Annotated in this window: 103 protein-coding genes, 4 pseudogenes, 1 riboswitch and 1 other annotated feature (1 of these 109 running past the window's edge); of the genes and pseudogenes, 21 read left to right on the top strand and 86 right to left on the bottom strand. The window is 47.3% G+C overall.

The window, feature by feature from the left end; translation table 11 throughout:
• Positions 1 to 253 precede the first annotated feature (253 nt).
• From NNL21_RS00005 to NNL21_RS00095, 19 genes are all read right to left on the bottom strand, one after another.
• The gene (locus NNL21_RS00005; RefSeq protein ID WP_204815367.1) at positions 254 to 532 is read right to left on the bottom strand and encodes a hypothetical protein; all 279 of its coding nucleotides are present in this window, start codon (positions 530 to 532) and stop codon (positions 254 to 256) included.
• Positions 533 to 647: 115 nt separating this feature from the next.
• On the bottom strand, positions 648 to 2,006 hold the full coding sequence (locus NNL21_RS00010) for an ABC transporter substrate-binding protein (protein WP_204815368.1): 1,359 nt from the start codon (positions 2,004 to 2,006) through the stop codon (positions 648 to 650).
• 27 nt (positions 2,007 to 2,033) lie between these two features.
• On the bottom strand, positions 2,034 to 3,203 hold the full coding sequence (locus NNL21_RS00015) for an efflux RND transporter periplasmic adaptor subunit (RefSeq protein ID WP_204815369.1): 1,170 nt from the start codon (positions 3,201 to 3,203) through the stop codon (positions 2,034 to 2,036).
• A 17-nt stretch (positions 3,204 to 3,220) separates the two neighbouring features.
• Positions 3,221 to 4,060 carry a carbohydrate ABC transporter permease gene (locus NNL21_RS00020; RefSeq protein WP_204816701.1) on the bottom strand — a complete coding sequence of 280 codons (840 nt, stop codon included), beginning with the start codon at positions 4,058 to 4,060 and terminating at the stop codon, positions 3,221 to 3,223.
• 36 nt (positions 4,061 to 4,096) lie between these two features.
• Entirely contained in the window at positions 4,097 to 4,963 is an 867-nt protein-coding gene (locus NNL21_RS00025) for a carbohydrate ABC transporter permease (protein ID WP_204815370.1), read from the bottom strand.
• Between the two features lie 124 nt (positions 4,964 to 5,087).
• Positions 5,088 to 6,530, bottom strand: a complete 1,443-nt coding sequence (locus tag NNL21_RS00030; protein ID WP_256554975.1) for a sensor histidine kinase — start codon at positions 6,528 to 6,530, stop codon at positions 5,088 to 5,090.
• Positions 6,520 to 7,197 carry a response regulator transcription factor gene (locus NNL21_RS00035; RefSeq protein WP_204815371.1) on the bottom strand — a complete coding sequence of 226 codons (678 nt, stop codon included), beginning with the start codon at positions 7,195 to 7,197 and terminating at the stop codon, positions 6,520 to 6,522. Before NNL21_RS00035 ends, NNL21_RS00030 begins: the two co-directional genes overlap by 11 nt.
• A 350-nt stretch (positions 7,198 to 7,547) precedes the next feature.
• Positions 7,548 to 9,959: a glycoside hydrolase family 71/99 protein gene (locus NNL21_RS00040; protein ID WP_204815372.1), complete on the bottom strand. Its 2,412-nt coding sequence runs from the start codon at positions 9,957 to 9,959 to the stop codon at positions 7,548 to 7,550.
• Positions 9,960 to 10,310: 351 nt separating this feature from the next.
• The gene (locus tag NNL21_RS00045; protein WP_204815373.1) at positions 10,311 to 11,939 is read right to left on the bottom strand and encodes an ankyrin repeat domain-containing protein; all 1,629 of its coding nucleotides are present in this window, start codon (positions 11,937 to 11,939) and stop codon (positions 10,311 to 10,313) included.
• Positions 11,940 to 12,513: 574 nt separating this feature from the next.
• Positions 12,514 to 12,735, bottom strand: a complete 222-nt coding sequence (locus NNL21_RS00050; RefSeq protein WP_204815374.1) for a hypothetical protein — start codon at positions 12,733 to 12,735, stop codon at positions 12,514 to 12,516.
• 26 nt (positions 12,736 to 12,761) lie between these two features.
• Entirely contained in the window at positions 12,762 to 15,182 is a 2,421-nt protein-coding gene (locus tag NNL21_RS00055; RefSeq protein ID WP_204815375.1) for a DUF4132 domain-containing protein, read from the bottom strand.
• Between the two features lie 459 nt (positions 15,183 to 15,641).
• Positions 15,642 to 16,034, bottom strand: a complete 393-nt coding sequence (locus NNL21_RS00060) for a sugar phosphate isomerase/epimerase family protein (RefSeq protein WP_256554976.1) — start codon at positions 16,032 to 16,034, stop codon at positions 15,642 to 15,644.
• Between the two features lie 17 nt (positions 16,035 to 16,051).
• Positions 16,052 to 16,402, bottom strand: a complete 351-nt coding sequence (locus NNL21_RS00065; protein ID WP_204815377.1) for an IolE/MocC family protein — start codon at positions 16,400 to 16,402, stop codon at positions 16,052 to 16,054.
• A gap of 142 nt (positions 16,403 to 16,544) precedes the next feature.
• A complete protein-coding gene (locus NNL21_RS00070; protein WP_204815378.1) occupies positions 16,545 to 16,775 on the bottom strand; it encodes a hypothetical protein in 231 nt (76 codons plus the stop codon).
• A 1,000-nt stretch (positions 16,776 to 17,775) separates the two neighbouring features.
• Positions 17,776 to 19,263, bottom strand: a complete 1,488-nt coding sequence (locus NNL21_RS00075; protein ID WP_204815379.1) for a serine hydrolase domain-containing protein — start codon at positions 19,261 to 19,263, stop codon at positions 17,776 to 17,778.
• Between the two features lie 307 nt (positions 19,264 to 19,570).
• Entirely contained in the window at positions 19,571 to 20,008 is a 438-nt protein-coding gene (locus tag NNL21_RS00080) for a YciI family protein (RefSeq protein ID WP_204815380.1), read from the bottom strand.
• Between the two features lie 140 nt (positions 20,009 to 20,148).
• Positions 20,149 to 20,760 carry a DUF998 domain-containing protein gene (locus NNL21_RS00085; RefSeq protein WP_204815381.1) on the bottom strand — a complete coding sequence of 204 codons (612 nt, stop codon included), beginning with the start codon at positions 20,758 to 20,760 and terminating at the stop codon, positions 20,149 to 20,151.
• A gap of 274 nt (positions 20,761 to 21,034) precedes the next feature.
• A complete protein-coding gene (locus NNL21_RS00090) occupies positions 21,035 to 22,660 on the bottom strand; it encodes a sodium:solute symporter family protein (protein WP_204815382.1) in 1,626 nt (541 codons plus the stop codon).
• Complete coding sequence (locus tag NNL21_RS00095) at positions 22,657 to 23,142, bottom strand: OsmC family protein (protein WP_204815383.1); 486 nt, start codon at positions 23,140 to 23,142, stop codon at positions 22,657 to 22,659. The genes NNL21_RS00090 and NNL21_RS00095 overlap by 4 nt, the downstream gene beginning before the upstream one ends.
• 363 nt (positions 23,143 to 23,505) lie before the next feature.
• Here NNL21_RS00095 and NNL21_RS00100 point away from each other — a divergent pair, with 363 nt between their 5' ends.
• Positions 23,506 to 24,120 carry a uridine kinase family protein gene (locus NNL21_RS00100; RefSeq protein ID WP_204815384.1) on the top strand — a complete coding sequence of 205 codons (615 nt, stop codon included), beginning with the start codon at positions 23,506 to 23,508 and terminating at the stop codon, positions 24,118 to 24,120.
• A 100-nt stretch (positions 24,121 to 24,220) separates the two neighbouring features.
• On the opposite strand, the gene NNL21_RS00105 is transcribed toward NNL21_RS00100, so the two are convergent.
• The 4 genes from NNL21_RS00105 to NNL21_RS00120 form a co-directional block, all read right to left on the bottom strand.
• Positions 24,221 to 25,189, bottom strand: a complete 969-nt coding sequence (locus NNL21_RS00105) for a DMT family transporter (protein WP_204815385.1) — start codon at positions 25,187 to 25,189, stop codon at positions 24,221 to 24,223.
• Positions 25,190 to 25,310: 121 nt separating this feature from the next.
• Positions 25,311 to 25,458, bottom strand: a riboswitch (FMN riboswitch).
• A 237-nt stretch (positions 25,459 to 25,695) separates the two neighbouring features.
• Positions 25,696 to 26,835: a toxic anion resistance protein gene (locus tag NNL21_RS00110; protein WP_204815386.1), complete on the bottom strand. Its 1,140-nt coding sequence runs from the start codon at positions 26,833 to 26,835 to the stop codon at positions 25,696 to 25,698.
• 22 nt (positions 26,836 to 26,857) lie between these two features.
• A complete protein-coding gene (locus NNL21_RS00115) occupies positions 26,858 to 28,546 on the bottom strand; it encodes a vWA domain-containing protein (RefSeq protein WP_204815387.1) in 1,689 nt (562 codons plus the stop codon).
• A gap of 12 nt (positions 28,547 to 28,558) precedes the next feature.
• Positions 28,559 to 29,296, bottom strand: a complete 738-nt coding sequence (locus tag NNL21_RS00120) for a hypothetical protein (RefSeq protein WP_204815388.1) — start codon at positions 29,294 to 29,296, stop codon at positions 28,559 to 28,561.
• A gap of 488 nt (positions 29,297 to 29,784) precedes the next feature.
• Here NNL21_RS00120 and NNL21_RS00125 point away from each other — a divergent pair, with 488 nt between their 5' ends.
• Entirely contained in the window at positions 29,785 to 31,392 is a 1,608-nt protein-coding gene (locus NNL21_RS00125; protein ID WP_256554977.1) for an S-layer homology domain-containing protein, read from the top strand.
• A 56-nt stretch (positions 31,393 to 31,448) separates the two neighbouring features.
• Here the strand turns inward: NNL21_RS00125 and NNL21_RS00130 are convergent, their stop codons facing one another.
• Complete coding sequence (locus tag NNL21_RS00130) at positions 31,449 to 34,259, bottom strand: glucosidase family protein (protein ID WP_204815389.1); 2,811 nt, start codon at positions 34,257 to 34,259, stop codon at positions 31,449 to 31,451.
• A gap of 514 nt (positions 34,260 to 34,773) precedes the next feature.
• Here NNL21_RS00130 and NNL21_RS00135 point away from each other — a divergent pair.
• The 3 genes from NNL21_RS00135 to NNL21_RS00145 all read left to right on the top strand — a co-directional run bounded on the left by NNL21_RS00135 (position 34,774) and on the right by NNL21_RS00145 (position 37,381).
• Complete coding sequence (locus tag NNL21_RS00135; RefSeq protein WP_204815390.1) at positions 34,774 to 35,547, top strand: ABC transporter permease; 774 nt, start codon at positions 34,774 to 34,776, stop codon at positions 35,545 to 35,547.
• Positions 35,544 to 36,338 (top strand): ABC transporter permease, encoded by a 795-nt coding sequence (locus tag NNL21_RS00140; RefSeq protein ID WP_204815391.1) that lies wholly within the window; start codon positions 35,544 to 35,546, stop codon positions 36,336 to 36,338. The genes NNL21_RS00135 and NNL21_RS00140 overlap by 4 nt, the downstream gene beginning before the upstream one ends.
• A 68-nt stretch (positions 36,339 to 36,406) precedes the next feature.
• The gene (locus tag NNL21_RS00145) at positions 36,407 to 37,381 is read left to right on the top strand and encodes an ABC transporter ATP-binding protein (RefSeq protein WP_204815392.1); all 975 of its coding nucleotides are present in this window, start codon (positions 36,407 to 36,409) and stop codon (positions 37,379 to 37,381) included.
• A gap of 143 nt (positions 37,382 to 37,524) precedes the next feature.
• Here NNL21_RS00145 and NNL21_RS00150 read toward each other — a convergent pair whose 3' ends face one another.
• Genes NNL21_RS00150 through NNL21_RS00160 form a run of 3 tightly spaced genes read right to left on the bottom strand, consistent with a single transcriptional unit; the run spans position 37,525 to position 41,304 of the window.
• Entirely contained in the window at positions 37,525 to 38,571 is a 1,047-nt protein-coding gene (locus NNL21_RS00150; protein ID WP_204815393.1) for an HD domain-containing phosphohydrolase, read from the bottom strand.
• Entirely contained in the window at positions 38,568 to 38,933 is a 366-nt protein-coding gene (locus NNL21_RS00155) for a response regulator (RefSeq protein ID WP_204815394.1), read from the bottom strand. The genes NNL21_RS00150 and NNL21_RS00155 overlap by 4 nt, the downstream gene beginning before the upstream one ends.
• A 52-nt stretch (positions 38,934 to 38,985) precedes the next feature.
• Positions 38,986 to 41,304 (bottom strand): hybrid sensor histidine kinase/response regulator, encoded by a 2,319-nt coding sequence (locus NNL21_RS00160; protein ID WP_204815395.1) that lies wholly within the window; start codon positions 41,302 to 41,304, stop codon positions 38,986 to 38,988.
• A gap of 408 nt (positions 41,305 to 41,712) precedes the next feature.
• On the opposite strand from NNL21_RS00160, the gene NNL21_RS00165 reads away from it, so the two are divergent.
• The gene (locus NNL21_RS00165) at positions 41,713 to 45,408 is read left to right on the top strand and encodes a DOMON domain-containing protein (protein ID WP_204815396.1); all 3,696 of its coding nucleotides are present in this window, start codon (positions 41,713 to 41,715) and stop codon (positions 45,406 to 45,408) included.
• 78 nt (positions 45,409 to 45,486) lie between these two features.
• On the opposite strand, the gene NNL21_RS00170 is transcribed toward NNL21_RS00165, so the two are convergent.
• From NNL21_RS00170 to NNL21_RS00190, 5 genes are all read right to left on the bottom strand, one after another.
• On the bottom strand, positions 45,487 to 45,948 hold the full coding sequence (locus tag NNL21_RS00170; protein ID WP_204815397.1) for an SRPBCC family protein: 462 nt from the start codon (positions 45,946 to 45,948) through the stop codon (positions 45,487 to 45,489).
• Between the two features lie 232 nt (positions 45,949 to 46,180).
• Positions 46,181 to 47,182, bottom strand: coding sequence for a sensor domain-containing diguanylate cyclase (locus NNL21_RS00175; RefSeq protein WP_204815398.1), 1,002 nt, complete (start codon positions 47,180 to 47,182; stop codon positions 46,181 to 46,183).
• Positions 47,183 to 47,224: 42 nt separating this feature from the next.
• The gene (locus tag NNL21_RS00180) at positions 47,225 to 48,016 is read right to left on the bottom strand and encodes an alpha/beta fold hydrolase (protein ID WP_204815399.1); all 792 of its coding nucleotides are present in this window, start codon (positions 48,014 to 48,016) and stop codon (positions 47,225 to 47,227) included.
• 172 nt (positions 48,017 to 48,188) lie between these two features.
• Positions 48,189 to 49,574, bottom strand: a complete 1,386-nt coding sequence (locus NNL21_RS00185; RefSeq protein ID WP_204815400.1) for a protoporphyrinogen oxidase — start codon at positions 49,572 to 49,574, stop codon at positions 48,189 to 48,191.
• A gap of 55 nt (positions 49,575 to 49,629) precedes the next feature.
• Positions 49,630 to 50,511 carry a TetR/AcrR family transcriptional regulator gene (locus tag NNL21_RS00190; RefSeq protein ID WP_204815401.1) on the bottom strand — a complete coding sequence of 294 codons (882 nt, stop codon included), beginning with the start codon at positions 50,509 to 50,511 and terminating at the stop codon, positions 49,630 to 49,632.
• A 149-nt stretch (positions 50,512 to 50,660) separates the two neighbouring features.
• Between NNL21_RS00190 and NNL21_RS00195 the strand changes: the two genes are divergently transcribed.
• Positions 50,661 to 52,157, top strand: coding sequence for a DHA2 family efflux MFS transporter permease subunit (locus NNL21_RS00195; RefSeq protein WP_204815402.1), 1,497 nt, complete (start codon positions 50,661 to 50,663; stop codon positions 52,155 to 52,157).
• A 156-nt stretch (positions 52,158 to 52,313) separates the two neighbouring features.
• Here the strand turns inward: NNL21_RS00195 and NNL21_RS00200 are convergent, their stop codons facing one another.
• The 4 genes from NNL21_RS00200 to NNL21_RS00215 all read right to left on the bottom strand — a co-directional run bounded on the left by NNL21_RS00200 (position 52,314) and on the right by NNL21_RS00215 (position 56,728).
• Entirely contained in the window at positions 52,314 to 54,437 is a 2,124-nt protein-coding gene (locus NNL21_RS00200; RefSeq protein WP_204815403.1) for a catalase, read from the bottom strand.
• Positions 54,438 to 54,576: 139 nt separating this feature from the next.
• Positions 54,577 to 55,251 carry a DUF421 domain-containing protein gene (locus tag NNL21_RS00205; RefSeq protein WP_204815404.1) on the bottom strand — a complete coding sequence of 225 codons (675 nt, stop codon included), beginning with the start codon at positions 55,249 to 55,251 and terminating at the stop codon, positions 54,577 to 54,579.
• A gap of 170 nt (positions 55,252 to 55,421) precedes the next feature.
• Positions 55,422 to 55,760 carry a VOC family protein gene (locus NNL21_RS00210; protein WP_204815405.1) on the bottom strand — a complete coding sequence of 113 codons (339 nt, stop codon included), beginning with the start codon at positions 55,758 to 55,760 and terminating at the stop codon, positions 55,422 to 55,424.
• A gap of 182 nt (positions 55,761 to 55,942) precedes the next feature.
• Positions 55,943 to 56,728: a helix-turn-helix domain-containing protein gene (locus NNL21_RS00215; protein WP_204815406.1), complete on the bottom strand. Its 786-nt coding sequence runs from the start codon at positions 56,726 to 56,728 to the stop codon at positions 55,943 to 55,945.
• A gap of 153 nt (positions 56,729 to 56,881) precedes the next feature.
• Here NNL21_RS00215 and NNL21_RS00220 point away from each other — a divergent pair, with 153 nt between their 5' ends.
• The 3 genes from NNL21_RS00220 (at position 56,882) to NNL21_RS00230 (ending at position 59,182) form a co-directional block, all read left to right on the top strand.
• Complete coding sequence (locus tag NNL21_RS00220) at positions 56,882 to 57,253, top strand: Rieske (2Fe-2S) protein (RefSeq protein ID WP_256554980.1); 372 nt, start codon at positions 56,882 to 56,884, stop codon at positions 57,251 to 57,253.
• A gap of 12 nt (positions 57,254 to 57,265) precedes the next feature.
• Positions 57,266 to 58,327 carry an amidohydrolase family protein gene (locus NNL21_RS00225; protein WP_204815408.1) on the top strand — a complete coding sequence of 354 codons (1,062 nt, stop codon included), beginning with the start codon at positions 57,266 to 57,268 and terminating at the stop codon, positions 58,325 to 58,327.
• Between the two features lie 234 nt (positions 58,328 to 58,561).
• The gene (locus NNL21_RS00230; protein ID WP_204815409.1) at positions 58,562 to 59,182 is read left to right on the top strand and encodes a histidine phosphatase family protein; all 621 of its coding nucleotides are present in this window, start codon (positions 58,562 to 58,564) and stop codon (positions 59,180 to 59,182) included.
• A 121-nt stretch (positions 59,183 to 59,303) separates the two neighbouring features.
• Here the strand turns inward: NNL21_RS00230 and NNL21_RS00235 are convergent, their stop codons facing one another.
• Complete coding sequence (locus NNL21_RS00235) at positions 59,304 to 59,897, bottom strand: hypothetical protein (protein ID WP_204815410.1); 594 nt, start codon at positions 59,895 to 59,897, stop codon at positions 59,304 to 59,306.
• A 224-nt stretch (positions 59,898 to 60,121) separates the two neighbouring features.
• Here NNL21_RS00235 and NNL21_RS00240 point away from each other — a divergent pair, with 224 nt between their 5' ends.
• Entirely contained in the window at positions 60,122 to 60,487 is a 366-nt protein-coding gene (locus NNL21_RS00240; RefSeq protein WP_204815411.1) for a hypothetical protein, read from the top strand.
• 79 nt (positions 60,488 to 60,566) lie between these two features.
• Here NNL21_RS00240 and NNL21_RS00245 read toward each other — a convergent pair whose 3' ends face one another.
• The 3 genes from NNL21_RS00245 to NNL21_RS00255 all read right to left on the bottom strand — a co-directional run bounded on the left by NNL21_RS00245 (position 60,567) and on the right by NNL21_RS00255 (position 65,352).
• A complete protein-coding gene (locus NNL21_RS00245) occupies positions 60,567 to 62,708 on the bottom strand; it encodes a penicillin-binding transpeptidase domain-containing protein (RefSeq protein ID WP_204815412.1) in 2,142 nt (713 codons plus the stop codon).
• Positions 62,709 to 62,845: 137 nt separating this feature from the next.
• Positions 62,846 to 63,400 carry a P-loop nucleotide/nucleoside kinase family protein gene (locus tag NNL21_RS00250; RefSeq protein ID WP_204815413.1) on the bottom strand — a complete coding sequence of 185 codons (555 nt, stop codon included), beginning with the start codon at positions 63,398 to 63,400 and terminating at the stop codon, positions 62,846 to 62,848.
• A 272-nt stretch (positions 63,401 to 63,672) separates the two neighbouring features.
• The gene (locus NNL21_RS00255) at positions 63,673 to 65,352 is read right to left on the bottom strand and encodes a glutamine--tRNA ligase/YqeY domain fusion protein (protein WP_204815414.1); all 1,680 of its coding nucleotides are present in this window, start codon (positions 65,350 to 65,352) and stop codon (positions 63,673 to 63,675) included.
• Positions 65,353 to 65,425: 73 nt separating this feature from the next.
• Positions 65,426 to 65,679 (bottom strand) — a binding site (T-box leader).
• A gap of 474 nt (positions 65,680 to 66,153) precedes the next feature.
• Between NNL21_RS00255 and NNL21_RS00260 the strand changes: the two genes are divergently transcribed.
• Positions 66,154 to 67,383, top strand: coding sequence for an IS701 family transposase (locus NNL21_RS00260; RefSeq protein WP_204815415.1), 1,230 nt, complete (start codon positions 66,154 to 66,156; stop codon positions 67,381 to 67,383).
• A 67-nt stretch (positions 67,384 to 67,450) separates the two neighbouring features.
• On the opposite strand, the gene NNL21_RS00265 is transcribed toward NNL21_RS00260, so the two are convergent.
• On the bottom strand, positions 67,451 to 67,747 hold the full coding sequence (locus tag NNL21_RS00265) for a hypothetical protein (protein ID WP_204815416.1): 297 nt from the start codon (positions 67,745 to 67,747) through the stop codon (positions 67,451 to 67,453).
• Positions 67,748 to 67,896: 149 nt separating this feature from the next.
• Here NNL21_RS00265 and NNL21_RS00270 point away from each other — a divergent pair.
• Positions 67,897 to 68,124, top strand: a pseudogene (locus tag NNL21_RS00270) (transposase domain-containing protein); the annotation flags it as partial.
• 241 nt (positions 68,125 to 68,365) lie between these two features.
• On the opposite strand, the gene NNL21_RS00275 reads toward NNL21_RS00270, so the two are convergent.
• The 9 genes and pseudogenes from NNL21_RS00275 to NNL21_RS00315 all read right to left on the bottom strand — a co-directional run.
• The gene (locus tag NNL21_RS00275) at positions 68,366 to 68,908 is read right to left on the bottom strand and encodes a hypothetical protein (RefSeq protein WP_204815417.1); all 543 of its coding nucleotides are present in this window, start codon (positions 68,906 to 68,908) and stop codon (positions 68,366 to 68,368) included.
• Positions 68,909 to 69,029: 121 nt separating this feature from the next.
• On the bottom strand, positions 69,030 to 69,677 hold the full coding sequence (locus tag NNL21_RS00280) for an ABC transporter ATP-binding protein (protein WP_256554981.1): 648 nt from the start codon (positions 69,675 to 69,677) through the stop codon (positions 69,030 to 69,032).
• Positions 69,678 to 69,704: 27 nt separating this feature from the next.
• A complete protein-coding gene (locus NNL21_RS00285; protein ID WP_256555077.1) occupies positions 69,705 to 70,535 on the bottom strand; it encodes an ABC transporter permease in 831 nt (276 codons plus the stop codon).
• The gene (locus NNL21_RS00290; RefSeq protein ID WP_204815420.1) at positions 70,492 to 70,983 is read right to left on the bottom strand and encodes a hypothetical protein; all 492 of its coding nucleotides are present in this window, start codon (positions 70,981 to 70,983) and stop codon (positions 70,492 to 70,494) included. Before NNL21_RS00290 ends, NNL21_RS00285 begins: the two co-directional genes overlap by 44 nt.
• A gap of 101 nt (positions 70,984 to 71,084) precedes the next feature.
• The gene (locus tag NNL21_RS00295; protein ID WP_204815421.1) at positions 71,085 to 72,212 is read right to left on the bottom strand and encodes a sensor histidine kinase; all 1,128 of its coding nucleotides are present in this window, start codon (positions 72,210 to 72,212) and stop codon (positions 71,085 to 71,087) included.
• The gene (locus NNL21_RS00300) at positions 72,199 to 72,480 is read right to left on the bottom strand and encodes a winged helix-turn-helix domain-containing protein (protein WP_256554982.1); all 282 of its coding nucleotides are present in this window, start codon (positions 72,478 to 72,480) and stop codon (positions 72,199 to 72,201) included. Before NNL21_RS00300 ends, NNL21_RS00295 begins: the two co-directional genes overlap by 14 nt.
• A gap of 21 nt (positions 72,481 to 72,501) precedes the next feature.
• Entirely contained in the window at positions 72,502 to 72,897 is a 396-nt protein-coding gene (locus NNL21_RS00305; RefSeq protein WP_256555078.1) for a response regulator transcription factor, read from the bottom strand.
• Between the two features lie 177 nt (positions 72,898 to 73,074).
• A pseudogene (locus NNL21_RS00310) lies at positions 73,075 to 73,511 on the bottom strand (DUF3427 domain-containing protein).
• 261 nt (positions 73,512 to 73,772) lie between these two features.
• Positions 73,773 to 74,030: pseudogene (locus NNL21_RS00315) on the bottom strand (transposase domain-containing protein); the annotation flags it as partial.
• A gap of 569 nt (positions 74,031 to 74,599) precedes the next feature.
• Here NNL21_RS00315 and NNL21_RS00320 point away from each other — a divergent pair.
• Positions 74,600 to 75,640 (top strand): annotated as a pseudogene (locus NNL21_RS00320) (IS701 family transposase); the annotation flags it as partial.
• 67 nt (positions 75,641 to 75,707) lie between these two features.
• Here the strand turns inward: NNL21_RS00320 and NNL21_RS00325 are convergent.
• The 10 genes from NNL21_RS00325 to NNL21_RS00370 all read right to left on the bottom strand — a co-directional run bounded on the left by NNL21_RS00325 (position 75,708) and on the right by NNL21_RS00370 (position 83,244).
• Complete coding sequence (locus tag NNL21_RS00325) at positions 75,708 to 76,097, bottom strand: Type 1 glutamine amidotransferase-like domain-containing protein (protein ID WP_204815423.1); 390 nt, start codon at positions 76,095 to 76,097, stop codon at positions 75,708 to 75,710.
• A gap of 67 nt (positions 76,098 to 76,164) precedes the next feature.
• Complete coding sequence (locus NNL21_RS00330) at positions 76,165 to 77,169, bottom strand: GNAT family N-acetyltransferase (RefSeq protein ID WP_204815424.1); 1,005 nt, start codon at positions 77,167 to 77,169, stop codon at positions 76,165 to 76,167.
• A 103-nt stretch (positions 77,170 to 77,272) separates the two neighbouring features.
• Entirely contained in the window at positions 77,273 to 77,848 is a 576-nt protein-coding gene (locus tag NNL21_RS00335; protein ID WP_204815425.1) for a GNAT family N-acetyltransferase, read from the bottom strand.
• A 91-nt stretch (positions 77,849 to 77,939) separates the two neighbouring features.
• Positions 77,940 to 78,470 (bottom strand): cysteine hydrolase family protein, encoded by a 531-nt coding sequence (locus tag NNL21_RS00340; RefSeq protein ID WP_204815426.1) that lies wholly within the window; start codon positions 78,468 to 78,470, stop codon positions 77,940 to 77,942.
• A 70-nt stretch (positions 78,471 to 78,540) separates the two neighbouring features.
• The gene (locus NNL21_RS00345) at positions 78,541 to 78,894 is read right to left on the bottom strand and encodes a RidA family protein (RefSeq protein ID WP_204815427.1); all 354 of its coding nucleotides are present in this window, start codon (positions 78,892 to 78,894) and stop codon (positions 78,541 to 78,543) included.
• Between the two features lie 212 nt (positions 78,895 to 79,106).
• Entirely contained in the window at positions 79,107 to 79,691 is a 585-nt protein-coding gene (locus tag NNL21_RS00350) for a PepSY domain-containing protein (RefSeq protein WP_204815428.1), read from the bottom strand.
• Positions 79,692 to 79,819: 128 nt separating this feature from the next.
• Positions 79,820 to 80,380 (bottom strand): PepSY domain-containing protein, encoded by a 561-nt coding sequence (locus NNL21_RS00355; protein WP_204815429.1) that lies wholly within the window; start codon positions 80,378 to 80,380, stop codon positions 79,820 to 79,822.
• Between the two features lie 132 nt (positions 80,381 to 80,512).
• Positions 80,513 to 81,913 carry a sensor histidine kinase gene (locus tag NNL21_RS00360; RefSeq protein ID WP_204815430.1) on the bottom strand — a complete coding sequence of 467 codons (1,401 nt, stop codon included), beginning with the start codon at positions 81,911 to 81,913 and terminating at the stop codon, positions 80,513 to 80,515.
• On the bottom strand, positions 81,910 to 82,605 hold the full coding sequence (locus NNL21_RS00365; protein ID WP_204815431.1) for a response regulator transcription factor: 696 nt from the start codon (positions 82,603 to 82,605) through the stop codon (positions 81,910 to 81,912). Before NNL21_RS00365 ends, NNL21_RS00360 begins: the two co-directional genes overlap by 4 nt.
• A gap of 210 nt (positions 82,606 to 82,815) precedes the next feature.
• Entirely contained in the window at positions 82,816 to 83,244 is a 429-nt protein-coding gene (locus NNL21_RS00370) for a PH domain-containing protein (RefSeq protein WP_204815432.1), read from the bottom strand.
• A 236-nt stretch (positions 83,245 to 83,480) separates the two neighbouring features.
• Between NNL21_RS00370 and NNL21_RS00375 the strand changes: the two genes are divergently transcribed.
• A complete protein-coding gene (locus NNL21_RS00375) occupies positions 83,481 to 84,356 on the top strand; it encodes a cation diffusion facilitator family transporter (protein WP_204815433.1) in 876 nt (291 codons plus the stop codon).
• 79 nt (positions 84,357 to 84,435) lie between these two features.
• Here NNL21_RS00375 and NNL21_RS00380 read toward each other — a convergent pair whose 3' ends face one another.
• The 3 genes from NNL21_RS00380 to NNL21_RS00390 form a co-directional block, all read right to left on the bottom strand.
• Positions 84,436 to 85,257 carry a DUF2935 domain-containing protein gene (locus NNL21_RS00380; protein ID WP_204815434.1) on the bottom strand — a complete coding sequence of 274 codons (822 nt, stop codon included), beginning with the start codon at positions 85,255 to 85,257 and terminating at the stop codon, positions 84,436 to 84,438.
• Positions 85,258 to 85,441: 184 nt separating this feature from the next.
• Positions 85,442 to 86,248 carry a class I SAM-dependent methyltransferase gene (locus NNL21_RS00385; RefSeq protein ID WP_204815435.1) on the bottom strand — a complete coding sequence of 269 codons (807 nt, stop codon included), beginning with the start codon at positions 86,246 to 86,248 and terminating at the stop codon, positions 85,442 to 85,444.
• A gap of 39 nt (positions 86,249 to 86,287) precedes the next feature.
• Positions 86,288 to 87,250, bottom strand: coding sequence for a DUF4838 domain-containing protein (locus tag NNL21_RS00390; protein WP_204815436.1), 963 nt, complete (start codon positions 87,248 to 87,250; stop codon positions 86,288 to 86,290).
• Between the two features lie 138 nt (positions 87,251 to 87,388).
• Between NNL21_RS00390 and NNL21_RS00395 the strand changes: the two genes are divergently transcribed.
• Positions 87,389 to 87,814, top strand: coding sequence for an AraC family ligand binding domain-containing protein (locus tag NNL21_RS00395; RefSeq protein ID WP_204815437.1), 426 nt, complete (start codon positions 87,389 to 87,391; stop codon positions 87,812 to 87,814).
• Positions 87,777 to 88,265, top strand: coding sequence for a helix-turn-helix domain-containing protein (locus tag NNL21_RS00400; protein WP_204815438.1), 489 nt, complete (start codon positions 87,777 to 87,779; stop codon positions 88,263 to 88,265). The genes NNL21_RS00395 and NNL21_RS00400 overlap by 38 nt, the downstream gene beginning before the upstream one ends.
• 358 nt (positions 88,266 to 88,623) lie before the next feature.
• On the opposite strand, the gene NNL21_RS00405 is transcribed toward NNL21_RS00400, so the two are convergent.
• From NNL21_RS00405 to NNL21_RS00440, 8 genes are all read right to left on the bottom strand, one after another.
• Positions 88,624 to 89,523 carry a DNA-3-methyladenine glycosylase 2 gene (locus NNL21_RS00405; protein WP_204815439.1) on the bottom strand — a complete coding sequence of 300 codons (900 nt, stop codon included), beginning with the start codon at positions 89,521 to 89,523 and terminating at the stop codon, positions 88,624 to 88,626.
• A complete protein-coding gene (locus NNL21_RS00410; protein ID WP_256554983.1) occupies positions 89,504 to 90,064 on the bottom strand; it encodes a methylated-DNA--[protein]-cysteine S-methyltransferase in 561 nt (186 codons plus the stop codon). The genes NNL21_RS00405 and NNL21_RS00410 overlap by 20 nt, the downstream gene beginning before the upstream one ends.
• Positions 90,054 to 90,632, bottom strand: a complete 579-nt coding sequence (locus NNL21_RS00415; RefSeq protein WP_204815440.1) for a bifunctional transcriptional activator/DNA repair enzyme AdaA — start codon at positions 90,630 to 90,632, stop codon at positions 90,054 to 90,056. The genes NNL21_RS00410 and NNL21_RS00415 overlap by 11 nt, the downstream gene beginning before the upstream one ends.
• Positions 90,633 to 90,832: 200 nt before the next feature.
• Positions 90,833 to 96,922, bottom strand: a complete 6,090-nt coding sequence (locus NNL21_RS00420) for an Ig-like domain-containing protein (RefSeq protein ID WP_204815441.1) — start codon at positions 96,920 to 96,922, stop codon at positions 90,833 to 90,835.
• 467 nt (positions 96,923 to 97,389) lie between these two features.
• Positions 97,390 to 97,923, bottom strand: coding sequence for an RDD family protein (locus NNL21_RS00425; protein WP_204815442.1), 534 nt, complete (start codon positions 97,921 to 97,923; stop codon positions 97,390 to 97,392).
• A gap of 92 nt (positions 97,924 to 98,015) precedes the next feature.
• Positions 98,016 to 98,624, bottom strand: a complete 609-nt coding sequence (locus NNL21_RS00430) for a class I SAM-dependent methyltransferase (protein WP_204815443.1) — start codon at positions 98,622 to 98,624, stop codon at positions 98,016 to 98,018.
• Positions 98,625 to 98,741: 117 nt separating this feature from the next.
• A complete protein-coding gene (locus tag NNL21_RS00435; RefSeq protein WP_204815444.1) occupies positions 98,742 to 99,110 on the bottom strand; it encodes a hypothetical protein in 369 nt (122 codons plus the stop codon).
• A gap of 118 nt (positions 99,111 to 99,228) precedes the next feature.
• Entirely contained in the window at positions 99,229 to 99,882 is a 654-nt protein-coding gene (locus tag NNL21_RS00440) for a glycoside hydrolase family 172 protein (RefSeq protein ID WP_204815445.1), read from the bottom strand.
• A gap of 92 nt (positions 99,883 to 99,974) precedes the next feature.
• On the opposite strand from NNL21_RS00440, the gene NNL21_RS00445 reads away from it, so the two are divergent.
• A complete protein-coding gene (locus tag NNL21_RS00445) occupies positions 99,975 to 100,247 on the top strand; it encodes a hypothetical protein (protein ID WP_204816832.1) in 273 nt (90 codons plus the stop codon).
• Positions 100,234 to 100,431 (top strand): helix-turn-helix domain-containing protein, encoded by a 198-nt coding sequence (locus NNL21_RS00450; protein ID WP_256554984.1) that lies wholly within the window; start codon positions 100,234 to 100,236, stop codon positions 100,429 to 100,431. The genes NNL21_RS00445 and NNL21_RS00450 overlap by 14 nt, the downstream gene beginning before the upstream one ends.
• Before the next feature lie 85 nt (positions 100,432 to 100,516).
• On the opposite strand, the gene NNL21_RS00455 is transcribed toward NNL21_RS00450, so the two are convergent.
• The 4 genes from NNL21_RS00455 to NNL21_RS00470 all read right to left on the bottom strand — a co-directional run bounded on the left by NNL21_RS00455 (position 100,517) and on the right by NNL21_RS00470 (position 105,334).
• Entirely contained in the window at positions 100,517 to 101,593 is a 1,077-nt protein-coding gene (locus NNL21_RS00455; protein ID WP_204815447.1) for an alpha/beta hydrolase family protein, read from the bottom strand.
• A 45-nt stretch (positions 101,594 to 101,638) separates the two neighbouring features.
• Positions 101,639 to 101,989, bottom strand: coding sequence for a YrdB family protein (locus NNL21_RS00460; RefSeq protein ID WP_204815448.1), 351 nt, complete (start codon positions 101,987 to 101,989; stop codon positions 101,639 to 101,641).
• Positions 101,990 to 102,023: 34 nt separating this feature from the next.
• Positions 102,024 to 102,578, bottom strand: coding sequence for a permease (locus tag NNL21_RS00465; RefSeq protein ID WP_204815449.1), 555 nt, complete (start codon positions 102,576 to 102,578; stop codon positions 102,024 to 102,026).
• 281 nt (positions 102,579 to 102,859) lie between these two features.
• Positions 102,860 to 105,334, bottom strand: a complete 2,475-nt coding sequence (locus NNL21_RS00470) for a sigma-70 family RNA polymerase sigma factor (RefSeq protein ID WP_204815450.1) — start codon at positions 105,332 to 105,334, stop codon at positions 102,860 to 102,862.
• Positions 105,335 to 105,518: 184 nt separating this feature from the next.
• Here NNL21_RS00470 and NNL21_RS00475 point away from each other — a divergent pair, with 184 nt between their 5' ends.
• Positions 105,519 to 106,442, top strand: coding sequence for a VOC family protein (locus tag NNL21_RS00475; RefSeq protein ID WP_204815451.1), 924 nt, complete (start codon positions 105,519 to 105,521; stop codon positions 106,440 to 106,442).
• 225 nt (positions 106,443 to 106,667) lie between these two features.
• Here the strand turns inward: NNL21_RS00475 and NNL21_RS00480 are convergent, their stop codons facing one another.
• From NNL21_RS00480 to dat, 11 genes are all read right to left on the bottom strand, one after another.
• Positions 106,668 to 107,603 (bottom strand): VOC family protein, encoded by a 936-nt coding sequence (locus NNL21_RS00480; RefSeq protein ID WP_204815452.1) that lies wholly within the window; start codon positions 107,601 to 107,603, stop codon positions 106,668 to 106,670.
• A gap of 192 nt (positions 107,604 to 107,795) precedes the next feature.
• Complete coding sequence (locus NNL21_RS00485; RefSeq protein ID WP_204815453.1) at positions 107,796 to 108,530, bottom strand: class I SAM-dependent methyltransferase; 735 nt, start codon at positions 108,528 to 108,530, stop codon at positions 107,796 to 107,798.
• Between the two features lie 42 nt (positions 108,531 to 108,572).
• Complete coding sequence (locus NNL21_RS00490; protein ID WP_204815454.1) at positions 108,573 to 109,040, bottom strand: DMT family transporter; 468 nt, start codon at positions 109,038 to 109,040, stop codon at positions 108,573 to 108,575.
• Between the two features lie 34 nt (positions 109,041 to 109,074).
• Entirely contained in the window at positions 109,075 to 109,773 is a 699-nt protein-coding gene (locus tag NNL21_RS00495; protein ID WP_204815455.1) for a Crp/Fnr family transcriptional regulator, read from the bottom strand.
• Positions 109,774 to 109,828: 55 nt separating this feature from the next.
• Positions 109,829 to 110,254, bottom strand: a complete 426-nt coding sequence (locus tag NNL21_RS00500; protein WP_204815456.1) for a DMT family transporter — start codon at positions 110,252 to 110,254, stop codon at positions 109,829 to 109,831.
• Between the two features lie 226 nt (positions 110,255 to 110,480).
• Positions 110,481 to 111,650 carry a purple acid phosphatase family protein gene (locus tag NNL21_RS00505; protein ID WP_204815457.1) on the bottom strand — a complete coding sequence of 390 codons (1,170 nt, stop codon included), beginning with the start codon at positions 111,648 to 111,650 and terminating at the stop codon, positions 110,481 to 110,483.
• Between the two features lie 12 nt (positions 111,651 to 111,662).
• Complete coding sequence (locus tag NNL21_RS00510; RefSeq protein ID WP_204815458.1) at positions 111,663 to 112,190, bottom strand: YfiT family bacillithiol transferase; 528 nt, start codon at positions 112,188 to 112,190, stop codon at positions 111,663 to 111,665.
• A 20-nt stretch (positions 112,191 to 112,210) separates the two neighbouring features.
• Positions 112,211 to 112,678 (bottom strand): NUDIX hydrolase, encoded by a 468-nt coding sequence (locus tag NNL21_RS00515; protein ID WP_204815459.1) that lies wholly within the window; start codon positions 112,676 to 112,678, stop codon positions 112,211 to 112,213.
• Between the two features lie 67 nt (positions 112,679 to 112,745).
• Positions 112,746 to 113,384 carry a hypothetical protein gene (locus NNL21_RS00520; RefSeq protein ID WP_204815460.1) on the bottom strand — a complete coding sequence of 213 codons (639 nt, stop codon included), beginning with the start codon at positions 113,382 to 113,384 and terminating at the stop codon, positions 112,746 to 112,748.
• A 141-nt stretch (positions 113,385 to 113,525) separates the two neighbouring features.
• Positions 113,526 to 113,858 (bottom strand): MmcQ/YjbR family DNA-binding protein, encoded by a 333-nt coding sequence (locus NNL21_RS00525; RefSeq protein ID WP_204815461.1) that lies wholly within the window; start codon positions 113,856 to 113,858, stop codon positions 113,526 to 113,528.
• Positions 113,859 to 113,882: 24 nt separating this feature from the next.
• A complete protein-coding gene (gene dat, locus NNL21_RS00530; RefSeq protein WP_204815462.1) occupies positions 113,883 to 114,716 on the bottom strand; it encodes a D-amino-acid transaminase in 834 nt (277 codons plus the stop codon).
• 250 nt (positions 114,717 to 114,966) lie between these two features.
• Here dat and NNL21_RS00535 point away from each other — a divergent pair, with 250 nt between their 5' ends.
• A protein-coding gene (locus NNL21_RS00535) for a TetR/AcrR family transcriptional regulator (RefSeq protein ID WP_204815463.1) crosses the window boundary here: on the top strand, positions 114,967 to 115,343 show its 5' portion. It continues 211 nt past the right edge of the window; the window shows 377 of its 588 coding nt (coding positions 1-377); it begins with the start codon at positions 114,967 to 114,969; its stop codon lies off the right edge, out of view.

Consider the following 115,343-nt stretch of genomic DNA (forward strand, 5'->3'; position numbering starts at 1 on the left):
TGAAATCCACTTTTTTTCGAATATCTCGCAACAGGTGGTCTTGAGGTACGAGATCATCTAAGCATATATACATCAATTGATTTTGTTTTACTCCATCTATACCCATCATAGCTTTGCCCTCCATAGAAAAGACCGTATAGAAACTAATTCTACACGGCCCTTCAAAAACCTATTAAATTGGATCGTTTGTCAACAGTCCCGTAACCGCCCCTTTGTTACATTCAAAGGCGATTACTGAGGTTATTCATGAGGCTTAACTCCACTCGACACGCTCGATGAGATGATGCTTCATAAGCGCTAATATAAAATCTACATAATAATCTTGACGTACAATTATTCGATAATGATGTTGATCATAGGGATAAAACAAGACATCGGTGTACACCTTATTGTCTTCAAAGCTTCTCTGAAGCTTCTTTATTCCAGCCCTGTGCTCCTCTTCACTAAGCTTGATGTCAAATTCAAAATCCGATTCATTCGTCGATTCGATAATCTTTACAACATCTTCATTATAACTGTATTTCAATGACATGGTAGTCTCGCTCCTCACTTTCAGAATATAACATCTCATGTTAATGAAGAGATTACCATGTTCCAAGCCTTTCTTCAATTAACCCCACCCAAGAGGTAACTTCATGTTCATCCGCTTATTCATTCAAATAGGTCATTACACGATTTTGGATGAGCTTGCTGACCTCTTCCGCCTGCTTCTGGCCGCTCATGTAGGTGTCAAACTCCGCCATGGCGATTGTCATGACTTTGAAATCCATATCCAGCTTAACGCCTGCTTTCTCCATCATTTCTTTAATCTCGGCAGCTTTTGCTTGAATTGTGGTAGAATCGGGAACAAACGGAGCATACTCGGAATCTCCCTTCGCAAGCTTAGCCGCGGCTTCCTCGATTCTTTTCACTGTAACGTTCTTATTCACCGGGAATCCAAGCAGTTCCGGTGACCTCTGCATCTCCTCGGATAGTAAAAACTTCATAAATTCCCATGCTTCCTGCTGGACCTTTGATTTACTGTTCATGCCTAGGTTCATCGAGGACCGGTAGGGAATTCCCTTGGATTCACCTTTCGCCGTAGGGCTCTTGAAAATTTTGTTCCTCGGCATTGTCATCAATCGCAGAGCTTCTTCTGGACTAGTGAAGGATCCTAGCGAGAACAATGCTTTATCGTAATCATACGTAAATTCAGCTTGAAGCACATGTTCGTCATACATGGACTTGATTTGACGCATCATCTCCCGGAACGCATCCGAATCAAAATTCGCCTTTCCGTGCGGCTGAACCAACTCTGTATAATTGTCTTCTATATAGCTCGACAACAAATTCACCGGGAACAGATTGATGAAGGCGTAATAATCCGGTCCCTCCTGCTCTTTCAATTTCTTCGCGATCGCTTTGAACTGCTCCCACGTCCATGTATCGTCGTCGATCTCGATCTTCCCTTTCTCCAGCAGATCGATCCGGCCTTGGATAACTTCAAGAATGACCGAGAACGGCATCGCATACAAACCTTCCCCGTCCTGCGCGGTTCTGAGAATGTTAGCATAGTAATCGCTTTTGTTGAACGCGGAATCTTTATCCATCAGATCATATAAATTGACCAGTATGTTCTTCTCCACGAATTTGCTTTGCGGCAAATTTTGCATCACGATCAAATCCGAGCCTTTGCCAGCCATGATCTGAGTCGTGACCGTCTGTACATATTTCTCAATATCTGTTAGTGAAATTGCGGCGGTCATCCCGTTGCCGTCCGCTTCCGGAAGTGCCATATAAGACTTGATTTCAATATCGATATCCGAATGTGCCTCTTCGAATCTCTTCGCGGCGTCTTCCAGAAATTTGTTGCTTCCCTGGACCGCGACGACGACGGTTTTCTTGCCATCCGATGGAGTGTCCGGTATTCCGGAACCATCGGCAGCCGGAAGCGCTGCATTATTGCCTGAGCACGCAGTCAGGAGTAATACGAATGCCATAATCGTGACAATTCCTTTAAGCTTCATGAGTTATCATCCTTTTCATGGAATGGTTTAATATAATCGAACATGATTGCCCTCTTGGAGCGGCTCGCTTGATTCGGTAAGAATGTTGTCGCTAATCGTAAGCCCCTGTAGAATGATAACCTCGCCGTTGATTTCATCTCCCGTCGTTACGTACACTTTTTCCGCCGTGTAGGTGTTACCCAGTGAACGCTTCTTCTCCCGGATCAGAAACACATAACTGCCTTGGCCGTCCTTCTTCAGCAGTTCTTTGCGTACAACCAGCCCTTGTTCTTTCGCCGCGATTTCCATGGAGACAGTTGCTTCTTCGTTTTCTTGTATTCTATCTCCCGGCACATGTACGACAACCGTCTTCCCTGGTTTCGGCGCTTCTGCTCCACCTCCGGACGCCATACCGCTGCCAGCACCTTGTCCGTCCAGCGCAGATCCGCCGCCTGAGGTGCCCGCTTCTCTGATCTCGAATACGGTGCCCTCCATCTGTACAAGCTTGTCCTTTGTCTTCTTGACAAGGACTGGAATCTGGCTTCCGGTCTGCAGCAAATTCGCCGCTGCCTCGTCGATCACAAGAGATAGTTCGAAGCCGGCGCCGGACTTGACGAGCGTAAGCAGACTTTGCCCCGGTGAGACAGCATCGCCATCCTCCACCTGAAGCTCCGACACCCTCCCATCGTAAGGTGCGGTTACCGTACTGTTATGCTCCAAATCTTTGCGCATTCCTTCAATCTTTCGCTGTGCGAGGTCCATGTCGAGCTGATCGAGCTGCAAATCGCGCTTCGCCTTGCGAATCTCAGAATCGTCACCGGCTTGCCGGGCTGCAATATATCGATCTCGCAGCGTCTCCTGGTTCAAACTCTGCTTCTTCAGCTGCACCTCTGCCTCCAGCAGCTGCTGCCGAAGCTGCTCCTCGTTGTCGCGCCCTAACGTTATCAGAACCTGGCCTTTCCTTACGATCATGTTCTTCTTGACATGGACCGTCGCGATCTTCCCGCCGCTAACGCTGTTTATTTCTTTCTTCTCGATGGCCGTGAGCGGGCCGGTTCCCTTGATGACATGGCTCAATGTCTTCTTATGCGGATTCTCCGTGGTTGCTTTTGGCAGCATGGCCGTCTGGAACGTATGGCTAAACAGCGTCAATCCGGCCATCAGAACGAAGAAAGATATCAATAGGATGCTTGCCGCGCGTTGTCGTGTCTGCTTCATATGTAACTCCTTTTCCCCTATCCCTTAATGCCTGACAATTGAATGCCTTCAATAAAATACTTCTCCGCTGTCATAAACAAGAGCAGCATCGGAATCATATAAATGACCGAGGCGGCGAAAGAGACGCCGAATGCTTCTTTCTGAAGTCTGGACAGAAAGACCGACAAAGGCTGGAGCTCTGCATTCTGCAGAAAAATAAGCGGCTGCTCGACCATGTTCCAGTAATCGGCAAACAGCAGCACGACCAAAGCCGCGATTCCCGGCTTTACCATTGGTAATGCGATCGAAATAAAGATGCGCAAGTACCCCGCCCCATCCATCTTGGCGGCTTCCATATAACTGCCCGGGATTTGCAGCATGAACTGCCTAAGCAGAAAAACCCCGAAAGCGGCGAATACCCCCGGCAAAATGATAGCGCTCGGGCTGTTCAGCAAGCCAAGCCGATCGGCCATGATATAGTTAGGCACAAGCGTCACTTGAAATGGCATCATCATCGTAATCAGATACAGAAAGAACAGCGGCTCGCGGCCCGGAAAGCGCAGCTTCCCGAAGGCGAAGGCAGCCATCGCCGCTACCGCTGTCTGACCGGCTACGATCGGCAAGACCATCATGACCGAATTCCAGAACATGTAGAGAAACTGGGGCGAAGCAATCAGGACATTGAAATATTGAACGAAAGAAACCCAATCCGGGATCCATTTCAAATTGACGAAGTCGCTTGTATCCGTCCTTCCGAGCATTCCGTAATTCGACAAAATCTCGCGTTCCGTCATAAGCGAATTGACGACCGTCAGGATGACTGGCATCAAGAGTGCTGCGGCTACCGCTGCCAGAAGCAGCGTTCTCAGCAAAGGCATGACGCGCTCTTGTTTATCACGCAATGGGTTCACCTCCTACTCCATATAAGATCGAAACAGCCGCTCCGCCTGGAACAGGATCGTGACAAGCACGAGAATGCATGCCGCCATCAGAGCGGCAGCTGCCGACAATTTCTGAATGTCGAGCGAGAGAAACATGTTGTTCATATAATGCTGCATCATATAAATGCTGTCGTGCGGATAATCGCCGGCTACCAGATAGGTCTCCCTGAAAACCTTGAATGAGTTCAATACGGACATCAGCACGACGAGGAAGGTTGTCGGCATCAAATACGTCCATGTAATGCCGAACTTCCGCAGCCGACTCGCCCCCTCCAGATCAGCGATTTCATAATACTGATCCGGAATGTTTTGCAGCCCGGCCAGAAACAGAACGACGTTATAACCGATATTTTTCCAAATGTAGATGAGGACGATGACCATGCTTGCCCAATCCGACTTCATCCAGTCGATCCGGATCATGCCCAGACGTGCCATCCAGCCGTTCAAGGCGCCGTTCCAATCGAACAAGATTTGCCAGACCAGAACGATTGATGCGACAGGCACAACAAGAGGCAATACATATGCGGTTCGCAGCCAGTTCCGGAAGAAGACTCTCGTGTTCAGGAGCAATGCCAGTCCAAGCGAAAGCGCGACAATCGCGGGCACACTAATCGCCATGAACCGGAAGGTGTTCGCGGACGCCTTCTTGAACGACGAACTTGCGAGCAGCTCCTTGTAATTAGCTAATGTCCAGCTTCCGCCGTCAAGCCCGTCCTGGAATGAAGTGATGACGCTCTGGCCGAAAGGGATCAAATAAAAAACGGCAAACCCGGCTAAGCTCGGAATGAGAAAACAGAATGCGATCATGATTTCTCTGTTCGCCGCATGATTGAGCTTCATAAGCAGTCCTCCAATAATGCGAATGTTCGTTTGCCCGACTTGTAGTATCATATACAGCCTGTGTGACGGGCGAATGACAAGCGCGAATAAAAAAAAGCGCCGGTGGCCGGCGCTTGTCTTAACTTTATGAGTTTTTGGCGTTCAACGTGATTCGAAAGACCGATCCTGCATGGGAGGTCTGCAGCAGTTCCACCTGTCCGCCATTCGCCTTGGCCAGCAGTCGACAGATCGGCAGTCCTAGACCCAATCCTCGCTTCTTCTTGCGTCTGCTGTCGCCGCGGTAGTAACGCTCGAATATGAACGGCGCTTCTTCGGGGTCTATGCCATTACCGTCGTCGGCCACGTCAATCTGGATCCCTTCGCCAGTCTGGCATATTGTTATGGAGATACATCCGGCTCCTGAGGCAGCGCTGTTGTTCAGCAGATTGATCAGGATTTGCTTCAGATGCATTCGATCTCCTGTCCAGATCAAACCGGGAGAGGCCCCATCAACTCGCAGCTTCACAGATGCAAATATCGGCAGTATTCGAAGCTGGGCGACAATCTCACTAACCAAGGGGATCAGAACGACTTTCTCTGCCTTAATCTGAATCCGATCCGTCTCCATTGCAGTAAAATCGAGTAGTTCATTGACCATCATTTGAAGCCGTTTCGCTTCATTCATACTAAGCTGCATAAACTCATCGGCTTCTGTGCCGGTTACCACACCGTCCTTGACCGCCTGAATCATACCCCGAATGGAAGTAACCGGTGTACGCAGCTCATGCGAGACGTTCGCGAGCAGGTCGGTTCGCATACGTTCTAATTGATCCAGCCGTGTCGTCATCTCATCGAATGAACGGACAAGGGTATGGATTTCCTCCTCCTTGATCTGTGCCATATCCGGCAAATCAGGCTTGTAATTACCGTTTGAGATTTGTCCAGCGGCCAGAGCCAGCTCGCGCAGCGGTTTCGTCAACGTGCGGGACAGGATGTAGACGACCATCCAGCCGCTTATCGCGATGAGGCCGATCGCTGTCAAGATCAGCAGATACGTATTCTCGAAGCTGTTATTAGCGCTCATGCCCACATAGTATTTACCCGCGAATTGATTGATTCGATAGTATGGCACGCCAACCCGAAGCCATTTCCCATGATTTCCAGTTATGATTTCCTTCGTTCGCTCCGGCTTGTTCGCTTTCGGGGGAAGCTTGTTCTGTGGCGGCTCATCATTGGGAGGCTTCTGCCCTTCCGAACGCAGCACACCGCTATCCAGCTCGTAGATTTGAACGAAAAGATCTCTTGATATAGCGGGAACCATCGGAATCGCAACAACGGGAGCAGAAGGATCGGTTGGTTTCTCAGTCAATATTTCGTCTAAGGATTTGGAGTAATATGCGGCTAACAGCTCGGTTCTCGCTTCGAGCACCTCGAACTGCTGCTTGATCGCGTTCTCTCGAATCCAGCCTACGCCTAATATTCCAATAATGGCGAGCAGCACCAACAAGAGCAGCGTATATCGCCATGTCCAATACCGCAGGAGAGGAACAGTAGAGACGGCTCTTCTATGTATGCGTTCAGCGGACACAGAGGCAGTACCCCATACCCTTGGCAGTTGCAATTTCGCCTTCCTTGGCAGGCCAATCCTGCAAGCTCTTGCGCAGACGTTTCACGGCTGCATCCACTGAGCGGTCCCCTCCCTCGAAATCGCGCCCCCATACACAATCCAGCAGCTGTTCGCGGCTGAAGCGCTGATTGGGATGACGGGCAAGAAAGGCAAGCAGCTGCCAATCGCGCGGAATTAGCGGAAGCTGCTCGTAACCCATGATCGCCGTCTGCGACGAATAGTCGACGGTCAGACTTCCCAGCCGGATGACCTCCGATTCCGCAAAATAAGCCGAGCGCCGAAGCACCGCCTGGACGCGGGCCACCACTTCCTCCGGGTCAAAGGGCTTGGCGATATAATCGTCCGCTCCCAGCTGGAACCCTTCCAACCGATCCGGGACCGCACCCCGGGCTGTGACGATGATGACCGGGCAGCTTCCATCCTGCCGGATTTGCTGAAGAATTTCCATGCCATGCGTTTCCTCAAGCATTAGATCCAGAAGTACCAGATCTGGTTTCCAAGACCGAAAAACATCCAGCACATCTTTTACCCCTGTATGGCACAGGACTTCGAATCCATCTCTCTCCAAATACACTTGAAGCAGACGGGCAATAGGCCGCTCATCTTCCACGACGAATACTTTCTTCAATTTATGATCCACTCCGTTTCTATCTCAATTATAGGTTGCCAACAATGGTTGGCGCTCATTCCAAGCCCCCCGCTTCGTTAGGCTGCACAAGCTTCTATTATAAAGCGTCAATGTGTCAACAGAATGGCGAAATACGAAAAAAGAAATCTACTGTGCAAAAAAGCCTCCCTCTTCATGTAGAATTATCTTGCGGCTCACGATCCCATTGTGAGTCTCCCCTTAAGAACAGTACTACTTCCAGAGAACACTAAGAGGTAAGGGTTTCCCCTTACCTCTGCTCAGGTATACGGCTTATTTGATCAAATTCTCTATTACAGATATCTCATAGTGACATGAACGATGCATGAATCTTATTTTTTCGTAACAAAACGATAGTTGAACCGCCCGCTTGGCGCAGCATCGCCGAATTGATAGAAGTCCATGATATCCCCTTCATTCTGCATATTGTCTGCCCATTTGAATTGAATATCGATCTTGGCTTTCAAGAGGCCAAGCGCTTCGCGGGGGATTGCAATTTCCACCCTTTTTCCTTTGATCGCGTAATCGGCTTGCGCAACCTCCTTCCACTTCCAGCCGCCGGTAGAAGCCTCCACGATCGCTTTGCCATTCGGGTTCACCCTGTTTACCACGAATTCATAGCCTTCCCAATTGCTGCTGCCTGTTGACTTCGTATCGATAAACAGACGCATCCAAGCCTTGTCGGTCTTTGCGGTTAAGTCTTCTGCGGTTTCCACCATAAAATAAACATTCTTGGCATCGTAGGTGACTTTTGAGAGTACAATATCATTTCTTCCGGTCGTATTCGTGTAGTGTGTACCCTTATACCCATCAGCATCGCGATGCTTGGTATTTCCTTTGTAGCTGCGGAATTCTGGACGTACATCTTCCCATTCATCCGATGTGCTGCTCAAGTTGATCGTCTTGCTTCCCGAAGCGGCTGGAGCAGGACGGACACCCTTGAATTTACGAATATAAGACACCATCTGATAATAATAATGATCCTTCAATTCTCCCTTGCTAGGCTCGACATCACGGCTGTACTCATCGTTGAATTGATCGGGGAATGCATTCGTTACCCCTCCCCAAGTTTCGTGTCTCCCTGCAACCCACTCGTTCCAGCCCGTGATGAAAATAAAATCGGGGTCCGTATCCAAGGCATAATCCCACTGTTCAGCAAAGTTAGCGCCGTACAGCTTGGAGTCCTTGCGCTTATCAACGCCGAATTGTACCGTGTGACTTCTGCCGAAGACATCCGTACCATTCATCGCTGTTAACCCCTTCGCTGCGGAATGATTCTGCGCGACGCCGACCGTCATTTGTTCAACGCTGCCGTCCTCTTGCGTGCCGAATTTTCTTTGCGGATATACCGATAGCCATCCCCACTGATCTCCGGTCGTATCACCTGATGTATAAGAAGGCTGACCTGGACGGAAGGTGAAGAAATCTTTGATTTCCCCGCGGAGCTTATTCTCCTTCTCATCGGCAGTCTGCTGCGTCAATTTCTGCGGGTATGCCATGATAACAGGTTTGTCTTCCCAATAGAACCATAGGTCTTGATATTTATTGTTTCTGTAAATATCCAGATAGATTTGCTTCAGCGCAACCAGCGCTTCGTCTGAAGGGCCGAAGCCTAGCATGAATGCAATTTGCGGGGTTTTGACTCCTTCGCTTCTTGCCTCGGCAAATACTTCGAGCAGAGCTGTATAAGCAGGTTTCCAGGTGTAAGATCCGTTCGTACAGTCGAAGAAAATGACGTCAACCCCCGCATCCGCCAGCATTTCAGCATGCTTTCTCAGAACCCAGCGGTCGGTGCTGTCATAATACCCGAACAAAGGCTCATTCCAGAAATGCGGACTGCTAACTGGTCCCCATTCCGAGAAGTTCAGGTCATGAATGGCTTCCGGATTCTTCTTGATGATTTCATTCACATTCTTAGGTTCTGTAGATGGTGCAAAGTTGTAATGCCAGGTCCAATAGAATAAACCGACAAATTTATCTTTGCGCTTCTCACCAGCTTCTTCTATGCCGGGAAGTGTTCTACCAAGCCCATCTGTAGCCGTCCAAGTATCTGCGTACACATCCTTGGTCAGAAGCGCGTGGTCTGATGGATATTGGTATTGCGGTGGAGTTGTTACTTTCACGGATAAATCCAGACCGCCTGACGGTTCTCCGAATGTGACGGCAGGTGTATCCAGGTAGCTTACTCTCGCGTAGTAACTGCCCTCCGCAAGCTGACCGTCTTCATAGGATACAATATTGGCATAATTACTCGTTGCCTTCCACACGCCGACCGATTCGACCCCATTGCTAAGTGTCCATAAATACTCCCCTGCGTCCCACGAGTCATGTTCGAGCTTTATCCAAGCATTATCCTTGAAGTCAACGAATTCCTCACGCATGACTGGTTGGCCTTGCACGGTTTTCTCATAGCTTGAGTCAAAGCGGTATAACGAGAATGTGAGGCTGCCGATATCATTACTCCAGCTTGGTGTACTGACTTCTATGGCATTGAATTTTGTTGTTGCGACAAACTGACCGCCGACGCTCCCGCTTGCGCCAATCGCAACTGCCACTTTGCTGCCTTCTGTGAACATATCCGCCACAAGCGGACTCTCGGCTATACTATCGGCAGGCGGCTCCTCCTTAGTCTGTTCCAGCACAGGTGTCGGTTCCATGTTCCCCTTCGAATTCTCATTGGATTCACAAGCAGGAATGACGAGAATGATGAGACAGAATAAGATCGGCAAGAATTTACGATACATGTTGACACTGCAGTACGGTACCTCATATCAGCAGCTGTACGGCAGCTTCCTCCCCTCTATGGTTTGTATGTACACCTTTACAATTCTAGCGTGCTGTTACATATATACTCATATGTACATAATTTACCATATATAGCTGTGTAAGCGATACCATTATTGCATTGGCCCTATCATACTTGATTGCCTTGATAATGGGGGCTTAAGGTTCATTACTTCATGATGAAGGGACTCCACACCATGATCTACTCCTCCGAAGTCAAACAAAGAGCCTAGGCTGTTATAACCTCTGCTCCTTGTTTAGAAGTCGTTCATGAATAATCTTAGATTACGTGAAGACTTATATGCAGCTCTTCAAGACAGCATGTCCACTATTGCATGATGTCCTCTTCGCTCGGCCCATTTAAGCGGCGAAGCCCACTTCTGTATACCCTCGGGGGATTTATCGGCACCATGTTTAAGCAGAAACGCAACCATGTCTCGCTGGCCGTATTTTGCGGCCCAGCCGAGCGGGGTTGTGCCGTTCTCCTCCTCAACGGCGTTGATATCCGCACCGTAGTCGAGCAGCAGACGAGCAAGCTCTGTATCTCCCGTCATCGCCCGCAAGTGAAGGTAGCTTACACCGAGCCAATTCGTATGATTCGGTTCCGCTCCGTGATCGAGCAGCAGCTTCACCATCTCGCTTCCGGATTGAAAGGCGTAGCTCATATAATTGCTTACATACCACCGGCCTGTCAAATCGACTTTATAGTTCAACAGCAGTTGGACGATTGAAGTATAGCCACAGCTGGCCGCTTGCGCTAACGGGCCGTAGTCACCAGCGTTCGCGGCTGCCGGATTAACCGCTAATATTTCGCCGGCTAAATCGATCCGGCCAAGCGCGCATGCCGATGTTAGCGATACCGACCCGCCATGAGCGTACAGCATCTGCTGCATGTCATTGAAGCCGCTGTTCATCGCGATATACACCGCGTTGCCGGATGCTTCAACCTCAGCGTTCGGATCCGCTCCAGCTGCAAGCAGCAGCTTGGCACACGACATATGATTGCCGCTCGCAGCTGCATGGAGTGCTGCGCCCCCCGACGCACCGAACTCTGGCTGACTCGGATCAGCACCGTACTCGAGCAGTGCCTCTATAACATGTACATGCCCGTGTTTGGCAGCATAATAGAGCGGCGACCGGCCTGATGTATCCCTGATGTTCGCTTGCTCGGGATCACGCGTAAGAATCCGAAGCACATGTTCCGCATCGCCGACAGCCGCAGCTGTACCGATCTCATATTCGGCGCCCTTGGAAATCAGGTAACCGACCATAAACCAGGGGTTGCGTATCGTGTCCGTAGGCAGATCTCGATGCGGTCGATAGAAGTAATCACCCGATATCGCCAGATGAACCGGTTTACAGCCGTCCCCGCGAATCGACTCGATATCGGCGCCTCTCTCAATCAGTAAATCGATAAGTCTCAGCTGCCTCGTCATAACAGCCCAGTGAAGGGGCGTGTTTCCGCGCTCATCACTGGAATGAAGTGCAGCTGGATCGCGGTCAAGAAACTGCATGACTTCGCCCTCATTGCGTTCGCGGATTATTGCCGCGATGGTCTCGCCAAGCGTATTGCTATGAAGTGTCCGCTCCAGATGTTCCTTTAGTAATTCTCCAATCTCAGCATATCCGCGGTCGATCGCTTTTTGCAATGGCGTATCCTGCCAGCTGATCGGCGATTTATCCGCTGCTACCGCCCCATAACGTAGTAGCAGTTTTACGATATTTATGTGCCCTTCCCTAATTGCAAATTGAAGCGGCGAAAAATATCCCCAACTGCAGTTAGCAAGCGACGCGTCACGCCCCAACAGACTCTTCGCCAATTCGACGTCTCCGTTCTCACTAGCTACCAACATTCGCCATACATTACTGCCATACTCGCCGGTCTCAGGTAAATAGTCATCTTTAGCCAGCTCAGCTGGCGGGTTCAATCGGTCCAGCATCGATTCCGCCTCCTAACATATATCACATATATTTACTATAGATTTCCCTTGCATGCCTGTCCAGAAGCTGCCAACACATTATCAGCATAATGTCGAAGCCGATAAGCAAACGACCGGACGCATTCAACGGCTCACTTTGTACAGGCGGAGCCGGGTAACTCAAGTGCTGAGGGAGATGCTGAAGAAGGCTGTGAAGTTGGTAGACCAACATTAGGAGGAACAAACATGAAACCCAGCCCATCGACTGCGGATTGCTTTTATTCATCGGTCTTAGGTGATCGGTAAAGAAGACCCAATGGTAAGGATTATGGAATTGACCAGAATAACCATTCCTCAACATTATCATCTATGGTCTCGTAATTTGAATTCTAGGAGTTGTCCTCCGACAATATTCCCATAAATTCACAAAAGCCCAACAATCATGATTTGCTGATGATCGTTGGGTCTTGTTCATTTTCCTGTTTATAACTAAAGCCTCCTTGCATGCAAGTTTTCTTTGACAGTGAATGAATAGTCGGTACAGAACTTTTGGCACTCGCGTACAACTCTATCACATAATAATTTCGTAACTTGCTTAATTGACGAATACTTCTTGCCGCATCGATGAAGGACTGGAGCCGAATAAACGATTCATAGCTCCCAACCAATGCCGGAAATAAACATGCGGTCGGTCACATCCTCGAGCTGGACTGAGCAGCCAATTCATGGGCTTGAGCCCTTGATCCAATGCTCGAAGCGCCTCAAGCTCCCTCTCATAGATCACCTCTGGCGGAGGTTTCATCATATGTACCGTCACAGCCATCTCCTCCAGGTTTCGCTATACTAGCTTTCGTCAACGATTTCAGTGAATGAAGCGGTGATCAATTCCAGCTCATAAATCGCTTCACTAAACAATTGGGGAGGTATTGCGTTTCCTTCTATTAAACCTTCGTCCCTGCTCTTGTCGTTAACGTAGCCCCTTGCTGCTGAACCATTATGGAAGAAAAATGCCTCACGAACAACAACCTCTTCCTCAAATTCACCCTCTTGGCCAACGTACGCTCCACTGAAGTTTAACTGGATGCCGATGCCTGATCTTGGATCTTCTTTATAGAAGCAATAATACATCCCGCCGTCGATGACATCCCCTCTTGCCCATGCGAACTTCGTCATCTTGCCCTTCAGAGTCAAAGGATGCATAACTCGACCTTGAAATCGAGTGATTACAGGCTTCTGTTTCTCAGCTTCTGTCATCTGATGAATAGTACGATTAAGCTGGACGATTGGCTGGATGATTTCGTAATCCTCCAATTGAGTCTTCCACTGCTCTATCTCATCCGCTTCCAACTCCAAGGGATGGATAAGACCAATCCTACTGTTATCCTGTACTATGTACTCCTGTTCATTGATGGTATTGAGCGTTCCGTCTTCCATATAACGGAAAGCAGCCGCCAATTGATCGTCTCTGTAACTCCCCCAGATCATTCCGATTGCAAAACCTTGCAGAATCGGATTCTGAACGAACAGTTTTATCCAAGTTTCAAGGTCCCATCTTCTTCCTGAGGCCAGTGCGTATTCAAGCCTTGATAGTTGGGTGGTAATGACGGTTTTGAGTGACTTCTTGATCAGCTTCACATGCTCAGCTGCTGCTTTAGCCATATCTGCATCGTCTTTATCATTCGGTTTCGGCAGCACCTTCAGCTTCTTGTCCGCAGCATCATAAATCTCCAACTCCAACCGTGTGGATAGCTTTAATGTGAAGACTCTGCTGCCGAAATTTACGGTTTGTTCCCCGCGTTCCGAGAATCCGAGTGTTGGCACGATTCGGTCAGCCAGCGTCTCTCGATCCACGCCAAGCTCTTCAGCAGCGGAATCGAAGGCTTCTGCTGCCGCCTCTTTTACCTGACGGTACTTGAAATTGCGAGCCATGTTGTCCACCAGCATAAGTCCGCTGTCTTGACTGGAGATCGCAAGTGCGCGAACGGCCTCGCAAGCAATCGCTCCTCTTCCACAAGGCGGCCACTCCGCCAGCTGTCGCTTCAGTAGATGCACGACATGTTCTCCGCCATGCGTGGCTGCAAGCGCCAGTACCCACTTCTTCTTGGCTTCAGCCCCCAGCTCGATCCACAGCTGCAGCAGCTCCATACTAAAGACTTGAAGGTCACTCGTATTCAGATATTGGGTGATCATTCTACCTTCATGCGAGACTGTGATCCTGGACAGCTGCGCATAGCACATCGTCCAATATTGTAGTGCTTCGACCGGAGCAATTGCATCCGTGCCTGACGCACGAACCTTGCTCGTACGATCCCATGGGATCCAGTCGAGCGCAGCTCTGTTTGTAATCGCCATTTTCTCACATGCATAGGTGAAAAAGCTGGAATAATCGCGGAAAGACGCCGTTTGATCGGCGGGCAAATACTCCGCAATAACGGCTTTCAGACCTTCCACCGGCTCTAACTCATAAGCAGCCCGCAATGCTTCACGCGCCTCAGCTTCCTTCCATTGACCCATGATGCGAATGGCCGACTCTCTCTCAACTTTCTTCTTAGCTTGCAAACCTTTCCTGACCTCAGGAAACAGCTCGGAATGGCCGCTTAGCAATGTGATCATACTGTCACGGACGGTCTTACTGCTATCACCTAGATGCTCGATGAACAAGGTCGTATGTTTCGCAAAATCTTCAACCGCGAGCTGCTCGAGCATATATGTTCTGCCCTTAGGCGTCATATTCTTTAACTGAATAAGCACCTCTGTCCGCTTGGTTAACAATCGTGCTTTCAACCATGCCTCTGAGGATTTATAAAACACACCTTCCCGGTATTCATTGCCATAAGTGAGCAAGGTGAGCATCTCTTTGACAACAAACGAAACTAGTATTGGAAATGGGATCGTTGCGATCAGCAGATCGTATAGTTTACTATAATCCTCGTGATTGCGATCACACATTTGATAAGATAAAAAGATAGAATTGTAATAATTTTGCTCTCCTTGTATCAAGAACTGATAGACCCGGTGAACAACCGGCCATTCATAGGGAAACACAATCTTATTGCCGCGGCTGTCTTCAATTTGAAAATCATACGCAATTTGTGAAAACGGGTAATCATCGAACTGCTCTTTCATATTGAAACTTATTGCCTCAAAGGGAAGCTCTCCGCGAAAGAACGCGATAAGCTCCTCTAGTCGTGAAGGTGGAAATGAATGTGCTTGTAACACTTGCTCAATATGCGTGAGATACGCTTGCTCGGTCGAAAAGGTCATTAGTTAACTCCTCGCTTGTGAATGATGGAACTGCTTTGAAAAATGCTATACATGATGCCTTATCTTGCCTTCTAGATAAGCTGCAATCCACTCTGTGAGCGGACGGATTGTTTTCATTGATCCCTATCTCTTACTATTTTTAATACCGTGCGTTAGTCATGGGAATAGTGTACTATATTTCCAATTCTAACTCTACCAATACGAGTACTAGCACTACTAATGCTGTTTTCCATACATATATTGATGCATATAACTGCCCCTAATAACTTACTGGATTAGTTGAGAATTTAGGCGCGTTCACATTTTGGAAACAGATTAATTCATTCTGCACGTTAACGAAAAGGCTGCCGAAAAAATCGGCAACCTGTTTCGTATTATGCGTGTTCTGACCCAACCTTGCGAAAGATGCGGGCTTGAATAAGCAGGAATCACGACTCGCTTACTTCATTCTCAGATCGGTTATACCAGTCCTGCTTCTTTCAGATTCAAGTAGCTAACCGTTGCCGTTTCGAAAGGCGTCAGGTGGCGCATCCGATCCTGCTCGACGACCATCCACTCGATACCGGTTTCCATGGCTGCCGCGATCGAGCCTCGCACATTGACAATACCGGTTCCTACTGCTGTAAACGGATTGGAATCTGTGTAGCTGTGCATATCCTTCACATGTATGGCAGGTACACGTCCCGCCATCTTGCGCAGAACGTAGACCGGGTCGGCGCCACCGTGTGAAATCCAGGCGATGTCCATCTCGAAGAACAGAGAGGCCGGGTCCGTATATTCTGCGAGCAAATCCATCGCATTGACGCCATTGAATACGTTCCGGAATTCATGACCGTGGTTATGATAGCACAACTTGATGCCTTCTGTGGCTAATCTTGAACCGCTTCGTTGTATAGCTTGGTGTCCGATAGAATGCTTTCGTGCGTATCGCATGGTGCCCACCAGACGGTGACGCGCTTCGATTGAAGCGCCTTGGCATTGGCTAGAACCCGGTCAAGCTCATCCCGTAGCTGTTCCCGGCTAGCGCTGTAAGTCAATACTTCCAGACCGAGTCCATGGAATCGGGCCACATTATCTTCCGTCTCGCCCTCAAGCAGTTGCTCCGCCCCTTCAATGCCACGATATCCGATCGCCGCCACTTTTTCCATCGTTCCCCAAAAATCCTGTTGGGCCTCCTCGTTGACGATTCCAATCAATCCGATATTCAGCTTATTATTCAATCGGTACGACCTCCCTACAGTTTATCGCAACCGTCAATCATGTTGTTTATGCCTAATACGCTGCGTGATCATTATTTCCATTCGCCGCTCCCGACGGAAAACCTGTTAGTAAAATCACTTCTTTTCCATTATAACTGAAAGATCAATAAGTATAATCGCGGTCATCACTTGCTAGACCAAAAGCAATTCGAATGACGTAAAAACCCTTAGTCGTCTCAATCTTGAGATTGACGTTATATGCCCCTCCAAGGTCTCCATGATTATGTACAAACTTACCTAAGCAATATTCCTTACATATGCACTCCATTTCTAGACGATCTGGCGTATGTCTGAACAAGGGATCGTTATCTGGGTAGCCGGTTTTTACTGTCATGTCTATCGCCACCTAATCAGTAATGTTTGATCGTTCAATTATTTTATTAAACGTTAACATAAGAATAAGCGTGTAAGGTGGTAATTATTTATTTTAGTTGAACTGACCGTTTGTTCAAAAAAAAGGAGCTGCCGTATAGCAAGCTCCTACAAAGTCATCTTAAACTAGCGTAGATTCAACGCTTTCAATACTTCTTGTGGCCATCGTTCGTTATGATGCCATCTTGCCGACAATTAGATTAACTTGAGTCCCTAGGTATCATTAGCAATATTAATATTTAATCATACTAATAATATCTAATTCATTATCTACAGTTCTTTTCATTCATACTTTTCTAAGTAGTCCGACAATCCGGTCAACTCTTCTGCAATGCGCCGCTGAGGCGAGCACATCACTATCTCATAAAGTGTGCGACTACATCTTCAAAGGAATTTCTTAAATACAAAAAGATAAATAAGGATACGAATCCCAGAATGTAGAAGGACCATATCGATACCGTACGTTTATTTCCTTCATCCGCATCAACTTTCATTTTGTTGATAACCCAACTTACAATCACCATAACCAGAAGCCAACACAGTAATGATATCCAATCTCCCAGAAATAGTGTCATAGGCCTTGGATCCTGTTCCATCGGTATTACGAAGGCGATTACAACTAAGACAACGGATATCATTATGAAGGTCTTATTTGTCGTTTGAAACTTCAGTGTCCTCTTCCATCGTCCGTGTTCGTATTCTCTCAATTCTCTTAACCAGGGAATAGTTTTATACAAGGACCATTTATACGATGGAAACGTTTCTCTAATTGCTGACAACAGACCAATGAGTACAAATATTCTCAAAACAACTACAGAAGAATGGTAATACCATAAGGTAATTGTCAAAAGGACAGCTAAAATTAAAGAAACGATAATAATACAGAACAATTCAAAAATCCTTAACTTCATTAAATGTCTGCGATCCATATGAGCCCCCTCACCCACTCTACCCTGATCCATTCAAATCGAATGAATTCTTCGTACATAGATTTGGTTCCCGTTCACATCACGATGAATGAAACCCATCTCCTCACCGGAACTATGATTGAAGACAACCTGTTCATCAATGTGTAATGCTACCCAAGTCGTTGAGTCCGCTGCCCTAGATACCGGAATGAATTCATATTGGAACCAGGCACCGTGATACTGCTTAGGCATAAACAAATACAATTTGCCCTTCTCGCAGATTACGATGATTGTATGGTCCGTATGAATGCCGTACTGTTGAAAGATCGCATGGAATCGTCCAACCGCAATATCCGGAATCTTCATGCTTGTAAGTAGGTTCAATGCCTCTTCCATATCTGCTGAGGTATGTTTGGAAGAAGCCACAATGCTGTCGTCTCGACCGTATTCATAAATTCCTGCGTACTGTTCCATCTCATTTGGATCAAGCTTTATGGGATGGACCTCCTGGAGTACTTCGACACTTTCACCATATGCAATTTGGGCCAAACGTCGGCTCATGGTTTCCACAGGCGTAAGATTGACATTGCTCAATACGATAATGACCAGATCATCATCGACGTATCGGTTAAAGTCTGCCCAAAACCCATTCATACTTCCCACATGACCGATTCGTTTCCTTACCTTTTTATTCAAAATATGTTCATCGACAATCCATCCGTAGCTTCCGCACGGTGGCGTCTTTTGATCGAACAGCATTTTCAATGATCGTTCACTAATCAGCCTTTCTGTGTAAAGAGCACGATCCCATACGTATAGATCTTCTACCGTCGAGTACATGGCACCTGCACCGAGGTGTATGGACATATCCACAAATTCGCTACGAAAGATCTCTTTACATACCGAATAACCAGAGGCACAATCTTTGAGAACGCTTCTACCGTCTTCTATGCCTGTGTTATTCATATTCAATGGCCGACAAATTCTCTCGAAAATGTATTCATTATAAGAAAGTCCTGAGACCTTTTCTATAATTGCACTTAAAATAATATAGTTAGAGCTGCTATAACTATACTGTTCACCCGGTGTGTATTCTAAAGGCTGATCCTTGAACGTTTGAAACGTATCCTCAATAGTTGCAAATAATCGCATCGTTTTTACCCAATAACCCTCCATACGGGGATAGTCAGGTATACCGGAAGAATTACTTAGCAAATGATGGATGGTTATGCTCTCACCGTTTGGGTAGCCCGGTAGGTGTCGGCAGATGAAGTCGTCCACGCTAAGCTTCCCCTGCTCTTGCAGCTGTAGGATGGCAATGGCCGTGAACCCTTTCGTGATCGCACCAAGGCGAAATTTTGTTATCGAGGTATTCACAGCTTCATGCTCAAAACTGGCCATCCCATATCCTTGACTCAACAGGATTTGACCATTCCGGGCAACTAATACCGACCCGTTATAATAACCGCGTCTTTCCAACGCATTCATGTATTCTACTAATTTATAGCTAACTTCCCTATTCGATAATTCAAGTGATTTCATGAATAAATTCCTCCTATTAATGTTGCAAATGTAGAAGGAACGCAAGAGAGTATTCCCATATCGGAGACAAATTTTATAAATAAAAAAAGCGGAATAACCCGAAGGGTTCCGCTTTGGTTTAAGAAAGATAACCTTGCGTTCCCGTAATGGCTCAATAGGCAGACGAATCCCTTGGTTGAGATAGGATTTTTCCGCACTACTCGAATCAATGACCATTACAGGTTAACTGGCATCCACAATTGCTCCTTCCAAATATCTCCTATTTATAAAAATACGTTTATTGAGTTTGGAAGTCAATACCGTTTTATTAATTACACTTCTTCTGCTCCTCTAATGTTTTGCGGAGTGCTGTTCCCTTCGCCAGCGTTTCGGGATTGTCCATTAGATCCTCCACTTCGAACACCTGTCTGAGTTCAATCTCACCCTGACCAAAGCCATGAGGATCCGGCATCCGCAACGCCCATTCAATGGCTTCTTCCTTGGATTTAACTTCAATTAGCGTATATCCTGCGATCATTTCTTTAGCTTCTGTAAAAGGACCATCAATAACCTTCGGTTTGCCTCCAGGTTCTGGATATGAAATCCGGATACCGCTTGAGCTCGGTTGTAATCCATCGGCAGCGAGCAGCACGCCTGCCTTTACAAGCTCCTCGTTATATTTCTGCATAGCTTCAATAAGCTCCTGACTGGGTTTATTCCCGGCCTCTGAATCGGTTGTAGCCTTGACAATCATCATGAATCTCATAGGTGTTTCCCTCCTAATTTTAGTTGAAGCATCGCGGACCTAAGTAAAAAAATATCCAAGTAAATCCGCTCCTATCTATACGACGAATGATTCTTGATCAAATCGACAGCTAGTGTTAAATAAAATTTTGGAACGGCCGACTACTTTTGTGAACGTACCTTAGATGCTTCATTGCGCAATCGCGCGGCAAGAGCCGAAACCCAACCGAAGGCAACAACTCCGGCGATTCCCATGATAACGCCAATCCAACTATTAATGCCCATGCCAACAATAATAAGTAATGGCGAAATGATACCAGTCGCAATACAATAGACGCTCCATCCAAGCTCACCTTGCGCAGTAAATCGGCGTGCAAAGACAAAGCTTGCTGCGATCAGACAGATAAAGGCTGTAAAGAATGCTGCAGAATGCACGGCTGCTTGACCGCTCATCGATGTCGGCATATCCGCAGGGGCGCCAGCCGGGAAGCTTAGACCGGGATCTGGGTGAAATAGACCAGCCACTATCATTCCCAGCCCATATATTCCGATAAGCCAAGGACCCCACGTGCCGCCCTTATCGCCTCTTAATAAGCATCGTATTCCAAAGGCCGCCATTACAGAGAACAATCCGGTGAGGATAAAAACTACAGTCTGAATCCACCCTAGTTCACCTAATGTCAGGGAACTGATAGCGTGACGCTTGATATCGAACCCCGTACGTGTAAATGCTTGAATAATGGCGGCAGCGTAGAACAGTGGCGCGGCAGCCATCCCTCCGACCAGAAGCAGTCTATTTATACTTGCATTACTTTTAATCGCATGTCTGATTTTTCATAGGGACTTGTCCTCCCATTAATTTGAACCTTCTAATAACTGTCTGTTGTAACGACTGCCCAACCCAATCTTCGTCATTACATGAAATAATAGACAAACCCTCCCGACTCCAGCTTTGCCAGAATAGGGAGGGTTTCAATGTTTGCTTAAATACGTTACCGATGTTTACTGCACAAATTTCTTATATTGTATGTATCCACCACCGTATCGGTTATGACACCGCGGTGGCTTCCTTCTGTCTGGATGCCGGTACGCGCTTATTCGTATCCAGAACGCCGATGACTGCAATAAAGTAGCCGATCAGCGCTGCGAACATGACAAGACCGGTAAGACCCTTATTGTGCAGCGCGTCAAAGTTGAACAGTAATACCGCAGTTAGAGCGATCCCGGCCGCCAATGACAAGTAGTGCATTGGGGATTCGGAGATTCGCCGGAATCTCCATGAGCGAAGAGAGGCGAGCAGCGTGATTACCACAATCGTGACGACGTTGACTGACATGCCGATCCAGACGGGATGGATGTTCATATAGAATTTGCTGACATCCCAGCCACCAAGTGAATACCAGGAAAGTCCCGATAGGAAACCCGTCGCCAGTGAGGTGAGAACGGCCGATCTCGTCACCTGTGGCCAGAATAATGCGGCGACTACCGGCGCGAATGTTGCGGAATTGCGAATCGTCCAGGCCATAATATTCCACCATGCCGACTGCTCAGTTCGCAGCATACCGAACAATATCATAAGTACGGTCAGAATCAACAGCGACCACTTCGTGTAAGTGACGAGCCGATTCTCGTCCGCGGACGGGAATAATGCGCCCCCTGTATCACGGCCTAGACTAGTGGCCCCGGAGAATTGGCACGGAGCGCCCCAACCAAGCGCGCAGGCCCAGATGCCAAGGAAGAACAAACCAACCAGCGGTGCGGGCAGCACCTGCATCAAATATTGCGGCAGGGCGAGAAGTCCCATCTTGCCATCCGGAATTACTGCGGCGGCCGATAAGCCGAACAGGACAGCCAGAAGCGTGAAGGGAATTCCGAAGATGGCGGCCAGCTTCAGCCCCTTCTGTCCTTCCTCCGGCGTTTTGCATGACAGGGCCATCTGGAATGCAGCTTGCGCCAGAATAACGTTCACGAAAAATGTACCGAACCAAGCAACAATGACTTGTAACCCTGCCCCGTCCCATTCGAACATCTGAGGCCGATCCACAGCCAGCTGCCGCAATCCGTCCACACCCGGATTAATAAAGAATGCAACGATGCCTATGGCAAACATGATGACAAAAACAATGGCGTTCATCGTCTGGGTGAAGGCAATCGACCACATTCCGCCCGCTTGCAGGTAGGCGAACAAGAGAATCGCCGTGAACGCAACGGACAACGACAAGGAAATGCCGGTAAATACGTGCAGCGCTGAAGCGAAAGCGATCGCCGTTGCTACTGACCACATCGGGAAAGCAAAGGCAGTTATTGCGCCGGCCAATGCTTTGGCGCTTCGGCCATACTTATCTCCGATGAGACCGGAGACGGTAACCAGCATCTTCTTGCGGAAAGGCCCGATAATAATGAGGGCGATAATTAAGATCTGAATCGTCTCAGCCACTCCGTACCAGATGGCGGAAATCCCTTTCAGGTAGGCCATTTCCAGAACGGCGATAAACGTCGATCCGGAGAACAATCCCGTAATACAGAAGCAGACGATCCACTTGTTAAAGGTTCTGCCTCCGACAAAATATCCTCCAGACTTAGATGTTCTCTTTCTCGCGATCTGACCCGCCAATACCAGCAGTGCCGTATACGCGAGTGCAAATCCAATGATCCAAGCTCCATAATCGGTCATTTCCGCTCCGCTCCTCCTGCAATCGTCCAACTCAGCTCAATCGCGATTCCTGCATCCTTGAACAGGTTGTAAGCAGGACATCTCCTCTTGACCTGCTCCTTCAGCTGCTCGATTCGCTCCAATGATTCATCCGTATCGAATAGGACCGTGTTATGGACTTCCTGAAAGTGCGGGCTGACATCGGCTGTGCCGAACAACCCTCTGCGGTCGACCGTACCGGCTGATTCAGCTTGAAGATCCCGTATGATGATCCCCATCTCCTTGGCAATCATCTCTATTACGATGAGAAGGCATCCATTAAAGGAGCCGAGCATGTATTCCATTGGGGTCGGTGCCGTATCCGTTCCGCCCAGCTTGACAGGCTCATCGATCGAAAACGAGAAGCCGCGGACCTCATTGTCATTTTTAAAACGGCTTATTCGTCTAGAGGAAGCGCGAATGGTACGAATCTCTGTTTTTGCCTCCTGATTGACTGCAGTCATATAAATACCCTCCACTCTAATAAATACTACCCGTTTAGTCGGGATTGCCTTTTTGAAAATATCATACTTTTCAGATGCGGTCAATCACTCTTTTGGCGAAAGTTGGTTTGAGATTGCGAATTCTTACCAATGGAGGGTCATTTCTTGTTAGGAGAAATGCCTTTAAATCGCACATACATGCGGTTTCCCGCAATAACGACTAATCTTAGTCTGATTATCGCTAATCATATTCTCGACTAACGGACCTCTGACAGTTTATGATATGGATTAACTTCTCTGGAGCACTTTCAGCTATCGAATTGTCGATGGCGTATGTTTCCAGTAGTAGACTCGTTCAATTCTTTCGAGCGGAAGTGATTTGTTATGGAACCCGGACAATTAACACCTGCATCACAGAAAGCCGTACAGATGATTGTGCATGCAATTAACCAAAAATTGATGTCTTGCGATGGCCCATTGGTTGTGGCGATTGATGGCGGCAGCGGTGCAGGTAAATCTACGTTAACCGCTGCATTGAGTTCTCACATAGAAGCGACGGTTATTCACTGTGATGATTTTTTCTCAGCGACAATTTCTTCTTCCGAGTGGGATGCATACTCCCCCGAACAAAAGTGTCGAAGATGCATTGACTGGCAGCGTGTACGTTTCGAAGTGTTGGAGCCTTTGCTTGCAAGCAAAGTAGCCCTATACCATCCATATTCCCTTGAGACAAGAAACGGCTTGGCAGCTCACTGGGTCAGTAAAACACCTGCCAAGGTACTCATTCTCGACGGGATCTATAGCGCCCATCCTGAAATATCCGACATCGTCCATCTAACGGTGCTCATAAATGTGACTCCGCAGGCACGCTATGAGCGACATAATCTCAGAGAGGGTCATGACGATGCTGACTGGCACGCGAGATGGGATTCCGCTGAGGACTACTATTTTACAGCAGTTCGCCCTCCCCTATCGTTCGATCTGGTGATCGATATGTAACGAGCTCATGCCTGATACGGGAACAACCTAATAGCAAAACAACAGGCTGCCGCGGCAGCCTGTTGTTTCATTCAAGTTTCTTATTCAAATAGCCGGCGTCTCAACCTGAGGTATTTTCCTTGCTGCGGCTCATTAACCACAGGATTAACCAAATAAGGATGAAGCCTATGAGTTGACCAGCAGTCAATTCTTGACCAAACACGAACCAGTTCATGCATACGCCCACTGCCGGGAAAGCTAGTTCCGCAAGCGTTGCAAAGAAAGCCTTCGTCGATGACAGTCCCTTATAATAGAGGAGCATGCTTACCAAACCTGGGAGAAAAGCCTGAAACAGCAGATTTACTGCGATCAACGTCAGTTCGCCGCCAGATCCGTTTACTTGCCAGACGTCACCGCTAACCAAGAGAATAAGTGATACCAATGGAATAGCCAACAAGAACCGAAGTGAAGTGATGACAGGAAAATCCAATTTTTTTTGAAGCAGGAACTTCCCCATGACAGTCGATCCCCCCCACAGGAATGCCGCCAAAATGGAGAACAAGCAGCTCAACGTACCTAGCTCCTTCAAACCCATCTCAGGGGAAGCAAAGCCAAACGTCAATAGATACGTCCCTAGAAGCGCAACCAGTATATACGCGGGAAATTTGGATGGCAGCGTCTCCTTGAGCATTACTCTTGCCAGAATGATGGCGAACAAGGGCTGCAATTTCTGCAGAAGCAAGACTGCATTTGCACTCCCGTGAGCGAAGGCTTCCGTGAATAGTATGGTAGCTATGGCCGATCCGCCCCAAGATATGAAGAGAAAGGCGCCAATGACTGCTAGTGTTAACTTACCGGCTAAGGTCTTGTGGTACCTGATTAGCACCGGTGCCGCATAACAAGCTAACAGCAGATGCTCGATGAACACGATCTGTGATGAGGTAAAGCTTTTTAGCAATAGAATTCGAAAGAGAGGGTCCAGCCCCCACAAGGTAGCTCCAAGCGCTACATACCAAATCCCATTAATACTGCCCAAGCGTGACGAATGCCAATTCGTGCGCTTGTTTTCAAGCTTTAAAGCATTTGCCAATTCAAAAACCTCCTGCGGAATGTTTTGAATTGAACCTTCTGAAAGAAACGATGCCCCCGTTGAATGACAACGGGGGCATCGATAAACAGACCTGTATAAAATTGAATTTTAACAAGTTGTCTTTCACCTTCTCCCATCCGGACTATACCGTCGGCCTTGGAATTTCACCAAGTCAGTCCCAGCCTATTCAGACTGGGAGTCGCGGGCTTAAGATACACGAACGTATCCTCACCGCCGGTAGGGAATTTCACCCTGCCCCGAAGGTTCATATTCTAATAGATTGAATAATAGCACGGCTGCAGTCGGCCTGGCAAATGGTTTTCATTGATTTTCATTGCATCCCAATCACTAGGTTGGTTAACTCTCAAGCGATTACGTTCCTGTATGTCATACTTTCCATGGGTTGATGTATTTATCTTATAAGACGTATCCATAAACAAAGTGTTGGTTTACCGATAAAATAATTAAAAAAGCCGCGGTTTCCGCGACTTTTGAATAGACTCCTCTTAAATTCCCAACTTATGGCCTTTCTCCAGACGTACAATCTGCTTCTCGCCATTATCAGCCAATTCCCTGAACTGCGTGATCGTTTCGCGCATTTTGGGCAGGGCTTCCTGCTTGTAGGTGCTGATCGAATCCAGAGCCGACAACACATCCGTAAAGGCTTGCTTCAGCGTGTCTACGGAGATGCTGGCTTCAAGCGATTGCTTATGAATCTCAGCTCCTTGACTCTTCAACATTCTGGAAGTGCCGGCGATCAATTCGTTCGTGGTTTGGTTTAAGAGCTCGATCTTCTTCAGGACAATCTTCTGATTATAGAGCGCACTGGCGACAGTTACTGAAATCTTCAATGCCGAAATCGTCACATTCTTGGCTCTGTCTACGCCGCGAATTAGCTCTTTGTTGTTCCGGATGACAACTTCAATGGCCATAATCCCCTGTTGGTTGACGACCAGCATCTGCTGCAGATCCATCACCCGCTGACGCAGCGGGAACAGCACTTCCTCCGTGATGAAACGGATCTTGTTAGGGTCTTCATTGCGAAGCTTAGCTGCTTCAATTTGTGCTTCGATTGACTCATCCATCAAGACCCCGAGTTGAATCTCCTTTTGAAGCCGTTTGGTCAAGTCCCGGAGCGTCTGCTGTTCGATCTCCAATGTAGTGTTGTCGTTCTTGAGGGTGGACTTCCCCTTATCTAGTGAGACCACAATATCCGCGATCACGGCATCGGCTTTCTGATACTTGAGGAAGTAAGCGCGAAGCGGATTGAACAGCTTGCCGAGAAATCCAGTCTTAGCAAAGTCTACGACGCTCGGATCCAAATCCTTCAGTTGAATATGCAGCTCGGTTAGTCCCTTGGCTACTTGACCGCCATCGTCTCCGGTTTTGGAGAGATTCCCTACCGAAACCTGAAGCAGCGTATTTTTATCTGAGGACATCCTCATTGTATTCAGACCGAACATATCGATGGATTGCAGAATTTCTTTCCGTTTATCGAGCGACTCGACATCCAGCGCCATAATCGCCGCGACGTTATTATCCGCCGCTTCTTTGAGCTTGGCTAGTTCCTCGGGAACAGGCTTCACCTGCTCTTCGATCGCGACCTTGATCTCCTCTTGGCTTGGAATCTCCATTGTGAATGACATTGTAATCCCCCCTTGGTTTGAGTTACATCTGAACGTTAAACAAGTTCCCAATTTTGTAGACAACGTCATCGGTATCTGCATTAATGCTAGCCGCCTCATTGATACTTGAAATCCTTTGCAGCGCATCAATATTCGCGTTATACCCGATCGTATATATAGGAACCTTATAGGTCTCAATTAACCCCTGGATATCATTCAAGGAGTAACCCTCATTCGTCTCACCGTCGCTTAAGACGAAGATGATCGGCTTGCTTGCGGGATTAATGGCCAATTCGTCTTGAAGCATTTTTAGAGCTACGACAATTCCATCGAAGGTAGCCGTCCCCCCGTTTGCCTGGAGACTGTTCACAGCGCCAACGAACATGGACTGCTGATTCGTATCGTACTTGGCGATAGGCAAATTGATGGAGACATCGCTTGAATAGGAAACAAGACCGATACTATTGTCTTTCCCCAGATACTTCTGCCCCTTCAACAACGACTCTTTCAAGCGGTTCAATGGCTCTCCTGCCATGCTTCCGGAAACATCGGTAACAAAAACAGCCGTAATCGGTTTGCTGCCGTTCTTCTTTTCTTTCCACAATTTCTGCGCCGAAGATAAGAGGTTTCCATCTACAGCCGCAAGCTCGGATTTATAGTCCTCCAAACTATTAAAGCCGTTCTCCTTCGCTGATTTCTGATACTTATCTTGCGAAACAAAGTCCGCAAACTCCTGCATGATGTCTAATTTTGACTGAGGCAGGTCTCCCAAAGCATACAATGGACTGTCATGCCGTACACCGAATGGAGTGAACACATAGCTGCTCTTCAAGTCTGCTGCGTTGACAAAGGTTTGATATTCCAAAACAAATCCGTCAAGCATACCTGACTTCGCTGCATCGCGCATTTGTATCGTCGTTGACGCAATAAAGGGCACATTCGCTTGAAACTTCTCAAATCCTTGCACAGCTTGATCGCCCAATATATTGGAGCTGTCGAACGTATTGAGCGCTGTTACGAGAAAGTTTAAGCCCGTGGAGCTGGCAAAGGGATCCGTATACCCCATCGCAAATTCATTATTCGCGATCGCTTCGGTAACGGTTTTGACATTCACCGCCCCATACTTATCCACTAACGCATCGTATTTTGCCTTGACGATGACAATACCCGGTACATTCCCGACGAGACGCTTCGTAACAAGCTCAGTCTTAACACCGCTTGCCTTAACCATTTCGCCCCATAACTCGTTCGAAGGTGTGAATGCATCGGGTACATATTTTCCGGATTTGATGTAGTCGGCGGCTGTACCGGATGCGATATTACGAATCTTAACCGATGCAGGTTTCCCGTTGACTTGAATACCAGCCTTGTTAAACTCAGTCGCAACTTCAGTTAACCAGCCGTCTACACCTGTGCCCGACTTCTCTGTCGAAGAGAAGATCTCAACAAAATTGTCAGACGTGTTCTCTACGGTTATTGGGAATTTGGAGATATCCGGCAGTGACTCCGCAACATCAGCAGGGTTAAGGTCGATCTGTCCCTTCACGGGCGCTTCTGTTGTAATCGAGAGGTTGGAGTATAGCTTGCTCAGCTTCTTGCCTGCATCCTCCGAAGCAACCTCTGTTTTGGATTTCCCCATATTTGAAGTCAGATTTACCCCGAAATAAACAAGGGCGAACACGAGAACTAAGATAAGGCCGGATAATAAGAAAAATTTACTTTTACTTGCCATGCTTTGCACCTCTCACTGTTTGTAATATTTGGTTTGCTTGATCAATGTGTCTATTTCCTGCATACAAGGCATATTCTCAATATCCCCCGGCTCAAAGCTATCCAAGCGGGATATCTCCAGCAGTAACTTATCCAGCTTCAATAAGATTTCCTCATTAGAATCAAGTGAACTTTTCATGAAAGACAGATACTCGTGATATACATTCGTCTTTTCTTGAAGAAGCTCCCGAGAGAACCGTGTGGACTTCTGACTCATAACACGCTTGAACTCCGATTCATCAAACACATGGAGTCTGTTCAGCATACTTCTGAGATTAAGGTAGAATAGTTTCTCTACCTCTTGTGTGACGGATGCAAATTTCTTGTAACTCAGCTCAGTTGCAACAAATCTCTGATTGAGCACCTTTAACAAGGTGTCCTTTCTTCTCCTTATCCCATCCATCTGCTCCAAGGCCAGCGTAATGTCATCCTCCAGCGCCTTTACGCGTCGAAACGGAATCAAAGCCTCCACATAGTCCTCGTGCGTGTTGATGTGTTTCACAGGTAAAGTAACGGGCGGCTTAAACAGTAAGGTATAACTCCCGTATATCAAAGTAAGCGTACTAGCAAGCAGCAGCGTTACCCCGATTGCTGTTGAAAGTGCAGTTCCGCCGATCTCGACCCCTAAAAGCCCGGGAGAGAGCACGAAGATATTCAGAACCACCACACCAAGAATAAGTCCTAATAGTTTTATGTACTTTGTAACACTCAACACCTGTACCTCCAATCTCCAATAGGAATGCTGCTCCATCCCGGATGCCTAGCACTGCCACCGACAGGTCAACGACGAATGTCCCCTTATGAACAAAGTAAGAACGGCTGCTTTGGCGATTGTAATAAAATACTGATACGGATCTATTCCCCTCGCGTTCCAGTATTTTCTTCAGCCGCTTGCAGTTCTTTCAACGCCCCTATGTCCTATCACGTCTTCGGGAAGAGAGATGCTAGGCCAACAGCTAACGCCGTCCGAGATCAAGATTGTGACTCCGGACAAATGCCGGCCTCGTATATCCTCATCTTATGTTCTTCTGCATACAAATGACTCCGTGACTTGAAAATTGTACCATATGTAGCAATTTAGCGACAATATTCGATAAAGAAACTCTCGTAAACTGCCAATATTTTGACCATGTGTGCGAAAAGGAACTTTGATAAGATAGGAAGGATTCGGGCTCTTCCGATTAGAAGGGGATTATTTTCGTGAGATGGAATAGAATGATCGTGGCGGCAGTCGTATTTCTGAGCTTGTTCAGTAATAACCTGCGTCCTGCTTCGGCCAGCGGCGGCGCAACGCCGTTTAACGATATTTCTGGAAGCTTTGCTAGACAAGAAATCATCGATTTATATAAGAAAAATATTATAACAGGCACATCGGCATACACCTTCTCTCCGACCAAGCCGATTTCCCGTGCTGAATTTATAACCATACTTAATCGGCTGCTCGGACTAAAGTCAGTAAACAGTCTCATCACGCCGTTCACGGATGTAGCTAAGAGCGCTTGGTATTACGGGGGAGTTCAAGCAGCGGTACAGCTTGGTTTAGCTGAAGGCGTCAGCTCATATTCATTTGCTCCAGGGAAGAAGGTAACGAGGCAAGAGGCAGCTGTTCTGATCATACGTGCCTTAAAGCAATCCGCTGCGGATCATAATGACACAGCGGTATTTAATGATGCTAGCTTGATTGCAGCTTGGGCAGAAGCTTCCGTCGCATCCGCACAAAGACTGGGTTTGGTGAAAGGCGACGATAACGGAAGATTTCGTCCGAATGCTCCGATTAGCCGGCAAGAGACCGCAGTAATAATACATCGGGTACTGCAAAATAAGAGCTGGGCTGCCGAGCTTAACCGTAAGGCTCGCTCCACCATTCAACTGGGATGGCAGTATAACCAAACAACTGCGCAATATGAACAAACCGTACTCCAATCCAATGTGAACACCTTATCTCCAAGGTGGTATTTCTTAGCGGAATCGGGCGCGATAACAGATACGACGGATTACTCGCTCGTAACGTGGGCGAAGAAACATAATAAAGCGGTGTGGGCAATGGTTGGTAATCGGAGTGATGCCAGTCTAACGCACCGCATATTATCGAATTCTTCTATGCGGACTACAGCCATAAATAATTTATTGGCGATTGTCAAAAAATACAGCTTGGATGGACTAAATATAGATTTTGAAAATGTTGTCCCGGAGGATCGGGCATCACTGACAGCTTTTATCAAAGAACTAAGCTCCAAGCTTCATGCTAATGGCTCTACGCTGGCGGTTAACGTTTCCCCCGATCTGGGAACGGATTGGACGGATGCGTTCAATTATTACGCACTCGGCCAGTCTGCGGATTATATCATTCTGATGGGCTATGATGAGCATTATAACGGAAGCCCGGAAGCCGGTTCTAATTCTTCTCTGCCTTATGTAGCAAACGGTCTGAATATACTGCTGCAAGAAGTCCCTAATGAAAAAGTGATCCTGGGATTGCCGCTCTACAATAAGGATTGGTCCGTGGGTACTCAAGGGAATATCATTTCCACGGATTTCATCTCTCTCCTGGAGCAGAATAACCGGATCCTTGCCCACTCAGCGCGGCCTATATGGGATTCCAAGCTTGGTCAGTATACGGTGAAGTATACGAAGAACGGAATTGCGCATTATATCTGGGTAGAAGATGGACGTTCATTAAGTGGCAAATATGAATTGGCAATCCATGAATCACTTGCAGGGTTTGCTTATTGGTATGTAGGCAGTGAAGGCTCGGATATTTGGGCTAGCCTAAGCAATGCAGAGAAATTCTATGGGTACAGCTTCTGAAACGAAGAGAGTCGGTTCACTTGTAAGCCGACTCTCTTCTCTTCTTCCCTTAAACGTTATTCGACGAATTTCACTTTCATCTCGCGATCTAGATCAAGAATAGGAAAACCATTGAAGAACGCATTCCCGCCGGGGGATACATCATCTACGGTCCACCAACCGATCGACTTGTAGGGGTTGCTAATTTCAGCGTAGTAAACCCCAGGCTCCTGCAGCCCTACGTTGATCGTGTCTTCCCCATCGATGGCATTCACGATTTCAGTTGTGTATAAGACTTCACCGTTCGGCCCACCGTTCTTTAATGTTACGGTATACCCGGAATCTTGATTCGTCCAGGTTGGCGTATTGAGAATGATTGTATTGAACCTGCTCTCCGAAGTAAAGCTCTGTCCCAGAGTGGATCCTTGCGACAGCGGTTCAGGGATGCGAGTAATGGGAGCTGGTTCGATAATCGGAACCACATCCGTGATGGAATATGTTTCCCCCGCATCAATCATTGTATCCACCTGAAGTTCAGGTATGACGATTTGATAGTGTCCGCGGTAAACCTTATACCACCTTTGATCCGGTACAGTTTGATTATCCGACAAGGCTTCAAAGCCGTTCACTCCCGCTGCTTGCGTATCACGCAGCCAACCGACAGCTCCTTCTTGATTGCTTAGCTCCACCTTATACTCACCTGGCTGCTGAGTTGAGAAGCTAAGAACGACTTCGGTCGGCCCCGGATTGACCTTCTGGTTCGTGTTCTGATTCCCTGGTAAGTTTCGAACGTTCTTCACTGCTTTGGGATACCACTTGCCATTCTCCTTCTTATACAACGATACTGTGTAGGCGTATCTCCCTTCCGAAGGTGTATCGACTTTAATCCCGACGCGGCTCATTGGAACATCGGTAATGAAGGATTGCCCTAATTTATGATTAGCTTTGTCCGTCTTGTTGGATTGATCCTGCTGATGTACCGCTGTCTGCTCACCGTTAATAACACGGTACATGAATTTCCCCGCTAATGATTGATTCCTCGACGTCGCGCTGCCATCCGAGCTCTCCGTTTGTTGGAAATACCATGCTGTAGACCCCGTTACGCTATTCACACGGATGCGATATACAGAATCATTCTCCTGCTTGGGTACGGCCATATAAACCCAATCCGCACGCGTCAGGTCCCCCATGTACTCAGAAGCAACTCGCCTCCACCCGTTATGGACTTGTTTCTCCAGTTCGATGATGATCTCAGCCCGATCGGTTTGGTAGGGTTCCACATATAGCCCGATTTCATCAAAGCTCTCTGAAGGATGGAAGGCTTGGGAAGCTGCATGGTTCTGGCTCACAATAACAGCCGCGTCATGCGCCTCGCTGCCACTTACAACGTCGCCCCGGTTCACTTGAACGGTTATGGGATGGCCGGCATAGTTCATTTGTTTGACGCCAGCGTGCAAGAGTGCAATAGGGAAATTGGGCGATAGGTGCAAACCGTCGATATCTGCATTCGCGCCAATGAACCCATTAATATAAGGCAGAAGTGCAATTCCCGACTCGGGGAATGGAGAATTCGTTCCTACCTCAACCAGGCTCTCGCCAAAATCATTATAGAATCTTCCCTGGTTCGGATTGAAGGTAAGCCGTTTGGAATCAGACGCGACTCTGCTTAACATCGCATTATAGCGGTCAAAGGCGTTATCCGCGTCCAAATATTTCAACCGGGCCATAATATCATAATAGGATGTCCACATCGCTGCTCCCCCATCGGGAAGTCCTTCTCCATAGGGTCTGGGCCCAGTAGGAGGATCAGACCAGCCATCATTGTCATGATCAGGGATGTCCTCCGTATTGGTGCGGGGAGCGACGATGAGCTGATATACGTCAGTGCTGCCAACATGTGCGCCTCCTGTGGTCGGCTGTGCCGCCCCGCTAGAGATCCAATCGTAGATCTGATACGCCTTGTTTGCATCTCCCAGACCACGGGTCAATGCTTCGGTATTGATGTACGTAAAGCCATAATCATGCGCGGCTCCGCTAACATCTCTCCAGCCGATGTACCGGTTCTTCTCTTCATTCCAGAAAGCGCTGTCATATCGGTCTGGGAACGCATCCGCCAACGCTTGATATTCCCCCTGCTTCACCACGTTTCCGTGCGCGCGTTCCAGATCGGCCAGGTTGTTCAATGCGGTGTAGAATGCCGCGTTGGTCCATGCATCTTGATAGCCGTATCTCGCTTGATCCCAGTAATTGCTCGGATGGGAGCTTGTCGTGCCGTCATTGCTCGCATCCTGGATCGTCAGCACGCCGCTGTCGCCTTCCATATGACCAAGAAGATAGTTATCCATGACAAACTCTGCCTTGGGCAGCATTTTGCTTAAGAAACTGTCGTCCTTCGTCCATGTATAAACATTATAAATAGCGTTGATGAGTCTAGGGATTTGATCATAGTGGTAGGAACCGTCCGGCCAGCGCTCTTGTGTCGCCCATGACCAGATGTAACCATTGGGCTGCTCCCCCATTTGGTTATATCCATTGATTTTAATCGATCGATCTAAGTATTGTTTGACATGGCTGCGCAGATCCTGATAACCCGTCCAACTAAATTTCATGGAATCCCATTCTGTCCAGGCCGAATTGTCGCCGTAACGGGATCCTGGAATATCCTCATCCGGATATTCATCAATTCCATAGATCGACCAGAACATATTGGAATGATCTGTGATAACCGGTGATGAGGTGGTAAAGAAGCCGCTGCTTGGATCATCATTTGCTGGTTTTGGAATGATAATCGCTTCTGTGGCATTAGCACTAGCCAGTGATCCGTTTGGATAAAGAAGCATTACAGATACTAATGTAATCTTCGACAGGATACCACGCGTTTTTTTCATACGGCTGATATTCTCCTTCCGAAATTAGAATCGATAGATGTCCATTCATCTTACAACGATGACGAAGCAGAACTCTTACGCGAACACCAAATCCCTCCCTATTAAAGGATTAATTGACAATACAAACTAAAGATTATCGTACATTCGTGAGAAGGTAAACCATTATCTTGAGATCTCTCTTTGGCATGACTCTCATTCGTCAATCAGCGACAATTGATCGATGGTATTGGATGCGGATCGGATTACGTTACGGCATAGAAAAAGGAGCTGCAGTAACAGCAGCTCCCAGAAAAAGTACATCAGAACGAAAAAAAGACTACGCATTAGCGAAGTCGAGAGGTCGATTTTAGACAAATTTTAAGCTAGAGACGAGTGTCCTCGCCTTCTATGATATTAGTATAAACCACGGAAAAGAAACAGTCTAGTCTTTTTCTAAAATATTCCTTATTCTAGATGTTGTTGCTTCATACAGCTCTATCCTGCCCGTCACTACAACATTTTATTGGAGGTGCACATGCTTTCCCTTACAGTCGCCCGTAAAGCTTATGCGCAAAATTTACTTTACCGGAGTGCACACATCATGAGAACCATTGCCAGCATCGCGATCGGTTACGTATACGCCTGCATATGGATCGGAGTCGGGGACAATCAATCGCTCGGTCAATACGGTATGTACGGCATGCTCAGCTACATCGCCTTCAATCAAGCTTGCTTATGGACGATATTTACGACGAACAGTCTTGGAATCGACGGATTGGTGCGGACGGGCCAAATTTCGGTGGAGCTGATGAGGCCCCTTCCCTTCTTTACGTACATGGCAAGCAAGGAATTCGGTAAAATCTACTATCAGTTTCTATACGCTACCATTCCGATCTACCTCGTATACATGCTTCTTCTCGGCATTCGAATACCGGAGCGCCCCGAAACGTGGCTGTGGACACTGCTGGCCATCTTCTTCGGAGCTTACATCTCGATGTGTATCAGCTATGTGATCGGAGTTGTTGCACTGTGGACGACCGAGTCGCGGTGGCTCGGGTCGTTGAACTGGTCGGTTAGCTCACTGCTGTCCGGCTTCTTCATCCCCATAGAATGGCTGCCCGGTTGGCTCAGGCCAATCAGCATGTTCTCCCCTTATCCATGCTTGCAGTACATTCCGACACGTCTCTACATGGAAATGAACGGCCCCTCCACCCTGATCATCTCAGCTTCATGGTCGATTGCTCTAACATTGCTCTCCATTGCTCTAACGCGTATCCTTCGGCGTCGTCTGGAGGTGCAGGGCGGATGAGTTGGATTCACCTATATGTCAAGCTTGCAGCCGCCAGCTTACGCGGTCAGATGCAGTATAAGTTCAATTTCGCTTTTTCGACCCTGATGGTTTTTGGTATATTCGGGCTCGAATTTCTGATGGTAGCCACTGTAATCCAAAAATTCGGCGGAATTGGCGGTTGGAACGTCTATGAGGTCGGCTATCTCTTTGCACTGATGATGTTCAACCGGGCTTTATACCGCATGTTTGCATCCGAGGTAAACGGCTTTGAGAAATACCTGATCGATGGCATGCTCGACCAGCTGCTGCTTCGACCGGTTCCAGTACTGCTCGTGCTCATGACGCGCCAATTCCGCCCCATGCTCGGAGAACTTATACTCGGCAGCTTGATCCTCACCATATGCTTAAAGCAGCTGGATGCTGCAGGACAAATCGATTGGCGTCTAGCGCTTCTCAAGACCGTTCCAGCCATCCTAAGCGGTTCAGTCCTTACGTTCGCCTTTGGTCTAAGCACTGCAGCTGTGGGCTTCTGGACCCATCGCATCGACGATCTACGGCGCATCACGGACGATGCCACGACGAACGCTTGCAATTATCCGCTTACGATTTACCCTGGATGGATGCGGCTCATTCTGCTCACCGTGCTGCCAATGGGATTTACGAGCTTTGTACCGGCTATGCACATTATTCGCGGCGAAATCGGCTTATGGACAATGCCGGCCACGATGCTCCTCGCACTTCTGCTGCTCATCGGCGCACTGCGGCTCTGGCGTCACGGGATCATGCATTACCAGAGCACGGGCACATAAATGAGCGTTGGCCTCAACCGGAAATAGCGTCCCTAATCTCAATTCATTTCAGAAACGGAGACATCTCAATGATCATCGCCCGGAATCTATGCAAAACCTTCAAGCTGACCGTCCCCAAGGAGGGACGCTTCAAAGGCATTCGCAATTTATTCGCTTCGGAGTATCGCGAGGTGAACGCGGTAAAGGATGTGACCCTCTCGATTGGCTCCGGTGAATTCGTGGGGTACATCGGTCCGAACGGAGCCGGCAAATCAACCACGATCAAAATGCTGAGCGGCATCCTGCACCCTACCTCGGGCGATGTACTCATCTGTGGAGCAAGCCCGCAGCAGAATCGCCGGCAGGTTGTCAGGCAGCTTGGCGTAGTCTTCGGACAGCGGTCGCAGCTATGGTGGGATTTGCCCGTGCGCGATTCCTACGATATTCTCGCCTCCATGTATAAGCTGGATGCCCCCCATTACAAGGAACAATTGGCCACCCTGCGGAATGTGCTGCAGCTGGACGAATTTATCGATACGCCTGTACGAAAGCTATCGCTTGGGCAGCGTATGCGCGCCGATCTGGCGGCAGCGCTGCTCCACAACCCGGCGATTCTGTTCCTCGATGAGCCTACCATCGGCCTTGATGTTGTCGCCAAGAAACAGATCAGAACCTATTTGAAACACCTGAATGTCGAATGGGGAAAGACGATCCTCCTTACCACGCACGACATGGACGATATCGAGCAGTTATGCTCGCGCGTCATCGTCATTAACCGCGGCGAAGCCATCTACGACGGCAGCATCGAAAATCTGCAGGAGCGAATCGGCCTGCCATCCGTCATGAAGCTCGCGTTCCGGGGTCCGGTGACGCTGCCTGCCGGACGCACGGAGATGCTTCCATTCAAGGTTACGGACGTCCAGGACAACGTCCTCACCATCGAATGCAACCGAAACGAAGTCACCGCAATGGAGGTGCTTCGTAACGTCAGCGAATGGGGCGACTTACTCGATGTCCATATCGAGGAGCCCGACTTTGAGGACATTATTCATCGGGTATACTGAGTACGGATACAGCATCGCGTAATCGCGTTTTCCTCCCCCTAACGGTATCCTGTCAAGAGTTCCCTGAAGAAAAAGCGCCCCTTACAGCATTCATCGGCTTCCCACCTAGGGTGCTGGGCCAATGTTTACTATAAGGGTGCGCTTCAGGTCGTGGTCGGCAAGAGCCCCTCTTCATATAATTGAATAAAGGCCTTCACAATCTGAGGATCAAAATGAACGCCGCACTGAATCTTCACCTCGGCTATCGTTTCTTCCGGGGTCCATGCCCGTTTGTACGGACGCTCATGAGTCAGAGCATCGTAAAAATCGGCGAGAGCCACAATTCTTGCTTCTAATGGGATGTCTTCTGCCTGCAGCCCATTCGGATAGCCTGTTCCATCCCACTTCTCATGATGAGACTGGGCGATACTGCCAGCTAACCTCAGGAACGTAAAGGAGCTATCCTCCAATATTCGGGCTCCGATCATCGTATGGGTTTTCATTCGTTCAAACTCTTCGGGCTCAAACCGCCCCGGCTTAAGCAGGATCTCGTCGGGAATGCCGATTTTGCCGATATCGTGAAGAGGCGCTGCCATGCGAATCATATCCACTTGCTCCTCGGATAGACCTAATCGGCTGGCAATTAAGGCAGATAGTCTGCCGACCCTCAGCGTATGACTTCCCGTCATATCATCACGATACTCCGCCGCGCGTCCGAGCAAGTGAAGAATTTCAATCTTTGCCTTTTGCAATTCTTCCGTCCGCTGACGAACCCGATCTTCTAAAGTGTTCTTGTGCTGTTGAATTTGTTTATGCAGTTGTCTGGTTTTGAGCAAATTATTAATGCGCAGGACGACTTCCGTTCGATCGTATGGCTTCGTCAGAAAATCATTGACGCCCGCCTGCAGCACCTGCTGCTTCAATTCGGGGGTTACATCTGCGGTGAGCATCAGTACAGGTAAATATTGGTCAGCCTCTGTTCTTTCACGGATCAGCCGCAGTACCTCCAAACCGTCCATCCCGGGCATGTGCATATCCAGCAAGACGATATCGGGTTCTATCTCTGCAAATACCGGAAGGATCTGTAGCGGATCCACGATACTATAGATGTGCTTGAAACCCGCTCGAATGAGAATTCGTTCCAGCAGCGTAACGTTATACTCCTGATCATCTACGATTAATAGTTTTGAGCGTATGATGTCATCTTTCATTTGTTTAATACGTCCCTCATCTTATTGAGCAAACGATCCAGAACGATCGGCTTGGTATCGAAATCATCGCATCCGGCCTGGTATGCCTTTTCTTCGTCACTTGTCATGGCATGCGCGGTCAGGGCAATGACAGGGATATCTTTGGTATCCGCAGAGCTCTTCAACAGCCGTGTCGCTTCCCATCCATCCAGAACGGGCAAACTCAAATCCATCAAGATGAGATCCGGTCTGAGCTGCTCGGCAAGCATAACCCCCTGTCTGCCGTCTTCGGCAGTGACGATCCGATATCCTTTGCGCTCCAATCGTCTGGACAACATATCGCGGTTCATTTCATTATCTTCAATTAAGAGAACAGTAATCAACTATTTTCGGCCTCCAAAAATCGTTTCTCAACAATCCTATTCTTGTTCCCGATTAGGTTCCAATGGGAGTTTCCATACATTTTCTGATCTCTGCTACCAATGTACTGTAGTCAAGAGAGCCCTTTTGCATAATGTTGGTCACATGCCTGTTTAGCATCTGCCTTTCTTCTGCAGTAATGGTCTTAGCGGTCATAACAACGATCGGAACCGAATTCCAATCCTTCTGCTTGCGCATCTCGGCTATGAATTGAAATCCGTCCATTTCTGGCATCATCAAATCAAGAAGAATAAGAGATGGAATCTCCTTGGACAATTGCTCCAGCGCAAGTCGACCGTTACCGGCGTGGGCGACCGAATACCCTTCTCTTAGCAGCAGTTTGGTCATGAACTCAGTCGCCGTCGAGTCATCCTCGATCACGAGAACCTGATGCTCGCTTCGCTTTTCAATATACTTTTCCATGACCTTAATGAGCCGTTCCCGTTCAACTGGCTTAGTCAAGTATTCGGATACACCGAGCGTATAGCCCAGCTGCCTGTCGCTCGTCATGGACCAGATGACAACCGGAATATCCGCTAGCTCAGGATCGTTCTTCAATGCGGAAAGCACGCTCCAGCCATCCATGCTAGGCATAAGAATATCCAGGCAGATCACTTTGGGACGCAATGATTTGGCGAGCTTGAGCCCTTCAGCACCGTTATCCGCATAGGCTAGGGTCCATCCCGTTCTGGCCAGATAACGTTCCATTAGATCACGATTAAAGACTTCATCATCAATAAGTAAGATGTTGACCTGTCCGTTATCATCCGTTGGCTGATTCGAGACATCCGAATGGGCTGGCGATTCCTTCGGATCTTCTGTCGAGTCGGGCAGCCAGCAAGTAAAAGTAGTTCCGACGCCAAACTCGCTCTCTACTCGAATGTCGCCTCCCATTAAGTGGATGAATCGTTGACTGATCGCAAGGCCGAGACCTGTTCCTCCATATTTGCGCGTTGTGGAAGCATCGGCTTGTGTAAAGGGCTGGAACAGCTTTTTCAATTGATCCGGCGTCATGCCGATTCCTGTATCCTGCACGCGAAAAGCATACCCCGACAGGTTGAAACGGTCTTCCTTATACACCTCAAATAGAATAGATCCGGTATCGGTGAACTTGTTTGCGTTACTCAGCAAATTAATCAGCACTTGCCTTAGCTTGGTAACATCAACCGTAATATCCGCTTCTTCCTTGCATGTCGTTTGAATATGATTGCCTTTGCTCTCGACAAGCGGACGGATGGTCATCATCACATCATGGATCAAATCCGGCAAGCTGCAGCTTTCGGGATGAAGATCCATCTTGCCTGCTTCAATTTTGGAGATGTCCAAAATATCATTAATCAAAGCGAGCAGATGGTTCCCGGCTTTGCTGATTTTTGCCAAATCCTCGACGAAGACCGATTCTCCCATATCTTCCGCTTCTTCCTGAAGCATCTCGCTATAACCGATGATCGCATTGAGCGGCGTTCGAAGCTCATGGCTCATATTCGCCAGGAATTGGCTCTTGATCAGACTTGCACGAATGGCTTCGTCGCGCGCCCTTGCCAGCTGTTCTGTCCGTTCGGCCAACGCGGCTTCTGCTTTAACGCGGTCCGTAATGTCCGTGCGAATGGAAATAAATTGTCTGGGCTTCCCATCGCTCCCGAGGAAAGGGACGATCGTCGTATTCATCCAATACTCGCTGCCATCCTTAGCCCGGTTCTTTACTTCACCCTTCCATACGCGTCCCTGTTTAATCGTTGCCCACATTTCCCTGAAGAAGATCTTCGGATGATAACCGGAGTTGATCACACGGTGTGTCCGTCCTAGAAGCTCTTCTCGATTGTACTTGGAAATCTCGCAAAACTTTTCATTCACATAGGTTATTACCCCTTTGTCGTCCGTAATCGCAACGATTGAGGATTCATCCAGGGCATTTTCGATATCACGCAAATTTTCCACGGTCTGAACCAAAGCGGCTTCATTCTGCTTGCGTTTGGTTATATCGGTTCCGATTGCCATGTGCTGATAGACCACGCCTTCTTCATTCTTGAAAGGCACAATGGTCAGATTCAGCCAATACTCCGTGCCATTCTTGGCCCGATTCTTCATTTCGCCTTTCCACACTTGGCCCCGCCCGATCGTCCCCCACAGCTCTTGAAAGTAGTTATGGGAATGAAATCCGGCATGTACAATATTATGATTGCATCCGATTAACTCTGACTTCTCATACTGGGATATTTCGCAAAATAGATCATTAACAAATGTAATCACGCCTCGATCATCGGTGATTGAAATGATCGAGGATTCTTGCAGGGCAGATAAGGCATGCCGGATATCGATGAGCTCTGTAATCATCTTCTACTCCTAACCAGCTGGAGAATACACGCTGTTTTCCTTTTTTTCGACAACCGTAGACACGGCTCATAATAGTAGTCTTTATAACATTCTTCGGTTTTTTTGACCTCATTTATTAATAGCTTGGGACCTCGGTTTATGGATAACTTGCAACATCTTTCGACCGAAGCATGAGCGTTCCGGGGGGATATTAAAACGTTTTCTATATCTGGATGAAATTCACACCGTATCCTTTGGTTATATTGGAGAATCTTGTCACCTAAGCGCAGAATTTAGAGAAGTCAATATGGATAAATATGGACTTCGCGCCTATATTCACTTCTTCGTGCCTTGTAATATAGTGAAGTCGGGCGTATGTGAATAAAACGTTTTTGCCCCATCCTATTTATGAAAGGGGTTACATGACGAATGAACCGCAAACAATGGTTAACCGTTCTGCTGGTAATGGCGCTCGCCTTTCCTCTGCTGCATGCCCTCCCGGCAAGCGCGGCGTATGAGGACGTTCTGGTCCCTACCGGAGATCCATGGACGCCGGTCCAGATGGAGAATGGCATCACGCTGGGCCAATCCTTCACGGCGCCGCGGGCGTTCGATGTCGTACTGATCTCGACGCCGACCTGGAACAAGGCCGATTCCGGATTTACGTTCACGCTCCGCAGTGACAATCCGGAAGGAGCTGTCCTCTTCACGAAGATCATTCCTAATGCTGTTGACGGGCAAACGGCTATCGACCTCCCGGAGGAGCTGGCGCCTGGCGCCTATTACGTTGAGATGAGCGATCCGGTCGGGCCGATCGGCTGGTGGACGAAGCCCGATTTGTATGCAGGCGGAACGGCGTACACCAGTGGTACCGCTGTACCAAGCCAAGACCGTTCGATCGTCCTGCGTTCGGCGGGTGGCGGCGTGCAGCCTCCTGTCGAATTCATCTATGAAGATATATTCGTCCCGCATGCCGGATCGATGAATCCGGTTATGCTGGTAGACGGAGAGCCGATCGGACAGGACTTCCTGGCTGCGCGTCCGTTCAATCAGCTTACACTGGCTGCACCCACCTGGACACAGGCGGACTCGGGCTTCACGTTCACACTCTATAAGGACGGACCGTCAGGCAAACCGGTCTTCACGACCGATGTCCATAACGCCCGGGATAATCGAACTGATTTGTTTCTTCCCGAGCAGCCTCCCGGCCGCTACTACGCTGAGATGAGCAATCCGGTCGGGGCGATCGGCTGGTGGACGAGAACGGATGATGACGCCTATGCCGGCGGAATTGCCTATCTGAATGGCAAAGCCTTAACCGGAGCGGACCGGGCGATTGTAGCCCGTTTGGTGGAAGAGCAGACGACCGCCGAAGAACCGGCATTCGTTCCGCACGCATGCCCCGCTCCAGCAGCATCGCCGTCCTTGACTGCCGCTCCGCAGATCGAGCATCCAGAACCTCCCGTCCCGATGGAGGCGACCACTTACGATGTGCAATCTGATATGGCTTCGGAGAATGCCGCCGATGGATCGGATACAAGCACGGCTGCCCGATCGGGTGGGGGCATGGAGTCCGGTGCAGGCCGATACTTGAAGCCGCCACGCCATTACGAAGCGCTTCATATGCTGGTGAGCCGCGGCACTTCCGCTTTCGATTTATCGAATACTCCCGTCTATACGGACCGGCCGATTATTCCATCCGGGCAGACTGGCTCGTTGGATTCGGTCGGCTCAGAGGGATCGCTCGGTCAGGAATTCGTCACGACTTCCCCTATCGCCGGTCTGAAGCTGGATGCTTCATTGAGCGGGACGGGCGCAAGTACAGCCCTAACCGTGCGTCAAGGCGGACCGACCGGTGCTATCATCTATTGCGGTACTGTTGATGCTCAGAGCGCGGGCGGAACAATTACGTTCCCGTCGCAGCCTGAAGGCCGTTATTATGTAGAGATGAGTCAGCCTCAGGGCAGTGCTGGGTGGACGACCTACAGCGATGTTTATGCGAAGGGAACGGCTTATCTGAACGGTACGATTGTTCCCGGTTCCGACCGGGGCGTCAGCAGCGTACATGAGGTCGGCAATTCACTCGGGCAGTCCTTCCAGGCTGTCGAACCTTTCAATCAGCTGCTTGTTCCGCTGCAGCACGCTGCGTCTGACGTCGAGGTCCGTCTCTATTATCGGGGAACGGACGAGCGAGCCGATAATGTTCTGATGATTAACGCCAAGCTGGAGAAGCTGAACCGCAAATGGGCCTATGTCCGGGTCGGCGATCAGCCCGCCGGCCGGTATTATGTCGAGTTTACCAGCAAAGGCTCCGGCACCGTCCGCTTCCCTATCGCAGATGACTCGTATTCTGGCGGTGAGGCGTACCGATATGGCGAACCTTGGGCCGGACATGATGTCGTACTCGCCTATGCGCGCTCCGGCGAGCCAACGATGGAATGGGATACGAACAGCGGCGCATGGATCGCTGTGGATGATTTGGGCCGTCAGACTACCGGAAGTCCGACATCCAGCGATCAAGCCAATGAGAAATTTGTCGGCATTTTCTATCATACCTGGCACGGTCAGCACGGTTCGGGTGGTCCGTACGATATAAGCAAGATCACCGCACAGGATCCCAGTGCGATCACCAATGCTGACAGTCCGTTATGGGGGCCGATGTTTACGGCGCATCATTGGGGCGAGTCGGTCTTTGGCTACTATCTCTCGGATGATGAATTCGTCATACGCAAGCACGCTCAGATGCTGACCGATATCGGGGTCGATGCTGTCATTTTTGATGAAAGCAATAATGTATCGTATAAATCAATCTACATGAAGCTGCTGCGCGTCTACCGGGAGATTCGTCTGGAAGGCGGCAAGACGCCTCAGGTCATCTTCCTGACGCCGTTCGGCAATTCGTCGAAGGTCGTTGAGGAGCTGTACGACAATCTGTATGGGGCGGGTCTCTTCGAGGACTTATGGTTCCAATGGGATGGAAAACCGATTATAATGGCCAACCCGGATACCCTTGACGCGAAGTATAAGGATTTCTTCACGGTCCGCAGGCCGCAGGCCAGCTATTTCGCAGGTCCGCAGACCGCCAATTCATGGGGATGGCTTGAGGTTGCACCGCAGCATGGCTTCTATGACGAGGATGGCAATATCGAAGAGGTAACCGTCGGTGTCGCGCAGAACTCGGTGAACGGGCGACTGTCCACCTTTACAGAGGAAGGCGCTACCGGACGCAGCTTCCATAACGGTCAGTCGCCGACTGAGCCGTATCCGACTGCGCAGGGCCTCAATTTCCAAGAGCAATGGGATCGCGCGTTGGAGCTGGATCCGGAATTCGTCTTCGTCACAGGATGGAATGAATGGACCGCCGGCCGATACGCCGAGTGGAATGGCGTAAGTCTTCCAGTTATGTTCGTCGATCAGTTCAATCAGGAATTCAGCCGTGACGTCGAGCCGATGGTCGGCGGACATGGTGATAATTACTATTATCAGCTGGCAGCCAATATCGCAAGGTTCAAAGGCACAAACGCAGCGCAGCCAGCGGCCAAGGCGATCGGTGCCCGGATCGACAGCAAATTCAACGACTGGAAGGCGGTCCGTTCAAGCTATAAGGATGATTACGGCGATACGATGCACCGCAGCAACAAAGGATACGGCGATTACTTCTATGTTAATGAAACGGGCCGCAACGATCTGGTCGAGCAGCGTGTCACGCATGATAAGGACAATGCCTACTTCTACGTCAAGTCGAAGGACGCGCTGACTAGCCATACCGATCCGCATTGGATGCAGCTGTTCCTGAACACGGATGGAATTTATACGACCGGCTGGCACGGCTATGACTATGTGGTGGGCGATTCAGCTGTCAGCGCTTCGAATACCTCGCTGCACCGTATGAATGCCGATGGCTCACTAACGTTCGTCGCCAACGTCTCTTATCGTTACAAGAACAACGAGCTGGAGCTTGCCATTCCGCTCACCAAACTCGGCTATCCCGCCAAAACGCGGACGTTCCAATTCGACTTCAAATGGGCGGACAATATCCAGTCGTACGATATCACGGAATTTACGGTCAACGGCGACAGCGCGCCGAACAACCGGTTTAACTATCGATACACCGCTACGAAATAAGCGCCTTCTACAGGTGCAGCAGCGCCCCTGCCGGCTTGCCGGTCAGGGGCGTTATTCATGCACGCAAACCGTGATTCCTTAACGGTTAACATGGGCATCTGGCGCTTTGTCCGCTACGAGATTCAAGACGACGTTATGCTCGAGAAGAGCCTTCAGTCCGCAGAGAACAATTGTGAAGCCTTCCGTGGAATCGATGGCTTGCCTAACGATGTCATCCCCTTCCCCCATAAACCCGGTGTTTGTAATCGAGACATACGTTTCGTTCTCAGTATGCGGTGTGAAGATCCACTCGACCCTGCTTCCGAAATCGATAAGGATTCGCTTGTTCTTCTCGATTTCCAGTACTTCAACCTCTGCGGAAGCGCCGTACATCTCCCAATCCCATTGGACGCGTTTGCCCGCTTCTAATCGTCCACTGCTTTTAGTAAACCAGAATTTGGTAGTAATCGCCGGGTCGATAAAAGCCTCAAATACCTCATCAACTGGTTTTCTGATGAGCATTTGGGCTTGTACAACCGGTTCTTCATGAATGGTTTTCATCCTATATCCTCCTTTCAGGTACCTGTCTGTACTTATTTTAGCATAAACCTCGTCATCCAGATTTCTTATCGATTGCTCCTATATCTTGCTCTCGAGCACCTTCAGGCGCGTGAATCAATGTTCCTTGAATGTCCGATTGCATGCTGCATGAATGAACCGCAGCAGCGCGACTAAATCAGTTAAACGTGCAGCACAAGAACCTACCATATAGAGCGATAGGTTCTTGTTCTTGTCAAGGATGGTTGGCATGAAACTGCTCATTCAAGTCCATGATGTGTGTCACGCGGTTCCGGCCGTTTTCTTTAGAAGCATAAAGGGCTTGGTCGGCTTTTTTCAGTATTGTTGTATCCGTGTCCGCAGAAGTAAACGTAGCAATGCCTATGCTCACCGTGATGCTGCCCGTTTCCCAAGCCGATTGGGTTACCGCTTGCCGTAGAATCTCTGCCTTCATCTTCGACTCTGCAGCATCCATAGTCGGTAAGATCAGCACGAACTCTTCCCCGCCGTATCGGGCAACGATATCCACCTTACGAGAATGAGATTTTAATATAACGGCTAATTTCTCTAATACATAATCGCCCATCTGATGGCCCCAGTTATCATTCACCTTTTTAAAATGATCGATGTCGACGATAAAAAGGGAAAAAGGGACTCCAGCTTGGTTATATTGCATGATTTGTTCTTCTAGCTGTTCTTGGAAAAACCGTCTATTCTTCAATCCGGTGAGCTTGTCGGTAACGGACAGTTCGACTAAAACAGCATTCATCTCCATCAGTTCTTGCTGCTTCTGTTCAATTTCCATATGAATTTGTTTCAGCTTCGTGAGTGCCAGGTCCTTCTCCCAGTACGCCTCTTCGATTTGTTTTTTGGCCGAGCGAAGCTCGAGCTCATAATCGATGCGCTTGCCCATCTGCACCAATACACAATCGATAACCTCCGCGCCTTCACTCTCATACCGTTTTCCATTTAGGATATAAGGAATCGATTGCCCATTGCGATCCTTTAAACTGATAAACAGCTCTTCCACATGTCCATTCAGATTGATATAAGGGTAAAAGTAGGAATGAAAGATCAGCTTATTGGGTGTAGACATCATGGATTCCAAATGCTTCGTGACCAGATCCTCCCGTGCATATCCCATCTTATCCAGGAAGGTTTGATTCACTTCGGTAACTATTCCTTCGGGCGTAATGGAAATATATCCGCAAGGCGCGAAGTTCAAACGTTCATCCATTATCTTATTTCCTTTCAATTATGTATCAACATGTCAATTTCATCATAGAAATTCATTTATTAACCGAACCGTTTCCTGCGGATGGCTGATATGCGGATAATGACCCTTGGCCTCCATTAATCGAAGCGTACTGTTCTTCAGGTGTCTATGTAAATAATGACCTACTTCAATCGGTACGATGCTGTCATCCGAGCATTGCATGATGAGTGTGGGAACTGTGGATTTGGACAGCTCTTTCCGATGATCCGATAAAAATGTCACTTCCGCAAATTCCCTCGCAATAACGGGATCCGCCGAGATAAAGCTTCGTTCCAGTTGTTTGGTCAGCGAAGGATCGGGATGATTCATGGCAAGCGGCGCCAGGAAGCTCGCCCATCCCGCGAAATTCATCTCCATCATGTCGAGCAATTCCGTAATATCGCTTCGATCGAAGCCTCCGAAATAATTGTCACCCTCGTTCAAATAACGCGGTGAGGGTCCAACCATGATCAATTTATCAAAATAATCAGGCCGCGCAATAGAGGCAAGCATCCCAACCATCGAACTGACCGAATGGCCAATGAATATAATGCCGCTCAGCTTTAACGATTCAATAACATCCAGAACATCCTGCACATATCCTTGAAAGGTACGGTATTTCTCGGATGTATAGGCGGATAAATCCGAGTTTCCTGAACCGACATAGTCAAATAGAACGATTCGATAGCTTTTCTCGAATGAAGGCGTGATGTATTGCCACATGTTCTGATCACACCCAAATCCATGCGCAAACATGAGGGTGCGTTCACCTTCCCCGATCACTTTCACATTATTCCGTATCATAACATCGTCCATTTCCCAAACTCCCTCTTTGAATAACTTTCCCCTATTATAACGATATCCTCTTAGGAAATCCTCTAGAATTCTTAAAGTTCATTACATAGATATCCAAATAAATAACAAAAAAATCACGCCACGGAGGCGTGATTGGTTGTTAATGGTTAAATATGGTTATTGCAATTCGTTCTTACAGCCGTTCTACAATCCGCCGCGCGGTTTGCTCGCCATTCATAATACAATCCGGAATACCTACTCCATAATAGGAGCAACCGGCAAGAAATACGTTAGGATAGTTATCGGCCAGTTTATTTTCCAGTGATTTCACGGTTTGGGGATGCTTCAAATGATAATTGGGCATCGTTTCATGCCACTTGGTCACTTCGAACGAAATCGGCCCTTCCGTTATACCGAGGCTGTCTTCAATATCTTGCCTTGCTACCTGCAGAAGCTCGTCTTCCGACATAATCCGGAGCTGGTCATAATCGCGGCAAGTGCTTTTATAGAAAAGCCTTACCAGCAGCTGCTTGTGCTCCGAGGTATGATCCCATTTGCGGCTTGTCCACGTGCAGGCGTTGCACCTCAGATCGCTGCCTTCCGAGACGATAAAGCCTGTCCCATCCTTGGGCAGCTCGCTGTCAGGAATGTCATAGCCAAGATAGATGCTGATCATGGAGCTGTTCTTCAACTGGTTAAAGTCCTCATCCAAGCTCTCATCGTGAAGAAGGCGCTGGGCCACAGGATGCAGTGTGCTCAGCACGATGAAATCCGCTGTAAGCTCTTCCTTATTGGAAAGAGAGACGGTATACCGTTCCTGACCCTTCTCAATGTTGTCCGCTTGAACACCGGAATAGATATCGACATCGGTCATCCGCTCCGCCAAACGGTCAATTAAGCAGGATACCCCCTTCTTGAAGGATAGAAATTTCTTGTCTCCCGTTGCTTGGAACCGTTGTTTATTCGCTTCTAAACCTCGAATGATGCTTCCGTATTCATTCTTGTAATCGATCAAATAAGGGAGTGTCGATGCAATCGTTAAATCCTGCAGCTGCCCGGAGTATACACCGGACAAAACCGGAGAGATTTGTTTCTCGACCAGCTCTTCTCCCAGAAAATGCTTCAGGAAGTCGCCGATGGAATCCTCCTTCGTAAACGTTTCGTTCGGTATGTAGAAATCCTTCAACGCGTCAACCTTTCCCTGCGCCGAAACCAGATCAGTTGTCGCTAATGATTCCAGACTCATTGGAATGCCGAACACCGCATCCTTCGGAATTTGCTTCAATACACCATCGGTATGAATATACGAGATGCCGGTCGCATTATACACAACGTCGTCCTGGAGATCCAGCTCTTCCAGGAAAGGAGCGACATTCGTTTTACGCGCGACGATCGAGTCCGCCCCTGTCTCCATAATAAAATCACCTTCATGAACGGTTCTGATTTTACCGCCTAAGGCAACATTTGCTTCCACCAATACCACTTTTACGTCCTTTGCTTGGTCCCGCAGCATCTTCTGAAGATAGTAAGCTGTCGATAACCCGGTGATCCCTCCGCCAATAACTGCGATTGTTTTCAAAGAGACTCTACCTCCCTTTCCTAACCTGTTTCCGTATGCCTATCACAATTCCATTTTACTTCAAACAGACGAGCCTTTCTAATTGCTTCACAATATATTGTAGCTCATGCTCCTTACCGATAAAATCCAACAAAGCATGAACGATGACCGCTTTCGGCTTGTCGTTATCGAGTTCCCCCTGAAGCAGCGCAATTGCATCGCTCAGCTCGGCTTTACGAAAATTCGTTGTTGGCAGCTCTTTTAATGTGGATGACAAATCATCTAACAGGCTCGTCCGGTACGCAGCGATTGAGATCTTCTTCCCTGCCATCTCACATTGCATATATTCGTTCATCAATGCTTCCTGCAGAATCGGCTTTGTCTTCTTCTGTACAAGACATGCAGCCATTTCTTCTACGCGATCCACGATATACCCCGCAACCTCTTTCACATTCAGCGGTTTATTCTCGAATAGGAGAAGAAATATAAACTCTCTTACAATTCCATTATAGATCATAACCAGATCCCAAATATAATGTCCGATATCTTCGCCAAGTAAACGAGTCAAGCCATCCTTGCTGAATTTCAAATGAGATGCCCGCAGGCGAAGAAAATAGGGGGAAAAATCGCCATTCGAGTCTTTCAGTTCCTTAATATCATGCATGACGAATTTATTGTTCAGAAAAAACTTGAAATGACATTCGGTCTCCAGAATGAACACCTCGCGCGGGGATCGCGAAGCGTCGGATCGAATGCTTTCAATTTCAGTTTCCAACGCAATATGCTGTGAATCGTGAAAAGCTACATACAAGTCTTCCTTCGATTGAAAAAATTTATATAAGGATCCTTTGGCAATTCCACAATCATCTGCGATTTCTTGTATGGAGGTTGCCGCATAGCCTTGCAATGAAAAATGCCGTGATGCGGATTCCATAATTTTTTGCCTGATGATGCTCAATCGGATTCCCCCTCTTAAATTGTGATTGACTTTGAATTGTAATGAAGTAAAATAAAGGATACCATTTGACTGACTGGTTTTTCAAAAAAACAGTTAGTCAAATGGTATTGCGTTTATTCTGTTTCGTCAAGGAGAGGAAGCCCACACTTATGTCTACGCCAAGCACCGCTGTACCAGAAGGAACCCCGCCTGAATTTTCAATTAAGGCGCTCATTATGCCCCTTATGGCTGTGATCATCGGGATGATTATGGTTATTCTGGACAGCACAGTCGTTAATGTTGCTATTCCAAATCTGCAGGAGTACTTCGACACCTCACTCAAAACCATACAATGGACCATTACAGGCTATACCCTATCTCTGGCTGCCGTTATCCCATTAGCCGGCTGGTTAACGGATAAGTTCGGAGCCAAACAGGTCTTTCTGATCACAATTGCACTATTCACGCTCGGATCGGTGCTTTGTGCGGTCGCTCAAACCTCGGAGCAGCTCGTTCTCTTTCGGATCATTCAAGGTCTGGGCGGCGGGATGGTTTCGCCCATCGGAATGGCTATGATCTTCAAGCTCTCCCCGCCCGATAAGAGAGGCTCCGTTATGGCTATGCTTGGCGTCCCCATGCTGCTTGCACCGGCTGCCGGTCCTATTCTATCCGGATGGCTCATTGGTATTGCGTCATGGCACTGGATCTTCCTGATTAATCTGCCCATTGGTATTGCGGCATTGTTAGTTGGGATCAAATACTTACCGGTCATCGAGCGGCACAAAACTCCTGCTCTTGACATCTTGGGAATGATCTTAGCGCCAATCGCGTTCTCCATGCTGGCATTCGGGATGAGCGAAGGCGGTGTAGACTGGACCTCTACCCGCACATTGACAGGGTTAATTGTCGGTGGAGTCGCGCTGATCATATTTATCTTCGTCGAGCTTCGCCAGAAACAACCGCTGCTTGAGCTTCGCGTATTCGGTTCTTCCGATTTCACCAGAGGCGTCTTCTTATCGTGGATTTCTCAAATTTCACTCATGGGCTCCATTCTCATGGTTCCTTTATTCTTGCAGACTCTACTGGGTTATACGGCATTAGAAAGCGGGTTAACGACACTCCCTATGGCACTGGGATCCTGTATTTTCATGCCGATCGGAGGCAGGCTATTCGATAAAATAGGAGCTCGCCCGCTTGCTTTCATTGGGTTGATCGTTATTTCCACCGCATTATTCCTATTATCTCAAGTCGACCTCAATAGCACAAGGATGACGATGATGCTGCCGCTGAGTATGATGGGAGCCGGGATGGGCTTATCCATGATGGCGATCAATACGCATGTATTGAATTCTGCTCCGCGCAGGCTTGTCAGCCGGGTCACGCCTCTTACTACCGCTACCCAGCAAGTCGTGATGTCATTTGCCATTGCAGGATTAACAGGCTACTTAACTTCCCGTACCACTCACCATATGGCTGAAGCGGGAGCTAATGCGAATCTCGCTCAGAGCTCGGCAGCCGGGTTTGGCGATATTTTCTTTCTCACCGCTTGCATCGCTGCCTTCGGCGTACTCGTAAGCCTCACCCTTCGCAAACCGAAGTTGAGGGAAGAGCTTGAATGGGATGGTGTATCTGAGAAACCGGATGCCAAGATGATGATGGGACATTAAACGTTATCGATTTATCAGAGGGTTGAGCAGATCTTACTGCTCAACCCTCTTTTCATTGCTCGGACAAATAAGAGAAGAGCACCTCAACATAGACTAATCGTCTACATGGAGGTGCTTTCAATTAATTTGTATGATGTGTAAGCGAGTTTAGTAAATCTATACCTTACGTGTCCAATGACGATGAGCCGTAATGGCTTCGATGAACGCCTCGCTGAAGGTGCTCTTGGCATCCAGCTTGTCCGCAATGACGATACCCGGCTCGGCAGCAGACGGTTGTTTTGCGGAGCTGATGGCTTCCGCACCATCAGGCGCTGCTGCCCCGATGCCAGATGCAGCGAGAAGCTCGCTGCCTTCACCCAGCGCCGCCAGCGGCTTGAAGTGACGATACGCCTGCTTCACGAAGTCGACAGCCAGCGGTTGTGTCAGCAGCTCATTCACACTTTGACGCCCGCCGGCCACCAATACGGCGTCGAATAAGACAGAGTCAGTCGTTTCGAACGTATGCTTCACTTCAAGCTGCTTATCGCCGTCGCTAACCACATAACCCAGCTTCAAGCTAACCAGCTCAGAGATCACGCCAGCTTCGCTCAAGGCATCCAACACCGATGTCAGCACTTCGTCCTTTACTCCGTTGCCCACAAGTACGGCTGCCTTGCGGGTCTTTGGCGACTTCGCTTTGTTCTCCATACTGAGTGCGGGTGAACGGAACGAATCCTTAGCCGTACGGCCATTCACCGGCGCCATTGCTCCGATCGCATCGGCAATCATAGCCGCTAAATCCGAATCTACTTGGCCGATCACATCGACTGCCCGCTGGCGGACTTCCTTGTTATTCACCTTCGAAAGCTCGAATTGGAACGCCTTGGTCAGATGCAGCTTCTCGACGTCGGATAGACTGTTGTAGAACAGTGTCGCCTGGGAGTAGTGGTCTTTGAAGCTGTCACTGCGAGCCTGAACCTTGCGGCCTTCGACTTTCTCAGCATAGTGCTTGTATCCGCCCTCCTGCTCGGAAGCCGGAGCCGGAGAATTGCCGGCTAGTGAATTCTTATGGTAGGCGACTGGTCCCGGATTGATCGTCATACGCGCCATTCCGTCGCGCTGGTTGTTATGAACCGGCGCGATTGAACGGTTGATCGGCAGTTCATGGAAATTCGGGCCGCCAATCCGCTTGAGCTGCGTATCTGTGTAGGAGAACAACCGGCCTTGCAAGAGCGGGTCATTCGAGAAGTCGATACCCGGCACGACATGTCCCGGATGGAAAGCAACCTGCTCGGTTTCCGCAAAGAAATTGTCGGTGTTGCGGTTGAGCGTCATTTTGCCAATCAGCCGCACTGGCACAAGCTCTTCTGGCCACAGCTTCGTCGGATCGAGAATGTCGAAGTCGAAGCTGAACTCCTCCTCTTCCTTCAGGAGCTGTACCCCGAGTTCCCATTCGGGATAATTGCCCGACTCAATCGCATCCCATAGGTCGCGGCGGTGAAAATCGGGGTCCTTGCCGGCGATCTTCTGCGTCTCATCCCAGACAGTGGCGTGTACGCCAAGCACAGGCTTCCAATGAAACTTCACAAAATGGGCTTCGCCTTCTTCGTTCACGAAGCGGAACGTATGCACGCCGAAGCCCTCCATCATGCGGAAGCTTCGCGGAAGTGCGCGATCCGACATCGCCCAGAAGACCATATGAGTCGATTCGGTATTCTGTCCGACGAAATCCCAGAACGTATCATGTGCAGATTGAGCCTGCGGCACTTCGTTGTGCGGCTGAGGCTTAACGGCATGGATGAAATCCGGGAACTTGATGGCGTCTTGAATGAAGAAGACCGGCATGTTGTTGCCAACGAGATCGTAGTTGCCTTCCTCCGTATAGAATTTTACGGCAAAGCCGCGCACATCGCGAACGGTATCTGCCGATCCTCGCGATCCTGCAACTGTGGAGAACCGTACGAATACCGGCGTCCTCACGCCCGGATCCTGCAGAAATTGGGCTCGTGTATAGGGCTTCATCGATTCATAAACTTCGAAATATCCGTGAGCGCCGAAGCCGCGTGCATGCACAACCCGCTCGGGAATACGCTCATGGTCGAAGTGGGTCATTTTTTCGCGGAAATGAAAGTCTTCAAGCAAGGTCGGACCCCGCTCTCCAGCCTTCAGGGAATGCTCATCCTCGGAGACGCGGAGGCCTTGATTCGTGGTCAGCTTCTCTCCCGTGCTTTCCACAGTGAATGCTTTCAATTGCTTGTCCTTCATGGTTTGCTCAGGCTTGCCGCTTTTGTCCATGCTCATTCTCTTACATCCTCCTTGTCAATCAGGTTGCTCGGGTCTTGCGCTAGTATGTAAGGTTGGACCCGACAACTATTACCCTTGTCCATCTATTATTAAGCATGGATAGACTGCTGACAGAGCACTAAACCATAAGCTCGATTTATTTGTCAATGATGGTCAGCTCGTCCTTGTCCTCGTTGTATTCCGCATATGCGATCCTGGTCATATCCTGAAATCCTTGTTCACGTGCAAGCTTCCGGATCTTCTCCTCCGGCACGTACTTGCCTCTGAGTGCTTCCGTCTGGATGACTCCCTTTTCGATCACGGGTATGGATAGCGATGACGGCTCAGCGCGAAGATTCAAATCCTTGACGCGGACCTGATCGAACTCCGGTTTCTTGATCACACTGATCGTTCCATTCGTCTCGTACAGCAAATAATTCACTTCAACGAGATTGAAGATATCCTTCTCTCGAAGCATCGTCATCAGCTGATTGAAATCCAATTTACAGGAACGCATTAACTGCTGATTGATCTCTCCTCGTTCGACCAGCAATACGGTCCTGCCTTCCGTTAGCCGCTTAATCTTCACGAATCTCACCGTTAAGAATTCGATTAAATAAGCAAATAATGCCCAAAGCGCAAGCGCATAGATCAAATGAGCATACGTTACATTCTTATCGTAGAGTGTGTTGCCTACAATTTCACTGATCAGGATGGAGGTGAAAAAATCGAATGGCGTGATCTGCCCGATCTCCTTCCGCCCGATCACGAATGTAATGATCCAAAGACCAATGAAGCCGATCGCGAGTTTCACGAGAATGATCGTATACATTCAACCACCCTTTTCCTATTAGAGACTTATCTAAGATTATTAAGCTTTAATAAACTCCCTCTTGCGTATAAGAAACAGGTCAGTATCTATTAGAATAGTGGGTGAAATACAAAGGAGCAGGCGCCAAGGCACCTGCTCCTGCTTATAATCTTCACTGTCAAACCAAGCCATCAACAGAGAACCTCGACAGTAAATCCGCCAGGTGCTTCTACATAGAATGTCCAGCCATGCGCCCTCTGCGGTGCCTCCACATGAAACCCATCCTCCTTCAAGCGTTGATTGATCTCATTCACTCTCTCTTCACTCTCCTGAATGAATCCGATATGAAAAGTCTTGGGATAGCTGACCTGAGCGCCTCTCATCAAGGTGAGCACTAACCCGTCGTCGTCGAACAATGCTGCGAATGAATCCCCACGCATGTTCCCGGTCTTCAGCCCGAAATAGTTTTCTAAGAACTCTCGAGCCGCTTTAACATCGTTCACTGTGAGATTAAGATGATTTAGTTTCATGATTTCACTCCCTCATTTATGTTCTTTAAGGCATCCTACCTCTCCATACTATCAAATTCATGCAAGTGAGAATCTTTTGGGCTTACACTGGTTGATTATCATATATACAACCGTCACAGCACTTTAAGCTTGAATTCTAACCCACATTCTATCTATCTCGGACCTCGGGAAGATTAACAAAGCTACTGCTCCTTCCTTTGCTTGATCAGTTCAGAAGGAGCATGCCCTGCTATCTTCTTAAACATCCGGTTAAAGTAAGGGGGATCGCAATAACCGAGCGCATCCGATACTTCGGTAATGGTCATGTTCGTCTGAAGAAGTAGATGACGAGCAGTCGTGATCCGAATATGATGCATAAACTCAATCGGCGTTTGCCCCGAGGTTTCTTTGAATATGGTCGAGACATAGTTCGGGGTCCGTTCTACAAGCTGCGCAAGATCCTGCAATCGAATTTCTTCCTTAAAGTGGCGAACGATATAATGCTCGATCGTCTTAGACAGTGCCGCCTTGTGCGTAGGAATGTCATGCTGCTCCAACTCTTGCATTAACATGCCTACAATCTCCATGAGAATGCCAACGCTTGTCATATCGCGGAAGGCGGATTGACTCAGCCACATCCGGTATAAGGCTGAGAAACGCTGCCGCAAATACTCGAATCCTTTCGGACGGAATAACCGGTATCCCGCCCCTTTTGTGAAATGGAAGAAAGGGTGCTCAGGAGGAAGAATAAGATGAAATATAGCCGCGTACTTCTGATGCGGCGCAGATGATTCATGATAGCCGGTACGGACGGTACCCGGAAGAATGAGCAGGACATCCCCTTTCGTTAACGGAACGACTGTGGAATCAAGCTCATAGATTAAATTTCCGTTCGTGATTAACGCCAATATCGGCTTAGTGGTCATCAGACTGGAAATCTGCCAATGTTCAATACGATCATCGAAAAAGACGGCATCTATCTCTAACATTTCTGTTCTCCTCACCTACTTTTCCATCTATTCGGAAGAAAATATGATTGTAGAATTGTACAACTCATTGTTGTTTTATTTATGGTCGTTGTCAAGAAGAAGCCGTACGATAGAGGCATAGAGATGAGTTATCTGACCAGGAGGAATGCAGTAGTGAATGTTCAGTTCGTGGCTGCGGTGGAAGAAATTCCGGAAGGACAACGGAAAATCGTGCAAGTGGGTAAACGTTCAGTCGGAATCTTTAACATCCGGGGGAAATACTATGCACTGCTCAATTATTGTCCGCATTACGGTGCCGAGCTGTGCAAGGGACTTGTAAGCGGTACAACGATGGAATCGCATGTATATGAGTTTATTTACGGTAAAGATCAGGAAATCATTCGCTGCCCGTGGCATGGCTGGGAATTCGACATCAAGACAGGCTGCTCACTGTTTGATGAGCAGGTGAAGGCTAAGCGGTTCGAGGTCATTGTACAGGATGGACAAATCGGCCTCATCCTTGGAGCCCAATCAAAACGTGAATAAGGAGAAAATCACATGACCAAGCAACCGATCAATATCATAGATTGCGATGTGCATAACTCACTGCGAAGCCACATGGATTTGGTGCCCTATATGCCCGATGCGATGAAGAGAAGGCTTATTGAATCCGGAACCGGCGCACTCTATAGCGGGTATTATTCACCCGTTGGTGTTCCTCGCAAAGATGCCACGCCTCCCGGCGGCGGTCCTGCGGGGTCAGACCCGGGCTTTCTCGTCGAGCAGCTGATTGATCAACACCGAATCGACTACTGCCTTCTGACAGGCAGCATGTATGATGCCTCAAGCGGGCATGATGCCGATTACGCCGCCGCGATTATATCGGCTTACAATGATTTTATGCTCGACCACTGGATCGGCAAGCATCACTCTTTCAAGGGCACGATTGCCGTCTCGACACTTGATCCTCACTTAGCCGCTCGAGAGATCGACCGTATGGGACCGCATCCGGACATGGTGGCGGTCATCATGTCAAGCGCTGCCCGCATGCCCTACGGTCAAAGGTTCTACCATCCTATCTACGAAGCTGCGGAACGTCAAGGATTGCCAGTCATGATTCATCCCGGTACCGAAGGGGCTGGCAGTACGAACGGCCCTACTGCCGCGGGTTATCCGAGCTACTACCTGGAATGGCATACCTGCCTCTCACAAAATTTCATGGCCCATCTCGTCAGCCTTGTCTGTGAAGGCGTGTTCGAGAAGTACCCGAACTTGAAGTTCGTCCTTGTCGAAGGCGGTGTAGCATGGCTGCCCCATCTGATGTGGCGCTTAGACAAAAATTACAAAGCGCTGCGCGCACAGGTCCCATGGCTTAAGAAGCTGCCGAGCCAGTACATTCGTGAGCACTGCTACTTAACTACGCAGCCGATCGAAGAACCAGAACGCCCGGGTGATCTCATCACCCTGTTTAATATGATTGATGCCGAGAACATGCTGTTGTTCTCCTCGGATTATCCGCATTGGGATTTCGATGATCCGCATGCCATACTCAAAGCGATGCCGGCCGAGATGAAACGCAAAATATACTATGAGAATGCCAAGCAGTTATTCAAATTATAGCAATGTTAAGATTCTCTACCTGACTCATAGAACATGTCAGTCGTGGACTCTCCGCACCGCTCAGCTTCCAGTGAGCGGTGTTTCGCTGCATGATGGCGATCGGTCAACCACATGCTTCTTGTATTACTGCAATTCTTTCAGATGCACTTCAATTCCAAGTGCTAGATTGCTAAAATTTGGGCGGTCGACGTATAATGAATGAAAATAGCAGGTAGAGAAAGGAAGTTCAATCGCATGGAGCTGATACTTGTTAGACATGGTCAATCTGAGGGAAATATATCGACCGTTGACATGCCGGATCCGCCTTTGACAGCGCTTGGGAGGCAGCAGGCATTAAGCGTAAGCCGCGCGGTAGCTGCATTGCAACCTGATGTGCTGGCGGCTAGTCCACTCCATCGGGCCTTACAAACGGCAACGCCTACAGCCAGACAGTTAGGGCTTCCCATTGAAGTCTGGAAAAATGCCTGTGAGGTACGCACGGGACCGCATTATGTCGGACCTTCGATTGAAGCAATGTGTGTATCATTCCCGGAGGCGGTATTCGGTGAAGATATGGAAGCTGAAGGATGGCAGTATACGAGTGATCCAGATCTGTATGAGGCCAGGCGCAGAGCCGACCGCTTATTGCTTGCCTTACAAGAGCGTTATTCGGGGAAACGACTTGCGATCTTCCTCCACGGGACACTGAATCAGATGCTTCTGCAGTCCATTCTTGGTATGCCCACCTTTGAGAAAATACAGATTCATCAACCTAACGGCTGCATTCATCGTATCTTCTTTCGGGAAAATCAACTATTTGTTCATAGCATTGCGGATATCACCCACCTAATTCAGGATGGCATTACGTTGTCTTAAATAAGCAAAGAGCAGGCGCCGCGCGTCCTGCTCTTTGCTTTATTTGGTCTTCACCATTATTGATCTCATTTATTCGAACAGAATATGATGGCCTTGTTATACATCCATCATGTTCGTTCCTTTATCCCTTCAACAAGCTCGCAGGAAGCTTCACCGCATACAGTGTCCCGCCGGCGCGGACGTAAATCATATTGCCGGACTTCAGCGTGGATACGAAATTACGAGCACCCAGCTTCACGCTGAACACGGGTTTTGATGTCGTGAAATTATACGCTTCCAGCATACCATCGGCGCGGGCGATGAAGAGACCGTTGCCGTACAGATCCGTCTGCACCGGTCTTACCCCGCTTGGAAATTGGTACTTACCTCCGTTGGCCGTCTTCATCACACTGATAGAGTAATCAAGCCGATTCTGATAAAGCAGTCTCCCCTCATGGACGCGATAGAGCGGCCGATAGTCAAAGACGCGGCCTTCTTCAGCAAGCGCAGTTGTAACAGGAAAGGAATATCCGCCCTGATCGAATTTGGCAAGCGGCAAGCTCCAGGACGGCTTGATCACGGGGGAGGATTGTACATCATACGATGGAGTGGAACTCGTTATAATTGGCTTCTCGGCGTAACCAATCCCAGCTCCGGCTGTGCTGCTTGCCATAATAGCGGCTATCATGCCCAACGCGGCGAATACTTTCACAGGCTTTGCTTCTTTAATACGCATAGACACCATCCATTTCATGAACCTTTGGTTTCGTTCAACTAAACCGGTATTGCTTAATTAAACGCAAGTTATCTGTAAAATGTTTCCTGTATATGCAAAAATTCATTCTTTCAAAACCGCTTTCATATGAGCCAAGGAAACCTATTTTCCTTGCTATAAGGGGGACTCGTCCACACGAATGTTCTTAAAGTGGCATAACGTGATAGAGGAGAGGAGGGATATAGATGAAAGCAAAGATTTCGCAAACTTTCCCGCGGTTAACCGTTTATTCAGAAGAGAATTTCCTTGGCGCTAGAAGAATTTATCGCGGGAACCTCGGGATCCGAAATACGGATTCGATTCTGGATGGGATCGAAAGTCTTCGATTCTTCTCTACGAGCAGCAATGCCACGTTAATTGTATTTACCAGAATCGGCTTCAGGGGCAACTTCCGGGTATTTCGGGGGAACCGCAATATTGCAGATCTTGATGACTTCATTGCAGGCAACGACGTCGAATCCATTATCTCAACCAATGAGCGGCTGACATTGGCGCAAATTCGGAACATTCGGAACACCGGCACCCTGCCGGCCGGTTATCGCTTGATTTAATCAAGAAACAGACTTGCCCTCACCTTCTTTCCGATACCATTCGTGGATCAGAACGCTGGTGAGGGCCATTGTCGCTTCCTTATCTGGCCTTCAATTGAAGGCTTATGGTTCGATTGCCGTCACTACCGGACACCTTCTGGCTAACAACGTAACCTTCTCCAGTTGTGATCACTTTACACTTATACAAGGAGCTTAAGTTTATCGCATCTACCAGAGATAAGCCTGTCATATCCGGTAACGGGATGTTTTCTATTTTTTCGGTGATCAAATAGATTCCATTCCCCTCCGATGGTTTGAAATCCGTGGAAGGGAATACGTCCAGAACGGTCGAGCCTTTTCCTAATACCGTTATCGTTGAATCCTGGCCAATTCTTTTCTTGGCTTCTTCAATACGTTTCCCTTGTAACTCGGATACTTTAATCGTCCCTTTCATACTCGGGCTGGTTGTTGGCTGAGATGTCGGATGAACACCCATATAGGTTAAGGTTTGACTCACGATTTCCTTGAAGACAGGCGCTGCAACCGTTCCTCCTCCCAACTCATCCTTAGGTTCATCAACAATAACTAGAACAACGACCTTAGGGTTTTCCACCGGAGCATACCCAATAAACGAAACAACGTGCTTCCCTTTCGCATATGCCCCATTGATAACCTTATTGGCCGTACCTGTCTTACCTGCAACGCGTATGCCTTCAATAGCAGCATATTTCCCTGAACCCAGTTTGCGGTCCGATACGACTTGTTCGAGGTAATCTCCGGCAAGCTTAGCCGTGTCCGATGAGATGACTTGACGGATGAATTTAGGTTTCGTCGCAATCGTCATATTATCCGATGATCGTACGATTTGTTTGATGATATGCGGCTCCATAAGCTTGCCGCCATTAGCAACAGCTGCTACTGCAGCTACTTGCTGCATAGGAGTCACTTGAATTCTGCCCTGCCCATAGGACGCCGCAGCATAATCGGCAGGATACTTCATTTTTAATACGCCCGAACCCTCGCCATTTAGTTCAATGTTCGTTTTTTCGCCAAATCCAAACTTTTTAATGTAATCGGTCAACCGATCCGCTCCTAGTTTTTTATACCCTAGATTGACGAAAGCCACATTACTCGATCGTTTTAAACCTTCTAAATACGAGATGCGCCCCCATCCTTCCCGTTTCACATCATGTATGATTTTTCCGGGAACAGAAATCGAGCCAGATTGATATTTATCATACGGATCAAACAAGCCTTCCTCAATGGCTGCCGCTAACGTGACAATCTTGAAGGTCGAGCCGGGTTCGTATTCGGACATAATAGCGTGATTATAAAAGGAGGCATAATCCGATACCTCCCAATACTGATTCGGGTTATAGGTCGGTCTATTCGCAAGGGCCAATATATCCATTGTGGACGGGTCCGCTACGATTACGGTCGCGCTTTTGGGTTCATACGTTTCAACGACTTTATTCAACGCCTGTTCCACAAAAAATTGAATGTTTGTATCAATGGTCAACATAATCTGGCTGCCATCTAATTCGGGCTTATAGAGCACCTCTCCCGCATCGATCCCTATGCCATTACCGTCTCTGTAGTACTTATAGATGCCTGCAGTACCCGATAGTTCTGTATCGAAGGCGGATTCGATGCCCCCGCTCGCTTTTTTATCAAGGTCCACAAACCCGATTAACTGTGCAGCAAGACTTTCGTTCGGATAGAACCGTTTGGCCGTAGGAAAGATATAAATGCCAACATCAACGTTCTTCACATTCTTTTTCTTGCTTAGCTTCTTTTGTAAGCTTTCTTTATACGCCAATACTAGCTCGGCCTTCTTCTTATCGATATGAACGCCTTCCGGCCGGATATCCCTGCTGATATAATACGATCCGTTCTCTCTCTTTTTATACAATCCCTCCAACAGCTCGGTCTTATCTTTGGATAAGATCGAAGACAGCTTCCCGGCTACTTCTTCTGCCATTCCGAGCTTGATCAGGATGTCCGGATTTAAGGTCACATTATATGCAGGAACGTCTCGTGACAATACAACTGAATTTCGATCGAGAATCTCCCCCCGCTGGGCAGGCAGGATCTCTGACTTCAACCAGTATTTCTGAGCCGCCGCTACATATTTATCCGCATCCACCACCTGGACCCAGAATACCTTCGCAATTAGAACGACGAATATTAGTGAAAGAAACAACCCTAAGACTAAGGAGCGCCTCTTGATCAATTTCCCCATCGGGGTTCATTCCTCCAATCATGACAACATACTGAATTACTTGTATCTAGTATATTAGCATAATTTTGGGATTGATAGAATCGGCATTCACGCGATTCCCATAACAAAAAGCCACGCATATACGTGGCCCTTTACACTCAATGATCATTGTTCAATCCGGATTGAGCTGCTCTCCATTCGTCCCACTTTAGCGTGACATAGCTTTGTATTTGCTCTGCTACCGCTGCGGGCGGTGTGGAAGTCGTCTCGATAATGGGCATGGGCGGATTATAGGCAGTCTCCGCATTATCTAGAAGCCACTGGGCAAATTGTTCATGCTGCTGGAGCATGTCATCGGTCCACATCGCTTTATCTTCCCGATTGCGAAGTCTCGTATTGCGCGTTGCGTCATCACAGTGAAGATTAATGAAGCAGACATCGCTAAATTGATCATAATGATCACATTTCTGTGCATCCCAAGGCATAAACGTGCCGCATATAACCGTACCTCTACCAGATCGAGCGACGAAATAAGCGATTCGCAGGAGCAGGTTAAATCTACCTTGATAGTCTAACGGCGTCTCGCCAAACAGATCATTATCTGTGCTGAGGATCACAAAATCTGGCAATTGAATGCGGAGTTCTTCCATAACCGTTGTTTTCCCTACACCACTTGCACCAGTTACAATAAATAAAGGCAATTTTTGCTGCATAAATGAATTCCTCCTGCTTCAGTTCTTAAAGCTATACATTGAATTCTGGCACCTCACATCACTTGGATTAGACACCTGAGGTTCAAATGGCCACATTCAACTTCAAGGATACGTAGTATTAAACGCTTCCTATAGTCTTCTTCTAAATTTATTGTAACCTAATCGTTATTCGTTGAAAGGTAGAATATGGTTATAATAATTGCAGAAATGAAAAAGGACCCGCTTCGGCGGATCCTTTTGTACATTCATACCTTCGGGCAATCAGAAGTCCTTCACCTTTTATTCCAGGTGTCTTTCAACGGTACAATACGATTAAACACAAGCCGGTCTCCGGTAGTGAATTTCTTGTCTACGCAAAAATAGCCATGGCGGAAAAATTGAAACTTGTGCTCAGGCCGGGCATGATCAACATAAGGCTCCAACAATACATCCTCTAAGACTACAAGAGACTCCGGATTGATTACATCCGTCCAAGCGCCGATATCGTCCTTCGGAATATCATCATCCAGAAGCAGCTTCTCATATAGATGTACGTCAGCCTTGACCGCGTGCTCGGCTGAGACCCAATGAATCGTCCCTTTCACCTTCCGCCCCGTAAATCCGGTACCGCTCTTCGTGAGGGGGTCATAGGTGCAGCGGAGCTCTGTATTTTCACCAGTTTCCGGGTCCTTGACGACTTCCTCACACTTGATGAAATACGCTCCCTTCAACCTGACCTCAGTATTGGGACTCAGCCGGTGGAAGCCCTTCGGCGGCTGCTCCATAAAGTCCTCCCGCTCGATATAGATGGTTCTGCTAAAAGGAACCTCTCTACTCCCTAACGCCTCGTTCTCGCTGTTGTTCTCAATCTTCAGCAGCTCCATGTCATCCTCTGGGTAGTTAGTAATAACGACCTTGAGCGGCTGTAACACAGCCATGACGCTAACGGTTTTGGCTTTCAAATCCTGCCTGAGGCAATGATCCAGCAGTGAGATGTCTACCGTACTTTGGGTTCGGATGCTGCCGATCTCCTCAATAAAGCTGTGTATGCTCTCTGGCGTGAATCCCCTCCTTCTAAAGCCGCGGAGCGTCGGAAGTCTGGGATCGTCCCAACCATCTACGTAACCCCCTTCTACAAGCTGCCTCAGAAACCGTTTGCTCGTTACGACACCCGTCAAGCTCAATCGGCCGAACTCCCTTTGCCGCGGAGGCTCAGGGATTTCCAGCTCTTGCAGGACCCATTCATACAATGGCCTGTGATCCTTAAATTCGATGGAGCATAAGGAATAGGTGATGCCTTCTATCGCATCTTGAATGGGATGGGCAAAATCATACATCGGATAGATGCACCAATTATTCCCTGTGCGGTAATGAGCCGCATGGATAATTCGATAAATAACGGGGTCACGCAGATTTATATTCGGCGAGCTCATATCGATTTTGGCACGAACCACCTTGGAGGAGGCTGGATAGTTACCATTCTTCATGGACTCAAAAAGAGCCAGATTCTCCTCGATTGACCGGTCACGATACGGGCTATTAGTACCCGTCTCCGTCAATGTCCCCCGATACTCCGTTACTTCCTCCGGCGTCAAATCACAGACGTACGCCTTCCCGCGCTTGATCAATGTGACGGCCGCGTTATAGATTTCATTCGAGTAGTCTGAACCGTAATAAATATGATTTTCCGGGTCAAAGCCCAGCCACTTGATATCCTCGATGATCGCGTTCACATACTCGATATCCTCCTTAAGAGGATTCGTATCGTCAAACCGTAAGTGAAATGTTCCATTAAACCTCTGGGCGATTGTATAATTCGTGTGAATGGCATAAGCGCTTCCGATATGAAGATAACCATTCGGCTCGGGGGGAAATCGCGTACACATGTCCCTGCCGAACCCGCCAGCTTCAAGCTCCTCACTTATCAGTCTCAACAAAAAGTTATCGTTATGGTGCACCTTCTCATGATCCATTGCCGGCTCCTCCTAATGAACGTGATATGGGGTAAATCAGCACAAAAAAAACTTCACCTCCAAGACCTCATGTCTTGGGGACGAAATTTTCGCGGTACCACCCCAGGTTCATTAATATGTCGCCATATTAACCTCTTCAAGTACGGCATTGCAGGGAATGCTTATACTCTAGCTCTATAACGGGAGCTCCCGTCATGGCATCCCCAGTGAAGGTTCCGACATGCTGCTCAGAGACTTGGTTCGGGAAGAAGTTCTTTGCTCCTTTTCAGCTGCCGGAGCTCTCTGTACAAGAACGTTCTTCCCTACTCTTCTCATCATCGCGTTTGATTATTGCTTATATGATAACAAATCATTCCCTTTTAAGTAAACCGTTATTCTCGGGGTGGTTATAAAAATAGACTTGCCCCGCGGTCTGCGCTAAGATTTCGTCCTTAAAGTACACACCTGAATCATCGTCGATTCCATACCCCAGCAATAGATTGGTCTTAGTAAGAGCTGCTCGTAAGTTCTTATCTTCGTTCCACTTCGAGAAGTGAACACTTATCACACAATGACTTATCAAGCCTAACCCTTGTAAGAAGAGATGTTCATTCTTTCTATTGTCGATTGGCGGGATCACGCACACTTCTGGACTTATTAACTTGAGTGTTGTGAAAATATTGTTGTCGATAAAGTCCGGTTAAAGCCAGGATATTAGAAGCTTCGTCGAATGATTAAACAGAAAAAGGACATCGCCCTTGGATAGAGAAATTGTTGTTCACCACAAACACAATTTCCAAGAAAAGGAGATGTCCCAATCTCATGGTATCCCTCTACTTGCCTATCGTCAAGTTCATTTTAGCCTTGAAGCTGGAATTATCTAAACCGCAGCTTGGTCATTTGTTTACCCTCGTTCACGGCATCATTCTTTGTGCCGGACGTAAAAATATTACGCAAATTCAGCAAACTGCTAGAGGAGATCGCCACCTCAGTAATGTCACGAATTTTTTGAACCATTCGCCATGGTGCGTCAATCGCATGCAGCGCCGACGCATGCAGTTCGTAATGGATAAGATTCGCGCGAAACATGCAAAAAGTGGTGACTCTCGGCAACTCGTATTCTTCATCGTGGATGACACGTGTTGTAAGAAGGAGACTTCAACGAAGAAGATGGAAGCCCTCAGTTTTCAATATTCACACGAAGCTGGAAAATCCGTCTGGTGCCACTGCGTTGTCACTGCTCACGTTGTAAGCGAAGGAAGTTCTTATGCATGGGATTTCCGTCCTTATTACCGTGAAGAATATTGCGATGAACACCGTTTGGCATTTAAGAGTAAGAACGATCTTGCTCTTGAAATGATCGAGGCCTTCCCAACTACGCCAGACGATCAGGTCTACGTCCTCATGGATTGCTGGTACACCAGTGAAAAGGTCATCAATGCTTGTAATCGCAAGGGATTTAATGTGATCGCTGCTGTAAAGGCAAACCGGCTGATCTGCATAAGCGGTGTAACGATTTCTATGGCTGATTTCACTGTCCAGTATCTCCGCAAGTCTGACCTACGCTCCGTTACGGTGGAAAGTCAGGGAACGTACTGGATTTATGAATATGAAGGACCATTAAGCGAAATGGAAAACGTCAAAGCTTTACTGTCTTGGAAAGAGGAGTACGCCGATTCGAGCAAACCTCAAGTTTGTCTCTTGTGTACGGATTTAAGCTTGGATCTCGTTACGATCCAACGTTATTATCATGTACGCTGGAACATCGAAACCGGCTATCGCTATTTCAAAAAACTGTTAGGTTTTGACCAATATCAGTTGCTCTCATTTGAAGGTATTCAGCGATTTTGGGCGATCCAGTATCTGACGCAGAACTTCTTGGAATCTCAGCGTCACCACTGGATGAAGGACAACAAGCACCTTACACTTGGAGATGTGGTGTACAGAATCCGGCAAGCGTATTTCGGGCAGATCATCGTTTACGTTTATCAGCAAGCCCTAGAGAAAAAGCCGCTATTCGACATCCTTAAGCATCTCAAGATACCTGCCTGAGCAACCGAGTTCCCCATCCTACTACAAGTCTGTCCTTTTTCGAAAGTCTCGTCGGAAATCGCAATACTCAAGTTATTAAATCCTTTTCAACCCACCAATGTAATTCAATTTCATTTTCATCCTTAATTTCATCCGGTACTCTAACAGTGTAAAATGGTAAATTGTTATATTTTGTTTTGAAATTAAAATGTAAATAAACTTTGCCGCTGTCCATATATTTCTTCTCACCAGCGAATCTTAACCAGTTTTCAAAATGATTGCTGACCAACAAGCTTATGATCTGATTTACTAACCACTTGGTAGCTACTGTGCTTTGATATCTTGTATCATTCTTTTTATCTTCTGTTTTTGTCCATTTTATCAATACATTATTGATCTCGTGAAAATCTATGACTGATACAGTATGTAAGCTTGAATAGTTATCTGTTGGATATCCCCTTTACCTTCTACGATCTACATCTGAATGTTTATTCAAACCTTCTACTGATTTTCTCCAGTGGTTATAAGTTATTGCGAAAGAACTGGATATTCGCGAACACACCGCGCGGTGCAACGGCAAGTGCGGTCATCTACAGCATCGTCGAAACGGCGAAGGAGAACAACTTAAATCCACTCAACTATTTGACCTATCTATTTGAGACGCTACCCCAATTGCCGGATTTCCGTGATGAGGAAGCGATTGACCGTTTGCTTCCATGGTCCCAAACGCTGCCGCTGATGTGTCGCGTATTCAAAAAATAGACTAATCTGGTCCTCATCTGATTTCTAGGTGGGGACTATTTTTCGCTTACATAATGCCTTTCTCGTTCTTTTCATCCAAGTTTAGGCACAATTCAACCGACTCGCTGCTTTAGATTCCATACATAGTCACCTGTAAGGTTGATGTGTTCCCATCCTAACGGAGAGAGAAGCTAAGCGGAACACATCTACTACAGCTTTTGGTGATAATCAAGAATTAGTTGAACTGGAAGTTGCTGCCGTATTATTCGCTCCCTTTAAGAATGTGTTCGCAGGAGGCGCCCGCCTTCCTTATATCTTCTACTGATGCGCTAAGCTTGGATATGCCTTCGAACGAAGTTCCCCCGTCGCTGAAATCTGGATCGGGAAAATCGGTTATGCCATAGTTGCGCATACATTTGGTATATGTAAATGCGGCTTCTTTCGTAATATTAGGCGGCTTTTGCATGGGCTCGCTACTCCCGAAAAGCTTGTCTCGCACATCCTGAGCGATAGAGGAAATTTGATCGATAAAAACATATCCGGACGTTTCGTCCTTAAGCGGGATGTCAGTGCTAGATACACTTAGAATCGCAAGCATAAAAAGAACTGCTACCACGACGATGCGCGCCCATCGTAAAATTCGGGCATTTTTTATGAGCCGGCCCAACGGCAGTATGATGATTGCAGCCGCACATATAAGCATGGCTCCGGCGCCAATCTTTCCCGCTATGAGCAATGCGACGCCAAGGATACTTAAGATCAGTACAAACGCCCACTTTATAAATACCAGTACGGTATGTTTCATATTTGAAGGCCCTCCTTATAAGCTGCTTCTATTTTTCTTAAATGAATTTGAATTCAAGTTAATTGTATCTATTAATGGACTCATCTTCAATTTGTAAGCAACCGCCCCTCTGCAATAACAACTATCTTCGACTCAAGCTGCCATTTCTAATTTCCATAACAACATCCGCATATTCCGTAACGGAAGCCGAGTGGGTAACAAGGATGACGCATTTGCCTTCAATGTGAGCTAAATTCCGCACTATGTCCATAATGCCTTTCTCGTTCTTTTCATCCAATTTGCCTGTGGGTTCGTCTGCAATGATAAGGATCGGGTTGTAGGACAAGCTGCGTGCTATGGCAACCCTTTGTTGCTCTCCGCCAGATAGTTTTAAGACTTTGCGATCCGCTTTTTCTTTGTCGATCCCAACCTTCGCCAATAGCACGTAAGCGAGCTGGCTTTTACCTTTTACCTTGTTCCCGCCAAGTTGGATGGACAGCATTACGTTTTCCGCCGCCGTATCTGCTAGCAATAAGTTGTAGCTTTGGAAGATGACGCCGATTTTATTGGAACGATAGCGGTCCTTGTTCATGTGCTTAATATCTTTGCCTTGATAGGCAATAACACCGGATGAGCTGCTTGTAAGACCTGCAATAAGAGAGAGCAGAGTCGTCTTGCCCGACCCCGATTCCCCAACGATTGCACACACTTTTCCATCTTCGAAATCGGCGGATATGTGGTTTAACACCTTTTTTTCATTGCCTCTATAGGTAAACGAAACCTCTTTCATGGATAGTACCGTCATCTTGTTCTCCCCCTAATTTCTTTCAGATAGAATCTTCACGGGATCATAACGCGTAATGCTCGCGATTGTCATAGTGCCGGCAATGAACACAAGCAATATCGAAAGTACAATCACTTCCAGAATTACGAGTCCAGAGAGCGAGGCATCGATCCCGATAATGTCAGACATCAGGGCTGATGGAAGATGTCCCCCCAATATGACTTCTTTCATTTCATCGACCACCGATGGATTGACGAATATCCCCGTTAGGAGCGCAAGAACGGAGCCTATGAGCGCTAGGATCAACATTTCGCAGAGGAGTAAGGTCAAGACATTAATTTTCGACATTCCGATAGCTCGCAGTACGCCGATTTCATATTTTCTTTCCCTTAACGCCAGCACATTGATCAGGAACACGACGCCGATTCCGATAATCGCAATTAGTTCGAAGAATTGCTTAACGATCGTCAGCATCTCATTTATGCCTTCAACGGCTTCGTCGTTTCTGTCCGTATCCTTCTTTAGATATAGGCTAATGGAAAGACCTTTCTCATACAATTCATTCTGAAAAGCATGGAGGTCGGCCGAATCCTTCAACAAGAAGGCTTTGTAGTCTCGTACTGCTTCATTGGGAATCTGGCTGAAAAAGTCATAACTCGTAATAACGTCGTTCCTCCTATTAAACTGCGGTGCATGGAAATTATTATTACTTCTAGCAACGATGGCGTCCGAGAATATCCCTGAAATTTTCAATTGTTGCTTTATTCCGCTAATCGCAACGGTTACATGCAGCATGTCTCCGATATGCAGGTTATTGAGTTCAGCCAGCTCGCTGGAAATCATTCCTTCGTTCAGGGAAAGCACCTTCAATCACTTTCCTATCGCCGTAAGTAAAATCATCCGTAGCTCGTTCGTCGAGCATGCCATAAACATGGGAATTAGCCTGTATCAACCTGCGAACGCCGTTGTTCTCGTTCTCCCCTTCCTCGTAATCGCCATCCAGCACCTTCAACCCTTCTATTGTCGCGGGTATGCTTTTGTAGAATACATAGCTTTGCAAGTAATCGCTGCGTATGTACGCTTCGTACTCTGCGGTCGTTGGAAATACGGCAAGTTCTTTCCCCTTGACCTGCGTAATCGACACTTCACCTGCATAGTAATTTTCCGTTTCTTCCTTCACCTCCATAGTCGTATTGTAAATCGTCAGGCTTGCAACGGCAGCCAAAGTCACCATGAATAGCATCAGGAATAGGATGCTGTTGCGTCCCTTGTTGCGTAGTAAATTTTTCATGGCTTTGTTGATTAAGTACATTTCCTCACTCCTTGACTTCTTTAATGAGTCAAGCATAAGGCATGCAAAGTTAAATAACGGTTAAGAAAACGGCCCGCCGAAGTTGCCGGCAGGCCGTTCATCTATGGTTTGGGCAGGAAAATGACAAATGTGGTAGATATGTCCTCGATGCTTTGAACTTTGATTTCGCCGCCGTGCTTATCGATGACTGACTTCACGATCGATAGTCCCAGCCCGCTCCCTCCGAGTTCTCTTGATCGGGAAGGGTCTACGCAATAGAAAGGGTCGAAGATCTTCTCGATTTGATCGTCCGGTATGCCGATTCCTGTATCGAATATAGCAATACGGGTTTTGTCGTCGGTCTCTGTCGCAACGATTTTGATAAGTCCACCTGGCTTGTTGTATTTGACGGCATTATGGATCAAGTTGTTAAAGGCTCTATGCAGAAGCAGCTTGTCTCCATAAAGCTGCGCTCCGCCAGTCAAATTCTCGATTTGGATGCTCTTGTTTTGAAGTTCAGGACGAAGATCGTCGATGATAGACTCGAATATGGCGTTGGCATCGATTTTCTCGCAAGTCGTAATATGGAGCTCGGCGTTCACCTTGAGCAGGTCATTCACCAAACTGCTTAGACGCTGTGCATTGTATAATGCATCATCCAAGGTTTCTTTATATTCGTCAAGCGTAGGATTAGCGTCTAGTTGCAGCACCTCGATATTGGCAATCATCGCAGCGAGCGGGGTTTTCAGTTCATGCGCCGCATTGGCCGAGAAATTTTTTTGCGAGTTAAACGCTTTTTCCAATTTGGCGATCATATGATTGAAAGAAACGGACAATTTAGAAACCTCATCGTTAGAAGGCGTTACATTGACCGGTCTGAATAAGTTATTCTCGTCGATCTCCTCGATTTTCCGTGCTAGATTCGTAACAGGTTTCAACGCTCTTCCCACAATCAGGTAAGTAATGCCGGTTCCGATAACGACGACCAGAACAACGCTTAATAGACTAATGGATGCAAACTCATTATCTTGTTCGACCCGGAGGACTGCCAGTCCCGGCTGGTCTCGAAGAAGCGGTCGCTTCGCACTGATCTCACCATTGGCAACCATTTCAATCAAAGGTACCTTCGAATAAATATTACGCGCGGAGTAGATCGAGACGGCCATTAACACCGTACTGGCTAAGATTAAGATCAGCGCGATAACAATGGTAAGCCGCAGCCGCAGAGATATTCGATTAAACCGTTTCATTATTTGCCTCCTCTGCAATGAAATAGCCGATTCCTCTCGTATTTCGAATGATTTCTTTGTCGCCAAGGTGAACGGCAAGCTTCTTTTTCAGCGAATTGATATGGACCTTGAAGGAGTTGGAGAATAAATCGGAGTCGCTATCCCACACATGTTCGATGATTTCACCAGCGCTTAAGACCTTATCTTTGTTTGACAAGAGATACTCCAGAATGCCATATTCCTTCTTCGTTAATTCGAGCCTGCACAGGTTGACATAAACTTGCTTCAATGCGGTATCGAGTCGAAGCTCTCAATGGGCGATGAGCGTTTCCGTCAAAATGAATTTGCGGCGAAGCAAAGCCCGAAGCCTCGCTTCAAGTTCCTTGAAATGAAAAGGCTTCGCCATATAGTCGTTCGCGCCGGTGTCGAGCCCGGAGATTTTGTCCTCTACCTCGGAACGTGCAGATAGAATCAGCACCTTGATGTCCTGATTGTTCTTTCGGATTTCTTGCAGCACGTCAAGGCCATCTATTCTAGGCAGATTCATATCAAGAATGATCGCATCGTATTCATTGACCTCGACGATCCGCAGAGCTTCTTCTCCGTCCGATGCAACATCGACCGCGTATCCGAATTTTCTCAGCCCGGCTCGAATTGCTTTTTGCAACGACAAATCATCTTCGACAACCAATACTTTCAACACCATCACCGCCGCCGTCTCAATTCCTTATATTATAACGCAGGTTAGGTTAAATTTTGGTTAAGTTCTCTGGAACAGACAAGAAAGAACCGATACACGAATTATCGGTTCTGTATAATGTCTATGCAGCTAATTGACGACTTAAACAGGCTGTTGCTAGTTGAAAGAAGCGTTATGAAATCCTTACTGTTCCTTCGCAGTCAAATAATGATACAAGCTATGCTCCACAGGATGAGCCAAGTGGAGGTTCATATGCACCACCGGTAACTCGAGCCCTTCGTTCCCGCTCATGCGGGTTTCCACAGCAGACGCCGGATCCGACTTCGCTTCACCCACGTAGTAAAAGTCGCTGCTCTCATCGTCGTCCTTCTTCATGTAGATATACAACGTTATGCCCAGACGCTCGGAATCCAGAATTGTTCGCACTTCCTCCGACTGAAGTGTTCTGTTACTTCTCGTATACCAGCGTACGGCGATAGAAATTCGTCTCCATAGTTAATGCTTGCTTCGACATCATCCTGCTTGTGATACGTCACATAGATTGGACATGTCCCATGTTTAGTCTTGTACCCATACACGGTCGAGCTCTCGTCTTTTTCCCACAGCAGTAGTTTACACACATCTTTGCGAGTATACTTTTGATAACGTTTCAGTGGGTACTGTCGTAAGCGTCAAACTCTCCCCACCTTCGCCCCTTGCTCCAACCATGAGATAATCCTCTTCAGAAGCTACCCTTGAGGAGGATTTTTCAATGGCAGAGAGAATGTACGCAAGAAATGGGAAGCGCGCATTGCCGCATTTCGTGCCAGCGGAGCCCTGGCGACGTAAGCGTCAAATAACCCCCACCTTGTCGAAGGATGGGAGGTTGAACAAGGCTGGTATTAAGATTTAAACACTCGGCAGGTTAGCGGTAACGATACCGACCACGGAAGCAGACGATCTAAGGCTTCTGTATTTTTCGGATCATCGAGCTGCGGCAGTTGCTCAAACAAATAGTTTAGATATTTGTTCGGATTTAGACCGTTTTCTTTTGCCGTCTCAATCACACTATAGATGATGCTACTGGCCTTCGCGCCGCGAGGTGTATTCGCGAACAGCCAGTTCTTTCTCCCGATCACAAACGGCTTATATGTATGTTTGTGTCACAAACAAATGACAGAAACCTGCATACAAAAATAAAATAACCCCTTGATATTAAGGGGTTGTGAATGTCACATGTTTGTGTCATTAGACACAAATCCACCCCAATGCTGACACAATAACCACCCCATTGCATTTTTTATTTAACTTTTGACACAAAACCACCCTCAATTAAATTATTGATTGAGGGTGGTTTTGTGTCAAATTAATACTATCAACTTGAGTATTACGAAAATATTGCCGTCGACAAAAGCAGTATAAGGCCAGTAATTTAGAAGCTTCGTCGAAACGATAACTAGTAGAAGGACATCGCCCTTGGATGGAGAAATTGTTGTTCACCACAAACCACAATTTCCAAGAAAAGGAGATGTCCCAATCTCATGGTATCCCTCTACCTGCCAATCGTCAAGTTCATTTTAGCCTTGAAGCTAGAATTCTCTAAACCGCAGCTTGGTCATCTGTTCACCCTCGTTCACGGCATCATTCTTTGTGCCGGACGTAAAAATATTACGCAAATTCAAATGGCTGCCCGAGGAGATCGCCACCTCAGTAATGTCACGAATTTCTTGACCATTCGCCTTGGTGCGTCAATCGCATGCAGCGTCGACGCATGCAGTTTGTCATGGATAAGATTCGTGCCAACCGAACAAAGAGCGGCGACACTCGGCAACTCGTATTCCTCATTGTGGATGATACATGCTGTAAGAAGGAAACCTCGACGAAGAAAATGGAAGCACTTAGCTTTCAATATTCTCATGAGGCTGGCAAATCGGTCTGGTGCCACTGCGTAGTTACGGCTCACGTTGTGAGCGAAAGCAGTTCCTATGCCTGGGATTTCCGACCTTATTATCGTGAGGAATATTGCAATGAACATCGCTTACCCTTCAAAAGCAAGAATGATCTTGCCCTTGAGATGATTGAAACCTTTCCGGCTTCCCAGGACGAGCAAGTTTACGTTCTGATGGATAGCTGGTACACCAGTGAGAAGGTCATCAACGCTTGTAACCGTAAGGGGTTTCATGTCATCGCCGCTGTAAAAACGAATCGACTGATCTGCGTCAGCGGCATCACGATTGCAATGGCTGATTTTGCTGCCGAGTACATTCGCAAGTCTGATCTTCGCTCCGTTACGGTGGAAAGTCAGGGAACGTACTGGGTTTATGAATATGAAGGACCTTTAAGCGAAATGGAAAATGTCAAAGTCCTGCTGTCTTGGAAGGATGATTATGCTGATTCGAGCAAACCCCAGGTTTGTCTCCTGTGCACGGATTTAAGCTTGGATCTCGTTACGATCCAGCGCTATTATCACGTACGCTGGAACATCGAAACCGGCTATCGTTATTTCAAAGAGTTGTTAGGCTTTGACCAATACCAGTTGCTCTCATTTGAAGGCATCCAACGGTTTTGGGCCATTCAGTATTTGACGCAGAACTTTTTGGAATCTCAACGTCAGGACTGGATGAAGAAAGATACACATCTTACGCTTGGGGATGTGGTTTATCGAATTCGGCAGGCGTATTTCGGGCAGATCATCGTACATGTTTATCAGCAAGCCCTAGAAAAGAAGCCGTTATTCGACATCCTTAAGCATCTCAAGATCCCTGCCTAAACCACAGAATTCCTTGACCTGCTACAAGTCTGTCCATTCTTGGTTTTTGAATGTGAATTCGCAAGAGTCAAGTTATTAAAGAACCTGCAGAGAAGCCTGCGACCGGAATGCCTTCTGCGTACATTTCTTTGATGATTTGTCCGACCTTCGTGTCCACGATGTAATCCCGATAAAGCTCTGTATCGCCGCCGCTAATAATAATCCCTGAAGCTGACCGTAGTTGTCCAATGAATTCGATGGATGGTGATGAAGTTAGAGGGAAGTATGTGAAATCGGTAACGCCGTGTTGTTCCAATAGGTCGGTATACTTGGGCATGTATTCCTTCCATCCATCTTGCTCAATGAACAATATGGCTGCTTTACTTGACCCGTTTGTAGACAATGCTGCGAACTTTTCACCTAAGCTAGCATTGAACGGCGCCCCTCCACCGAATAAAAATAAATGTCTGTCTGTCATGATTATCCTCCTTGATCACAATGCAATTATAAAGACCACTTCACATCGAAGTGGTCAATCTACTCGATTATTGTATACTCGAATTCCGCAGCGAAACGACCATTCGATAAGATCCACGGAGAGGCTTGTAGCCAAGTTTCCGATTAATCGTCAGGATCGGCGCATTCGTTGAGTCGTTGTCAGTGCGAATGTAGGCAGCCTTTCGTGCCGCAGCCAGCTCAATCGCTATGACCTTGAGGGCTAATCCGATACTGCGCCTGCGATAGTCGCGGCTGACCCCTGTATATTCATGATACATACCATTTGTCTGTGTATTATACAGCACGTTGGTCACACCAACATATCGATCTCCGTCAGCGGCGATCAGAACCTGATCGGGCGCGTAGCCGTTGGCCATTAAGTACCATTGTCGCCATTCGGCAATTGCGGGAACCTCACCACTATAACCAGGAATATCAACGAGCGTTTCCTTGTATAGCTCATACAGCATAGGCTCTCCCTCATCAGCGCCTTCCTCGGCAAGTGTCGTGAACCGGATTCCTTCATGCCTTAGTCGTTCGCATGCATCTGCGCCGTACATTGCCGTTGGATCAATCCCTTCCAATGAGAGCACGGATTGAAATGCATGCCGGTCGACGACAAACCCGCGGTTACGGGCAAAATCCAGTGCTGCCGCATCATCGTCCCATACATCGGTCATGATCTGACTCGCTCCGAGCGAATGAGCCCATTTCACAGCTTGTTCATACAACAACTTACCTGCACCCTGATTACGGAACGTCGGATCAACGACCATCGTGTAATTTAAATTCCCCGGCTCGGTCCATGGCGCTCTCCATATCCACAAGTAGCCGATAACTTCATCAAGTTCTGTGACAGCAACCTGCCTAAGCCGATCGTACCCGCCCAGAAAACCATTCTCATCCTTGAACGTATGACCGACAGCATACAGCTTACCGTCGTCTTCCTCCAGCCTCGCAGCATCTGTTGGCTCCGACCAGTAGGTATTCACTAATCTCGCGATCGCTTCGTAATCGTCCGGCAGACGGAGCGGTCTTATTGTAATCGACATGAGCAACCCCCATAGATTATATACATACTCTTTCTAGGATGACATAAGGGAGATGGATTGGACAGGTAAAATTCAGATATACTTATATGGGCACAATCGTCAATTATACGGAATCCATAGAGTAGAGACGTTCTTTAGTCAATACGTACTTCAACTCACCATTACAATCTTGATCATTATCTGGCAAATCAGTAAGAACGCTTTCGAACTCAAATCCGAGCTTCGTCAATATACGTAGTGAGGCTGCGTTCTGTGAATCAGCCTTGGCGTATAGACTATCTAGCCCTATTACTTCGAATGCATAAGCAGTCAATGCCTGTGCAGCTTCAGTCGCATACCCATTACCCCAGTAATCTCGACCGATTAAATAATACAATTCATTATCAGGTGCGCTAAATTCGAGAACGCCTACACCACACCAACCAACGAAAGCACCTGTCACCAAGCTGCGGATAGCAAAGGAATATTTAAACGGCTGGTCGAAGGGGGTATTATAACTTTCGATCAACCAGTCAAACAAACCCTTGTATTCTTCCAATGTCATGACACTCATATGCATGTAAGTAAACAATTCCGGATCTTGCATAAGCTCATACGATTCGATGAGATCACTTGCTATATAAGGCTGAATGACGAGACGTTCCGTTTCTAATCGCATCGTGGATAAGATTGAATTCATTTCATTGATCTCCCGTCCGTTCTCAATATCGATCTCTTTTTAGAAAGCTATCCAGGTTAGATATCAAAACCATCCTCCCGCTCCAGTTTCCTTATTCAAATATGATTTCATCAGCGTTTTGAACACTTGAAAACCACTGTAAAACATTATTATGGTGGTTGATAATCTGAGTCGCCGTAAGTTCAGGTGTATTCCAAGTACTATGAGCATCTTTGACAAGGATAACATTATATCCAAGACTGTTTGCCCGCCTACATGTCGTATCTACACATATGTCAGTCTGAATCCCTGTGAGTATAAGTTTATGAATCCCTTTATTCACAAGTTCTTGTTGGAGGGTAGTATTATAGAATGCATCTGGTCTATTCTTCTGAATGATTGTATCTTCCTCATTAGGTGAAATTGATGGATGAATTGCCCACCCTGGTTTACCCGATTCTAATGGCTGGCCCGGTCCTTCATTATGCTGTATATAAAAAATGGGAACTCCCTTTGATCGAACATTAAGAATGAGGCTTTGAATCTTTTCTATTAATCGATCCCCTAGATGTACCGGATATGATTCATCGAACATTCCGACTTGCACATCTATTATGAGTAGGGCACTACGAGTTGACATCATACTAACCTCCAATTATTTTCAATGGATTGCAACACGTTCACGAATCCCTGAAGCTAAAGTCAGCCAGACTTCAACTCTTTTCTTTTACCGCAATTGCATCTATTTGAACGTTGAATCCAATATCACTCTTGATTATTGTTCTGGCGGGATAAGGTTCTGTAAGAATGTCTTTATAAACCTCTTCAAACATTTGAGGGGTTATCTTGTCGTAATTCAAAATAACCGTTACTTTAACAAGATCTTTAAGGCTTGCTTCGACTTTGGATAAAACCTTTTCGAGGTTTCTGATTGTTTGTCTAATTTGCTCTTCAACCGTAACTTCTAAACTGTCGGGTCCTTGGCCTGCAACAAAGATCGTTTTGTCTATAACCACGGCATCTGAATAGGCTAATGGAAAATCAGATTTTATATATTCCTTCATCATACACACCTCTTTCAATAACTATTTATGTAAATGGTTTCCTTCCATAGGTGTATTCGTGAAATTATTCGACTATCCTCCTAACACTTCCTGTAGAAGATTAAGTACTTCTGTATAGCACCTTCTCAAGAAAGCGAATTGAATGAAAAAAAGCCGGCTACTCTCACCTTGAAGAGCAGCCGACGTGAATTTAATCCGGTCAATTATTAACATCATTAATCATCATCATCATCATGGTCATCATAATCGATAGAGAGAACAGTGCCGTCTACTGCTGCTAGCTCTACTTCGGCAATGCCTTCATTCGTCTTGATCTTCACTTCATATTGCTGTATACCGTCATCCCAATCGCTCTTTACTTGTAGCACTTGGCCTTTCACTGCTGTCGAAGCCAGCTTGCTCGCCTGTTCCTTCGTAATCACCTTCTGGGTTCCCTCTGCAGCCGAAGAGCTTGGCTCGCCGCCCTGAGTCTTTGAATCACCGCCGGCTGCTTTTCGGTCGTCATCGTCATGATCATCGTCATCATTGACGATGGACAACACTTTCCCCGAATCCGCAGCAATATGCACATCCACCTCTTCAAGGGAGTTTTTCTTATTAATTTCCACTTCATACATCGAGATGCCGTGTTCCCGCTCCAGTTCAATGTCTGTAACGGTGCCTGGAACCGCTTGAAGCGCAATTTCTTTCGCTTTGTCCTTGCTGATCGTAGTCGAGGCATTGTTCGCTGCGATAGCTGATCCAGAGCCTGCTATTATGGTCGCTACGGCAATCGAGACTATCCATATTTTTTTGTTCATGCTTCTCTTCCTCCTTTTATTAGCTGCTTGCTTAGCTTACTTTTACTATAACCCAGCTAACTTTGAGCAAGATTACAGTCACATTAGAATTTGATGATAAAATATATGAAGAATATGGAATATCCACACTATTTTTCTTTGTCATCATCCTCATCATCCCAAGTAACAGATTGAATAGCACCAGAGGCGGCATTGATCTGAACATCCGCTTCCCGCCCATCTGGCGTTTCAACCTCGATAATGTAATACCATTTGCCATGGGTTTTCTCAATATCAAGATCTGTAACCGTCCCATCAACCTTACTTAAGGCCAGCTTAGCAGCTTCGTCTTCATTTAGAAACACATCTGGATTAAGCACGGTCTCCTTATCGGGTAAGTCAGTTGGAGAAGTTGGCGTTGGCGACGGGTTTGTGCCCGGATCAGTCGGCTGATTGTTATCAGGGGATGAAGTTCCGTCAGGTACGCTGTCCGTATATCGCTCAATGCTTTTAATCCCCGTGATATCGGCATGATCCTTGTCTACGTTCAATTCATACAGTCCAGTTTCGGATTGCAATCGAACCAAGTAGGAGCTGCCGTTCGACTCCGCGCTAACAATCGTCCCCTCATATTGATTTAGCACCTCTTGTTTAGCTTCATTAAGCGTAATGCCGGGCTTCGTTTCTGTTCTGCGTAAGATCAGTGTCATGGCAGCTAACAACACCAGGATAGCAATAATCAAGGATGCGGCTATTACCTTAAACCTCCGTGTCACTTGAAATTGGATAGGATCATCCCCTTCATTCTTCTTTCAACCATCATAACCGGTGATGATTACAATTTACTGAGAAAGCGCTGGATGTGCCGATCGTACTGGAGGAAGAAACAGGATCGCTGTGGTGCCCTCGCCTTCGCGGCTTTGCAACACGATCTTCGCACCGATCACTTCTGAAATTTCTTTGGCTAGGGATAGACCAAGACCGGCTCCCCCATCGTGTTCAGCGTCTTTGGTTCTCGCCTTGTCTACCCGATAAAACCGATTAAACACAAGCTCAAGCTCATCTTCCGGGATACCCATTCCCCGGTCAATGACTTCAATGAAACGATGGCACTGGTTCGCACCAATCTTGACTGTTATTTCGCCGCTGCTATATTTCCTTGCATTATCGAGCAAAATAACCAACAGCTGCTTCAGCATATCCTCATCCGAGTAAGCAATATGCGGTTTATCGCCTTCTGATATAACGGTCAGCTCTCTGTTATATGTACTGCGAAAGCTGGTTGTCATCTGTTCAACTAATGGAAGCAGCTCAATATTAGTCATCGCGTGCACCCAGTTCCGGTGTGGTTTGGCGAGCAGCAGGAGCTGATCGGTCATCACCTTCATGCGGACCGCTTCTGAATGAATCGCCTCCACCGACTCCATGATGAGCTCTGGACGTTGCTGTCCTCTTCGCTTCAACAGACTGGCATAGCTTTCGATAACCGTCAAAGGCGTCTTCAGCTCATGCGATGCATTGGATACAAATTGCTCCTGTTTGGTGAAGCTGGTCTCCAATAACCCAATCATTTCATTGAACGTGTTGCCCATCTCAACCAGCTCATCCTGTGACCTTACATCCTGCTTTAATTTCACAAATTTGCCGCTGCGGGTAATTTCCTGCATCGTCTTCGTCATCGCCTCGATTGGCCGCATAATGAGACTTCCCAGAATACCGCTTGAGACAATCGCCGGAATCATAACAGCAGCAGATACACTTATAAGTACAATGCGCAGAATCCCGAGAAGCGCCATTAATTCCTCTAAGCTTTTGGTCGCTTGTATATTTGCAACATTTCCGTCAGGCCGGATAAATGGAATCGATACGAATCCGTAGCTTTTGCCGCTGATTGTGATCCGCTCTGCTTGCCGATTGGGATAGAAGATTGCCGGTTGTTCTCTTAGAGCCGTTTCAGATACAGCCGTGACTAGCGGTTCGCTGGAATTATCCAGCTTGCGCTCATTCACAATCCTGATCATACCGTTCAGCGGCACGTAGGCGCGAAGCAGCTCTGCAGTTGCGGCACGATTGTCAGTCTCGCGGATTACCTCTGATGCCTGCTGCGTCTCAGCTTCAAATTGGTCTAACTCACGGTCGATTGTCAGCTTATAAAAAATAAAATAGACCGTAACGTTTGCGACAAGCAGCATCACGGCGAACAAAACGGAGGAGTAGAAATGTGTCTTTGTTCTCAATTTCATAGTGTGTCCTTCAGCACATAGCCAATACCTCTAACGGTATGAATGAGCTCTGTCGGGAATCCTTCATCCACTTTTTTGCGTACATAACGAATATACACATCAACGACGTTCGTATTTCCATCGTAATCATATCCCCATACCTCGGACAAAATTTGATCGCGATTCAGTACATGCTTTTTGTTCCGAACCAAATAAGCGAGCAAATCGAATTCACGCTGTGTGAGTTGAAGCGGCTTGTCCGCCCGTTCCACCTCTCTTGTATTCAAATTCAGCTTTAAATCGGCCGCTATTAACCACTCCTCTGCATGATCGGTCTGCGCCGCTCTTGCCGACAGGCGAAGTGAAGTGCGAATTCTTGCGAACAGCTCCTCGATCTCGAAGGGCTTCGTCAAATAATCGTTGGCCCCAAGATCAAGACCCGATACCTTATCCTCCACCGAATTTTTTGCTGTCACTAATAGAACAGGAACGTCCTGATTGACCGATCTAATCCGTCTGAGCAGTTCAATCCCGCTAATTCCCGGAAGCATCACATCAAGCAAAATAAGATCCGCCTGATATTCTTGAAAGGCCGCCCACCCCTCGATACCGTCATGAGCCAGCAGCACCCGATAGCCTTCACTCTCTAGCTCAATTTGCAGAAGCCTGGCAATCTTACGTTCATCCTCCACAACTAATATCGCTTTTTCCAAAACTCCCTCATTCCCTCCCACGAAAGCAGGCTATTCGTATTTGTCGCCTTATACTCTTCTTACCCCAGTCATTAATCATTGTTCTCCATATTATAGATGGCTATGACACAAAATAAAAATGCGAGGTATCACTTTCCCCTCCTATCAGCTGCGCTGAGATGGGCAATACGAACGAAGGAGCTGCCGTATGGCAAGCTCCTCGATGAAGATCTATGCATTTAATCGTTTGTGATTCTGATGCGCGAGTGTAAGAAGGGATATGTAGATCGGTTGAAGATTGAACTTTTTTCCAAACTCAAACTTGTAAGACGCCACCTGCAGGTTGTTTGTCTTATAGTAAGGAGAAGTGATGTATTGAATCGTGATTTCACTATCGTCGAAGCCTGTACCACCGGTTTCCATCGTTACCTCATAGATCGAGTCCAGATGAATGGAGGCCACCCGAGTCTTCTTACCGGTTACGCCTTGGTGATCAATAAAGATCAGCCGTTCCTCCGTGATGATGAATGTATCTCGTACAAGCTTAAAGCCGATTTGGATTTGTTCTTGCGGCATTAAATAGATGCCATATTGTTGTGTCAATTCTTGAACCGTAACTTCAGCATAGTTGCCAAACAAGCCTCCGAATATATTAGCCACGTTCATTCCTCCTTATTTACCTTTCAATCAGATTATACGCGACTTTGGCATGTTATTGTCCACCAAAACTTCAATATTCTACATTTCTCCCTCATTGCTATAGTTTTGGGCAGGTGCAACTATGTTTGCCCGTGCTATTTTTTGAGGATGATAACAACACTGTTTCTCTAGACCCACACGTATCTTATCAAGTATCATACCTTTTGGGCTTGAAAAAGAAGTGAGGGGCACACGTAGTGAACACATATGAGGATATCAAACAAGGTGAAAAAGGCGCATGGCTAAGCATTATTGCATACATAGTCTTAGCAGCTATAAAGGTGACAATCGGTTATTTCTCCAATTCTGAAGCATTGTCAGCGGATGGTCTGAATAACTCTACGGACATCATTGCTTCATTGGCGGTTTTAATAGGATTGAGAATCTCAAGGAAGCCACCGGATGAGAACCACCGCTATGGTCATTACCGTGCTGAGACGGTGGCCGCGTTAATCGCGTCTTTCATTATGTTTGCGGTCGGCCTGCAGGTCTTGTATCAATCCTTTCTTAAGTTTAGAGTTCCAGCCAATGAATCACCTGATATGATTGCAGCTTGGACAGCCCTTTTTTGTGCGGTGATGATTTATTTGGTCTACTTGTACAATATTCGTTTGGCTAGAAAAATAAACAGCCACGCCATGACGGCCGCGGCTCAGGATAATCGGTCGGATGCATTTGTAAGTGTCGGTGCATTTGTCGGTATTCTCGGATCTCAATTCGGTTTACCTTGGCTAGACCCGTTAACGGCTCTTATTGTTGGTATTATTATTTGCAAAACAGCCTGGGACATTTTTCGCGATTCCTCACATGCGCTAACAGATGGCTTCGATGATGCAGAGCTGCAAACGATCAAACAAACCATCCGTGATATACCGGGCGTCGAGAAGATCATTGATATTAAAGCCAGAATTCACGGCAATAACAAGCTCGTAGATGTAACCATCGGTGTAGACTATCGACTAAATGTAATCGAGAGCCATGAAATTACGGAGGATATCGAAAAACGGATTTTTGAATCACACAGCATATCACATGTTCACATTCACATTGAGCCCCATGAGACATCGAATTGATTGTTGGGCGCTGGGTGATTGCAGCATATAAAATAAGTCCACAAATGTGGACTTTTCTGATCTAAATGTAAGACGCGCTTTACTCGATGGTATTGCTTTCTCTTACCGGTGCGTTACCTGTCAAGCTATATTCAAACATATCGATAATCGCTAAGAAATGTTCAGCTTCACGGAACACATGATCAGCCAGTAACGGATGGATAATACTTTTAATTCGGCAAGCCTGAATCAGATCACGAGCTGTCTTCTTGAAATCACGAAGCGATTTCACGGAGACCCGATTCTGATCAAGGAATTGATCAAGGAGCGGCAAGGTCTGTGACTGTGGACGCATGGATTCCAAGTCTTTCGCCTGGAATAGCAGCTGATCAAAATCATGACTAAAGCTATTGGCCTGTTCGACTAGCTTCCGCTCGGAAGGATCAAGCAAGTGACTAATGAATTTTGCGTGGTCCGCCATAATTCTCAAGAAGAACACATTCTCGTCTATGATGGCATCCGGAAGCGGTTCTAACTTCCCTAAATTTAATTCCGACAACCGATTTCGGAAATAATTCGCTTCCCTGCTTACGTGATCCACTAACAGCGGGAAGTTATTGGCACCTGGAAGCTGACAGGTCAGTATCAAACCGAGCAATTTTCTCTTGAATACCCAGATATGAGAAACGGCAATATGAACTTCTTCATTAAACCTTTTTATCGTGTTAGGATCTGTCCCTAGCGTAAATGCATGGGCACGATTCTCAATCGTCTCAAAAATGGCATAGAATTGATTCGCTTCATTAATCAACTGCGTATCTTCACAACGGAAGCCCAGTTTAAGAAATAAGGAATGCTCCTTCATGATCCGCGACCAGAACCTTACCTCTTCTAACGAACGTGCTACAAACTCATCTGGCAAAATGACCCCTCCTCCCGATATCTCCACACCTCCATTACAGTATGAGAAGACGGCTAGGTCATATGCCTATACGCAGGGTTTATATTAACCCTTACAACAAAGAGCAGATGGGGCGCGGCTAATTTAGAACCGCTCTGATAATAGGAATTATATGAGAAGGAAGAACTGCTAAATATATCACCTCTCATTTGCTTGATAGAATATGGGGATTATAGATCCAGACAAACTCAACCCAAGGCGGTGCTATTTCTGCAAAATGTCCCCAGCTGCCGGGCAAGGCCTCTGGGTCGTTACTTTTCACTTCAGAAAAATAAGCCAGAAGAAAGCCTTCACGGATACATCCATTCATGATTCTGCTTAAGGTTTGCCTGTATTCTCTCGGCTCTTGGATTGCAGCGGATTGAGACTGATCGTACACCCACTCTTGATCGGGATAGGATGTCATCATTTCATCTTTATAGGGATGCTGCAGGGTGTAACCTTCGCCATTCCAATCCTGATGAGTCAAGCCGGAGAAGAAAGGATTCGCACACATCAAATAATAGCGCCCTCCCTCTTTGAGAATACGGGAAACCTCATGAAAGACGACACGTGAATCCGGAACAAAATTAAGCGAATATGGATGCCACACGATATCGAATGAATCCTTGTCGAAGCAGGTTAAATCTCGCATATCGCCTTGAACCAATCGAAGTTCAACTCCATAATGTTCAGCTGCTGCTTGATCTCGTTCTAATTGGGACGGAGAAATGTCGAATACCGTAACAACCGCGCCCAGCAATGCAAAAGCTGTTGATTGTTGTCCGCCACCGCTTGCCAAGCATAGGATTCGCTTTCCTGCTAATTCCCCCGTGAATCCAAGCCGATCTAATCCCAAGTAATCAGCAGCCGATTGTTGATCCAAATCAAGTTTTGGTCGTGTGAATAAAGCATTGGCATGAGCTAACGCTTCCCAACGTGCGTGATTGTATAAGTAGACTTCATCTTTCATCCTCTTCACCATCCCACTTCAATCATATTACTGATTATATCACCTATTTCCTCCCAATAGTCGTCCATAGGCTTCGATGGGAGGCGCGCCATAGGTCTGAAAATAAACCTCGTCCAAGAACACCCCGAAGGTGGTGATAGAGCTTATACCTTTAGATTCGTAGAATCCGATATCATAAGCAGCTGCTGCTTCGTCAAAACGAAGTCTGCTCACCGGCTTCTTCCAACCGGACTGCAGGGAACTATCCAGCCAATACTCAAGCACCTGCGCATGCTCAACCCCGAATACTTGCAGATTGCGCTCAAGCGACTGCTGAAATTTCTCGTCGTGAATGCCTGATGGGCGCGTGTTATTCATTTGATGAATCCCGGGTCCTGTTACTTCGAGAAATACACCCTTGCGCGGTTTAATCTTCTCCGGGGGAGAATCAAGGGTTGTCGTATAGGCCAGATAGGATAACTTCGCATACTGATCGATGGTCTGAATCGATGCTTGAATCGCATTCATGACCAGCAGGTTTTGATCACTCGTCGAATAGGGCCGGCAGCGCTCGCAGCGGCACCATGGTTTGTTGTCGTCCTGCCACATATAATACCGGTCGGTTGTAGGCTTCAGCTTCTGCGCAAGTATTGCCGCATTCGATCGTACAACCTCCATGGCTTCTTCGTTGGATGGGCAAAGATTATCATACTGCCTTCTCTCGCCGCTATCGTCCATCCGGAACCATTCCGGATGTGATGGATAATGTTCTCTGGGCAGCAGCCAGCTCATGGCATGGAGCTCGAACTCGAGTCCAATATTTAATGTCCTTAACCGTTCTGCCATCCTAACGCCTTCGGCCGATTGAAAGTAGTCGATAATGGCATCAATCTTTTGGCTGGACTCATGCTCCTGACTCCAGTTATGCAGTCCCAATACATTTATGTTAGCTTTATGAAGCAGATCAGGCCATCCCTCATGCAGATCATCCAAATCCAATACAATCCCTCTTCTATCCGCCATTCGCTGCATCCTCCTTATCGTTTCTCACCCTAAGTGTAACTGCTCCCGAACCTCGGATACATGTCATCCTTACAGGTAGAGATCTCATTATTTTGGTATAATGAAAGGGCTGCCAACCGATGAAGCCGGAGGAATGCCATGACGCTCAATCCGATCTACCTCACGGATTATCCGAACATGAACACTGCTTTCCCTTACAGCATCAAGATCGAAGTCGTCGAATCCGTCGTCCCTCATCGACATGATTTTCTGGAGTTCATTCTTGTCCTGGAAGGCCATGGCGTCGAAATAATTAATGGCATTAAACATCAGATGAAACCCGGTACGTTAATATTCCTGCTGCCTTACCAGTTCCACGAAATACAAAGCGATCCTGGTGCTAGTCTTCACTTATATATCTGTAATTTCGACCTGGAGCTTCTTCTCCATTCAAACGAGGGCGAATGGGGAGTAGCTAGCATCGTGCTGGAAGATTCGGCTGGACTCCCTCCGTTCGTGCAGCTGGGTGCCCCGAGAGTTGAAGCGGGTGAGCGGCATTTTCGACGAAATGATGCTGGAATATGACGGTGACGAGCGGATGCGCAGCATTATGATCAAGGCCAAACTCCACGAGGCGCTCGTGCATTTCGACCGATTGCGTTACAGCCAGCATTCAGATGGGCTGCGAGTATCCAGCGGAATAGGGTTCGATTCAGGCCAAGCGTTCTTCTGGCAGGTTATCCACTATGTACACCTGCATTACCGTGAAGATATATCGCTGGAGCATCTGGCGAAAAAATTCCATTATAATGTGTCCCATCTGAGCGAACAATTCAAAATCCGGATCGGGCAAAACTATGTCCATTTTGTTCAAGGGCTCCGAATCCGTCATGCCTGCGGGCTGCTATCATCTACTAAACTATCCATATCGAGCATTGCCTATGAAGTTGGTTTCGGTTCATTTCAAACCTTCTCCCGCACGTTTCTAAAAGTAAAAGGGATGACACCGACCGCCTACCGAAAACAATCGCCTTAATGAGCGAAGGCTATCCGCAACGAGCGCCCGGGCAAGGCGAGCTGCTGCTGCTATCCGTAGCTTAGATCGCCACCCTGCCGTTTATACATGGATGGAAGGACAGGGAATTTCTCCATCGATCGGACCTATGCCATTACAGTAGATGGCAGCCCGATCATGAGCGAGCCGGTAGATCGTCTCCCCTTGCACAGTTATATTGATCTCAACTTTATCGCTCGAATTTGTACTCTCGCGCTAATCTGATTATGAGGGCAGCTTGGATTCATCCCCTTATGTCCCTCCTCCTGTCAGAAACAGTAAAAAGAGAAAAAAGCTGCATGCATGCAGCTTTTTTCGTTCATAGCAATTATACGGTTAGCTAATACAACGTTCTCCATAAATAAAAAGTGATGTACGATTCCCAACCTGACCACGGCTCGAATAAGGTCTGCAGCTCAAGCGGGGTTGGCTTTTGGTTCAACCCCAGCAGCTGCTTCACCGCATTTTGCAGACCCACATCTCCAACAGGCAGCGATGTTGGATCGCCTAAGCATCTCATTCGCACATACTGAGCTGTCCATGGTCCGATACCTCGTATCCTTGTAAGTTCCTTGTCGACGGCATCCGGATCTGTCAGCGTTAACAGCCTGTCCCTGCTTAATTCCCCGCTAGATATAAGTGAAGCAACATCCAATATCGTCCTGGCTTTGTTCCTAGTAAACTGAAGGCTGCATAATTCTTCGACGGTTACTGAAGCGAAGCGTTCTGGTAATGGAAATACTCGATAGGTTACCCCCTCCCGCTCCGCTGCATCCCCGTACGCCTCCGTCAGCCGTTGTTTGAGCTTGTAGGCAAACGTCAAATTCACTTGTTGACCTGCAATGGCCCAGCATAGCGCTTCGAATAGATCCGGGACCCCTACCACGCGTAATCCGGCAAAGGCTTCGGCCAATGGTTCCAACAGCGGATCTCCCTTGGACAACTGCAAGAACGGCTCTAAATCCCGATCCAGATCAAACCAGTTCTTAATAAATCCTGATAGCTCCACTTGCACCTCGGAAGAAAGGAGTTCACCATCCAGCAATTGCACCTTCATCACTGCAGCTTCGGGACATGTCACCCTAACCAATCGCTTTGCACCTGCAACCTGCATGAGCCGATTAACCCCGGCGTGTTCTATGGTGTACAAGCATTCAAGTGGTGAACGGGCCATATAGTCCAGACATTGCCGGAAGTCAAACGGATGCGGGAGCGGCAGCTCAAAACTTGAATCGTTCATGGCCAACCGCCTTCAACTGGGTTATCCCCTCCAAAGCAAGGATATCTTTCTTCATTTGAAGTCCTCCTCGAAACCCGGTTAATGTTCCGTTGGTTCCGACGACCCGGTGACAGGGTACGATTATCGGCAAAGGATTGCGCCCAACTGCAGCGCCTACGGCTCTTATCGCTGACGGTTTATCAATAAAGTCCGCCAGCTTCTTATATGTCCATGTTTCACCATGCGGGATTTGGGATAAACCTGACCATACGCTTTGTTGAAACGGTGTTCCCTGTGGGGCCAGCGGAACCTTGCCGAAGCTGACAGGATGACCGGCAAAATAGTGCTCCAGCAAATCAATGATACCGAATTCGACGAATAATCCCCGATCCTCGATGATGGAATCATTATCAGTGATCTGTGGATTTATTCCATGTGGAGCCAATGATTCAAGATGAGGCGGATACAGCAATTGACTCATGCCGCGCTCACTCGCAATCAGTGTCCATGGCTGATTCATGCCCATAACCGTGTGTCTGTATTTTTTTTTATTAGTTGTCAATTATAACAGCTCCTCTCTGTCCATTCCGATATTCTGATGGTGAGACGCCTGTTCTGAGGCTGAACCAAGAAGTGAAATGGGATGGCCCTCCATAGCCCACAGCCGTTCCAATCTCTGCGATTGTAGCGTTAGATTCTGACAATAACCGCTGCGCATGCGCTAAACGAACGCGTTCGGTCTTTTCTGCAGGTGAATAACCTCTCACTAGCTTGTATGTCCTCTGCAGATGATAGGGACTTATGGCAAGCGAATCGGCCAACATGGGCAGTGTCAGTTTATCATTGTATTGCGTCTCAATAATCGCATCTACCTGCGCGGCCAACGCAGCATCCGGCCGTAGTGATCCATTCGCATCAGGCTTACATCGTTTGCACGGCCGAAAACCGGCGTGCAGCGCATCTTCAAGTGACCGGTAGAACGTCACATTAGCCGCGTATGGGGTCTTGGCCCGGCAAGTAGGCCGGCATACGATCTTCGTGGTTTTTACACCCGTATAGTATACACCATCATAGGTCGATTCCCGGTTAACGACCGAGTCGTATATCAGGTCAAATAACTTTTGGTCCATGTGTTTCACCTCGTGCCCACAGTATAAACCAAACTTTATCCCAGTAGTAGTGCAGATGAATAGGACAGCAAGATTTCGACAGTGAATTAATCCATCACTGGATGTCCGTGCACCCTTCCAAGAAACAACAAAGAGCAGGTGCGTAGGCTCCCCTGCTCTTCGTTGTTTGATGATTAATGAAGCTTCGTTACTCCCGCTGATTATTCATGGCTAAGCATGTTATACATCATGACTGCCGCTTCTGCTCTGGTTAGAGTATCCTGCGGGTGTATGGAGACTCCGTCCCCCTGGATCAGACCGCTCTGAACAAGCGCAGCAATACCGTCCGATGCATAAGAAGCAATTTTTTCTTTATCCGCAAAACGGTTGAGTACTGCAGAAGGCGAAACCTCGGCGATCGGTTTGCCGGCAGCTTTCATCGCTTTGTACATCAGAACAAGCGCTTCCTGTCTTGATATTGAACGCAATGGTTTGAACGTTCCATCGCCTGTTCCTGTTGTAATCCCCAAAGATTTGGCAACCCCTACCTCCCTCGAATAATAAGCCGAAGCATCAACGTCGGAGAAGCTGCCATCTTGCTCGGAAGCCGTCAGCTCCAGCGCCCTTACGAGCAGAGCGACAAAGTCCGCTCTGGTTATTGGTTTTGTCGGCGCAAACGCGGCTGACGAGGTTCCGTTAATTACACCTTTGGACGCCATCACCTCGATTTGTTTCTTTGCCCATCTCAACGAGGAGATGTCCCGGAACGATTTCTTCACGAACACGACTGCATATTTACTGAAGTGACTTGTCTTGAATGTAACTGAACCCGTTGCTGCATCATACTTGCCGTTAGGTACCGGCACTGCCTTGCCCGCGTTATCGATGTACCAGACAACGATATGCTCAGGATCAGCCAATTCAACAGGTGTTGGCTGATAAGGAATCGATACCAGAACCGGAGCTATTGGACTGCTCCAAGGAACGACTTTGCCGTCAATCATCACGTGAAGCTCGACAACCGGGCGATTGCCGATTTGCGCACTTACAGCTGGTTCAAGTGTTGATCGGTCAGCAGCCGAGATTGAAATGGCTATGCTCTTCACACCTGTCAAATTCAATCCGTTCAGCATATCAGACGGAGCCGTTATCGTTCCGAATTCGGTTACAATCTCAACCTTCGTCTTAGCTGCGTCCGAAGCCAGAGCGGATTGCGGAAGCTCAACGACATATGATTTCGCATTATCCGCCTTCGGCACCTCAATTCTGACGATTGTCAGACCGTTCGCTCCAGCTGAAGCTGTTTCTAACGCCTTACTCCAATCTCCTGTTGACACCGCAGCTGCTGCTTCCCCAGTGGATTCATCAACCTTTGGAACACCCAGCTTGATGATCCCGTCTGCAACCGAACCCGTCGGAGGAGTGACAGGAGTTATCGGTGTTATCGGCGGATTAGGTGTAACTGGCGGTGTTACCGTTCCTTGGATTGTTATTTGTACGGGTTCGGTCGCATCCTTCTCATTGTACAACTCGAACGCAGAGATCGCGTACTTATCTTCCGTATTAAGATTGGCTTTCCACAATAAGAGATAAATACCTTTCAGACCTTTATAGTCCGCGCCGTAATGGGCTTTATAATCCGGCAGATCGATTGTTACGCGCTCATATTCATCCGAGCTGTCGGTCTGCCAAGTTAAATATACGCTGGATTTGGTCTCTTCCCAGTTCACAGCATCCTCGGACGTTGAAATATCCAGAACAGTCAACCCTTGCTGCTGAGCTTTATTTACGACAAGAACGAGCTTATTGAAGTCTTGCAGTTTGTGATCGTCCCATTCCAGCATAATTCGATGCGGAGGCTCAAACTCTCCTTTGGCATTCAAATCCGGCATACTCGCACTTTGGAAATACGTATCGGCTTTCCCGTCGATCATCCGGATCGGTGAATGCTCGCCTTCATTCGCATAGTCATTCGCGTTCCAGTCCTGACCGTGGTTCAGATATGTTGCACGAGCCGCACTCGCTTCACGGGCCAGATTTTTATTCCGTTTTATCGTGAAAGTGTATGTCTTTACGGTTGCCCCGTCTGCCGCAGTTACGGCGATTTCGATTTTGCTGTTGCCCATCGGCACTTTAGCCGAAATCCATTGCGCTGCGGTCAGTGACAGGCCGTTGACTTTCATCGTGCTGTCCGCTTTCTTCAATGTAGGCTGCAGGGTAACCGTATCCACACTTGGATCCAGATTCATGGTGTAGTCGGTCTTATTGCTGTTAAATGAAATATTCGTGCTTCCACCATTTACAACGAGTGCAGACAGAGATGCATCGCTGTTCGGATTCGTAACCTGTACCGTACTGGATGCCGTGTACTGTCCATCATCTGTAGTAGCAGTCATCGTGGCAGTGCCAGCGCTGATGGCCGCTACAATTCCCTTAGCATTAACAGATGCAATACGCGGGTCACTGCTGCTCCATTGTACGGACTGATTACTCGCATTTACAGGTGCAAACACAGTATTCAGCTTCGCCGTCTCATGAATGAGCAGATCAACCGAGGAGGGAGCTATTTCGATCCCGGTAACTGGAATATCCGTAACGGTTATTTCCACTGGCTCTGTTGCGTCCTTCTCATTGTATAATTCGAACTCTGATATGGCATACCTGTCTTCGGCGTCAAGATTGGCTTTCCATAATAATAAATAAATGCCCTTGAGACCCTTATAATCCGCTCCGTAATGAGCTTTATAGTCCGGTAAGTTGACTGTTACCTGCTCGTATTCGTCTGGACTGTCCGTCTGCCAGCTCAAATAAACGCTGGATTTTGTTTCCTCCCAGTTCATACCGTCTTCGGATGTAGAAATATCCAGAACGGTCAATCCCTGCTGCTGGGCCTTATTGACAACAAGGACAAGCTTATTGAAATCTTGCAGATTACTATCGTCCCATTCCAGTAAAATACGATGCGGTGGTTCAAACTCTCCCTTTGCGTTTAATTCCTCCATTGCCGCACTTTGGAAATACGTATCGGCTTTCCCATCGATCATCCGAAGCGGCGAATGCTCGCTATCGTTATCATAATCGTTGGCACTCCAATCCTGGCCATGCTCCTTATGCGTTGCGCGTGCCGAGCTTGCTTCCAGCGCAAGATTTTTATTGCGTTTCACGACAACTGAATAGGTTTTCGAAGAAATGCCATCGGGCGCTTGGGTAATGATTTCAATTTTGCTGTTGCCCATTGGGATTTTAGCTGTAATCAGCTGACCGCTGTTAACCAACATTCCGTTAACGAGCATCTGGCCTTTGCTGTTTTTCAGCCGTGGCTGCAGCGTCATCGAATCCGTATTCGGATTGATTTTGACCGTGTAATCGAATGTGCTGCTATTGAACCCAAGATCTGTTTGACCATTATTTATGATTAAATCAGATAACGATGCTTCACTGGATGCATCCAATACCGTAACCTGACTTAACGCTTTCATACTGCCGTCGACAGTTGTTGCTGCAATCTCCACAGAACCCGGGGAAATCGCCGTCACAGTGCCCTCTTGATCCACCTGGGCAATACGCTCATCGCTGCTGGACCATACCACTGCTTTATTCGAGGCGTTAGTTGGTGTAATCAAAGGAGTCAGCTTCGTTGTCTCTTCGGTATACAGCGATACCGTTGCTGGACTAATCGTGATTCCCGTAACCGGAACATTCACCGACGTAACGGTGATGGCCGTTCTAGCCATCCTATCACCGTCGATTGTCGAGGCTGTAATGACGGCAGTACCCCCGGCTATAGCTGTTACCTCACCATTGGTATCTACGGCTGCGATGCTTTCATTAGAGGAGCTCCATTCCACGCCTTGCTCTGTCGCATTCGCTGGCGCTACCACTGCGCTTAATTTCGTGGTATCTCCAGCATTCATGTTCATGGCGCTAGGCAAGCTGACCGACTCCACTGCAGCATAGCTCGGGTTCACCATAGATTTGTCCAACTGGAACAAATCGGCGACTCCTCCGTTCAGCGTTACATTCAGCTCATAGCGGTTCCCGCCAAGCGGCTTAAGCTCAACTGGCTCCAGTTGACCGGTTTCTCTGCTGACACGTTGAATAGCACCTGGTGCATACTGAGCCAAATTCAGCTCCAGCGTAATACTTTGCTTCGTATCTGAGCCGGACCCATGTTGTTGATCAGGTAATAAACCGTTTCCTGTCGTCAACCCATTCATAACCATAAAATATTGTTTATCCATCGATCCGAAGAAATCTTGCGTATCCGGCAATGGGTCGAAAAATCCAATAAGGGCGTCTCCGTTTAATCCGTTATTCTCCGTTCCGAGGTTTTGTACGGACATGCTTCTCAGATAAGGGTGTGATAATCGATTATACTTATCGAGCACCGGCGTTTCTTTAGGTGTCTTATTATTCATGACTGCACCAGTCTCATCCTTGTACTGACCGGGCACGATGAATACATCCGTGCTGTTCAATCGTACAAGATGAGGACCTAAATGGTTAATTTGGCGCGCCATCTCCGCATATTGGTCGTACTGTGGCGTCGTCTTTCCATCCTTGTCGAAGAACAGGAACGAGCTGCTGTCATACTCCCAACGGAACATGCTCAGCCATTTGCCACCCATTGTTAACGTTGCGAATGGCACACCATAAATCTGAGATTCCGTAATGATGTAAGGACCGACATCCGCAGGCATCTTGTTCGTCTTGAATCCAAGCAAGTATTGACCGAAGGCGATCGGGCTTTGCCCCGTTCTGTCGTAACCACCTAGTGCGATTGTTCGTTGATCATTAATATTGTTGACGATCGTCGTGAACATGTTTTTATCCGTACCGCCAAGTGAGAACAAATAATCGTCGAATGTGAGCAAATCGGGCTCAGCCGTCTTGATGTAGGTCTCATAATTGTCTCTCTGCCATTGACGGGATTGCTGGTTGCTGTGCGCCAGCACATTCGGATACAACTGATGGCTCAGCTTGAACCAATCTGTGAAAGTCTTCAATATTTCTTCGCTGTAGCCTTCTTCATCCCCAAACGAAATCGTAATCAAATTATTTACGTCGGCTGTTTGCTGTGGGGACAAGAAGCCGTTCATATCACTTTCCTTCGGACCGCCGCCCAGCCCGTCTCCGAATGCTCCCTTGACTAGAGACCATTGGAGGTAAGGAACATTGTTATGCAGCGTTTGATTGTAGAACGGATATTCATAATAGGTCGCCGTTGTAAAATGACTTCCCGTCCATTCATCCGCCGATGCAAACTTTCTGCCCGACCCTTCGGTCGTCATCCACGTCTGCATTTGGAGCCCTTTGTCAATCAATACCCGGCTTGCGCGGGACAACGTCTTCGGCGGAATGACTGTGACGGTACGGACTTTTGTAACAGATTCCCCACGACTGTTCGACACCGTATATTTCACCGGATAAATACCGCCCTTGCTTGTGTCGACTTGCCCCGTTGGTGAAACCACGGTCAGATTCCCATCAACGGAATCGGTTGCGCTCGCTCCGGCTTCGTCATAGGCTTGATTAAATTCCAACGTCAGCTCAGCGCTGCCGTTCATTGTAATTACGGGCCAGTCATGCCCCGGTACTTGACGTAGTTGATCATCAGTCAGAGCGCGGTCATAAATTTGCAATTCATCGATGTACCCAGGCCAAGCATTCGACGAATCCGGGAACCGATCTGCTCCGATCCGAATGTCCCCGGTGTTCGAATCCATGTGCGTATTATCCTTTTCAGCATCCAGTGTTCCGTTGACATACAGCTTGACCTTTGCGCCCTCACGAACCAGCGCGACATGATACCACTTTTTCGGCTCAATCAACGTCGCACCTATCGTGGATACTCCACCTAATGAGGATTGCAGGCGGCCGTCCGGTCTGCGCTGTAGAAGGGTTGCTCCATTCTCCCCCTGCTGCTGAACGAATACCACGTTCCGATTCGTATACGTAGAATTGAAGTTGACCAGCATGCTCATCGAGAAATCGCTGCCCGTGTTGATCAATTCATCATTAGGTATCGTGGCAAAGCTGTCATAACCGTTAAACAATAACGCTTTCCCATTAAATCCGGTCCCTAACGCAGCCTTCGATACAATAGCATCATTGCGCGATCGAGTATCCGGTGTTACACTCCCGTTCATCTCATCGAATTTCCATTCCCCGGCTAACCCTGGGACCGCCGCAACCGCAACCGCTTCGCTTTGTTCTGCGAAAACTGCGGTATTCGGCATTCCCAAGCAGCTTACCCACAAGCATAAAACGGTTAATAAACTTATCCATTTCTTGCTTCGCTTGAATATCATTCTAGTCCTCCTCATAGTAATAATTCGAGAATAATAGATGGGTTATTTCAATTGAAGTAAAGCGCTTAACTTATTTTGAAAAAAAACGTCCTCATCGGATTGGCATTTGCATCCAAGGACAACAATTCTGCTTATGATTCTTTACATTTGCTCAACACAAAGTATGCGCTTACAATTTTCGATTCAAACCAACCTCTATTCAAGCCCGACCTCAATGATTACATACCTCCTCACCGTATAAGATTCTGAGAATGAAGGATGGCGCCCTCTATCGATGAAAAGGTAAACGTAACTTCATACGATTCGAAGTATTCCGGACATATGAGAGCCATTACGCCTCTTTCTCACTGACTGTTTATGATATGATCGCTTTAGGTAAGCGCTTCCCCATTACGTACACCATTATAGCGCGACCCAATACGGGGCGCAATCATAAAAATGTATAATTTTAGTATTTCAATAGATCGTTACTCTTTACGCTGGATAACGGTTCCCGCAATCATGTCATACAGCGTTTGTTTGTTCTGACTCAGTAATGCACAGAGTAGATTAACGAAGACCAATCCATAAACTACAGCTAATAAGCCGTAAATGAGCGCGTCGGGATACCCCGAAGGTATGACCATATGCCACACCGTGAAATGGGCCAGCTCCCAGGGGATGAACTTAAGGGCTGAGCGAAGAAAAGAACGCCCTATTCCGATGGGTTGACCGTGCACGCCGATCACCACGATCCCCCTTTTCCGTTTTCCCCAAGTCGCATGCGATTTCGCCCCCTCACTTATTGCAAAATATAGATAGACTGGCAATGTAATGAACATAAACCCGGTGATTTCTGCTGACAACGGACCTGATGTGAATAATGGAACAAGGAACGGTCGTGCGAGAAACGATACTCCAATTAGCAGCATGATATAACACGATAGGATAATGTAATCCCACAGAAAAGCAATGATGCGGGTACCTAACGAAACATATCTTGAATATCCCTTCCTCTGCATGCTCTTTCCCTCCTGTCCTTACTAGAGGAATCCAATTGAGAAAGACTGCCAATTCACAATGGCAGTCCCTTGACTGAATTATTATATGCAGCTCACTCGACATTCTTCAATATAAGTAATTGGAAATGTGGGGAATTAGGATCTAATGGTATACGTTTGAAATAGATCTCCTCAAAATGCTGTCCTGCGAGAGTTCTTATGGACTCGTCGGAATAGGATGCAAAAAAACGTTTGGGTTCGAATGCATCCTCCTTCCAGATCCCCTCTGAATCCTTGCCTCCGTAAAGTCCCATATAAAAAAGACCATCGGGCTTCAGAACACGTTTAATTTCGCCCAACACCTGGTCAATATCATGCTTTGGTACATGTAAGAGACAATTTAATGCGTAGATGGCATGGAACGAATGATCAGCAAAATCCAAATGATAAAAATCCATAACCTTCGCGGTTAATCCTCTCTCTTTGCAATAACGAACCATCTCATTGGACAAGTCGATGCAGGTTACATTCAAGCCGTTATCTTGAAAATAGAGGCTATCCATCCCCGTGCCCGCTCCTAGCTCCAGGAGAGATTGTTTATTCTCTTGTTTCAACCTATCCAGGAAAACTTTTCGTTCTATAATCTTCCATTCTGCCGGAGTTGAATTTGCCCGTCTGTGTGCATCAATATCATAGGCTTTCACTAGATTCTGTTTATTCATATTGTCCTCCTAAGATTGGTAACAATCACCTAATCTCACAATACCGCACATACGTTCGCTTGTAAAGGTGGGGTTCCAAATCTTTATTAAAACTTCCATATCGTCATCCTTCGGCATTCATGACTTTATGACAGCGATTTGATAGTCATCTTCATAGACGACAATTCCGGGAGGATCAACTGCGACGGTTCTCGTCAATTCGGTTTCATATTTCGCTGCGATTGTAATGAGGGGTTCCAGTTTGTTTATCATAACCCTTGTTTTTGGATTATCTTTAAACCATATTACTGCTTTAATGGCACTATTATCTTCGTAATAAGGCGGGTTTGGCAGATGCTGTTCAAACCATTCCTTCGTTTCAAAATATGTACGGTTATCAGATTCGGATAATTTACCATCTCGCTGTAAATGGTAGATAACCACAAATATCCCATACGGTTCTTCTGTCTTGGGACTTGAGTAATTCCCATGAAACCTGATGTACAAGATATTCCCTCCTTTCGCAGACATGAGCAGCCTATCGATTAATTGTTTGCCATGAATAATCATTCGATCTTAATTACCAACTATCCTTCTCACAAGCAATATATTACCATATGCACTTTCAATCGACGAAATAGTGGACGCCGACGAAATGGCCGCTGCCTTCGATATCGGCGAACAAATAATTGTCGCGGTCGGTCGTGTTGTACACGTCGTTCGGATCCAGAATGAGCCATTCGTTCTCGTCGCCGTCTCTGGGCTCCGTCAGTTCACGATTCCAATAGGCATGAAAACGACCGGCTTCCAGCCCGATCGCGGGATGAACCTCGTAATCCACATAGAAGAAGAACATCATAATCGGCTGATCGGATTCGTTCTGGATCGTGATTCTCGCTCCATTGCCAAACGGCATTGGAAAATAGCAGTTGAGCGCCTGTCCATCCTGCGGCGCCGCCGCCATTGGCAGTGAGGAGTAGTTGTACTTCTCTCCCCATCCTTGGCCGAAGAAATCACCGATCGGCGCCTCGACGCTGGGATTCGCCTCCCCGTCCCAATACATACGAATGACTGCATTGCGCCGAATCATCGGATCCTCACTGTTCATTGTAATCCAGATATGCTTGATAATCCCCGCGTGCTCGATTTCGGCAATCCCTCTCGTTTCGCCGGCCTCGATGCGAATACTGTCATGGAATCCGCCTTTCCGGTCGAAGCTGGAAATCCGTTTCGTTGAAAGGTCATGGCGCAATTGAAACAGGCTGTTCAATGAATTCATCGTCATCCTCCTCACATTTGTCCAAGCGTAGGGCTTCCCACACTCGCTAGATGCAAACACATCCATCAGGAGCTGGAATCCACGGTGCAAAATTGCTTTTCTATCATCGCCTCACCAAGCTTCCCTACGCGGACACGCTCGTAAAAGGGCTGTTTCTGGAATTATGGGTCTACTTACTGCGGGAGAATGAATGGTCGCATCATCCGGAGATCGTGAATAACCTCGACGAATTAAACGCGGGCAAATCCTATTTGGACTGCCATTACGACCGGGAGGTATCGCTCGACACACTGTCGGCGCTATCCAACATCAGCATATTATTTGATCAGCCTGTTCAAAAAGACATACGGCATGACACCGATTAAGTACCATCAGCTTATCCGTATCGAGAAGGCAAAGGAAATGATCCGTTACAGCAGGACGCCGCTCAAAGAAATTGCCTGTCTGTTCGGGTATGAGAACATCCATTCGTTCAGCCGTACATTCCGGCAAGTCGAGGGCGTATCTCCTTCTTATTACCGGCCTCGGCATCAAGCCGACAGAATATAAACGCTATATAATGGGGCGGCATCAAGCGCCTTTTCTGACCAAAAAAAGACCACCGATGTACCTATCCCGGCGGCCTAGCAGCATGTTAGCTCTCTTCTAACATTGTTCCATCGCTATTAATCTGACTGATGCCCATTATTTCTGTAAGATTATTCGTATATTCGCCCGCTTGATTATGAACGAACTCCGTTAGAAATAAAGTAATCACCTTGTTAATTGCTTCGTGTTTGGCGTCGATCTGGGTTTCGTTAAAGTGAATCGGCACATCACTGAATGTGATATGATTTGCCCCATGTATCTTAATAAAGGATTTATAACCGGTTAGAACATTTGCCACATGCATTTGCCCATTCATTGTATCGCGAGCGAGTTCCTCATTCCACCCATCATTCTTGAGCATCTCATAGGTCGATGAATGCTGCCGCAATAGTAAAACAGGTATGTGAACATATGAAGGATCTGTACCCATCAGATGAAGACTCGGGTCTAGTAGAATAGCGGCCTTAATGTTGGAATCGTCTTGCAACATTCTATATACCGCAGCTCCACCTAATGAATGACCGATTAAGCTTATATTCTGCGGATCGATTTGGTGTTGAAGCAGCTCGTCAGATTCGTATACTTCCTCTAACCAGTTCATAACATATTGGATATCTTGCGTTCTTATTTCTAATAGCTTCAGCCATTCCTCCCGGTCTTTTGCGCCGAGGTCAGCAAGCGATTTCAATTGTTGAACATACTCCCCGTCCGGAAATACCGTGAATACCGATTCATATGTCGCCCCGATTGACAGAACAACATAACCATCGGCGACAAGCTTCTTAATATTGAACCAGTACATATCTCTTTCGATTCCAAAGGCTGGCGAATAAATGATGATGGGATACAAGGTACCTGACATGATGTCTGCATCCTTGTAAACGTTCGTTTTAAGCGTGTATAAATAATCCAAATCAGCCCCCATGCTCGTTAAGAACGCCTTGGCGGTTCCCACGCCAGGGTCAAACAGCTCAGGATACGCAGATTCATGCTCGGAGCTATTCGAATCAGGAGTAGGATAATAGATACTTACCATGAACCGCCGGTGACTGCCATCATGAAGAAATGGATTATCCCGTCTTGTATCCGTCGTGATCACTCTTGTCGTTCGGCCAACTCTCAATTCAACACCTCCTCCTTACATGAATGGACCAACTCTTCCGAGAAATTAATAGGTCGAATGCTGCTTCCAAAGATAAGTAAACGTAAGATTAACCATCATGACTATAGCATATAGAATGGCTAATTTGTCATACTTCGCCGCGTAAAGAGCGACTCCGCCTGCCCCTAGAACGCATATTTCAAGCAAAAACCGAATGATGCCTGTTGTAGGTATGGACGCTTTGGGTGAAACAAACATCCCCCAAATAACAGCTGCGAGCAATGGCAATCCGATTCCCAGAATGATTTTCACCAGATACCCTTTACCTGCGTAGAAGCCCCAATACCCCAATGCAGTTAAAGCGCATAATTCAATTAGAAAACGCAAGCAAAGATTCGCATATTTGAAAAATTCCATATCGTTCTCTCCTCGCGGCAAACTGCCTCTTCGTTCAAATTCCGAATACATCCGTTACCAAAGCTAATACCAGCAAGACCCCCATCATTCCTCCTGAAACAATCGCCCAGCCTGTGCTGCTTCTTTCCTTCACAACCGATTGTAAATACAGGAGGAAGCCAACACCGATTAGCACACCTTCCAACACGATGCTTAAGCTTGAATATTCCCATATGCCAAGGCCCAATAATGGCAAATTCCCGAAATTGCTTGGCAATATAGGGAGATCCGCCCGATGTACGCATAGATCCAACAACCAGTGACTGAATACCACTCCCGCCACGATTCGGCCGCCTCTATTGCCCCATTGTCGCTTGGCGAACATACCGGCCAATGCTGTAATAAGCAAAGCCCCGATTAATGAGTGTGTGTAATCTGCATGAATGACGGCCCCACCATAACCACTGCCTTCTATCGTTTCAACTCCTGTTACGAACAGCGGCACAAACAACACATCGAGTAATTGTGTACTCACCATGAGCGCCCAGAGCGGAACCTCTGGTGACTTCGATTTTACCGCTGCAGCTATACCAAAATGACCGGCAAACATTCTATTTCACTCCTCTTTGTTTGATAGTTCGAGCCTTGGCATCCAACCAACCCGCCCCTAGTACAAACAAAAGCATGAATAAAATAAAGCTCATCATCATCTCTCCTATTCGGGCTAACCAACGGTTACTTTCCATTGGTTATAATATAACCGATGGTTATCTGAATGTAAAGAATTTCCCGTTTTTTTCTACGGGAGTGTCTCCGGATTATAAAGTGCTGCTTCCATGACGAAAGAGCCCTGATGGGTTCCATGCAGAGCTCCTTCTTATGAGGGTGAGGTTAGACGAGTCCATGGATGACAATGGGAAGTCCATCGGGATCCTGAATGATCATGCTTATAGAGCCGTCTTCACGCTCATCAGAATAATGGAGAATAACTGTATCCTGTTCACGCAAGAAGCGATAAGCCGCATCCAAGTTCCGACTTGAAAGTTGAATTCGTGTATCTGTGGCTTTGCGGTGTAGCTTATTCGTAAAGCTAATGACATTATGGTTTACCATTTCAGGGAAAGCCAAGTTATATGCATGGCGCGAAGCCATCTCATCCTTGACGGCTAGACAAAAGCAGGTCAATTCGGGTTGGATCGGATGGTCATCATTATGGCAGACAATCGAAGCCGAAGAGTACGTGATTGCCCGATTCACGATTAAGATTTGGTTCCCGTCCTTGTCCGCAGCAATAAAGAAGTCCATATCAATGCCGCCATGATCCAGGGCATATATGATCTCCCATTGCTGACGTTTCATCTCAACGAACGTGAATTCGATGTCAGGTGTCCTCACGATCAAGTCTGGCCGCCAATCGACGTGCATAAGATCCAGTCTTTTATCGGCGAGGATGAGATTCGGACCGTTCTCCAGCTGAAATACCCCGATCGGACCATCCAGCATCTCGGGCGTTATCGTCAAACCCAGCAGTGTGCTATAGAAGATTATTGAAGTTTTGAGATTGGTGCAGGTTACATAGATCGAATCGAGCTGGCACTCGGTTGCAGGACATGAATCCTTGGGTCGCATGCCTCCGAATGAATAGAACGGATTCACCGGGATATGAGAGATTACTCGCTTGCTCGCATGGCTATGGTCAGCTTCGAAGCGTTTGAATGCTTGAATGGCTTTCCATTCTTCTTGTTTAGCCTGCTCCAGCAGTCGGACTGCTGATGTTTTATGATTATATTCATGAGGATCCCCGCCTGACGGGAAAGGAAATAGCGTTTGCAGCTGCCGATAACATTCATACACCCGGCTGTAGCATTCAGCAGCATCGTGAAACATTTCACCCCAACTCGGGTACGCAGCATACCGCTCTTCACTTTGCCACCTCTGTGATTGTTCTCGCCAGAAAGCCGCCGCTTGCTGCCTGCACCAGCCGAAGATCGCCAGACAAGACGCATTCCCGAGCGGGTCAATCGTCTCTAGTTCGAAAGCCTTCATCCATTCATCGTAAGCTTGAATACCATTGGCACAAGGCAGGAACGTGCTGTCCTGTCCTTCCGCATGACGAATGATGCGTTGAATGAGTCGCAGCATTTGTTCAGCTGGGTTGACCGATGCGAGCGTCCCATCTAATACATAGGCATAGAGCTCGCGGGATATTCTTGTGTCTAACTCTGCTCGGCCGGCATACAAACTGCTGTAAGGAATGGCAGCTGTCGACCTGGAATCGGATACATACAATAACTGCTCTTGATCATCATATCCGTATACGAGCGATGCTTCATAATGAAGACCATTATTCAACAAAGCAGGAAAACCGCTATCTACCGATTGCCGAAGCATAGTAAGCGTACAAAGAAGCTTCTCAGTCTTATGCTTACTAGGAGCTGCAATCTTGTAATGCTGATAATCCACATATCTGTAATGATAGCCAAGTGTGAATAACCCATTCGCAAGAAAGGTATCCCAGTCCCATAGCATCGCGCTTGCCGCACTAATCATAGGCAGCCGAAGATTTATTATAAAGGCATAGCCGGTAAAGCCCGTTACCTCAGCCAAGGTAATATCTTTACCCGCGCTGCGGAGCGCGTGATAGATGGCATAGGGATAGGACATATCCGGGTGCACCAGATCCTCTCCTTGAATGGCAGGTTTGGGCAGCATGTGCCGCTTATAGCCGGCTTGGTCAAAGAAAGACCGGAGCTCCGTCCGGATGTCGAGCTCCATTTTTTCATTTGACAGCTTTTTGCGTATACGGGAGAGTGTCTTATGGATGTTATTGACGTTCGTGTCAAATTGGGCTGCGATTTCGTCCGGAGCAAGCTGTTGATAGAAGAATTGTTCGAATACGGTTCGCTCACGCGGACCGAGAACGCGAATAAGTCCGGTCAACGCTTCTGTAACGGGCATCTCTAATTCATGTCTCGATTCCTGGGAAGGGTTTGCGCGCTTGGTGATCCGGTATAGGACGGTATCCAAGTCCCCCCAGTCCGGTTCCGCCTGCTTATTGGCAGCAAGAAAAGAAGAGAACGGCTTTTCTTTGCCGTAAGGCCCTCCCCTGCGCAGCTTCATCAAAGCCTGATTTCTCACAATTGCTCGCAGCCAGGGTAAAAACCTTCGCATATCCGCAACTGTACCAAGCTTCAAGAAAGCACTCAATAGCGCTTCCTGCACAACATCCTCTGCCATATGTTCGTCCTGAACGATGCTCTTAGCCCATGAGAACGCACGGCTGCGCTGCCTGGCAAGCAATTCGTTGAATGCCTCCCGGTCGCCTAATTTTGCTCGTTCCGCTAGTTCAATATCTGAAATTTCCATCTCGATTCGCCTACTTAGCCCATTTGTGGAGTACATTTCCTACACTTAACTTTCTTGATTAGACTGGGAATCCCTTTTTTCTCAAGATTAGAAAAAAGAGCTGCCATGAGGTCAGGTTTCAACCCTTCTATGGCATCTGTATAGAGGAATGAGGAACTAATTGATAAAGGAGACTGTTATCGTCATGACAAACCAGACCATTGCTGCACAATCGTACCACCCCGAAACGATATCATCATTTGCTTCAGCGGTTATTCCAGCATTGTATGTATCGGATTTGAACCAAGCTCTGCTCTGGTATTGCAGATGCCTCGGATTCAAGGTGATGGCTTACAACCCGCATTTTGCCACAGTCGAGGTTGCTCCAGGGCGAATCTGCTGGATCAATCAGAATAAAGAGAAAGTCGGTCAGGGCAGGTTTGATTTTCACGTACCGAATACGGATGCTTTCCATCAGCATCTTGTTCAATGCGGCGCAGATGTAAGTGAATTGGAAGTTGGCGTTGCAAATACATTATGGTTCGAATTTCGCGATCCGGATGGCAATGAATTCGGGGCGTGGAGCGGACTATTTGGACTCAATGAACTGGAATATCATGCTGGTCCGGAGATTCCCTCCATGGAGAGGTATACGCTGGTATCACGCCCGGAATTGCATGTCGCAGGGTGCAGCGTTACCGTACATGTGAATGACCCCGAATCTGCATTAGCTGAGGGGGAGACCCGTCTGTCAGAAGCCATTAAAGATATACAGGGCGTAAAGTCAACCTTATTCTACGTCAATCCCATTCTAGAGCGCTATGAAGATGTCCTGGAGAATGAGCTTTACGTTTGCGTCGAACTGGAGTCGCCAAGCGTGGATGCTAAGGGTCTTACGGTAATGACCATTCCCTCCCAATGTTATGCGGTGTTTACATATCCACGAACAAAGACGGATTTCCGTGCTGACTATTCCGATAAATATCGCTGGTTAGGCTGCCAATTCGGTTTTGAGAAGCAAATTCCCGGTCAAGCAACCGCCGTTCATCTGGAATACTCGGAGAATGACCACGTATATGTCTATATTCCCTATAAGGTCGGAGAAGACGTGCAGCATGACTATCGGTAAACAGATCGACACAGAAGCAGCCGCTCAAGTATGAGCGGCTGTTTCTTGCATATTCCCATGTACTTACTTATGGTTCTGGCATACCGTAATGACATTAAAATCGTCATCTCGCATGTTGAAAAAGGAGACAGACTCATACCGATGAATGCCTCCGCAAATAATTTGGAAGCCTAAATTTTCTATAAACGCAGCCGCTTCATCAATATCATCTGCTGGTAAAATTCATTATTCCATTTCAGAGCAAATCATGATGACATTGCCATCCGGATCCTTGACCGTGAAGAAGGCCAATTCACCGCCGGGTCTCTCGATGTCGGTGAAGACCGGAACACCATTCGATTCTAAGTAGGCTTTCGATCCCTCTACATCAGGTGTAACCAGCATGAATAGAGTCTCGTAATCATCGCCGTGCCGGAAGCGATTGTCGTCCAGCAGGACGCCGCTCCCTTTCCTCATCTGCAGGTCATAGATGGAATGCTCAGGTCCGGTCCCGACTTCATTGTAAGGCAGGCCCAATACTTGACTGTGAAATCGAATCGCCCGGTTCATATCCGTAACATTCAGGAAGATACCGCCAATCCGATTCATAATAGGACTATTCGTGTTATCCAGCCGCTCTACGACATCGGAGACAAAATCTGATTGCATAATCATCAACGAGTTGCCGTCCGGATCGGTAAAATTGAAGAATGCCAAGCCTGGATGAGGCCGCGCGATCGGATATAACGGTCGTACTCCCTGCTTCTCCAAGAAACGATATGACTGCTCAATGTCAGAGGTTTTGTACATGTATCTGACATGCACGACATCCGGCCCGTTGCTTTTGTTGTCATCCAGAATAATACCGGTTCCCCCCTGAAGCGTCATCCAGTAGACATTGCCGCCGTTTAGCCTGTCTTCCAAGAGTGGAAGCCCCATCACCATGCTGTACCACATAGCAGAGCGGCGGAGATCGGATACATGGACAAAGGCACTTTCCACCTCATTGTCGATCGGACATTTGATAAGCTCCATACTTGTCTCCCCCTTTAATGAGCTAACCGTTCCACCTGCATACACTTTCAATGCAGCTGGCACGCGTGCAGGCTTGTAGTTGTCCGTATTTCTGCGCACGGGGCCGCTTTTCACAACCGTCTTTCTTAGATTAGCATTCTTACCCATGGCCTGTACCTCCCTTAGCACTTACCTTGAATATAATTATATCAGAGGGAAGATCAACCTTTTATGCTCATTTTTCTCAAGATTGACCGCAGCCTTCACCAAATCATTGAATCCGATCAATGAAGAAAGGCCATCCTGTGCAGGATGGCCTTTCTTGTAACATCTCAGCTCTCGTGAGCTAATCATGATCTCTCAATCTTTGACTGCGGCGATTAAGAGAAAAATCGGACGCCGGGATTCATCTTTCATCTCGGGATGCGCGGCTATAGTTTCTGGGCTCGGTTGAGGCTCGGAAATTCGCTTAATTCTGAAGCCCGAATCAATCAAGGCATTCAGGTGAGTTTCGATTGTCCGGTGATATTTAGTAACATCATGATCCAGAAATCTGGCTTGGCGCAAGCCTTCACTCTGATAATCGTCGACAGGCCAGTGCAATCGCTCGCCCTGCGCTCCATAATACCAATCCTGTGCTGCGAGCGCAGTGAAGATGGGATGCTCGACAGAGAGTATGAAGGAACCGCCCGGCACCAGATACTGATGGACTTTGCGGCAGATGATGTCGAACCTCTCGACATAATGTAAGGCAAGTGAGCTTATGACGACGTCAAATTCCTCTGCCGGAAAGTCGATATCCTCAATCGCGAGCTGACGATACTCGATAGCGGGATCATCCGTATGTTCCCGGGCACGCACAATCATATTCTCGGAGAGGTCTATTCCCACAACAGATCGTGCCTGCTGCTGACGGGCATACCGGCAATGCCAGCCAAAGCCGCAGCCAAGATCAAGCACTCTCTTATCGCGCAGCTCAGGAAACAATGAACGAAAGACAGGCCATTCCCCAGCTGCATTCAGTCCGCCGATCGAACGCGGCATCTGGCTGTAATTCGCGAAGAAACCGGAATCATCATATTTGTTCTGTTTCAATTCCTTCATCCTCCTGCGATCGTGCCCGGTGATCAGACCCTTCTAGGTCAACTCAGACGACTTCTGAGTCTCGCGCCCGCCGCCTAATTTAAATACAATAATACCACCGACAACCATCAGAACACCAATCAATTGTTGTGGAGTAAACGGAACCTTCTCCAAACCTAACCAGCCTAGCGAGTCCCACATTAATGCAAATCCGAGTTGTGCGATCAGCGCGATCGAGGTGGCATAGGTCGGACCAAGCAGCTTCATTCCCTGCACCAGACAGACGACCACACCTACTCCGATCATTCCGCTAAACCAATACCAGGTCTGCATATGTTGAAAGTTGAATATCTGTTTTCCTTCAAAGATCAGACCGAACATCAGTGAAGCCAGGAAACCCAAACCTAATACTAATGTGGTCGTCGCCCAAGATCCTGCACGCTCATTGACTTTACTGTTGAATATATTTTGCAGGCTGACCAGAGAACCTGCGATAAGCGCTAATACTATCCCAAGAACCATACCTTTGCTCACCCATTTACTGATTTATTCGAATCTATTCGTAGATGTTGTGACCAGCCAGTGCCTTTAGACCTTCTCTGTTCTTAATATGAATGAACCCTTTGCTGCGCTCAATGAAACCATCGGTACAGAACTGTTTGATGACACGGTTCAGATGCCGGTAGCTGGTTCCAATGATGTCCGCCGCATCCTTTAGATGAGCTGTGCTTAGCAACCCTTCATGAAGAGAATCCGATTCATACAAGGAGTCGGACAACAGATAACTTGCCAATCTCACTTCCACTGTATACATCATATTGAAGCTCAACGAGTTCGACTTGATGAAAAACTTCTGAGTAATGATGCCCAGTAAAAATTGCAGTAAAGGCGCATAATCACTTCCGTACTTTCTCAACCAACGATGATGAATAACGATCATATGGACAGACGATACGGCCTCGACCGTATTCATAATGTCCGTCCCATGTACATATTCTATATCGCCGACCGCCTCAAGGGGTTTCTTAATTGAAAGTATCAGTGTTTTGCCTTCCTCAGTGGTCGTATAGATTTTGATTTTTCCCTCAACAAGAATGTACAGATATTGAGAGGGTTCACCCCGAGAACAGATGGATTCGCCTGGCATGTAGCTGTATAACGACAAATGCGGGATTAGCTGCTCTGAAAAGATGGATACGATTTGATACATATGCAAATAATGATTCAATCGTTCACGATCATGAATCTCTTTCATTACTCGATTTAACCTCCAGCCTACAGCATGTCGCTCCCCTGAGATGATCATACGATCAAGACCTTAATATTACCACACCGGTGATCATCATTCCGATCCCAATGAATTGTGACAGCCTGATCTTCTGCTTCGCCACACCGAACCACCCCTTAATATCGATGATAAAGGTCAGACTCAGCTGAGCGATCAGAAGAGCGGATATCGTGAGGGTAACACCTACTTCGTGTATAGCCGTGACATTGGTGAAAATAATGATCGCCGCAAAGGAACCGCCTGTCAAATATAACGGTTTCACTTGCTTGAACCCTTGCCCTCGTCCATCTCGAACGAAGAGCAGAATTAGAAATGCCATGATGAACCCGGTTAGCTGGGTAATTGTCGCCGCTTGCCAAGTGCCGATATCTTGGCTTATCCTCGAATTGGCTACCCCTTGCAGCGTAATGAAGGCCCCGCCTAATAATGCAAATATAATCCCCTTCATATGAACTCTCCCAATATAGATTTCTCTCTTCATTAAATGATAGTTTCCGTTTACTTGGAAAGGACATATGTCCTCGACATTACACGTTGGTACTAGTTTGTCCATATCGTTGATGTTTTTAATCAAATGAAGACATTACGTCTTAGCTCACGCAACTATAAACTGAGCCGAATACAAAAAAAAGAAGCTGCTAATAGCAACTCCTCTTTCAACTCATTCATTAAGACTAGAAAAAGCTTTTTTGGCCGTTTGCTGATTTCCTAATCCGGGCGGAGTCGAATAACCGTCCTTCTTCATCGATTGCGCGGATCTCTAAGTTGTCTTCCACTGCAACGACTTGTACGAAATGGGGAACTGCTAAAGATTGTGAGGTATGCCAGCTTCTCTTGGGTAAAAGCCACTCCGGCATGGCCCCTGCTCCACCGGCCACGATATAGACGATTCCATCCTCATAATCAATTTCATTCGAACGAATCGGATGACTTCGTTCATATACGATCGTATGTGAATTGAATACGATATCGACTCCATACTTTTCCATGATGGGACAAAGCTGCCGCATGTCTTCCACTTGATATCCGCCTGATACATACGGAGGATAATGAAAAAAGACGATTTTCCACTTGGCAGACGTTGATTGTAAATCACGGATAAGAAAATCATACTGGGCTTGTCCTGGACGGATCTCTCCTGCAGCATGAGGGTATTGGTCTGGTTTGATGAAATCTGTACTGTCCAAGCAAATGAAATGAATATCCCCATAATCGAAGGAATAATAATTTTTGGGCGGCGCAAAAGCAAAGAAGTCATAATACCATGAAGCATTACATTCGTGATTGCCCAAGCAGCTGTAGAACGGGGTATTCGTCAAATAATCCTTCCCCGGTTCAAAAAAGTACGTTCCCCAATCTTCGTACTTTCTTCCATCGTTGACGAGGTCCCCGACAAATAAGGTGAAATCCGGCCGGTATCTTTGCATTTGCTTGAATATATTCGTGTTAATTTGCCCATGGGTTGAATCAAAACCACTATAGCCGCCTGTCTCGCTTGTCACAGTAAATGAACACGGTTGTCCCTTCGGCGCGGCTGAATTGAAAGGATAGGGTCCGGATTGCACCCTTTCGCCATGTTCATTCTCAGAGAAAACTAGGTAGAAATACGTCGTTCCTGCTTCCAAGTTAGTCACGGTAAGCTGATGAATCACGGTATGACTCTCGTTTGACACGATTGTCATCAGATGCTCTGGCTTTTTGTAATTCCCCTGATAGCCGCTATGAATTCGTTCTGCTATGAACACCTCTACTCTTGAAGCAGCCGGCTCCGATGTTTCCCACATCATTGTCATGGACGCTATTGTAGGCCATTGCAAATAAGGCCCTTTAACGATGGATAACATAGTGGTTCCCCCCTAATTCCACCCCATACGATTCTTGAGTGATTCAATCTGGGCGATATGATGTTGATTGTGCCAAGCGAATCGCTGAGCTGCAAGATCCAGACTCATTCGGCCATGCGTGGGACTCGTGAAGGTCCTGTTAAAGTCCGATGGCGGTAATGAACGGAGCAAGACGGCAAATCGACTGTGAAGGGCTTCGAGGAGAACGATTGATGTTTCAATGGGCGTATTCTGATAATCGCTCAGTTGTGCCCATGAATCTTCCCGATAAGAGCTTGACACAGGGTCATCTTCAGTTAATGCCCGCTTGAAACGGATATAAGCATTCATATCATTATCCGCCATGTGGTGGACGACCTGTTGAACTGTCCACCCGCCGGGACGATAAGGGGTAAGCAGCTGATCCATTGTTAGGTTACTCACCGTCATCCTTAAGTTGGCCGGCATCACCGAAATGACCTCTATCCATGTATTGCGCTGCTCTGATGTCGGTTCCCGTACAGGTTCGAATTGACCTATTGGATATCGATAGCGGTCCATAGAATCACCTTTCGTATCGGTTATTGTTTAAACTTCATACATGCTTGATTGTCGTTATAATTATATGTATATGTCGCTAACTTTTGATGGTCTTGACCCTTCCATCTTTCATATATTTCATAAAAAATAGATCCATAGTATAAGTTCTCAGGAAGCTCTGTAACGAATTTAATCTCTTCAATTTCATAATCGGGTAATGGGCCTAACACATTAATTTTGGCATAAAAATTCATTCCGTAGCTGCCATTCATTAAATAAACCCCGAATGGCGTTAATTCACTTTGAACCGTACCCGTTTCTTCGTACAGCTCTCTGCCTGCCGCGTGAATGAGATCTTCACCTTCTTCTCTCTTACCGCCAGGTAATTCCCAGAGCTGACGCTTCTTGTTCCGAATAAGCAGGATTTGATTGTGGTATTCCGTGATCATCACGACAAATCTAATCTTGCTGGAGTCAATTTCATTAAGCTCATACCAAGAACGCACCATGGACGAATCCCCTTTATTTGTTCTTCAGCGCAATCCGCTATTATTTTGTTTGCCTAACTCTCCAGACTTAAGGGTTCGTCGTTCTGAAATATTCAATCATAAAGTCGAATAATTGCAAATTCTGTTGCGCCGATAAGCCGGAGGATAATGAGATTTGGTTTTCGATATTGAGGATATTCCCTTCTATCGTTTCCGCCTTATGAACCCCGACATAGTTGGGTATTAATCCATTGAGAGCGCTAAAAAATTTGATTTGAGGCTCCACGAGCTTAAGATGTTTGTCGAATAACCTTCTTCCTCTTGTAATATCAGATTCTTTGCGGTTTCTAAGGTCGCTCTCACCGGCCCACAAGACAATGTAACAATGCGGAAAGGATATTTCACCCGAGATTAACTTGCTTCTAAAGTAATTCGACTCATATTCAAATACGCTATGATCCAGTCCATACACCCAATCATACCAGAGCTTAAAGACATCCCCATCCAGCAAGACGTAGGGGTATTCCTTGCTCATCTCTAATGCTATTTCCCACCTCTTCGTTTGACAGGCAAGATGCCAATCAACAAGCTCCATTCCTTGCCATTTGGTTGGACCGAAGAGAAAATGGGTTTCTTCAACGATATAGGCATCGTAACGATCGGCAAAAGCCTTACAGGTTGTGGACTTACCGACTGCACTGGTGCCTTCCAGACAAACAATAGGCACTCTAACCCACCTCTCCTTCGGTTATCGAGCCTTTTTTTACCATATACCTAAATATACCGTACATACGTTCTGCAGTAAACCGATAGAAAGCAAAAGAAACCGCAAGCTGCGCGGTTTCTAATTGTTTCTAATGGGTCGGCATCATGACATTAACTTGACTAGACGTTTGGGAGCGACTAAGCGCCAGCCTAGCATCAGCAGATCTCGTAATTCATTGGGATCAATCCGATTCATCTGTACGACCATATAATTTAGGTTCGAGAATGAGGCAGGGATACTGAACGTCAACGGATCCATCGTCGTATAAGCCATACGGTCTTCCGCTGTCGTTTTGACCGTCAGGGTTAGACCATCTTCCTGAATGACAGCGAATATCTTCTTTCCGACTCTGAAGGAGGGTTTACCCCAATGCTCTTGTTCCTGCGCTTCCGGCAAGGAAAGTGCGAAAGCACGAACTTCTTCCGCTGTCATCATGGAGCCGGTTCCTCCCTCTACCTGTTAATTATCATCTACGAGTCTATTAAAGGCCGCTTGCAATTGTCTAGTTATCGGTCCGGGCTTCTCTGATCCGATAGGCTTCATATCGATCGATATGACAGGTGTGATTTCCCTCGTGCTGCTCGTGATCATGACTTCGTCAGCATCCATTAATTCCTCAACATGGAAAGCCTTCGATTCAAAAGGGATTCCTTCACTCTTCGCGATTCGTTCGATCACTTGTCTAGTAATGCCCTCTAATATAAGGTGATTGGCAGGATGTGTTCGAATCACACCATTTTTCACAATGAATAGGTTGGATGAGCTACCTTCTGTTACGATGCCATCCCGGACGAAGATCGCCTCATCCGCCCCGCTCTCCTTTGCTTGCTGCCTCGCTAATGTATTGGGAAGCAGATTCAATGATTTGATATGGCAATGATGCCATCTAATATCGTCTACCGTGATAGCGGCGATCCCGTGCTCCATTTGACTATACGGGCTTGTATAGGCTTCACAATAGCCAAGCATGACAGGAGTGATTACATCCGGAATCGTATGGGTTCTAGGCGCCTCACCTCGCGTAATTTGCACATACAGATACCCATCATGTTCACCAAACAACGCAACCAATTCATCCAGCTTGGCAGCTAGTGCATGCTCATCCCACTGAACCTTAATCTTTACATTGTGCAAGCTTTGGTACATACGGGTCAAGTGAGCCTGTTTTTCGAACAGCTTACCTTTATAAATACGAAACACTTCATAGATGCCATCCCCGAAGTAATAGCCCCTATCCTTGTGGGATACTTGAATTTCTTCTTCCTCTACCAGCTCACCGTTCCATAAAAACACACCTTGTGCCTCCTTGTTTGTACTTCAGGGAATATAGGGTGGATTCTGAGTCAACGAATCTACAAAAGCCATATGCTGAATGTAATGCCACCACCCGACAATTGTCAACAAAAAAATGTATTTGTCTTCCATGCAATCGCTGGAAAACTGCCGATGGCTGATGTTTGCCTACTTGCTGTTGCAATTAGCAGCATTATTGGATATAGTTTTACTTACCGAACGGTAAGTAAGTATTGGGAGGATGTTAAGCATGAGCATAAGTTCAACGTATACGACGATCTTGGAGACCGGGTACCGCCTATTCGCTGAGCACGGCTTCGAGAAAACGAGTATGACCATGATCGCCAAGGAAGTAAACATATCCAAGCCTGCGTTGTATTATCATTTTGTATCCAAAGAAAGCATTATCGAAGTGCTCTTTGACGAGATTTGCAAAAGCATCGGATTTGAGAATTTCTTCACGATCCAAGATTATACAAACGATAACTTTGAAGAAAAGCTGATTTCAGATGGTCTTCGGATCATACTTAAACAGAATGAAGACATCTATTACACACGTATCATGAATCAATACCAGGCGCTGGGCTACCGAAATCCTACATATTCACGCAAATTGATTGATAGCCT

Origin of the sequence: Paenibacillus mendelii (assembly GCF_024498075.1) — a bacterium.
Lineage (GTDB): Bacteria > Bacillota > Bacilli > Paenibacillales > Paenibacillaceae > Paenibacillus_Z > Paenibacillus_Z mendelii.

Coding starts and splice junctions, on each gene's coding strand:
- NNL21_RS00490 (WP_204815454.1), bottom strand. CDS start 109,040: ATGGTTCTTGGGATAGTATTAGCGCTTATCGCAGGTTCTCTGGTCAGC.
- NNL21_RS00440 (WP_204815445.1), bottom strand. CDS start 99,882: ATGAATTCATTGAACAGCCTGTTTCAATTGCGCCATGACCTTTCAACG.
- NNL21_RS00345 (WP_204815427.1), bottom strand. CDS start 78,894: ATGATGAAGGAATATATAAAATCTGATTTTCCATTAGCCTATTCAGAT.
- NNL21_RS00205 (WP_204815404.1), bottom strand. CDS start 55,251: ATGTATACGATCATTCTCGTGAAACTCGCGATCGGCTTCATTGGTCTT.
- NNL21_RS00325 (WP_204815423.1), bottom strand. CDS start 76,097: ATGACAGACAGACATTTATTTTTATTCGGTGGAGGGGCGCCGTTCAAT.
- NNL21_RS00235 (WP_204815410.1), bottom strand. CDS start 59,897: ATGCGTATTAAAGAAGCAAAGCCTGTGAAAGTATTCGCCGCGTTGGGC.
- NNL21_RS00130 (WP_204815389.1), bottom strand. CDS start 34,259: ATGAAAAAAACGCGTGGTATCCTGTCGAAGATTACATTAGTATCTGTA.
- NNL21_RS00395 (WP_204815437.1), top strand. CDS start 87,389: ATGACGCTCAATCCGATCTACCTCACGGATTATCCGAACATGAACACT.
- NNL21_RS00430 (WP_204815443.1), bottom strand. CDS start 98,624: ATGAATAAACAGAATCTAGTGAAAGCCTATGATATTGATGCACACAGA.
- NNL21_RS00170 (WP_204815397.1), bottom strand. CDS start 45,948: ATGAAAACCATTCATGAAGAACCGGTTGTACAAGCCCAAATGCTCATC.
- NNL21_RS00150 (WP_204815393.1), bottom strand. CDS start 38,571: ATGAAAGATGACATCATACGCTCAAAACTATTAATCGTAGATGATCAG.
- NNL21_RS00355 (WP_204815429.1), bottom strand. CDS start 80,380: ATGACACTGATCTTACGCAGAACAGAAACGAAGCCCGGCATTACGCTT.
- NNL21_RS00480 (WP_204815452.1), bottom strand. CDS start 107,603: ATGGGTAAGAATGCTAATCTAAGAAAGACGGTTGTGAAAAGCGGCCCC.
- NNL21_RS00075 (WP_204815379.1), bottom strand. CDS start 19,263: ATGAAATCACTTGAATTATCGAATAGGGAAGTTAGCTATAAATTAGTA.
- NNL21_RS00460 (WP_204815448.1), bottom strand. CDS start 101,989: ATGGAATTTTTCAAATATGCGAATCTTTGCTTGCGTTTTCTAATTGAA.
- NNL21_RS00210 (WP_204815405.1), bottom strand. CDS start 55,760: ATGAAACTAAATCATCTTAATCTCACAGTGAACGATGTTAAAGCGGCT.
- NNL21_RS00515 (WP_204815459.1), bottom strand. CDS start 112,678: ATGGTGCGTTCTTGGTATGAGCTTAATGAAATTGACTCCAGCAAGATT.
- NNL21_RS00140 (WP_204815391.1), top strand. CDS start 35,544: ATGAGTTGGATTCACCTATATGTCAAGCTTGCAGCCGCCAGCTTACGC.
- NNL21_RS00195 (WP_204815402.1), top strand. CDS start 50,661: ATGTCTACGCCAAGCACCGCTGTACCAGAAGGAACCCCGCCTGAATTT.
- NNL21_RS00275 (WP_204815417.1), bottom strand. CDS start 68,908: ATGAAACATACCGTACTGGTATTTATAAAGTGGGCGTTTGTACTGATC.
- NNL21_RS00420 (WP_204815441.1), bottom strand. CDS start 96,922: ATGATATTCAAGCGAAGCAAGAAATGGATAAGTTTATTAACCGTTTTA.
- NNL21_RS00495 (WP_204815455.1), bottom strand. CDS start 109,773: ATGAAAGAGATTCATGATCGTGAACGATTGAATCATTATTTGCATATG.
- NNL21_RS00360 (WP_204815430.1), bottom strand. CDS start 81,913: ATGAAATTGAGAACAAAGACACATTTCTACTCCTCCGTTTTGTTCGCC.
- NNL21_RS00095 (WP_204815383.1), bottom strand. CDS start 23,142: ATGACTGCAGTCAATCAGGAGGCAAAAACAGAGATTCGTACCATTCGC.
- NNL21_RS00475 (WP_204815451.1), top strand. CDS start 105,519: ATGACAAACCAGACCATTGCTGCACAATCGTACCACCCCGAAACGATA.
- NNL21_RS00225 (WP_204815408.1), top strand. CDS start 57,266: ATGACCAAGCAACCGATCAATATCATAGATTGCGATGTGCATAACTCA.
- NNL21_RS00040 (WP_204815372.1), bottom strand. CDS start 9,959: ATGTATCGTAAATTCTTGCCGATCTTATTCTGTCTCATCATTCTCGTC.
- NNL21_RS00110 (WP_204815386.1), bottom strand. CDS start 26,835: ATGTCATTCACAATGGAGATTCCAAGCCAAGAGGAGATCAAGGTCGCG.
- NNL21_RS00085 (WP_204815381.1), bottom strand. CDS start 20,760: ATGGCTGCCGCGCCACTGTTCTACGCTGCCGCCATTATTCAAGCATTT.
- NNL21_RS00405 (WP_204815439.1), bottom strand. CDS start 89,523: ATGAACGATTCAAGTTTTGAGCTGCCGCTCCCGCATCCGTTTGACTTC.
- NNL21_RS00330 (WP_204815424.1), bottom strand. CDS start 77,169: ATGTCGATTACAATAAGACCGCTCCGTCTGCCGGACGATTACGAAGCG.
- NNL21_RS00240 (WP_204815411.1), top strand. CDS start 60,122: ATGAAAGCAAAGATTTCGCAAACTTTCCCGCGGTTAACCGTTTATTCA.
- NNL21_RS00390 (WP_204815436.1), bottom strand. CDS start 87,250: ATGGCGGATAGAAGAGGGATTGTATTGGATTTGGATGATCTGCATGAG.
- NNL21_RS00090 (WP_204815382.1), bottom strand. CDS start 22,660: ATGACCGATTATGGAGCTTGGATCATTGGATTTGCACTCGCGTATACG.
- NNL21_RS00245 (WP_204815412.1), bottom strand. CDS start 62,708: ATGGGGAAATTGATCAAGAGGCGCTCCTTAGTCTTAGGGTTGTTTCTT.
- NNL21_RS00055 (WP_204815375.1), bottom strand. CDS start 15,182: ATGACCTTTTCGACCGAGCAAGCGTATCTCACGCATATTGAGCAAGTG.
- NNL21_RS00025 (WP_204815370.1), bottom strand. CDS start 4,963: ATGAAGCTCAATCATGCGGCGAACAGAGAAATCATGATCGCATTCTGT.
- NNL21_RS00115 (WP_204815387.1), bottom strand. CDS start 28,546: ATGGCAAGTAAAAGTAAATTTTTCTTATTATCCGGCCTTATCTTAGTT.
- NNL21_RS00470 (WP_204815450.1), bottom strand. CDS start 105,334: ATGGAAATTTCAGATATTGAACTAGCGGAACGAGCAAAATTAGGCGAC.
- NNL21_RS00020 (WP_204816701.1), bottom strand. CDS start 4,060: ATGCCTTTGCTGAGAACGCTGCTTCTGGCAGCGGTAGCCGCAGCACTC.
- NNL21_RS00200 (WP_204815403.1), bottom strand. CDS start 54,437: ATGAGCATGGACAAAAGCGGCAAGCCTGAGCAAACCATGAAGGACAAG.
- NNL21_RS00080 (WP_204815380.1), bottom strand. CDS start 20,008: ATGAGATTCATGATGATTGTCAAGGCTACAACCGATTCAGAGGCCGGG.
- NNL21_RS00070 (WP_204815378.1), bottom strand. CDS start 16,775: ATGACAGTAAAAACCGGCTACCCAGATAACGATCCCTTGTTCAGACAT.
- NNL21_RS00335 (WP_204815425.1), bottom strand. CDS start 77,848: ATGAATTCAATCTTATCCACGATGCGATTAGAAACGGAACGTCTCGTC.
- NNL21_RS00250 (WP_204815413.1), bottom strand. CDS start 63,400: ATGCAGCAAAAATTGCCTTTATTTATTGTAACTGGTGCAAGTGGTGTA.
- NNL21_RS00135 (WP_204815390.1), top strand. CDS start 34,774: ATGCTTTCCCTTACAGTCGCCCGTAAAGCTTATGCGCAAAATTTACTT.
- NNL21_RS00350 (WP_204815428.1), bottom strand. CDS start 79,691: ATGAACAAAAAAATATGGATAGTCTCGATTGCCGTAGCGACCATAATA.
- NNL21_RS00295 (WP_204815421.1), bottom strand. CDS start 72,212: ATGAAACGGTTTAATCGAATATCTCTGCGGCTGCGGCTTACCATTGTT.
- NNL21_RS00340 (WP_204815426.1), bottom strand. CDS start 78,470: ATGATGTCAACTCGTAGTGCCCTACTCATAATAGATGTGCAAGTCGGA.
- NNL21_RS00525 (WP_204815461.1), bottom strand. CDS start 113,858: ATGATGACAGCGGAAGAAGTTCGTGCTTTCGCACTTTCCTTGCCGGAA.
- NNL21_RS00290 (WP_204815420.1), bottom strand. CDS start 70,983: ATGTACTTAATCAACAAAGCCATGAAAAATTTACTACGCAACAAGGGA.
- NNL21_RS00005 (WP_204815367.1), bottom strand. CDS start 532: ATGTCATTGAAATACAGTTATAATGAAGATGTTGTAAAGATTATCGAA.
- NNL21_RS00500 (WP_204815456.1), bottom strand. CDS start 110,254: ATGAAGGGGATTATATTTGCATTATTAGGCGGGGCCTTCATTACGCTG.
- NNL21_RS00045 (WP_204815373.1), bottom strand. CDS start 11,939: ATGCTGGACCGATTGAACCCGCCAGCTGAGCTGGCTAAAGATGACTAT.
- NNL21_RS00450 (WP_256554984.1), top strand. CDS start 100,234: ATGACACCGATTAAGTACCATCAGCTTATCCGTATCGAGAAGGCAAAG.
- NNL21_RS00180 (WP_204815399.1), bottom strand. CDS start 48,016: ATGGACGATGTTATGATACGGAATAATGTGAAAGTGATCGGGGAAGGT.
- NNL21_RS00175 (WP_204815398.1), bottom strand. CDS start 47,182: ATGGATGAACGTTTGAACTTCGCGCCTTGCGGATATATTTCCATTACG.
- NNL21_RS00015 (WP_204815369.1), bottom strand. CDS start 3,203: ATGAAGCAGACACGACAACGCGCGGCAAGCATCCTATTGATATCTTTC.
- NNL21_RS00010 (WP_204815368.1), bottom strand. CDS start 2,006: ATGAAGCTTAAAGGAATTGTCACGATTATGGCATTCGTATTACTCCTG.
- NNL21_RS00255 (WP_204815414.1), bottom strand. CDS start 65,352: ATGGATCATGAGAAGGTGCACCATAACGATAACTTTTTGTTGAGACTG.
- NNL21_RS00145 (WP_204815392.1), top strand. CDS start 36,407: ATGATCATCGCCCGGAATCTATGCAAAACCTTCAAGCTGACCGTCCCC.
- NNL21_RS00215 (WP_204815406.1), bottom strand. CDS start 56,728: ATGTTAGAGATAGATGCCGTCTTTTTCGATGATCGTATTGAACATTGG.
- NNL21_RS00280 (WP_256554981.1), bottom strand. CDS start 69,677: ATGAAAGAGGTTTCGTTTACCTATAGAGGCAATGAAAAAAAGGTGTTA.
- NNL21_RS00305 (WP_256555078.1), bottom strand. CDS start 72,897: ATGGTGTTGAAAGTATTGGTTGTCGAAGATGATTTGTCGTTGCAAAAA.
- NNL21_RS00385 (WP_204815435.1), bottom strand. CDS start 86,248: ATGAAAGATGAAGTCTACTTATACAATCACGCACGTTGGGAAGCGTTA.
- NNL21_RS00425 (WP_204815442.1), bottom strand. CDS start 97,923: ATGCAGAGGAAGGGATATTCAAGATATGTTTCGTTAGGTACCCGCATC.
- NNL21_RS00510 (WP_204815458.1), bottom strand. CDS start 112,190: ATGGACCGCTATCGATATCCAATAGGTCAATTCGAACCTGTACGGGAA.
- NNL21_RS00165 (WP_204815396.1), top strand. CDS start 41,713: ATGAACCGCAAACAATGGTTAACCGTTCTGCTGGTAATGGCGCTCGCC.
- NNL21_RS00160 (WP_204815395.1), bottom strand. CDS start 41,304: ATGATTACAGAGCTCATCGATATCCGGCATGCCTTATCTGCCCTGCAA.
- NNL21_RS00100 (WP_204815384.1), top strand. CDS start 23,506: ATGGAACCCGGACAATTAACACCTGCATCACAGAAAGCCGTACAGATG.
- NNL21_RS00260 (WP_204815415.1), top strand. CDS start 66,154: ATGGTATCCCTCTACTTGCCTATCGTCAAGTTCATTTTAGCCTTGAAG.
- NNL21_RS00465 (WP_204815449.1), bottom strand. CDS start 102,578: ATGTTTGCCGGTCATTTTGGTATAGCTGCAGCGGTAAAATCGAAGTCA.
- NNL21_RS00505 (WP_204815457.1), bottom strand. CDS start 111,650: ATGTTATCCATCGTTAAAGGGCCTTATTTGCAATGGCCTACAATAGCG.
- NNL21_RS00230 (WP_204815409.1), top strand. CDS start 58,562: ATGGAGCTGATACTTGTTAGACATGGTCAATCTGAGGGAAATATATCG.
- NNL21_RS00415 (WP_204815440.1), bottom strand. CDS start 90,632: ATGGACCAAAAGTTATTTGACCTGATATACGACTCGGTCGTTAACCGG.